We start from the raw sequence: 115343 nt of genomic DNA, 5'->3' as shown, positions 1-115343 counted from the left end.
TCCCCGCGCAGCCGCGTTCCCTTGCTGTATTCTGGAATCCCACACGGATGCAGCAGGCAGCGTGCCATGCGAAGGTGCCGAAAATCCCGGGCATCCTGCGCTGTCGGTTGTGGACGGTCGCGCCGCACCTGAGCAGAGACGCCACACTGGGGCGTGGTTGCAGCCCAGACGAACTTCTGGCTACGTCCGAGGCGGACGATGATGGGGGTGGTGGACCGGGGTGAGCCGAGCTGGATCGAGGTGAAACGAGCTCAGCGATGCAGCCAGATCCGGAGCAGCGCGAGCAGCTGCTCGGTGTCGACTGGCTTCGAGATGTAGTCGGTCGCGCCCGCCTCGAGGCACTTCTCCCGGTCGCCCTTCATCGCTCGCGCCGTGACCGCGATGATCGGCAGCGTCTGGAAGACGGGCCGCTGGCGGATGGCGCGGATGGTGTCGTATCCGTCCATCTCCGGCATCATGATGTCCATGAGAACGACATCGATGCCGGTGGTCCGCTCCAGGCGCTCGATGGCGGCCTTGCCCGTGTCGGCGGCGAGCGTCGTCATCCCGTGGCTCTCCAGGACGGTCTTCAGCGCGTAGATGTTGCGGAAATCGTCGTCGACGATCAGCGCGCACTTGCCGGAGAGCGCGGTGGCCGACTCGTGGAGATGCTCCACGATGAGCCGCTTCGGCTCCGGCAGGTCCGGGATCCGGCGGTGCAGCGCGAGCGTCACCTCGTCGAAGAGGCGCTCTCGCGACTGGACGTGCTTCACCGGGAGCCGCTGCGCCAGCCGGGCGATCTGCACCTCGTCGTCCCCGGCGATGTCCGCCGGCGTGTAGACGATCGCCGTCAGGTCGGCGAAGCGTCCGGCACGGTCGAGGTGGTCGATGAGCTCGAAGCCGGGCATGTCGGGCAGGCGCAGCCCGAGCACGATGGCGTCGAACGCCTCGCGCTCGACCGCGGCGAGCGCCTCCCGGCCCGTCGCCACGGTGGCGATCGTGATCCCCTCGTCCGAGAGCAGCTCGGCCACGGGGTCGCCAGCTGCCTTGTCCGGCTCGACGAGGAGCAGCCGGCGCTGCGGCGAGCTGACCAGCGCGTCGAGCCGCGCGAACGCCTCGTCGAGCGCCGTCCTGCTGCTCAGCGGCTTGTTGAGCAGCCCCACCGCGCCCATGCGGCGCGCGCGGCACCGCTCTTCTTCCGTCTCCGTCGTGATCACCTGGACCGGGATGTGCCGCGCCTGGAGATCGCGCTTCAGGCAGTCGAGCACGCGCCACCCGTCGATGTCGGGCAGGTTGATGTCCAGCGTGATCGCCAGCGGCCTGAGCTCGCGCACGAGCGAGAGCCCGGTCGCGCCGCGGACGGCGACGACAGCCTTGAAGCCGTGCTCTCGCGCGACGTCCACGAGGAACCGGGCAAAGACCGTATCGTTCTCGACGATCAGGATCGCGCGATCGCCCGGACGTACGCTCTCGCTGTCGTCGATGATCTGCGTGTCCGTGGTCGTGGTCATGCGATCCGACGGCCGGCTGCTGTGGACGGGATCCTCGAGGACCGGCGGGGCGTCGAGGACGTGCGCCGGTGGCCGCCGCGCCGCCCGCACGGGCCGGTAGGTGCGCGGCAGGTACAGGGTGAACGTGCTCCCGCGGCCCGGCGCGCTGACGAGCACGAGATCGCCGCCGAGCAGCCGCGCGATCTCCCGGCTGATCGCGAGCCCGAGCCCGGTGCCGCCGTACTTGCGGCTCGTGCTCCCGTCGGCCTGCTGGAACGCCTCGAAGATGATCTGCTGTTTGTCCGGCGCGATCCCGATGCCCGTGTCGTGGACGGAGAGGGCGATCACCGCGTCGGCCCGGCTGAGCACATCGTTCTCACGGTTCCACCCCTCGCGGGCCACTGTCACCTCCAGGATCACCCTGCCGCGCTCGGTGAACTTGAAGGCGTTGGAGAGCAGGTTCTTGAGCACCTGCTGCAGCCGCTTCGCGTCGGTGAGCACCGACGCCGGCAGACTGGACGAGAAGGCGAGCTCGAACTCGAGCTTCTTCGCCTCGGCGACGTGCCGGAACGTCCGCTGCACGTAGTCCGAGAGGTCCTTGAAGCTGATCTCGCCGACGTCGACGACGACGGTGCCCGACTCGATCTTCGAGAGATCGAGGATGTCGTTGATGAGCGCCAGGAGGTCGGTGCCTGACGCGTGGATCGTCTTCGCGAACTCGACCTGCCGCGGGGTGAGGTTCTGGTCGTTGTTCCTGGAGAGCTGGTCCGAGAGGATGAGGAGGCTGTTCAGCGGCGTCCTGAGCTCATGGGACATGTTGGCCATGAACTCCGACTTGTATTTCGAGGTGAGGGCGAGCTGCCGCGCCTTCTCCTCGAGGGCCTGCCGGGCCTGCTCGACCTCGTGGTTCTTCCGCTCGACCTCGACGTTCTGCTCGGCGAGCAGCCGCGCCTTCTCGCCGAGCGCGGCGTTCGTCTCCTGGAGCTCTTCCTGCTGGCTCTGGAGCTCGCGCGCCAGCGACTGGGACTGCTTGAGCAGGTCCTCGGTGCGCATGTTCGCCTCGATCGTGTTGACCACGATGCCGATCGACTCGGTGAGCTGATCGAGGAACGCCTGGTGCGTCGGGCTGAAGCGCTCGAGCGACGCGAGCTCGATGACGGCCTTCACCTGCCCCTCGAAGATCACGGGCATGACGATGATGTTGACCGGGGGCGCCTCGCCGAGGCCGCTCGTGATCGTGATGTAGTCGGGCGGCGCGCTGACGAGGAGGATCTTCTCCTTCTCGAGCGCACACTGGCCGACGAGCCCCTCGCCCAGCTTGAACTGGTTGTCCACGTGCTTGCGCTGCTTGAACGCGTAGCTCGCGAGCAGCTTGAGGAAGGGCTCCTCCCGGGACGAGTCCATGATGTAGAAGACGCCCTGCTGCGCCGTCACGACGGGGGCGAGCTCGGACAGGATGAGCCGGCCGACGGTGAGGAGATCCTTCTGCCCCTGGAGCATGCGCGAGAACTTGGCGAGGTTGCTCTTGAGCCAGTCCTGCTCGCTGTTCTTCAGCGTCGTGTCCTTGAGGTTCCGGATCATCTCATTGATGTTGTCCTTCAGCGCCGCGACCTCGCCCTGCGCCTCGACCTTGATCGACCGGGTGAGATCGCCCTTGGTCACGGCGGTGGCGACCTCGGCGATCGCGCGCACCTGCGTGGTGAGGTTCGCCGCGAGCCGGTTCACGTTGTCGGTGAGGTCCTTCCAGGTGCCGGCGGCCCCGGGGACGCTGGCCTGCCCGCCGAGCTTGCCCTCGACGCCGACCTCGCGCGCCACCGTCGTCACCTGATCGGCGAACGTCGCGAGCGTCTCGATCATGCCGTTGATCGTGTCCGCGAGCGCGGCGACCTCGCCCTTCGCGTCGACGACCAGCTTGCGCTTGAGATCGCCGTTGGCGACCGCGGTCACGACCTTGGCGATGCCGCGCACCTGGTTCGTCAGGTTGCCGGCCATCGAGTTCACGTTGTCGGTGAGGTCCTTCCAGGTGCCTGCGACGCCGCGGACGTCGGCCTGCCCGCCGAGCTTGCCCTCGGTGCCTACCTCGCGCGCGACGCGGGTGACCTCGGAGGCGAAGGAGTTGAGCTGGTCGACCATCGTGTTGATGGTGTTCTTGAGCTCGAGGATCTCGCCCTTGACGTCGACGGTGATCTTCTTGGAGAGGTCGCCGTTGGCGACGGCGGTGGTGACGGCGGCGATGTTGCGGACCTGCGAGGTGAGGTTGCCGGCCATCGAGTTGACGGAGTCGGTGAGGTCCTTCCAGGTCCCTGCGACGCCGCGCACCTCGGCCTGCCCGCCGAGCTTGCCCTCGGTGCCTACCTCGCGCGCGACGCGGGTGACCTCGGAGGCGAACGAGCGGAGCTGATCGACCATCGTGTTGATGGTGTCCTTGAGCTCGAGGATCTCGCCGCGGACATCGACGGTGATCTTCTTGGAGAGGTCGCCGTTGGCGACGGCGGTGGTGACGGCGGCGATGTTGCGGACCTGGGCGGTGAGGTTGCCGGCCATCGAGTTGACGGAGTCGGTCAGGTCCTTCCAGGTGCCGGCGACGCCGGTCACCTCGGCCTGCCCGCCGAGCTTGCCCTCGGTGCCTACCTCGCGCGCGACGCGCGTCACCTGCGCCGCGAAGGCGCTCAGCTGGTCGACCATCGTGTTGATGGTGTTCTTGAGCTCGAGGATCTCGCCCTTGACGTCGACGGTGATCTTCTTGGAGAGGTCGCCGTTGGCGACGGCGGTGGTGACGGCGGCGATGTTGCGCACCTGGGCGGTGAGGTTGCCGGCCATCGAGTTGACGGAGTCGGTGAGGTCCTTCCAGGTGCCGGCGACGCCGCGCACCTCGGCCTGCCCGCCGAGCTTGCCCTCGGTGCCTACCTCGCGCGCGACGCGGGTGACCTCGGAGGCGAAGGAGTTGAGCTGGTCGACCATCGTGTTGATGGTGTTCTTGAGCTCGAGGATCTCGCCCTTGACGTCGACGGTGATCTTCTTCGAGAGATCCCCGGTGGCGACGGCGGTGGTGACGGTGGCGATGTTGCGCACCTGGGCGGTGAGGTTGCCGGCCATCGAGTTGACGGAGTCGGTGAGGTCCTTCCAGGTGCCGGCGACGCCGCGGACGTCGGCCTGTCCGCCGAGCTTGCCCTCGGTGCCTACCTCGCGCGCGACGCGCGTGACCTCGGCGGCCAGCGAGCTCAGCTGATCGACCATCGTGTTGATGGTGTCCTTGAGCTCGAGGATCTCGCCCTTCACGTCCACGGTGATCTTCTTCGAGAGATCGCCCTTCGCGACGGCGGTGGTGACGGTGGCGATGTTGCGCACCTGGGCGGTGAGGTTCGACGCCATCGAGTTGACGGAGTCGGTGAGGTCCTTCCAGGTGCCTGCGACGCCGCGGACGTCGGCCTGCCCGCCGAGCTTGCCCTCGGTGCCTACCTCGCGCGCGACGCGGGTGACCTCGGAGGCGAAGGAGTTGAGCTGGTCGACCATCGTGTTGATGGTGTTCTTGAGCTCGAGGATCTCGCCCTTGACGTCGACGGTGATCTTCTTGGAGAGGTCGCCGTTGGCGACGGCGGTGGTGACGGCGGCGATGTTGCGGACCTGCGAGGTGAGGTTGCCGGCCATCGAGTTGACGGAGTCGGTGAGGTCCTTCCAGGTGCCGGCGACGCCCTTCACCTCGGCCTGCCCGCCGAGCTTGCCCTCGGTGCCTACCTCGCGCGCGACGCGGGTGACCTCGGAGGCGAACGAGCGGAGCTGATCGACCATCGTGTTGATGGTGTCCTTGAGCTCGAGGATCTCGCCCTTGACGTCCACGGTGATCTTCTTCGAGAGATCTCCCGTGGCGACGGCGGTGGTGACGGCGGCGATGTTGCGCACCTGGGCGGTGAGGTTGCCGGCCATCGAGTTGACGGAGTCGGTGAGGTCCTTCCAGGTGCCGGCGACGCCCTTCACCTCGGCCTGTCCGCCGAGCTTGCCCTCGGTGCCTACCTCGCGCACGACGCGGGTGACCTCCGAGGCGAAGGAGCCGAGCTGCTCGACCATCGTGTTGACGGTCCTGGCCGTCCGGAGGAACTCGCCGTCGAGCGGCCTGCCGTCGACCTCGAGGGCCATCATCTGCGAGAGATCGCCCTTGGCGACGGCCCCGATGACGCGCGCTGTCTCGGCGGTGGGGTGGACGAGATCGCCGATGAGCTCGTTCATGCACGCGATCTCGTCGGCCCACGCCCCGCTCACCTCGCCGATGAAGGCGCGCTGCGAGAGCTTGCCCTCCTTGCCCACCACGCGGCTCAGGCGGTGGAGCTCCCTCGCCATCTTCTCGTTGAGCTCGACGACGTCGTTGAACGTGTCGGCGAGCTTCCCGTCGACCCCGGACCAGTCGAAGGGCAGCCGCACCGAGAAATCACCCTTCTTGAGCGCCGTCAGCGCCAGCAGCAGCGTCCGCCGGTCGAGCGCGTCGCTCACGACCGGCGGCGCGGCGCGGGCCCCATCCCCCCCGAGGGCCTTCTTCGCGCGTGCGGCGCCGTGCAGCCCGTCCGCGGACGCGCCCTTCTTTCCCTTCCCATTGCCAGCTCTCGCCTTGCGGGCCGCCTTGTCGAGGTCGCTTCGCTGCTCCATGCCGCTGTTCTCCTGGTCACGCCTGCAGGCGGTGCCGATCGGTTGAGGGAAACTAGATCGCACCCCGGATACGGCGGTGCCCCGGAGCGCGGCGAGCGGCTCGACGGGGGCGAACCCGGGGGCGAGAGGCTGCGAGAGAAAAGGCCCGCTCGCCTGGAAGGCGGAGTCGTCGATTGGCTCGGGCGGCCAGGGCAATCGCGGGGCGCTCGCGCCGCTGAGGGGCGGGGCTCTCGCTGCCCGACCGCGAAGGTTCCGTCGGGTCCCATCGATGTCAGGCTTCGGCGCACGGTGGCCGTGCGCGCCCGCACCCGCCGCGCGACAGCATGAGTTCGTATACTACGCAGGCGCGCAGCCGGGCAAGCATCGCGCCCCGGGCGTCGCTCTTTGCCTGCCGCGTGTGGTGGCTCAGGTGCGCTGCGGCGGAGAGGCCGCGTTGTCGGGGGGCGGTGGGGCGCGTCGCGCGCGGGCCTGGCCGGGGTGCGCCGGGCGCGGGCCCTGCTCCGGGGGCTCTCTCAGGCCACGTCGGCCTTGGGTGTCCGGCGCCGCGGCGGCACGGCGCTCGCCTTCTTTCGCGGCGTCACGATGCAGTAACGCCCTGCCTCTCCGACCCTCTCGTGAACGCCCGACTCCATGGCGGTCCGCGTCGGCCTGAGCGGGGGCAGCCACCGCGACACGCTCGCGAGGCACGAGGGGCGCTCGGGGAAGGGCGAGTGACGGGGTTGCGGCCGCTCCGGGGCCGCCTCGGTCGCGCCGTCGTGAGGCCGCTCCGCGCCCGCGTCGTGCGTTCGCTCCGGCGCGGCGTCGTGAGGCCGCTCCGAGCCCGCGTCATGGGCCGGCCTGTCGGACAGCGCGCCATGGGGCGGCCGGTCGGACAGCGCGCCATGGGGCGGCCGATCGGACAGCGCGCCATGGGGCGGCCGGTCGGACGGCGGGCCGTGCGGCGGCCGCTCGGTGGGCGAGCCGTGCGTCGCCTCGAAGGCGGCGCCGCTCTGCGCAGGGAGCCTACCGGACGATGCGCGGCGCCTCGCCGTCGTAGCGGCGATCCGCAGCCGGAGATCCTCGACGTGCTTCGCGAGCCGCTCGGTCTCTTCCGTGAGCCGCGTGAAATCATCGACCTGGCTTCTACGCTCTGACATAAAGCGAGTCCTTTGCTGCGTTTATCAGGCGATCTCGACTCTTGGTCATCGTCCCTGCACGTCACGTGCCGAGCGGACGGAGCTCGGCTGAACGGAACGTGCAAGGTGGGGTGAAGCCCTTGTGTGGCGAATTGCCGCACCGTGGCAACGCTGCCTCCACCCTGTGATCTAGATCTTATGGCGTCGCGCGGGGCGCAGCGGGCGCGGGCCGGGAAGGCGGGGGGACGCCGTGGGCGGCACGGCCTGTGCCATGGCGAGGGCGCACAAAGGATGGATGAGCCCGGCGCGCCTGACTGCGTCACGGATCTCCTGCCGGTCCCCGGCAGTTCGAGCCATCGACGCGCGCGGCGCTGACTGGCTGGTTGAAGGAGCAGATTGATGCAGAGCTCGGTCTTCGAATCGCTTGGCGCCCGGCTGGGGATCCCGACGGAGGGCCTGTGGCAGTGGCTGATCGTGGCGGCGAGCGTTCCGGTCGGCCTCGGGCTCGCCCGGCTCGTGGTCCACGGCTTCCGGCGCGCCGGCTCGGTGGTCGTGCGGCGGACATCGACGCCTTGGGACGAAAAGACGCTCGACGCGGCAATCGGCCCCATGACTCTTTGTCTCGGCGTGGTCCTGACGGCTGGCTTCGCCAAGATGACGCCGGTCGGGCGGGAGATCGTGGCCGATCTGCGGTCGCTCCTCTCGGCGCTGTTCATCGCCGGGGTGGCGTGGCTCCTGATGCGCGTCGTGGGGATCCTGACCGAGGTGCTGGACGCGCGCGCCCTGCGGCACCTCCAGGAGGGGAGCGAGTCGTCCCGCGGGCTCCGCACGCAGGCGCGCGTGCTCGAGCGGGTCGCGCGGGTGCTCATCGTGATCGTGGCGGGCGCGCTCGTGCTCCTGAACTTCGAGACCGTGCGGAACGTCGGTGTCTCGCTGCTGGCCTCGGCCGGCATCGCGGGCGTCGTGCTCGGCCTGGCGGCGCAGAAGCCCGTCGGCGCGATCCTCTCCGGCCTCCACATCCTGTTCACCCGCCCCATCGACCTCGGCGACAAGGTGGTGGTGGACGGGCAGTTCGGGACGATCGAGGAGATCCGGCTGACGCACGTGGTGATGAAGATCTGGGACGAGCGGCGGCTCATCATCCCGACCGCGCGGCTCCTGGACGAGTCGTTCGAGAACTGGACGAAGCACGGCTCGGAGAAGCTCGGCACCGTCGAGATCCACGTGGACTATCGGACGCCGGTGGAGGCCGTGCGCCAGCATTTCGAGTCCATCCTCCCGAACAGCGAGCTCTGGGACAGGCGCGTGAAGGCCGTCCAGGTCACGAACGTGACAGAGCGCACGATCGAGGTGCGTTTTCTCATGTCGGCCACCGACTCGGGGAAGCTGTTCGATCTGCGGTGCTGGGTGCGCGAGGAGATGCTCCGCTGGGTGCGGGAGCTCGAGGAAGGCCGGTTCTTGCCCCAGGAGCGCTTCACGCGGGCCTCGCCCGTCGCCGAGGCAGTGGAGCGGCGTGGCCCTGCCTCGGGCCGCGCGCGGCGGGCTGGAGTGGACGGGGTGGCCGATGTGGCGACGTGACGGAGCGCGCCTGCTACGTGGCGGAACGCCACACCGCGACATCCAGGCGTGGCGCCGTGCAGGCGCGCTCATCCGTCGCTTCGTGGTCCCGTAAACTCCCCGTCTCACGCCCGTCAACTCGATGACGGACGGAAGCGCGCAACAGGCCTTCACGCCTGTCCGCGCGCCGCTGGCCCCGCCGCGAGCGGCGTGAAGGTGTGTGAGGCGCGTCACCGGGCGCAGGAAAGCGGCACATGCCTTGCAGCAAGATATGGAAAGATCCGAGAAAAATGCCCGTCAGCCGTGATCGTGCGACGAGGTTCTCGCCACCTCCCCGGGGGGGAGAGGGGGTCGGTAGCAGGTCGGAACTGTCCTTGCCGGCTATGCGCAGCTGCCTGCGCGGGAACCCAGGAGCAACACGCCATGAATTGGGTCATCAGGATCACGCGGATTGGCGGTATCGAGGTCGTTGCGCACGCGGCGTTCGGCCTGCTCGTCCCGCTCGGCGCGCTCCAGTGGGGGGCGCGGCACGGCGGGGGCGGCGCGCTCTTCGGCTGCGCCCTCGGCGCGGCGCTGCTCGTGTGCGTGGCGCTGCAGGCGCTCGTGCAAGGCGTCGTGGCGCGGCAGCTCGGCCTCCGGCTGAGCGAGGTCGTGCTCTCGCCGCTCGGCGTCGTCGCGCGCCGCGCGCGGCCGGTCGCCGGGTGGGCGCAGAGCGGGGCGCTCGGTCTTGCCGCGAACTTCGCTGTCGCGGCGCTGTTCTTCGTGGCCGTCGGCGCGCAGCACGGGGCGAGCGAGCTCCGGTGGGCTTCCGTGCTGCAGGGGGCGGAGGCGCCCTCGCGCGAGACGGCGGTCGTGTGGGTGGCCAGCGCGAACCTCGGGATCGCGATGCTCGGGCTCTTGCCCGCGCTGCCGCTCGAGGGGGGGCGCGTGCTGCGCGAGGCGCTGTCGCCGCTCACCGGCAGCTGGCTCGCCACGTCGATGGCGGCGACGCTCGGGCAGGTGATGGCGGCGGTGCTGTTCTTCATCGCGCTGTTCAGCGGGCAGCTCCTCGTCGCGGCGCTGTCGGCGATCCTCTTCCTGGGGGCGCGGCGGGAGTGGAGCGCGGCGCAGGTGGTGATGGCGCCGGTCGAGGTGCCCGAGGCGCGACAGCTCGAGGGCAGGGCGGTCCAGCTCTGGCCTGGCGAGCTCGTGGGCGACGCCGCGCGGCGCATCCTGGCGAGCCAGGAGCCCGATTTCCCGGTGGTCTACGAGGATCGCGTGATCGGGATCGTGACGCGCACGGACGTGATGCGCGCGCTGGCTGCGGGGGAGGAGGGGTCGTTCATCGCGTGGATCATGCGGTGTGACGTGCCTCGGGTGGCGGCGGACGTGTCGCTCGACGAGGTGGGGCGGAAGATGGTGGAGAAGAACACGCCGGTGGTCGCGGTGTTCGACGGGGAGAGCTACCTCGGGCTCGTCAAGCACTCGGACATCGCGGGCGCGCTCACGCGCGGGCGCGGGGGACGGCTGGGGAGGATTCACCTGGCGCCCCAGATCGGGTAGGCGGGGGGCGCGCGCTCTCTCTTCGTCTGGTGCAGCCCTCGACAAGGCTGAAGACGTCTGGAGTAAGGCTGCGCGCCTGGACAAGGCTGAAGGTGTCTAGAACACCAATCACGTTGAAATTCGGAGAATTTTCACGGGGAGGCGGGGAGGAAGAAAAAAAGAATCTCTCCCTCTCGCCGTCTCTCGCTCCCCGCCTCCCTGTGAAAATTCTGCTTTTTCTCGGTGTTTCAACCCGTTTATCGCTCTAGACCAAGGCTGCGCGCCTGGACAAGGCTGAAGGTGTCTCGACCAAGGCTTGCGCGCCTGGACAAGGCTGAAGGTGTCTCGACCAAGGCTGCGCGCCTCGGGTGAGGCGGCGGTTATCTCGGGCAAGGATGTGGACGGCTCGAAAGCGAAACGCCCCGCCCCTGGGGAGGGGGCGGGGCGTTCGTGGGGAGACCGTCCGTGGGAGGCGGAGCCTCAATCGCTGCGCACGAAATTGAGCTTGAAGGAGACCACGAGCACGAGCGCGTCCTGACTGATGCGCCGCTTGCCCCAGGCGACCCCGATGTGAAGCCCCTCGATCGGCTCGAGGTTGGAGGGGAGACCTACGGTGTGCGTGAGCGTCTTCGTGAAGTTCCACTCAGGCTTCTTGTTCGCGAGCGCCGAGTTGACCGCCTTCATGATCGTGTGGTCGATGAGCGCGGGGATGCCTCGGATGTCGGCCTCCTCGAGCTCGATGTTGAACGCGAGCACGTTCCCCTGGTGCCTCTCGATGATCTCAGGGGAAATCAGGACCTTGAGCTCATCGAGCTTGATGGTGGGGTTCACGCCCGCGATCGACCACTTCAGCTCCGCAGGACAGTCGACGCGCAGGCCCATGTCCTCGACCAAGGTGATCTCGGTCGCCTTGCCAAGGTAAAGCCAGCGGTCCGTTTTCTCATCATCATCCAGATGGATTTTCACAGGGAGGAACTCGCCCAAGATCTGGGCGAGATCCTCCCGCGTGATAATGGCTTCGAGCCACACGTGCGGCGCCTCAGCTCAGGTGATGGCCGCTCTCGCCGCCCTGGCGTCCGGAGCCCTCGGCGCCGTAGTGCGAGTTGCTGCTCTCGGACGAGGAGACCGCGCCCTTCACCGCGTCGACCGCGCCGCCGACCTTGCTCTGGATCTGGTGCTCCGCCTGCTCGACCCCCTGGGTCGCCTGGCGCTTCAGGCCGTCGAGGCGGGTGAGGATCTCGCGGCGCAGCGCCGGGCCGGACGTCGGCGAGAGCAGCACGGCCACGCCCGCGCCCACCGCGATGCCGGCGCCGAAGAGCGCGAGCGTCGTGAGGGGGCTCCGCCTGCGCGCCAGCCCGACCCAGCCGAGCACGTCGTCGAAGCCGATCGCCCCGATCGTCGCAGCGATACCTGCGACCGCCTTCGCGACGTCGAACGCCGTCGTCTTCGCGGTCGTGGCCGCAACCGTCGCGGCAGCGCCAGCGCCGACGGCCGCCGACTCGTACACACCCTTTGCAGCGCCCACCGCGTCATTCAGTCGGTTCGTCATGGCTCTTGTCTCCTTGTGACGGACATGACGTCCGCCGGTTCGTGACCGGACGCATTGCAGGCCCCGGACCAACCCCCCAGATCGCGCTGTACGGCCCGCTTGCCCTGGATGAGCCCCCCCCGCCGGCATGGCGGATGCGTGACGAAATGCCACATCTGTCGTGACGCGCCTCGGGGCAACGCGTGCACCGCGCCGCCGCGCGCCTTCGGCGCCGCCGCTCGGCGCGCCCGCGCCCCGCCGTCTGAAGCTCCGCCGTCCGCGCGCCGAGCGCTGCGCCGCGCGCGCATCGCCGCCGCACGCTGTGCTCGAGCGCGCACCGTCGCCGCACGCTGTGCTCGAGCGCTCATCGCTGCCGAAAGCTGTGTCGAGGGTGCGTCGCCGCCGGAAGCCATGTCGCCGCGGCAGGCTGTGTCCAAGGTGCGGCGTCGCGGCAGGCTGTGTCGAGGGTGCGGCGTCGCCGGAAGCCATATTGCCGCGGAAAGCTGTGTCGAGTGTGCGCTGTCGCGGGAGGCCGTTTGGAGGTTATGGCGTCACGGCAGGCTGTGTCGCCCGCGGTGCCGTCATCGACGGAACCGGCGTTCCCTTTGGAAGGAGGCGTTGCCGGCTGCAGTCCTCGCGAGGATCACGGCTGGCCGAGCGGGGCGCGCCCGCACAGGAGACGGGCCCAGATCGGCGTTTTCGGCGCGCAGGCGTACTCCTGTACGCCGAGCACCGAAAACGTCGAGGTGGGCCCGTATCCGCAGCGGGCGCGTCCCGCTCACTGGGGGGCGTGGACTACGCCGACTAGCACGACGTCGACGCGGCGATCGTAACCGTAGGAGTACATCGGCTGATTGCCGACCGCCTCGGAGGCGCCCGTCGCGCGCGTCGAGATGCGATCCGCAGAGATGCCCTCCTTCACGAGGAGCTCCTTCACCCGCGTGGCGCGGCGCAGGGAGAGATCCTGATTGTATGCCTGCTTGCCGCGCGGGTCGGCCCGGCCAACGAGCTCGATCCTCACGTCCTTGAGGTTGGACGAGAGCAGGCAGTCGACCACCGCACGGAGCTCCAGCTGCTCCTGCGGCAGCGGCTCGGCCGAGTCGAAGGCGAAATTCGTCTTGGGCAGCCGGCAGACATCGGCGATGTCCGCGCCCAGGGTGAGCCCGATGAACCGATCCTCGCCTTCCCGCAGATCAGGCCACTCCACCTTGTAGACACCATCGGGGCCCGGGTTCGGCATCCTGGGCTCCGCGTTCCGCGCCTGCTCCGGCGCCGGTGCTGTGGCGCACGCCGAGACGAGCGAGAGCGCGAGCGCGCCCAGGAAGAACCCGGGCAGTTTGAACATGGACATGATGAAACACCCTCCTTTCGAGGTCCGCGGCGCGACAAGAGCGACACGACGCCAGCGGACAAGGAGCAGTGACTTCCCGTCCCGCCGTCACCGGCGCTCGCTTCGCTTCAAGCCACCTGTCGTGTCAGGGGTGTCTCGATATCAATCAAAGTCCATGCCGGGCCGGCGGCGCGCTGGAGGCCGCCACGCCGTCGCCCGGCGCGGCTCAGGCCGCACGCGCGCCGCGGCAGGTCGCGGCACGTCAACCAGGCGCCGAGGGCTCCCTGGCCTCGAGCTTCGGCCAGGTGAACCGGAAGGCGGCGCCGGCGCCGAGGGAGGACTCGACCCACGCGCGCCCACCCTTACTCTGGACGATCTTCTGCACGACCGACAGCCCGATGCCGGTGCCCTCGACCTTGTCGCGCGCCTTCAGGGTCTGGAAGATGCCCCAGATGCGGTCGTGGTACTCGGGCGCGATGCCCGAGCCGTTGTCCGAGACCGAGAACTCCCAGAACGGGCCGGCGTCGCGCGCGCTGATCCGGACCTCCGGATCGGTGCGCCCCGCGTGCTTCAGCGCGTTGCTGATGAGGTTCAGGAACGTCTGCTGGAGCGGCGCCCGCTCGGTGACGAGGACGGGCATGTCCGGGGCGACCTCCACGCGCGTCTCCGCCGGGGGCGCGAGCAGCTCGACGATCTCCCGGAGGAGCTTGCCGACGTCGATCGACTCGGGCTTCTCGCGGACACGGCCCGCGCGCGAGTAGCTGAGGATACCGTCGATCAGGTTCTCGAGCCGGTGGACGCGACCGCGGAGCAGGTCGAGCTGCTTCCGGCTCTCCTCCGTCATCTTGTCGTTCAGGTCCTCCTCGATCCACTGCGAGAGGTTCGCGATGCCGCGCAGCGGGGCCTTGAGGTCGTGGCTCGTGACGTACGCGAACTGATCGAGCTCCTTGTTGCTGCGCTCGAGCGCCTGGACGAGCCGCTGCCGCTCCTCCTCGGCGCGCTTCTGATCGTCGATGTCCGTGTACGTGCCGAACCAGCGGACGATGCGCCCCGACCCGTCCCGCGCGGCGACCGCCCGGCCGATGAACCAGCGGTAGGCGCCGTCGGCGCGCCGGAGCCGACACTGGTTCTCGTACGGCTCGCCCGTGCGGAGCGCGTGCCGCCATGTCTCGAGCGCCCGCTCGTGCTCCTCGGGGTGGATGGGCCGGCTCCAGCCCTCGCCGCCCGTGTCCTCGGGGCTGAGCCCGGTGTAGTCGTACCAGCGCTGATTGAAGTACTCGTGGTGGCCGTCCTGACGGTTCGTCCACACGAGCTGTGGCATCGTCTCGGCGAGCAGACGGAACTGCGCCTCGCTGTGCTTCAGCTCCTCCGCGAGCGTCTCGACCTCCTTGCGCACGGTGACCTCGCGCTCGAAGAGGAGCGCGTTGTCGACGCTGAGGGCCGCGCGCCGCGCGAGCTCCTCGGCGAACTGCACGTCGGCCTTCGAGTAGCGCCGCCCCGACTCCGCGTGCACGAGCGTCATGGCGCCGAGGACGCGGCCGCGCGCCGCCAGCGGCACGACCACGGCCGACCGGAGGCCGAGCGCGCGGGCCAGCCGGAGGTGCTCCTCGTCCCGGGCGATCGCGACGAGCAGCTCGTCCGTGATCTCGGGGATCCACTCGGTCTCGCCGGTCCGGAGCACGTTCGGCACGCCGGTGGCCGACGCGGGATCGACCGGGTAGCGCTCCTCGATCTGCTGGACGAACGCGAGCTTCTCGCGGTCGGTGTGCTGGACGGCGACGCGCTGGATCGCGCCGTCCTGCCCCTGGATGTCCACCGCGCACCAGTCGGCGAGGAGCGGGACGACGAGCCGGGCGAGCTGCCCGAGCGTCTCGCGGAAATCGAGCGAGGACGAGAGGATCTCGCCCGCGCCCGCGAGGAGGCTGACGTTCGCCTCGGCGCGCTTGCGCTCGCTGATGTCGAGCACATAGGTGAGGTTGCGCCGCTGCGTCTCGATCCGGGCCGAGCCGACGAGGACCGACACGCGCTTGCCGTCCTTGCGGATGTACTCCTTCTCGAACTGCTTCGTGACGCCGTGGGCGCTCAGCTCGTTCACCGCGTCGCGGTGGACGTGCTCGTACTCCGGCGGGGAGAGCTGCTGCCAGCTGAGCGCCCCCGACTTGAGGTCCTCGCGGGTGTAGCCGACCATCATGAGGAAGCAGTCGTTCGCCTCGATCACGCGCCCTTCATAGTCGCTGAAGAGCAGGCCCATCATGCTCGTGTCCATGATGCGCCGGAACACCTCGTCGCTCGCCTGGCGCTCGAGCTGGCGGAGCGCCGCCTCCTGCCGCTTGATCTGCTCGGCCCTGCGGTGCAGCTCGACGAAGACGGCCACCTTGGCGCGGAGGATGTCGGGATTGAACGGCTTCACGACATAATCGACAGCGCCCTGCGCGTAGCCGCGATACAGCCGGTCTTCGTCCTCCGGCAGCCCCGAGATGAAGATAATCGGCGTGTGCCGCGCCTGATCGAGCCCCCTCACGCGGGCGGCCGTCTCGAAGCCGTCGATACCGCGCATCTTCACGTCCATGAGGATCAGCGCGAACTCCTCGCGGGTGAGGTGCTCCAGCGCCTCCTCGCCGGATTGCGCGGTGACGAGCCGCTGGCGGAGCGGATCGAGCACGGCCTCCAGGGCGAGGAGATTCGGGCGATGATCGTCGACGAGCAGAATGCTCGCGACGGGCTCGGATGAGGCGGCAGGGACAGGAGCGCCAGGCGGGAGCGGGGCCTTCGCGTGCAGCGGGCCCAGTCCTGGCTTTCGGTCGAGCATAACGATGACGGTTAACGGCGCCCGGACCGTCTGGCAAGCGAAAGCGGCGCTCGCGCGGCGGGGCCCATTCTCCAGCTTCCGGCGGGCGTCTCCATGGCCTGGCCGCGCGCGGCCGGGCTCCCCGCGCCACGCTGTGGCGATCCGTCTCGCATGGCGAACGGAGGCGGCTGTCGCGCGCGTCGAGCCGCGCCGCGGCCGCCGGTCGCTCCTCGCTGGCATGGGGCCTGCTGGATGTGTCGGCGAGGGTGCACGCATGCGATTCGGACTCAAGCTCGCCTTTCTCGTCGGAGCGCTCGCCGGCGCGCTGCCATCGCCGTCGGCCGAGGCGTCCGACGGCGCGGGGCTCTTCGCCCTGCCGTCGAGGCGGCTCGAGGCAGCAGAGCGCGCGGCGATGCCGGCTCCAGAGCCGCCCGGAACGTCCGGGAAGACGGTCATGGGGCTGATCGAGCGCGTGGTGATGGCCACCATGGCCCCGACGCCGGCGGACCTGCGCGTGGCGCCCCTTGTGAGCCGAGGTGGCGGCGGCGGGCTCCGTCTCGTCCTTCCTGTGTGCGAGGACGGCTGTTCGCGCTACGCGTCGCGCGGAGTCCTGCTCGTCACGCCGAAGACGCCCGACTCGCCGATGGCCTGGCTCGCCGCGGTGGGCAACCAAGGCGCGCGACCGACCGAGGGGCCGCCCGGCCTCTTTGCCCTCCGGGAAGAGGCCCGCAGCGCGCGCGCGAAGGTGCCCCAGCAGGAGGAGAGCGCGCTGCCCGAGTAGGCGCGCCGCCGCGCCGAGCGGGGGAGACCACCTTTGAGCGCGACGAGAGCCGAGCTGGCCTGGCGACGAGAGGGCGAGTCAGCGCAGGAGGGATATCGCGCGACCGCGGCCGGTGGAACACCACCTTTCGGGAGATCCGCGCTGGAGCGCTCCGCGGCTCACAGCGGGATAGCGACCGACGCGACCGCCTCGCGCAGGGCGCGAAACATGGCTGCGAGCTTCTCCGGCTGGTAGCTGGCGTTCAGTCCGCTCGGGTTAGGCAGCACCCAGATCCTCGTCGCGTCGATCGTCTCGGGTTGCGGGCCGGGCGCGGCCTGGGGCCGCCCGAACGCGCTCCGGTAAGCGCCGATCCCGAGCACGGCGAGGAAGCGAGGGCGGTACCGCCGCACCTTGGCGGCGAGCCGCACCCCGCCCGCGGCGAGCTCCTCGGGCGACAGCTCATCAGCGGATGCGGTCGCTCGCTCGACGACGTTGGTGATCCCGTATCCCAGCTTCAGCAGATCGCGCTCCTCCGAGGGGGAGAGCACGCGATCGGTGAAGCCGCCGGCGTGCAGCGCCGGCCAGAACCGGTTGCCGGGGCGGGCGAAGTTGTGCCCGACGGCGGCGGTGTAGAGGCCGGGGTTGATGCCGCAGAAGAGGACGCGGAGGTCGGGCGCGATGACGTCCGGCACCGTCTTGCCGGCGGCAGCGAGGAGCTCTTCTTTCGTGGGTCGGCGAGGGGTGGGCACAGGCCTCAGGGCGCGGGCGGTGCGCCGCGCGCCACAGCTTACGACGGCGTCGCGGGGGATGAGCGCGCCTGTCGTCCGGTGGAGGCAGATCGACCCTGGACTGGGGCTTTACAGCAGATACCGTCGGATTTCCCCGATGCTGGCGCGCGCGCTCGGTCTGCTCATCGCTCTCGCCGCGTCCGCCTGCGCGCTCGGGCCCGCGCCGAGCCGCTCGAGCGGCGCCGCGGCGTCGGCTCGGCTGCCACGCGCGCGCGCTCGTGTGTCAAGCGTGCCGGGCGCGGCGGGCGGGTGGGGCGCGTTGGGCGCGGCCGGCGCCGCCCCGGGGGGAGCTCGCTACGTCCAGGGGTTCGGGGAGGGCGCGTTCCGGGTGACGCACGACGAGGCGGGCTCGGCCGTCGTGGATCGCGTCGTCGTCGGCGGCGCGCGGCTCGAGCTCGGCGGCGGCGGGCGCATCGTCGCGGCGGCGTGGGAGCCCGAGCTGTGGGCGGCGGGCGATCCGATCCTTGGATCGCTCGCGATCGCGCCCCACCTCGGCGGGGGCTTCCTGCACTGGAGCCGCGGCAGGGCGTTCCGCTCGCGCGGCTTCACGGGGCCGCTCGCGGAGGTGGCGCTCGGCGGCGGCGCGCGCGCCGTGCGGGGCGCCCGGAACGGGCTCCAGGGCGTCGTGGTGCTCACCGAGCAGGGGCCGCGGGTGCTGTTGCCCGGGGAGGATCGCGGCCGGGCGCTCGAGACGCCGGGCGTCCATGACCTCGCCGCGCTGGACGCGGCGCGCGCTGTGCGCCTCGACGTCTTCGGCCGCGCCGCGACGACGGCGGACGGCGGCAGGACGTGGATCGACGTCGGCCCGCGGATCGGGCTCGCGTCGCGCGGCATCGGCGTCGCGCCGGGCGCGCTGTCGCTCGACACGGCGCTCGGGCGCGTGGCCGTGCTGCCGGATGGCTCGCTGGGCGGCTCTGACGGCGACCTCGGCGCGACGACGTCCGCGGGCGGGTCGTTCCAGCTGCGCTTCGCGGGCTCCCGCGCCGGCGAGCGCGAGGAGCAGGCGGCGCGCGAGATGGCGCTGCTCGCCGCGGCCGTGGCCGCGGACGCGCTTCTGCCCGACGGGACCGCGCTCGGGGTGATCGAGCGCGGCGTCGCGCGGATCGACGCGCGGACGGGCGAGACGCGCGAGCGGTTCGCCGGCTGGTTCCCGGACGGGCTGGGCTGCGCGCAGATGCGCGCGCAGGACGGGCTGCTCTTCCTCTGCGCGTGGGACGACTACGAGGGCTACGGCAGCTATGTCCTGCGCTCCGAGCGCGGCGAGCCGCCGCGGCTGGAGCGCGCCTTCAGCGACGAGGGGTTCTTCGTGGCCGACGACGGCGGCGCGCTCGGCTTCGTCGGCGGCTGCGCGCTGGCTCCGCGGCTCGTCACGGACGAGGATCGCGATCGCCGCTTCGGCGAGGTGGTGGTCCACCCGACGATCTGCGTGCGTCGCGGTCCGGGCGCGTGGGTCGAGCACGCGATCGAGGTCGGCGACGGGCAGGCGCTCGTCGGCTGGGCGCCGCGCCGGGACGGGAGCGCCGTCGCGCTGCTGCGGGGCGAGCGCGACGCGCTGCCGCTGCCCGTCGGCGCGCCGCGGGGCCGCGACGAGGGGGGCGCGCGGGTCGTGCGGCTCCCGGGGCAACTCCCCGGCTGGTACTGGACGCCGCCGCCGCGCGACGCGTCGCGGGTGCTCGTCGACCGGCGCTTCCGCGCGCGCGAAGACGGCGGGGTCGATGGATGGCTGTCGTCGATCGAGTGGCCCGATCCGGTCGGGCAGGCGAGCCGGGGGGTGACGATCGCGTGGGACGGGGAGGTCGCGCTCCACGCGCTGCCGCCGGAGCCGGCGGGGATGGTGGTGACCGGCGATCACGGCGTGCTCGTCACGCGGGGCGCGGAGCTCTACGAGACGCTCGATCACGGCCGGACGTGGCGCTCTGCCGGGCGCTCGCCCGTGCCGCCGTCGTCGTTCCAGGGCGCCTGCTCCGCGCTCGGCTGCGCGCTGGCCGGCGTGGTGCGCCTCGGCTGGGGCGCGGGCGCGCTGCCCCCGGAGATCGCCGCGGCGCCGGCCGCGGGGGCGGCTCCAGGGAGCGGGATCGGCCGTCCGCCGGCGCCTCCGGTCGAGCTGCCGGCGCTTTCGTGCGCGCCGGCCGGCCTGCCGGCGCCGCTCCCGGGCGCCGTGACCGAGGCCAGCGCGGAGCGATGGACGGTGCCGACGCCGTACGGGGATGCGATCGAGATCGTCGCGGAGGCGGCGGCGCCTGGGCGTGACAGGCGGCCTGCCGACGAGGCGGAGTCGCCGGACGGCGCGACGCCGGAGACGGGGGACGCCGCGACGCCGGAGACGGGGGACGCCGCGACGGGGAAGGGCGGCGCCGCGACGGGGAAGGGCGGCGCCGCGACGGGGAAGGGCGGCGCCGCGACGGGGAAGGGCGGCGCCGCGACGGGGAAGGGCGGCGCCGCGACGGGGAAGGGCGCCGCGCCGCTTCGGACGCACAGCGCGCTGCTCCGGCTCCCGTTCGATCTGCGCGGCGACGTGCTGCGGCTCGACGCGCCCGAGCTCGCGGTGAACAGCGGGCGCGGCGCGCAGCGCGCCGCCTCGGTGCCGCTGCTCGGCGCGAGCGGCGAGGCGGCGCTGCTCGTCCTCACCGAGGCGGGCGAGCTGCTGCTCGGGCCGGAGGGCGCGCGGGCGCTGCCGGTGTTCGAGCCGCGCCGGGGTTACGCGGACGGCGCGCTGGGCCGGGCGCCTGGTCTCCTGATCGAGCCGGGCCGCGCCCTCGTGCTCGGCGAGCTCTGGCGCCGCGTGGCCATCGAGGAGCACACGCCGGAGCCGCGGCGGCCTGCGCGCATCGTGGGGCTCGACCGCGAGGAGCTGCGCGGCAGGCCGATGGCGCTCGCCCGGCGCGACGACGGCGAGATCGGCGTGCTGGTGCTCGACGGCCGCGCGCCCGAGACCGCCGGCGTGGCGATGCTCGACCGCGCCGCGGGGACAGCGGGCGAGGTGGCTGCGCTCGCGCCCTGGTCGACGCTCACCGCCGCGACCGACGCGCGCTGCCGCGCCATGCGGGGCGCGTGGCGCGCGCTCGTGACGCTGGATCCGGAGAGCGCCCTGCGCCTGGATCCACGTGCGTTGCCGGCCGTCGCGCTCGGGGATCAGGGCCTCGCGCAGGTGCGCTGGGGGCGGGAGCGCGTCTGCCTCGAGGCGCTGCACGTCGCGGTCGCCGACGCGCGGCGGCGCGGCGAGGCAGCGGTCGACGCGGCGCTGATCGCGCGGTGGACGGCGCCGCGAGGGCAGGGGAGCGGCGGGGGTGCGGGAGGCGGAGAAGGTGTGTTGCGGACCGCCACGATGACGCAGCCGCTCAGGTGCCTCGCCGGCGCTCGGCCGGCGGGCGACTGAGGCGCCGTGAGCTTGCCGTCCTTGGCGCTCCTGGCGTCCTTTGCTGTCTGTATTCTGCTCGTGCCACATGGACCAGGAACGTCATTGGACAGGTAAAGACAGGACTCTCGCCTCCCGAGGCTCGCGATGACCACCCCGAATCCGCTCGCCAGGAAGCTTCAGATCAAGCCCGATAGCCGCCTCCTGCTCCTCGGCGCGCCCGGCGGCTTCGCCGCCGCGCTCGAGCCGCTGCCCGAGAGGGTCACCGTCGCCACGGCCGCGCGCGGGCAGTTCGATGTGGTCCACCTCTTCGTGCGCCAGGCGAAGGACCTGGAGAAGAACGCGCCGCGGGCCATCGGCGCCGTCCGCGACGGCGGCGTCCTCTGGATCTCCTATCCGAAGCGGTCCTCGGGGGTGGAGACCGACCTCACGCGCGACGTGGGCTGGCAGGCGGTCGTGGACGCGGGATGGGGCGGCGTCGCGCAGGTCGCGATCGACGAGACATGGTCCGCGCTGCGCTTCAAGCCCGAGGCAGCGGTGAAGCGCAAGCCCGACTCGGCCGCCGCCCCGAAGCCGAGGACGGCCGCCGCGGTCACCACGCCCGAGGACCTCGCCGAGGCGCTCCGGAGCCACGGGGCCGCGCGCGCCGCCTGGGATGCGCTGTCGCCGTCGCACCGCAAGGAGTACGCGCGCTGGATCGAGGAGGCGAAGACGGCCGCCACGCGCGCGCGCCGCGTCGAGAAGAGCATCGAGATGGTGGCCGCCGGCGTGAGGGACAGGAACGAGAAGTACCGGCGTTGAGCGTCCCCTCGCGATCGCGCCGCGGCCGGCGCGGGGCGGAACCCGCGCGCCAGCGGTCGGACCTCATGGCATCCCTTCTCGCCGTGCCCCGCTCCCCGACCCTCGCCGCGCGCGCCCCGAGCGCGCTCTCCCGCGCGCTCGGCCACCTGTCGCTCCTCGTCGCGCCGGCGCTCGCGGCCTGCGGGGCGGCCGCCGAGCCGGCGCCCGCGCTCCCCGGCGCGATCGAGCCGCCTCACGGCGGGCGCGCCCTCGCTCCGCTCGTCGCGCCCGCCGCGCTCGGACCGGCCCGGTACGTCGCGCAGCCGGCGCCGGGCCTCGTCGAGCGCGTGGTCCTCGACGGCCGCGAGGTCGACAGGGTGGTCCTCAACGGCCAGCGCGCGGAGCTGCACGGCCTGGAGCGGATCACGCCGCTCGGCGCCGAGAGCCCGGAGCTCGCCGGCGGCGCCGCGTTCCCCGCCTGGGCCCAGTCAAGCGCGCTGCGCTACCTGTTCTGGAGCGGCAAGGAGATCCATGCGGCGGCCAGCTTCTCCGGGGAGCTCCGCAGGCTCGCCGCCCTGCCTGGCGACGTGGTCAGCGTGTTCCCGTGGCTCGACGGCCTCGGCTTGCTCTCGTCGGCCGGGAGCTTCGCCGTCCACGGCGCGAGCGGCGCGCTGCGGCCGCTCGGCCTGCCGTCGATCGTCGCGGCCGCCGCCGCCAGCGAGCGCCGCGCGCTCGGCCTCACCGTCTTCGGGCGCGCGCTCCTCACGGTCGACGCCGGCGCCTCGTACCGCGACATCACCGCGGAGCTCGGCGACGCGGCGTCGCTCGCGGTCCGCGGCGACGAGATCGTCGTCTCGCTGGCCCACGGCCTCGAGCAGGCCATCGACCCGAGCGGCCGCGTCGGCGAGCCCCGCGCGCCGCGCGCGCAGCCGCCGGCGGACGTCGACCCGGGGTGGCTCCACCGCGCGCCCTTCGCTCAGCTCGCGGACGCCGTCGCCTCGGGCCTGCCGCTCTCCGACGGCGGGGCCGCGGTCGCCTCGGACGGCTTCGTCGGCCGCGTCGACCTCGCGAGCGGGCGCGCGTCGTCCGGCGCGCCCCTGCCGCCCGGCAGCGGCGCGTGCGCGCCGTTCCGCGCGAGCGACGCGCTGCTCGCCGTCTGCGCCGGCCCGGATCGCGCGAGCGTCGTGGACATCGCCAGCGACGCGCGCGCGCCGCGGATCGAGCGCGCTTTCGAGCTCCGGCCCGGGGTCGAGCGGGACACCGATCACTTCGTCGGCGTCGACGGCGAGGCGCTCGGCTACCTCGGGCCGTGCGAGGGGCTCCCGCGGCCGCGGCTCGACCTCCGGGAGATCTCGCGCGGGGCGCTCGCCGGCGGCTCGCCGCAGCAGAGCGCGGTGCTCTGCGTGCGCCGCGGGCCGGGCGCCTGGGTCGAGCACCGCCTCGATCCGGCGGACGCTACCGACGTGCTCGCCTGGATCCCCCGCCGCGGCGGGGGCGCGGTCGCCCTCGTGGCGCGCCCCGGCGTGTTCCTCCGCGACGCCGAGCGCGTCGAGGTGCGCGGCGCGCTGCGCGTCGTGCGGATCGCGCGGAGCGAGCCGCCGCTCCTCCTGCCCCAGCACGGCGACAGGCCGCCGGAGCTGCTCTCTCGCGCGCTCGCCGCGCTCGCTGACGACACCGTCGAGGGCTGGCTCTCCGCGCAGGGCCACGCGGCCCGCCTCGCGTCGGTCACGATCGACGCGGCCGGCCGGCCGCGCCTCCACGCGCTGCCGCCGCGCGCGAGCTCGATCGAGGCGTCGGGGCCCTTCGCGCTCGTCGAGACCGAGGACGGCAGGCTCTTCGAGACGATCGATCGAGGCAAGCGGTGGTCGCCCGTCGCGCCGCCGCCGGGCAGCGCGGCCGCGCGCCTCGAGGGCTGCTCCGCGGTGGGGTGCCGCGTCGGCCCGTTCCTCCGGATCGGGTGGGCGTCGGCCCCGCGCTCCGGCGCGCCCCCGCTCGACGCGGCCGCCGCGGAGCCGCCCGCCGGCCGCGCGCAGCGCGAGGCGCCCGTGCGGCCTTCGCCACCGCCGCCGGTCGTGCGCCTCGCCTGCAGCTTCGCGGGGCCGCCCGCCGCCGCGCGCGTCCCGGAGTCGCACGGGTTCGGCGCCGTCGCCGCGCCGCCCCTGCGCGGCGCGAGCCCGCTGCGGATCGGCACCCTCGGGCAGCTCACGCTGCCGTCCTCCAGCGCCGCGCTGCCGGCGCCGTTCGCCGACGCGGAGCTCGCCTGGATCCCTCCGCTCGACGTGGGCGCCGAGATCCGGCGCGCCGTCGTGCCGCTCGGGAGCGCCGGGCTGGCCCAGCTCGCGTACCGGCCGTACGAGGCGCAGGTCGGGCTCGTGATCGATCGCGACGGGCGCGTGGCCCCCGTGGCGGCCGGCGCGAGGGAGGCGTGCCTCGCCGGCGTGCTGGACGCCGCGCTCGTGACGCGGCCGATCGGCGGCTGCGCCCCGCCGCGCGCGGTCGGCGTCGACCTCGGCGACCGCGCGATCTTCCTGAGCCCCCGGCACGACGGGCTCGCGGTGAGCGCGGTCGAGCTCCGCACGGGCGCGCGGCGCGCGGTGTCGACGAGCGCGCACCTCGGGAGCGGCGGGCCCCCGCCGGCGCTCCGGGAGCTCCACGTGCAGCGCGCCGCGCGCGCGGCATCGGCGAGCGCGCAGCAGGCGCGCTTCGCGTACGGCGCGGGCGCGCGCGGGGGCGAGCCTGTCTTCGTGGCGGTCGCCGCGTCCGGCGGCGCGGTGCTCTCGCCGGTCGATCCTGAGCTCGGCACCCTGGGCCCGGAGGAAGCGCTCGCGCCGCTCGGCGAGCTCGGCGCGGGCAGCGCGCCGTCCTGCGCGCCGCGGCGCGGGGAGGCGCGCGTGGTGCTGCCGTTCGACTCCGAGATCGGCCTCGTGTCCGGCGCGCTGCCCGGGGTCCTCGCGGCCGGGACGGCCGGCGTCGCGGTGATCCGGTGGTCGCGCGACCGCGCCTGCCTCGACGCCGTGGAGCTCAACGTGCGGGACGAGCGCTACGAGACCGATCTCGGCTTCTACGAGCCTCCTGGCACCGTGAAGAAGCTCGTCGCCCGCTTCGCGGGGCCGGCGCCCGCGGCCTCATTCGGCGCGCCCGCGAGGGCCGCTCGCGGCGGGCCTGGCCTCGCCCCGCCGCCGCGGAGCGAGCCGGCGCAGGGGCCCGGTGGCGGCAAGCTCGTGCTCGTCCTGCACGGCCAGGAGGTGCGGCAGCCGGTGCGGTGCGAGGCGGTCGGCCGTTGAGGCGCGCGGCGACGGGTCGAACGGCCCCGCCCTGGCCCGGGCAGCGCCTGCGGCGATGGGAGGGGTCGACCAGGAGCCGCGCTGCGGTGCGCTCCCGGATCGCTTACCATGCGCCGCGTGAGCCCGTGCGGAGCGCGCTGGAGGCGCTGATCATGGAACGGCAAGGCGCCGCGCCGTTCGCCCTGCGCCGCGCGATCTTCGCCGCCGCGGCGCTGACCTCCCGCGCCGGCGTCCTCGTCGCGCTCGGCCTCACCGGCGGGTGCAGCGCCGCCCCCGAGCGCGCGCCGCGCCCCGCCGCGCTGCTGGCCGCTGCGCCTGCCGACCCGCCGCCGCTCGCTCCGGCGCGCTACGTCCTCACCGAGGGCGTCGGGGTCCTCTTCGACGCCGCCGGTCCCGGCGAGGGCTCGCCCGCGCCCCGGCCGGAGCCCGCGCTCTACGAGGGGCTCCGCGTGCGCCTCGAGGGCGGCGTCGTGCTCGCCGCCGCGCCCGCCTCCGAGCCGCTCCGCGGCTTCAGGTCCATCCCGGCGCGCCTCGGCGGCGGCTTCGTCCTGTGGTCCGAGGGCCGCGTCTACCGCGCCAGCGACTTCCTCGGCGCGCTCGCGCCGATCGCCGACGTCGGCGCCCCGGGCGGCGCGCGGCCGTACCTCGACGCGATCCTCCTGCGCACCGACCGCGGTCTCCTCGAGCTCGACCCGGCCACGCTCTCCCTCCGCCGCCACGGCGCCGCGGGTGTCGCTGACGCCGTGGCGCTCGACGCCCGCCGCGCGGCGCGCCTCGACCTGCTCGGCCGCGCCTCGGTCACGCTCGACGGGGGCGCCACCTGGACCGACGTGCTCGAGACGCGCGGGCTCGCCACGACGCTCCTCCAGGAGCGCGGCGACGCGATCGCGCTCCTCGGCCCGTCGGGCAGCCCCGCGCTGCGCCTGACCGCCTCCGGCCTCGTGCCCGCGGAGCCCGAGCCGCCGCGCGACGGGCCGAGCCCCTCGCTCCACCTCCCGCCGGCGCCTGACCCGCTGCGCGACGCCGCCTCGAGCCGCGCGCTCGCCCCGGACGCCGTCGCGCTGGCCGCGGCGACCGGCGCGCTCCTCCCTGGCGGCAGGCTGCTCGTCGCGCGCGACGGCGGCCTCGCCCTCCTCGCCGCGGCGACCGCCGGGCCCCTCGCCGAGGCGGAGATCGCGAGCCTCGACCCGCGCTATGCGCGCTGCCAGCCGTTCCGCGCGGGCGAGGACGTCCTGCTCGCCTGCGCGCACGAGGCCGCCCACGTGCTGCGCCTCGGGGCGGCGCTCTCCGCGCCGCGGCTGGAGGCGACGTTCCCCGCCCGCGGCCGCGATCCCGATCCGCTCGCGACCACGAGGGGGTCGTTCCTCGGCGACGATCGCGGCCGCCTCGCGTTCGCCGGCCGGTGCGGCAGCGCGCCGCCGGGGCTCCACGACTTCCCGGAGCTGCCGGACGACGCCGCGCGCGCCACGTCGGAGCGAGGCGAGCGCTCGCCGTGGCCGCCCGCGCTGCCGCTGCCGGGCGAGCCGCGCTCCGACACGACGCGCGCGGGGCGCGGCGAGCCGCTCGAGGATCGCGCCGCGCGCGCGTGCGTGCGCACCGGCGGCGGCCACTGGGTCGAGCGCGGGATCGAGGGCGATGACGCTCGCCGCCTGTACCGCTGGATCCCTGGCGAGCGCGGGGCCGTCACCGCGCTCGTGCTGGAGGCGCCGGGAGGTCCGCCGGCGCGGGCGCCGGATCCGGGGGGCGACGCGCCGCGCGGGCGGCCTCCCGCCTCCCGCGAGCGCGGCGCCGCCGCTCCCGAGGGCGTCCGCGTGATCCGCGTGCGCGAGCGCGACCCGGCGCTCGCCGGCGGCGCCTTCCCGGCGCTCGCCGACGACGCCGCGTCGCCGCGCCTCATCGACACCGACTTCTGGGAGGACGACGACGGCGCCGTGCGCGGCTGGCTCCACCTGCCCGAAGCGGCCTCGTCGGCCGACGGCGCCTCGCCGGCCGACGAGGCGCTGCTCGGGGCGGAGGCGCTCGCCCCACCCACGCCCGCCGCGCCGCAGCTCTCGCGCCGCCGCGGCGGCCGCGTCGCTGGCCTGCGCATCGACGCGCGCGGCGGCGTCACGGTCTTTCCGCTCCCCGCCGGCGTCACCCAGGTCGTCGCTGGCGGGCGGTTCGCGCTCGCGGCCACCGGCGACGCCCCGCCGGCCTTCTTCGAGTCGACCGACGGCGGCCGCTCGTGGCGCCCGGTGAAGGGCCCTCCCGCTCGCCAGATCGAGCCTCCGCTCGACGAGGGCACCCCCTTCTCCTGCTCTCCGATCGGCTGCGCGATGGGCGACCAAGGCCTCGTCCGCCTCGGCTGGGGCGGCCCTCCGCCGCCGCCGCGCAGCGCGCCGCCGCCCTACGCCCCCGCCGCCGCCCCTGCGGTCCGCGCCGCGCCCCCGCCCCTGGTCTCCTGCCGCCTCGACGATGACCTCTCGTCCTTCCCGCCGCCCCCGGCCGACCCCGCGCCGCGCCGCGCCCCGCGCGCCGGGCCCGCGGCGCCACGCGGCCTCGCGGCAGCGCGGCTCCCTGGCGCCGCGCCCCCGGCCGTCACGCTCTGGACCGCCCCGTCGTCCCCCCTGGGCACGCTCCGCGACGGCGTCTTCATCGCCAGCGTGCTCCCGCCCTTCGCGACCGCCGCGCCGCGCCGCCTGTCGCTCCGCGATGGATCATCGCTCGCCACCGCGTCCGGCGATGCCGTCCCGGTGCTGCTCGCCCCCGGCGCGAAGGCGCCCGCGGATCTGCTGCTGCTCTTCCGCGAGGGCCGGTCGCGCGGCGAGGGCGAGCCGCGCGGCCTCCGCGTGCGCGCGGGCGCCGCCCCGTCGGCGCTGCTGCCGTTCGACCATGCCGCCGCGATCGCCGCCGCGGCCGAGCTGCCGGGCGGCGACCTGCTCGCCTTCGACGCTGCCAGGCGGACCCTCCTCCTCGCCACGCCGCAGGCCACCCTCTCGATCGCCGGGCTCGCGCCGGTGCCCGACGTGGCGGGCGTCCGGCTCACCCTCGGCCGGCGGCTCGACGCGCCCGGCTTCGCCATCGTCGGCTACTCCGTCGTTTCAGGAGAGGTGATCGCCGGGCCGCTCGACGTCGCCCGCGGTCAGGTCGGCCCGCTCGAGCCGCTCGGCTCCCTCTCGTCGCTCGCCGAGATCGGCGCCGGCGGCTGCGGCGGCGCGCGGCCGTCGCACCGGTTCATCGCCGAGCTGCCCGCCACGCTGCGGGTGGCGTCGAGGAGCGGGACGCCGCTGTTCGACGAGGACGTCCCCGCGGCGGCGCTGCTCGCCGGCGGTGGCGGCGCGCTGTGCGTCGAGGCGATCGAGCTGCGCGCCCCGGCCGGGGGCTCGCCGGGTCTCACCGCGGTGTTCGGCCCCGGCGGGTCCGCCGCGCTCCGCGGCGGCGGCGCGCGCCTCCGCTGCGAGCTGCTGCCCGACCGGCCCTGACGAGGGCTCCCGCCGACCGGCCCCTGACGAGGGCTCCCGCCGACCGGCCGTGAAGAAAGAGCCTGTCCGACCGGCCCTGGCGAGCGGCGTGTCCCCGGAGATTCCGCTCCGGCGGGGCTCTCGTGCTAGGGTCGCCCCATGCCCGCCCTTCGATCCTTGGCCCTGCCGATCGCGGTGGCCGCGTCGATGCTCGGCCTGCTGACCGCGTGCTCCGAGCGGCCCACCAGCTTCCCCGACCGCGACGGCGTCATCGCCGCCCAGGCCGAGTGGTGCGCCGCGCTCGCCAAGCTCCAGCGTGCCGGCGCTTCCTGGGAGCACATGAACGCGTGCAAGGCCGCCTACCCGACCTCGTCGCCGACCTACCTCCGCGCGATGACGAGCTGCTTCTCGCGCCGGATGGAGGCGGCCACCGAGAGCTCGCCGGACCGGAGCCAGATCATCCTGGAGTGCAACGACGAGGTGGCCGTCAACATCAACCCGGACGACCCGGCGGCGGCGCCCGTCCTCGAGTCCCGCTGCGCGCGAATGCTCCGCTGCGAGCGCGTCCCCATCCCCACCTGCAAGGCCACGTACGGCAAGCTCGAGTCGGCCCAGCGCGCGATGTTCTCGACCATCTACAACGCCACTGGCCGCTACGAGATCATGGACTGCTTCGACAACGCGAGCTGCACGGACAACGAGGAGGCGGGCCGCCAGGCCTGTTACAAGCCCACCTCCGACGCGCTGCTCTGGTTCCCGGACTGACCCCGCCCCGCCGCCAGGCGCCCGCCACCGCGCCGCCGCCTGGCCCCCTCGTACGCACCTCGTTTCCACGAAATCCCTGGTAGCGTGCTGCGCATGCGAACCGCCCGACCTCGAACCGGTCACCTGTCCCAGCTCGGCGCGCGGCGTCAGCGCGCCGAGCGATCCCACGCCCGCCCCGCTCACGCCCATGCCGGCGCGGCGCGCCGCCTCGACGGCGGCCGCCGGCTCCTGCTCGCGCGCGTCGTCGCCGCCGCGCTCGCCCTGCTCGGGGCGTGGCTGCCCGCGAGCGCCGCGCACGCGGCCGGCACCGTCACCATCGCCGATCGCTCCCCCAAGGAGGACGACGGCCGCTGGAAGCTCAAGATGACGATCAACTACGGAGGGGCGCCGCACCTCGCGCACATCCCGATGTTGTTCGCGTTCACGCCGACGGTGCACTACGAGCGCGCGCTCACCGACCAGTCGCCCGAGAAGCCGATCCTGAACAAGATCCCGCTCCAGAACCAGCAGGGGATCAACGAGAGCATGGACGTCGGCTTCTCCGACGGCAGCGGCAAGATCTTCGCGATCACGAAGTTCGACTTCATCCTCCGCCGCGATCGCGGCTTCGAGGCCGGCGAGTACGACCTCGTCATCAAGCGCGCGAGCGACGGCGTGCAGATGGGTCAGAAGCAGAAGATCACCCTCCAGGGCGACAACGAGATCATCGACCGCCGCGCGATCGTGTTCACCGGCGAGAAGAAAAAGAAGAAGGACGACAAGGCGGACAAGGCGGACAAGGCCGACGACGAGAAGAGCGACGAGCCCGCCAACGACGCGGCGGACGAGCCTGCGTCCGACGCCGCGGACGCGGAGCCGTCCTCCGCGGAGCTCCCGCCCGACGAGGCGCCGCCTCCGGTGTCGCCGAAGCAGGGCGGCTGCGGCTGCCGTCTCGCGCCCGACGAGGCCGCCACGCCCTTCGCCCTGCCGCTCGTCGCCCTGGGCGCGGCGGTCGCGCTCGCCCGAAGGCGCCGCGGGCGCCGCGCGTAGCCGCGCCGCCCGGCGCAGGGGCAGCGGGGGCGGACCTGTCTCGGCGAGACGGCCCTCTGTGCTGGACGTTGCGCGCGGACTCGGTCGACGGCGGTCGCACCTCGCGATCGCCCTTGCGGGGACCACCCGAGCGCGCAGAGAATCCCCGCCGACGCCGCCTGCCCACGACTCCCTCGCGGGCCCGCCGTCCCAACCCAATCGATGAGCTCCCTAGTCCCCGCCCACCAGCACCCCCTGCTGTACGCGCTCTTCGCGCGTGTCTGGCTCCATGAGCTCTCGCGCGCCGCCAAGGCGAAGGTGACGCTCGCCAGCGTGCCCGACGCGGCGCTCGACCGGCTCGCCGCGCTCGGCGTCGACTACGTGTACCTGATGGGCGTCTGGACGCTCGGCCAGGAGGGCCCGCGCCAGTCGCTGGCGCACCCCGACCTGCGCGCCGAGTACGACCGCGTGCTGCCGGACTGGACCGAGGCCGACGTCGTCGGCTCCCCGTTCGCTGTCGCGCGGTACGAGGTCAACCCCGTGTTCGGCGGCGACGCCGCGCTCGCGGACCTGCGCCGGCGGCTCGCGTCGCGCGGCATCGGGCTCATCCTCGACTTCGTCCCCAACCACGTCGCGCGCGATCACCACTGGGTAAAGGAGAAGCCGGAGTGCTTCGTCGTCGGCGACGACGGCGCCCCGCTCAGCGGGCGCGATCCCTACATCCCGCCCTGGCCCGACACGGCCCAGCTCGACTACCGCCTCGCGGCCACGCGCGCCGCCTCGACCGAGGCGCTCCGCAGCATCGCCTCGCGCTGCGACGGCGTGCGCTGCGACATGGCGATGCTGGTGCTCGATGACGTCTTCCGGCGCACGTGGGCCAAGCGGCCGCCCACCGAGCGGAAGGCCGAGGCCACCGGCGAGTTCTGGGCCGAGGCGATCGACGCCGTCCGCCGCGACCACCCGAGCTTCGTCTTCATCGGCGAGGCCTTCTGGGATCTCGAGTGGCGCCTCCAGATGCTCGGGTTCGACTACACCTTCGACAAGAGCCTTTACGATCGGCTGAGCCACGCCTCCGCGTCGTCGGTCCGCGGCCACCTCGCGGCGACGTCCGATTACCAGCGGCGGAGCGTCCGGTTCATCGAGCACCACGACGAGCCGCGCATCGCGGCCGTGCTCCCGCCCGACCGGCGCCGGGCCGCGGAGTTCATCGCGGCGACGGTGCCCGGCATGCGGTTCATCCACCACGGCCAGCTCGAGGGGCGCACGGTGCGCGCCTCGATGCACCTCGCGCGCGCCCCCGAGGAGCCGGTCGACCAGGCCTGCCTCGCCTTCCACGAGCGGCTGCTCACGGCCGTGCGCCGCCCCATCCTGCGCACCGGGAGCTTCGCCACGCTCACCCCGCGCGGCCCGGGCGCCGACGCGTTCGTCGCCTACCGGTGGGAGCCGCTCCCCGCCTGCGGCGCGCCCCGCAGCGCGGCGCCGCTCGTGGCGGTGGTCAACTTCGCCCCGTCGCGCAGCGGGTGCCGCATCCCGCTCGACATCGCCGGCGTCGCTGGCCGCAAGGTCCTGCTCGTCGACCTCATGACCGGCAACGAGCATCCGCGCGACGGCGACGAGCTCGTCGATCTCTCGCGCGGCCTCGGCGTCGAGCTCCCCGCGTACGGCATCCACCTCTTCGAGATCCGGCGCTGAGGCGGGCGGCGCGCCCGGGTCGCCCCGCGCGCGGAGGTCGTCATGTCTGATCCCGGCGCGGGCGCGCCTTTCCGTCTCGTGACCATCCCCTTCAGCCACTTCTGCGAGAAGGCGCGGTGGGCGCTCGACCGCGCCGGCGTGCCGTACCGGGAGGAGTCCTATCTCCCGCTCGCCCACGCGCTCCCGTCGCGGCGCGCCGGCGGGCGCCGCGCCGTCCCGGTGCTCGTCTCGCGGGCGGGCGCGATCTGCGACTCGACCGACATCCTGCGGTACGCCGACGCGTGCGTCCCGGTGGAGCACGCGCTCTTCCCGGGCGAGCCCGACGCGCGCCGCGCCGGGGTCGAGGCGCTCGAGGAGCGCTTCGACCGCGAGCTCGGCCCCGCGGTCCGCCGCATCGTCTACTTCCACCTCCTGCCCGACGAGGAGGCCATGTTCTCCGTGATGCGCGGGTCGCTCCGCGCGCTGGAGGGCGCCGGCGTGGCGCCGCCCTGGTGGTTCGGGCGCGGCACTTTCCGCGCCTACTTCCCTGTCGTGCGCGCGATCATGAGGCGCATGATGCGCGTCGACGCCGCCGGCGCCGAGCGCTCGCTGGGCAAGCTCCGCGCGGTCCTCGACGCGGTGAACGAGCGCCTGCGCGACGGGCGCCCGTTCCTCGTCGGCGACCGGTTCTCGGCCGCCGATCTCACGTTCGCCGCGCTCGCCGCGCCCCTGCTCGCGCCCGAGCACCACCCGGTGCCGTTCCCGCCGGCGGGCGAGCTGCCCGCCGGCCTGCGCGAGCTCATCGAGGCGCTCCGCGGCGAGCCCGCGGGCGCGTTCGTCCGGCGCCTGTACCGCGACCACCGACACCAGAAGGCGGGGCTCCACGCGGACGGGTGACGCGCGGCGCCGCGGGCGCGCGCTGGCGCCCCCGCGCGCCGGCACGCGCGCGAGCAGGCCCCGCGCCGCCGGCCTTACGCGCTCAGCCGCGCGCGGGCAGGTCCCGCGCCGCCGGCCCTACGCGCTCAGCCGCGCGCCGGCACGCGCGCGAGCAGGTCCCGCACCGCCGGCCCTGCCTTCAGCGGATCGCGGCGCGCGCCGAAGTGCCGCGCGTGGTCCCGGACCGACGCGATCGCCGCCTCGGGGGCGAGGCCGTGGCGGGCGCGCAGCCACGCCGCCTGCACGATGCCCGCGCGGCCGTCGCCGGAGGCGCAGTGCACCACGATGGGCGCGCCGCCGGTCTCCGCGCGCCGGAGCGCGGCGAGCGCCTGCTCCAGGGCCTCGGCCGTGGGGAGCGCGCCCTCCTCGAGCGGCACGTGCGTCACGCGCAGGAACTCGCGCTGGTAGCGGCCGAGGAGCGGGGTCCGGTGCAGCGCCAGCTCTCCCTCGTCGAGCAGGCAGAGCACCTCGCGCATGCCCTGCCGCGCCATGAAGCCGAGCCACGCCTCGACGGGCGCGTCGCTCGGATCGGGGCTCGCCCCGGAGCTCGGCGGTACGACGACGGAAGAGCGGATCCCGGACGCCGACCACAGCGCCATGCCGAAGCCGGGGCGCTCCGCGCCGTGCACGACGCGATCGAGCGGCGACGCGGGCGCGAAGTTGAAGGGGGCCGGCGTCGCCTGCTCCTGCTCGCTCCGGTAGAAGATCTCGAACGCCTCGACCGACGCCTCGAGCTCGGGGTCGTCGATCGAGCCGGGCCGCGCGCGCCGCACCTCGGCGACGGCGTCGGCCGCCGAGCGGCCCAGCGACACGAGGCGGCACGCGAGGACGACGCCGGTGCGCCCGACGCCGCCCTCGCCGTGGACGGCGATCGGCCGCGGCGCCCGGCCGAGGAACGCCACGGCGCGCATCAGGTCCACGCTCGGGATGCGCGTGAAGTCGGCGAGCGGGCAGTGCAGGTGGATGAGCGACCCGAGCGCGTGCGGCGGCGGCGCCCGCCGCGAGAGCGACACGACGCTGCGGAAGCCGAGCTCCGCGAGCTCCTCGAGCGCCCGCTCCGCGTGGGGGTAGGCCATGCCCGCGAGCTCGCCGGGGATCACGAACGAGAAATTCTCGAGCTCACTCATGGCCGCCGCCCGGCGCGCACACGGTCGTGGCGCGCGCCTCGTGGTCGGGCATCAGCCCGCACCGGACCTGATCGTCGCAGCTCGCCGCCACGAGGAGCGCCGCCGCGTCGCGGGGCGACGCGGGCGGGCGCCGCGCCGGGCTCCCGGGCCGCGCTCGTCGCTGCGTCGGCTGGCAAGCGAGGCGGCGGCCGGGGCGGCGGAGGCGGCGAGGCCGAGGACTCCTGGAGGTCGTGGGCCTGGGCGCGAGAGCATTCCTCATGGTGGGGGCGCATTGTAACGGCAGTTCACGGCCGCTTGGCAGCCGTGAGCGCGGTCGGTTCGTCCTGGTCGCGGGTAGGGCGCCGCCGGAGGCGGGCGTGTCGGCTCGCGCGTCGATCGCACGTCGCTCCTGGTTCCCTCGGCACGGTCCGGCGTGTATGAAGGGCCCGTGGTCCGCTATGCCCTCGTCCGGACGGCCATCCAGCGCCCGATGCTGCTCGTCGCGCTCGGGCTCGGCTCGGCGTGCAGCGGCGCGGCGTCCCCCGCGGCGCCGCCGCCGCCTGCTGGCCAGGAGGCGCCCGCTGCCCCGCCTTCGCCCGCGGCGCCGCAGCCCCAGGCCGCCCTCCGGCCGGCGGCGCCCCCCGGCCCGGCCGAGGCGCAGGCCTTCCTGGCCGGCGTGGACCGGGACCTGCGCGCCCTGCGGCTCCAGTCGGCGCGCGCCGGGTGGGTCAACCAGACCTTCATCACGGACGACACCGACGCGCTCTCCGCCTCCGCCGAGGAGGCGAGCATGGAGTACCTCAACCGCACGATGAAGGCGGCGAGGCGCTTCGACGGGCTCGCGTTGCCTCCGGAGCTCGCGCGCCAGCTGACGCTCCTCAAGATCTCGACCTCCCTGCCGGCCCCGAGCGACCCGGCGGAGCGCGCCGAGCTCGCCGCGCTCTCGGTCGAGATGACGAGCCTGTACGGCAAGGGCAAGTACTGCCCGAAGGGCAAGCTCGGGCAGGCCGCGGCTGCAGGCCGCGCTGCGGCGGGCGGCGCGGCGGCGCCGAAGTGCCTGGCGCTGAACGACCTCTCCGGCATCCTGAAGAACAGCCGCAAATGGGACGAGCTGCTCGAGGCGTGGTCGGGCTGGCACACGATCGCGCCGCCGCTCCGGCCGAAGTTCGAGCGCTATGTGGCCCTCGGCAACAAGGGGGCCGCGGAGATCGGCTTCCCGGACGTCGGCGCGCTCTGGCGGGCCGGGTACGACATGCCCCCCGAGGCGTTCGAGGCCGAGACCGAGCGGCTCTGGGGCAAGCTGAAGCCGCTCTATGACGAGCTGCACTGCTATGTGCGCTCGAAGCTGCGCGGGATCTACGGCAAGGACAGGATCGGCGACAAGGCCCCGATCCCGGCCCACCTGCTCGGCAACATGTGGGCTCAGGAGTGGTCGAATATCTACGCGCTCATGGAGCCGTACAAGGGCCAGCCGTCGCTCGACGTGACGCGGAAGATCAAGGCGAAGAAGCTCGACGAGAAGCAGATGGTCTCGCTCGGCGAGCGGTTCTTCACCTCGCTCGGGTTCGACCCGCTGCCGGCGACGTTCTGGGAGCGGTCGCTGCTCAAGAAGCCTGTCGATCACGAGGCCGTCTGCCACGCGAGCGCCTGGGACGTGGGCGATCGGGACGATCTCCGCATCAAGATGTGCGTCGAGCCGACCGAGGAGGATCTCATCACGATCCACCACGAGCTCGGGCACGTGTACTACTATCACCAGTATTACAAGCTCCCGATCCTGTTCCAGTCGGGCGCCAACGACGGCTTCCACGAGGGGATCGGGGACACGCTGGCCCTCTCCGTGACGCCGAGCTACCTGAAGACGCTGGGGCTCATCGACAGGGTGCCTGAGGACGAGAAGGGGCTCATCAACTTCCTCTTCAAGAAGGCGCTCGACAAGATCGCGTTCCTGCCTTTCGGCAAGCTCATCGATCAGTGGCGCTGGGACGTGTTCTCGGGCAAGACGAGTCCGGCCGACTACAACAAGGCGTGGTGGGCGCTGCGGCTCAAGTATCAGGGGGTCGCGCCGCCCGTGGCCCGCAGCGAGGCCGACTTCGACCCGGGGGCGAAGTTCCATGTCCCGGCGAACGTGCCGTACACGCGCTACTTCTTCGCGCACATCTATCAGTTCCAGTTCCACCGCGCGCTGTGCAAGGCGGCCGGGCACACGGGGCCGCTCCACACGTGCTCGATCTACGGCAGCAAGGCCGCGGGCGAGAAGCTGCGCGCCATGCTGTCGCTCGGCGCGAGCCGCCCGTGGCAGGAGGCAATGCAGGCGATGACCGGCGAGAGCGAGACCGATCCGGGCGCGGTGCTGGAGTACTTCGAGCCGCTCCGGCGGTGGCTGAAGGAACAGAACAAGAGTGAAGTCTGTGGGTGGTAATCGGGCGTAGGTGAGCTGTGCGCGTCTTCGTCGCTGTCGATCCGGGAGCCGAGCTCCTCGCCAAGGCTGGAGAGCTCCTTCGGGAGCTCTCTCCCCGGGCTCCGTCCGCCAAGTGGGTGGAGCCTGCCGGGCTGCATATCACGCTCGCCTTCATGGGCGAGATCGGAGAGGAGCGCCTGCCGCTCGTCATCGCGGCGGCCGGGAGCGTCGCCGCCTTCCACAGGCCGCTCACGCTGCGCGTCGAGAAGGGCGGCGCGTTCGGCACGCGCCGCCGTCCGCGCGTGCTCTGGCTCGGCGTGGGCGGCGCGGTCGGCGCCCTCACCGCGATCCACCGCGACCTGGAGCAGACGCTCTCGATGTCGACGGGCTACGTGCCCGAGGACCGGCCGTTCGAGCCCCACCTCACCCTCGCCCGCTCGCGCGACCCGCGCGGCGACCCGGCGCTCGACGCGTGCGCCCAGGCGATCGGCAACGTGGACTTCGGCGAGACGCGGATCGAGGAGATCATCGTCTACCAGAGCGAGATGACCCCGAAGGGCGCGCGCTACACGGCGCTCGCGCGCGTCCCGCTGGAAGGGATCGGCAACCCGGAGCCGGGGCGCTGAGCGCCGACCCGTGGGCGGGCGGGAGCTCTCCCGCCCGCCTCAGCGCCGGCGCGGCTCGGGCGCAGGGATGAGCCCGAGCCGCACCGCCTCCTTGTAGGCGAACGAGCGGCTCACCCCGAGCAGCCGGCCGGCCATCGCGGCGTTGCCGCCGGCCGCCCGGAAGGCGCGCGCGAACGCCTCGCGCCGGGCCCGCTCCAGCGCCTCGACCAGCGGCTCCACCGGCGCCCCTGGCGGCACGCCCGCGGGCCACGGCCGCTCTCCGGGGAGCTCGCCCGCGGGCCACGGCCGCTCTCCGGGGAGCTCGATCCGCGGCGCGCCCGGGCGGGCCAGCGCGCCGTGCTCGTCGGCGTCGTCGACGTCCTCGCGGCGGAGGACGAGCGTCCTGCCGGCGGCGCCGGTGCCCTCGGCCATCATCCGGCGCAGCACGGCGCGCTCCACGGCGTTCTTGAGCTCGCGGACGTTGCCCGGCCAGCCGGCCTGGGTGAGCGCGCGCAGGGTCGGCTCGTCGAAGTCCACCTGCGCCGCGCCGAGCTCGTCCGCGATCTCCGCGGCGAAGCGCTCGCAGAGCGCCGGGATGTCCTCGCGCCGCTCGCGCAGGGGGGGCACGCAGATCGGGTAGACCCAGAGCCGGTGGAAGAGATCGGCGCGGAAGCGCCCCTCGGCGACCTCTCGCCGCAGATCGCGGTTCGTGGCCGCGACGACCCGCGCCTCGACGCGGCGCGCCCGGTCCTCGCCCACGGGCTGGATCTCGCCTTCCTGCAGCGCGCGCAGGAGCTGCGCCTGCGCCGCCAGCGGGAGCTCGCCGATCTCGTCGAGGAAGATCGTCCCGCCGTGGGCCGCCTCGAACCTGCCGGCGCGCGCCGCCGTGGCGCCGGTGAAGGCGCCCTTGCGGTGGCCGAAGAGCTCCGATTCGACGAGCTGCGCCGGTATCGCGGCGCAGTTGACGATCACGAGCGCCCGGCTCGCCCGGGGCGACCGCTCGTGCAGCGCGCGGGCGACGAGCTCCTTTCCCACGCCCGTCTCCCCCGTGACGAGCACCGGCACGGAAAGGGGGGCGAGCACCGCGATCTCGCGCTCGACGCGCCGCATCGCGGCCGAGCCGCCGGGCAGCGCGCCGCCGCCGGCCGCGCGCCGCGCCCCCGCGGCGAGGGCGGTGCCGGGGCCGATGTCGAGCCGCAGCGCGCCGGCGCAGAGCCCGGCGAACATGCGCGCGTCCTCGTCGCGCAGGCCGCGGAGGCCGTGGGGATCGCAGGCGTCCAGCGTGAGCAGCCCGGCGAGGCGGCCCTGCACGCGGAGCGGGACGGCCATGCAGGCGTGGATCGGGTGGATCTCGCCGGCGCTGCCGAGCAGCCAGCCGCTGTACGGGTCGGGCTCGCTCGGGTCGAGGAACCGGATCGGCCCGGCCGCCAGGGTCGCCCTGCGGAGCCTCGGGTGCTCCGCGGGGTTGAAGCTGAGCCCCAGGGCGGCCGGCGACAGCCCGATCTGCGCGGCGACGCCGACCGACCCGTCCTCCGCGGCCGTGAGCACCGACAGCGCGTCCGCCGCGGTCGCCTGCGCGAGCGCGCGCAGGATCCGCTGCAGCGCCTCGTCGCGGGCGGGCGCTTCGGACAGGCTGAGCACGGCGTCGAGCAGGGTCACGCGGGTTCCTCGGACAGGCGGGGGGCGACGGCGGTTTCCTGTCGGAAACCACGGCAGGAAACACCGTGGGGTCGGGCGGGGCAAGCGCGCAGGCGGGGCGGCGCGCGGTCGGGACGCCCGAGCGGCCGCGCTCGGCAGCGCGCCAGGTTTCCCCGAGGAGACCGTCGCGGGTCGCCCGGCGCGCCGATCCGGCGGGATCGGCGCGATCCACCGGCGAGGCGCGCCTGGCACGGCCCGTGCGAACTCCGAGAGTCGACGGGCGACTACGACGGCGCGAGCTGACGTGAACGACGTCAGCGCACGTGAGCTGACCGCGACGTGGCGGTCGAGGACGACGTGCGCGCGGCGCAGCGCCCGCTGGGAGGTAGATCATGGGACTGAACGTTGGCTTGCTGCGGGAGAGCTTCGAGCTCGTGCTCGAGAGGGAGCCCAACCTCACGCATCGTTTCTATGGGATCCTGTTCTCGCGATACCCGCAGGTGAGGCCGCTCTTCGGGCGCAACAGCCGGGAGCACCAGGAGAAGATGCTCGCGGAGGCGCTCGTCGCGGTCATCGACCGGCTGGAGGACGCGTCCTGGCTCGAGGAGAAGCTCATGGCGATGGGGGCCAAGCACGTCGACTACGGCGTCACGGACGAGATGTACCCCTGGGTCGCCGACGCGCTGATCTCCGCCATGTCCGAGGTCGCCGGCGCTGACTGGTCCCCGGCGCACCGGCAGGCCTGGTCGGACGCGCTCGGCGCGATCGCCTCGCTCATGCAGCGCGGGGCGAGGGAGCACGGCGCCGGTCGGCCCGACGCGGCGCGCGCCGCGGGCCACGCCGCCGGCGGCGTCACTCCCCCATCGCCTTGACGACCACGCGCTTGCGCCGCTTGCCGTCGAACTCCGCGTAAAAGATCTGCTGCCAGGGCCCGAGATCGAGCTTGCCCGCGGTGATCGGCACGATCACCTGGTGGTGCACGAGGATCGATTTGAGGTGGGCGTCGCCGTTGTCCTCGCCGGTCCGGTGGTGGTTGTAATCGGGCCCCTCGGGCGCGAGCTCCTGGAGCCACGTCCAGATGTCCTCCCAGAGGCCGGGCTCGTGGTCGTTCACGAACACGCCGGCCGTGATGTGCATGGCGCTCACGAGGACCATGCCCTCCTGGATGCCGCTCGCGGCGACGACGGCCGCGACGCGGTCGGTGACGTTGACGAGCTCGCGCTTGGCCTTCGTCTCGAAGTAGAAATATTCGGTCTTCGACTTCATGGCTCCTCCCGCGCGCGGCCACGGCGCGTGGCGCGGCGCGCACGTCGATCGCGCGCCGAGGCCGCCTGTCGCCGCGGGCGCGCGCCGGCTCCGGGGCTCCATAGCCCACCTGCCGGCCCGGCGCGAACCGCGTGCGGGCCAGGCGCCCAGGGTCTACGATGGATCGCCGTGAAGGCCGCGCGGCGACGGTTGATCCTCGACATCGTGGCCACCGACGCGACGTTCGAGCGCACCGAGATCCGCGGCCAGGCGGCGTGGGTGGGCAAGTGCATCCACTGCCTGTCGCACGTCGTCGTCGGCCTCGATGGCGAGCCGATCCAGCGCGCGACGATAGAGCACATCGTCCCGCGCGTGCACGGCGGCACGGACGCGCTCGACAACCTGGCGCTCGCGTGCGGCCGGTGCAACGCGCTGAAGGGCATGCGGCTCGACGTGCGGCGCCGCGACGACCCGAAGCTCGTCGCGGTGATCGAGCGGCTCAGGGAGCGCAAGGAGAGCCGCCGCCGCGGCGCCGCGACGTAGCCTGGCCGCGCCGCGGCGGCGGGATGCGCGCCGCTCACGGCGCCGTCCTCGTCGCGTCAGGGGTAGAGCCGCTCGACGCGCCAGCCGTCGCCGTCGCGGTGGTAGACCACGCGGTCGTGCAGCCGGCTCTCCTGGCCGCGCCAGAGCTCGATGCGCTCCGGCACCACCCGGTAGCCGCCCCAGAACTCCGGCCGCGGCACGGGACGGCCCTCGAAGCGGGCCTCGATCTCGCGCACGCGCTCGACGAGCCGCTCGCGCGAGGGCAGCGGCGCGCTCTGCCGCGACGCCCACGCGCCGATCTGGCTGCCCCGCGGGCGGGTCGCGAAGTAGGCGTCCGACTCCGCCTCGGTGACCCGCTCGACGCGGCCCTCCACGCGGATCTGCTCGGCCGCCTTCGCCCAGTGGATGCACAGCGCGGCGAACGGGTTCGCCTCGAGCTCCACCGCCTTGCGGCTGCCGTAGTTGGTGAAGAACACGAACCCGCGATCGTCGATGCCCTTCAGCAGCACCATCCGCGCCGAGGGGCGCCCGGACGCGTCCGCCGTGGCCAGCGTCATGGCGGTCGCGTCGGTCGGTTCAGTGGTTTGCCGCTGCTCGAGGAGCTCGCGCGCGAGGACGAAGGGATCGGTCGGCTCGGTGGTCATGGCGCAATCGCGGCATGCATATACAAGCAGGGCGCGCCGCAGGCGAACCCGAACGCCTCGTTTCGCCATGCGAACCCGGGTGTCGCGGCGGCGCGGCGCGCGCTTTCGCCGCCGCGCGCCGGTTGGCGGGGCGCGCTCGCCGGCTGACGCGGCTGCGAGCAGGCGCCGAGGGCAGCGCGGGAGCGACCATTTCCGGGAAGGCTCGCGTTGTGGCCCACTCCCTGGTTTGATACTAGCGAGGACCCAGAGCGAGGGCGTGCATGGTCGTACCGGTCAACGTGGGGGACGTCCTCGCGGAGAAATACGAGGTCGAGCGCGTCCTTGGAGAGGGCGGGATGGGCGTGGTCGTCGCCGCCCGCCATCTCTTGCTCGGCGAGCGGGTGGCCATCAAGTTCCTGCTGCCGCAGGCCCGCGAGCGCGCGGACCTCGTGGCGCGTTTTCTGCGCGAGGGGCAGGCCGCGGCGCGCATCCGGAGCGAGCACGTGACGCGCGTGTACGACGTCGGCACGCTCGCTCGGGGCGAGCCCTACCTCGTGATGGAGTACCTCGAGGGCACCGACCTGAAGGCTCTCCTGCGCAGTCGCGGCCCGCTGCCGGTCGAGCTCGCCTGCGATTACCTGCTCCAGGCGTGCGAGGCGCTCGCCGAGGCGCACGCGCTCGGCATCATCCACCGGGACCTGAAGCCGGGGAACCTGTTCCTGAGCCAGCGGGCCGATGGCAGCCCGCTCATCAAGGTCATCGATTTCGGCATCTCCAAGATGGCCCTCGCGGCGGAGCCGGCGGCGCCCAAGGAGCGCGACATGACCGAGAGCTCGGCGATGCTGGGCTCGCCGCTCTACATGGCGCCCGAGCAGATGGTCTCGTCGAAGAGCGTCGACGCGCGCGCCGACGTCTGGTCGATGGGCGCCATCCTTTACCAGCTGCTCACGGGCGCCACCCCCTTCCATGGCGACTCCGTGATGGAGATCTACGATCGCATCCTGGAGGGGCCGCCGCGGGCCAGCGCCCTGCGCGCCGACGTGCCGCAGCGGCTCGAGTGGGTGGTGCAGCGCTGCCTCCAGAAGACGCCCGCCGATCGCTTCGGCAACATCGCCGAGCTCGCCGCCGAGCTCGCGCCGTTCGCGCCGCCGCACGCGCAGCACCTGGCCGAGCGCGCCGCGCGCGTGCTGCGGGTGCGCCCGGGCTCGCTCGCCGAGGGAGGCGGCGAGCTCGCGTCGCCGCGGCGCCCGCTTTCCACGTCGCCCGGGCCTCCCAGCGCGACGCCGGCGTCCGGCGGCAACTCGAGCGCGCGCGGCGTGGCGGCAGCGGCCGTGTGGGGCGTGCCCACGGAGGTCCTGACGGACGGCGCGGCAACGGATCGCTCGTGGGGCGGCACGGGCGCCTCGTCGGGCCAGCGCCGCGCCGGGGCGCGCGCCCTCGGGATCGTGGCGGCCATCGCCGCGGCGCTCCTCGGCGCCGCGGGGCTCGCATGGTTCGTGCTCCGCCCCTCCGCGCCGGACGCGGCGTCCGGGGACTCGGCGGCGCCCTCGTCATCGCTCGAGACGGCGTCGCACGGCGAGCCGTCGGCGGAGGAGGATCACACGGCCGGCAAGCTCCCCGAGCTCCCCGCCGGCGACGCCGCGCCGCAGGTGAGCGCGAGCGCGACGGTGCAGCCAGCGGCGAGCGCGACGGTGCAGCCGGCGGCGAGCGCGACGGTGCAGCCGGCGGCGAGCGCGACGGTGCAGCCGGCGGCGAGCGCGACGGTGCAGCCGGCGGCGAGCGCGACGGTGCAGCCGGCGGCGAGCGGGTCCGCAGAGCCGCGGCCTGCCGCGTCCGTGAAGGGTACGCGGCCGCCGGGGCGGCCCTCGCCGCCTCGGCCCACGCCGACCGCGCCTCAGGACTTCTTTTCCGATCCTCGATGAGATCACCTGAGCCCAGGAGAGGTCCCGCCTTGCTTTGCCATCGTCGTCCATCGAGCATCAGTCCGGGGGCCGGCCGCGGCGCGGCGGCCGGGGGCGCGCGCCGCCGGGCGCTCGCGGTCCTGTCGACGCTCGCCGCGCTCGCCGCCCTCGCGCCGGCCGCGCGCGCCGCCGAGCCCACGAGGGAGGAGCGCGCCGCCGCGGTCGCGCTGTTCGACGAGGGGCGCGCGCTGATGGCCGCGGGCAAGCACGCCGAGGCCTGCCCGAAGCTCGCGGAGAGCCACGCGATCGACCCGGGCATCGGCACCCTCTTCAACCTCTCCGACTGCTACGAGCGCATCGGCAGGACCGCGACGGCCTGGATCGGCTTCCGCGACGTCGCGGCCGCCGCGCTGTCGGCGGGGCAGACGGAGCGCGAGCGGGTGGCGCGCGCCCGGGCCGCCGCGCTCGAGCCGCGGCTCTCGCGCCTGCAGATCGTGGTGCCGCCGGAGGCGGCGATCGCCGCGATGGAGCTCACGCGGGACGGCGTCCCCGTGGGGCGCGCGCTCTGGGGGACGGCGGTGCCGCTCGACCCCGGCGAGCATCGGGTCGCCGCCGTGGCGCCCGGACACAAGCCGTGGGAGGCGAAGGTCGCGATCGACAAGCCGGGCGTGGTGAGCGTCACCGTGCCCGTGCTCGAGAGCGCGCCGGCGTCGAGCTCCGGCGCGGGCGTCGCGCCGAAGGCGGCGGTCGCGCCGCCGCCGGTGGAGCCGCCCGCCACCGACGCGCCCCCGCCGCAGGGCGGGAGCATCCGCAAGCCGATCGGCATGATCGGGGTCGGGCTCGGCGTGGTCGGGATCGGCGTCAGCACGGCGCTCGGCTTCATGGCCAGGTCGACCTTCGACGAGGCCACGGAGGGCGGTCATTGCGACAAGGCGGGCAACTGCGTCGATCAGACGGGCCTCGATCTCCGCGATGACGCGGTGAGGACAGGCAACATCGGGACGGCGGTGTTCATCGCCGGGGCGGTCCTCGCCGCCGGCGGGGCGATCCTCTGGATCACGGCCCCCTCCGCGCCTCCGGCCGGGGCGGCGTCCGCGCGCGGGCGCGGGCTCGCCGGCGGCGCGCCCTGGAGCGCGCGCGTCGGGCTCGGTCCCGGGAGCGTGTGGGTCGAGGGCAAGCTCTGAGCGGGGCGCCATGGCCCCGCCGGCTCCAGGAGACGACTCGGATCCATCCTTCGAGCTCGACTGCGATCGCCGCCGTCCCGTCGAACCACGGACGGCGTACGACGTCGCTCAGGGGGAGATCCATTCTCCGGTGAGCCGGAGAGCCCCTGTCGTTGGCTCTCCTTGGCGCGAGGTCGTTCGATGCGTGAGACGCGGGGACGCTCGCCGCCCCCTTCCGAGCGCCCGGTGGATGTGCTTGGCTTGCCCCGCTCATTCAGGAGGAGCCTCATGAAGAATGTCTTGACGGTGCTCGTGGCGCTCGGCGCCGTGTGTCTTTTCGGCTGCGAGAACAAGCCCCAGCAGGTGACGCCCGAGCCGCCGAAGCCCGCGACGACGGCCGAGGTCGTGACGCCGGCGCCCAAGGCCGAGCCCGCGAAGGCCGCGCCGGCCGAGTCCGCCAAGCCGGCGAGCACCGGCGGCTGGTGATCCGCGCGGCGGCCTCGCCCGCCGCCCTGCCGCCTCGACGCATGGCCGCGATGCGCCTCGCGCTTGCGCTCTCGCTCGGCCTCGCCGCCTCGGCCTGCGACAGCCGCCCCCCATCGCCGGCCGTCGTCGTCGGCGGCGGCGCGCCGGATCCCCTCGAGCCGCTGCGGCAGTTCGAGGCGTCCCGCCGGGCCGCGGCCGATTTCTCCCGCCAGCCGAGCTCCGACCGCCAGCTCGGGCCCGACCCGATCGCGCTCCGCCCCGTGGATCCGCAGGGCCGCCCCGCCGCGCCGGGCGCGCCCGCGCTGCTCTCGCCGCTCCGCGGCCGCGACGCGCTCGTCCTGCTCGACGCGTCGCTGCGCGAGCTCTCCCGCGCCCCTGCGCCCGCCTCGCCGACGGGCGTCGCGGTGCTGCCCTCCGGCGAGGTCGTCGCGAGCGGCGAGGCGTCGCCCGCGCTCTTCCGCTACGCCGTCCGCGGCGCCTCGCTCGAGCCCGTGGGGCGCATCGAGCTCGCGGGCCTCCACGGCGTCCGCGACCTCGCGGCCGGCCCCGAGGGCGTCCTCTATGCGCTCGACGAGCGCGCCGGCACGCTCCTCACGCTCCGCCCCGGCCGCGCGGGCGCGGACGGGCGCCTCGAGGTCGAGCGCTGGGACGAGCCGGTCGGCGCTGGCCCGTTCCGGGTCGTGCGTCTCGCGCGCCACCTGATCGTCGACTGCCTCCTCGATCATACGCTCGTCGTGCTGCCTGTCGGCGCGGACGGCCGCCCGCTGTCGGACGGCGCCGCGCGGATCCGCCACGACGGCCCGATCTGGAGCTTCGACGCGCTCGAGGCCGCCGGCGCGGGAGGCGGCCTCCTGCTCGCCGCGGGCGGGGTCGAGGATCGCCCGCTCGACCGGACCGGCGGCTCGTTCGGCTACATCGACTCGTTCGTCTTCCTCTACCGCGTCGCTGCGGGCGCCCGGCCCGAGGTGACGCGCCTCTCGGCCGTGAACGTCTCGGAGCTCGGCGTCCTCACCCCGAAGGCGATCGCGCTCTCGATGCTCTCTGGCGCGGCCGGCGCGCGCGTGATCGCGACCGGCTACGGCGGCGATCGCCAGGCCGAGCTCCTCTTCCGCGCCACGGAGGCTGGCCTCTCGTCCGCGCCGGAGGTCTCCACCCGCCCGCTCTCCCCTGGCGTCGCCGCGATGGCCGTGCTCGACGGCGGCGCGGTCGCCTACGCGGACCCCCTGCTCGACGCGTGGCTGCTCGACGCGGGCGGCGCGGTCGTGAAGAGGCCGGTCCAGGACGACGGCGAGGACGCCCGATCGGAGGAGCTCCGCCTCGGGGAGGCGCTCTTCTTCACGTCGCTGATGGCGCCCTGGAACAGGACCGACGGCCCGCTCAGCCGGTTCACGTGCGAGACGTGCCACTTCGAGGGCTACGTCGACGGCCGCACGCACCACACGGGCCGCGGCGACGTGCGCGCCACGACCAAGCCGCTGCTCGGCCTGTTCAACAACCGCCCCCACTTCTCCCGCGCCCTCGACCCGGATCTCACCTCGGTCGCGGACAACGAGTTCCGCGTCGCCGGCGCGCTGAGCGGTCACGACCCGTGGTTCGCCCTCTCGAGCGAGGGCGCGCCCTGGCTCGCCGACCTCGGGCTCCTCGGCGCCGATCGCGCCGATCTGCCGCCCGAGGCGCTCCGCCGCGCGCTCATGAGCTTCCTGATGGCGTTCTCGCACCGCAGGAACCCCGCCGTCCTCGGCCGCGCGCGCTTCACCTCGCTGGAGCGCGACGGCGCCCGTGTGTTCCGGGACCGCTGCGCGCGCTGCCACGCGCCCGTGCTCCGCAGCGACGACCCCGGCTCCGCGGTGCCTTTCGAGCGCTGGGAGGAGCTCGTGCTCGCGCCCGGGGGCCCGATCGTGTGGGGCAGGGCCGGCTACGAGAAGACCGGCGTCGTGCCGTATGTGCACGAGGACGGCGCGCGGGTGCCATCGCTCCGGCGGCTCTACAAGAAGCGGCCTTATTTCACGAACGGCTCGGCCAGGACGCTGCGGGACGTGCTCGAGCGGGCGCGCTTCGCCGCGCCGGGCAGCGAGCGCGCGGCCGGCGTGTCAGGCGCTTTTTTTCATGACGGCGCGCCCGCGGGCGAGGGCCTCGCCGCGCTGGATCCCGGCGCGATCGAGGCGCTCCTCGCCTTTCTCGACCTGCTCTGACCCCGTTTTCCGCGAATCGCCAGCGCCGGGGCCGCTCGCGCGGATCCCGCAGCATCGCCGGGCGATCCGCGGTAAATAGGTGCCATGCGACTTCACCCCACGTTCCCCCGCCCTTCGGCGTCGGCCGTCGACAAGGCGCGCCGGCTCCTCGAGCGTGCGCTCGGCCCCTCGAAGGTCATCACGTCGGCCGAGGGCTGCGCCGCCTACGCGGGGGACGAGTCGGATCAGCCGCCGGTGAGCCCGGATGCGGTCGTGCTCGCTTCCTCGGCCGACGACATCGAGAAGGCCGCGCGGGCGGCGAGCGAGGCGGAGGTGCCGGTCGTGCCGCGCGCGGCCGGCAGCGGCAAATCGGGCGGCGCCGTGCCCGTGGGGGGCGGGATCGTCATCGTCACGATCGGCATGAACTCCATCAAGGAGATCAGCCGCGAGGAGCAGGTCGCTGTCGTCGAGCCGGGCGTCATCCTCGCCGACCTGCACGCGGCGGTCGAGGCCGAGGGCCTCTTCTACCCGCCCGATCCGAACTCGCTCAAGATGTGCGCGCTCGGCGGCAACATCGCCGAGAACGCCGCCGGGCCGCGCGCCTTCAAGTACGGCGCCACGCGCGACTACGTGCTCGGGCTCGACGCGATCCTCATCGACGGCACGCGCCTGCGCACCGGCCGGCGCACGGTGAAGGGCGTGACGGGCTACGACGTCACGGCGCTGCTCGTCGGCAGCGAGGGCACGCTGGCGATCACGACGGAGGCGACGCTCCGGCTCATCGCGAAGCCCCCGTCGGTCATGACCCTGCTCTGCCTCTTCCCGGACGTGCGCGCGAGCGGGCGCGCGGTGAGCGCCCTCGTCGCGGCGGGCGTCGTGCCGCGCTGCCTCGAGCTGCTCGACCGCTCGACGCTCGAGGCGGTCCGGGCGCGCGGCGTCGGGGTCGACGAGCGCGCGGGCGCGATGCTGATCATCGAGGTCGACGGCGAGCCCGCGGACTGCGAGGTCCAGACGGAGCGGGTGGGGCAGGTCTGCATGGACGCCGGGGCGCTCGACGTGCTCGTCGCGCAGGACAAGGCGCAGCGCGACCGGCTGTGGGAGGCGCGCCGCCAGCTCTCGCCGACGACGCGCGCGATGGCGCGCCACAAGATCTCGGAGGACGTCGTGGTCCCGCGCGACAAGATCCCGGCGCTGCTCGACGAGGTCGCGGAGATCTCGGCGGCGACCGGCGTCCGCATGCTGACGTACGGCCACGCCGGGGACGGCAACCTCCACGTGAACCTGCTCTGGAACGACCCGGACCTCGTCCCCCAGGTGGAGACGGCGCTTTCGCGCCTGTTCCGCGCGGTGATCGGCATGCGCGGCACGCTGAGCGGGGAGCACGGCATCGGCACGTCGAAGGCCGAGTTCCTCGGGCTCGAGCAGTCCCCGGAGCTCATCGCGATCCAGAAGCGGATCAAGGCGGTGTTCGACCCGAAGGGCCTGCTCAACCCGCACAAGATCTTCCCGCGGCGCGCGCTCGAGGCGGCCGAGCGCGGCGAGCGCGGCGGCGGGGCCGAGCGCGCGCCGGGCTTCCCGACCCACGTCTCGGCGCCGTCGCACGGGGCGTGCTGAGCCGATGCGGGTCCTCGGCATCGATCCCGGGTCGCGCCACCTCGGCTGGGGCCTGCTCGTGCGGCACGGCACGCGCGTCGAGCACATCGCGCACGGCGTCATCGACATCGACACGAGCGGGACGTTCGCCAGCCGGCTGGTGGAGATCGACGACGAGCTCGGCAAGGTGATCGCCTCGCACGCGCCCGACGCCGCGGCGGTGGAGAGCCTGTTCTTCGCGAAGGACGCGCAGAGCGCGGCGAAGCTCGGCCACGCGCGCGGGGTCGTGCTGCTCCGGCTGGCGCGGGCCGGCGTGCCGATCTCGGAGTATGCGCCGGCGCTGGTGAAGCGGACCATCGTCGGCCGGGGCGCGGCCGAGAAGGCGCAGGTGGCGCAGGTGATGACCGCGGTCCTGCGCCTCGCCGCCCCGCCGCGGCCGGACGCCGCGGACGCGCTCGCCATCGCGATGACGCACCTCAGCGCCGCGGGCTTCGCGGCCGCGCTGGCGGCGTCCGGCGCGCCCGCCCCATCCCGGGCGCGGCCGCGGCGCGCGCGCCTGGGCTGAACGTGGGTCAGGGGGGCGCGGTGCCTCCCGTCAACCCGGGCCCGCCGGGCGGTCCGGGCGTACACACCGTGTGCTATGGAGCCTGCATCGGACGCGCCCGCACCGCGTCCAAGATGAAAAACGGTGCGGCGCGTCCCGGCTTCAGCGAGGGCGGCGGCCGCCAGGGGAACCGGCGATGCATCACTGGCGCCCCTGTCTCACGAAGAGCGGAGGCGACACGCCTCTGGACATCAAAGGAGATCGGGAAGGATGACGCGAACCTCACTTTACCGCCTCGCCGCCGCGTGCCTCATCGGGCTGGCGGCGCCCCTCACGGTCGTGATGGCGACCGAGGGCGAGTCCCAGGCCGCGGGCCCCACCGCCGACGAGCTCGGCAGGCGCGTCCAGCAGTTCTACGACTCCACGAAGACCTTCAAGGCGACCTTCACGCAGACGTACACGATCAAGGTCCAGGACGTGAAGAAGGTCTCCACCGGCAAGGTGATCTTCGAGAAGCCCGGGAAAATGAGCTGGACCTACGACGCCCCGAACGGCAATCGCGTCGTCTCCGACGGGGTCACGATCAAGGTCTACGAGAAGGACAACGAGCAGATGTTCGAGACGCCGGTGAAGGGCTCTCAGTACCCGGCGGCGCTCGCGTTCCTGATGGGCAAGGGGCAGCTCACGAAGGACTTCTCGCTGCGCCTGCTCGACCCTGCGCAGATGAAGTTCGAGGGCGGCTATGTCCTCGAGGGGACGCCGAAGGAGGCGACCCCTGCCTACCAGAAGATGCTTCTCTACGTCGACGGGCAGACCAACCAGGTCCGCCGCGTGCTGATCCTCGATGCGCAGGGCAACCGGAACCGGTTTGACTTCTCGTCGCCGGTCGTCAACCAGCCTGTCGCGAAGGGCGAGTTCGATTTCACGCCGCCTCCCGGCACGCGCGTCGTCCGCCCCTGACGCCATCCGCCACGTTCCGTCCCCTCGCGCTGCATAGCGGCCGCCGCCGCCTTCATCTCGCCGTCAGCTCAAGGAAGCGAAGCGTCACCGGGCCCTGCGCTCGTCGCGCCCTCGCGCCATGCCGACGCCGCCGGGATATATGCCCGGCGCGTCTCCGGCGTGATAGAAATATCGAGTGATGCTTCGATCCGACGGGTGTGCACGACAGCTCCGAGGCTGCCGTCGCTCGCCGCGGATCGTCGCCGCATCTGGCGGCTTCGCGTGTGGGGTGGGCATTCGTCGCAGCTGGACGGTCCCCCGCTATCACGAGGGCATCGCGAGCGCGCTGGATCCATGAACAACCCTCACGGCCATCGTCCCGATTTCCCCGGCGTGCCGCAGCAACCCCGGCCGGCCGAGCGCCCGAGCGAGCACGCCCAGCCTGGCAGCGGACAGGTCCCCCCGGGGTATCCGGCGCACGGCGCGAGGCAGATGCCTCCGGGCCAGCCGCCGCACTGGCCACAGGGGCACGGGCCGCAGGGGCACGGACAGGGGCCGCAGGGGCACGGACAGGGGCCGCAGGGGCACGGACAGGGGCCGCAGCTGCACGGACAGGGGCCGCAGCTGCACGGACAGGGGCCGCAGCTGCACGGACAGGGGCCGCAGCTGCACGGACAGGGGCCGCAGCTGCACGGACAGGGGCCGCAGGGCTACTGGCCGCCGGGTCGTGCGCCGATGCCGGCGCAGAGCCATGTCCCGCAGCACGGCGCTCCCGCGCAGCACGCCCTCCCCGTGCGCCCGGCGGCTAGGCCCGCGCCGCACGGCGCCCTTCATCCGGCGCAGGCGCACCCGCACGCGGGCTACCCTGCGGTAGTCCGGGTTGCTCGAAGGCCCGACCCGGACCGGCGCAGGCGCATCGTCGGGCTGTGGCTCTGGGCCAACGGCATCATCGCTGGCGCGGTCCTCAACGTGATCTTCACGCTCTTCGGCGTGCTCGGGTCCGGGGGCAGCATGCTGAGCGCCATGGTCGTCGGGGCGCTCTTCGCGTTCCCGCCGCTCGTCATCTACCTCTTCGTCCCGATGATCATCGATCGGTACGATCCGGAGCCGTGGTGGTGCCTGCTCATGGCGTTCCTCTGGGGAGCGCTCGCGGCGACAGGCTTCTCGATCCTGATCAACACCGGCGTCCACGTCGGCGTCTCCAGCAACTTCGGCGAGCCGGTGGGCGAGCTCGTGAGCGCGTCGGTCAGCGCGCCGTTCGCGGAGGAGCTCTTCAAGGGGCTCGGCGTGTTCGGCTTCTTCTACTTCCTGCGCCGGGAGTTCGACGGCATCGTCGACGGCATCATCTACGCCACCTTCTGCGCGCTCGGCTTCGCCGCGGTGGAGAACGTGCTCTATTACGCGCGCGCCTCGATGCAGGGCAGCGACGTGCTCGCGGGCACCTTCGTCCTGCGGGGGGTGTTCACGCCCTGGCTCCACCCGCTGTTCACGTCGATGACCGGCATCGGCTTCGGGCTCGCCCGGGAGTCGTCGAAGACCTGGGTGCGCGTGGCAGCCCCGATCGGCGGCTACCTGCTCGGCGTCGCGCTGCACGCCGTGTGGAACTTCCTCCCGACCGCGCTCGGGCGCGCGATGGGCGACATCTTCATGCCGTGGCTCCTGCTCTGGCTGTGCTTCGTCGCGTCGTTCTTCGGCATCATCGTGGCGCTCGTCATCCGCAAAGGCTGGGTGATCCGGGATCATCTGCGCGACGAGGTCGCGCTCGGCATGCTCACCCAGGACGAGCTCGAGCTCGTCTGCTCGCCGGTCGGCCGGCTCCGGTGCACGCTGGGCTGGCGCGGGGCCACCGGGCGGAGCTTCATCCGCGCCGGCGCGCGGCTCGCGCTGAGCAAGTGGCACACGGCGCGCGCGCTGGAGGGCCGGAACCGGACGTTGAGCGCCGATTTCATCGGGCCGCTCCGCCACGAGATCGCGCAGCTCCGGCAAGAGCTCCTCGCCCGCGCGCCTCGTTGAGCGGAGCGGCGGGCACTCGCTGCGGATACGGGCCCATCTCGGCGTTTTCGGTGCTCAGCGCACTGGAGTGCGCCTCCGCGCCGAAAACGCCGATCTGGACCCGTCTCCTGTGCGGGTGACCGCCGCTCGGCGACGGGCGTGCCGGAGGGGCTCAGCGCGGCTGGGGGGCGCGTGCCGGAGGGGCTCAGCGCGGCTGGCGGCGGGGGGCGCGGGTCAGCTGCGCGAGCCGTTCGTCTCGTCCGCGCTGGGGCGCGCGGCGGCCGGGGCCGCTCGGTCCTCGCGCCGCTGCACGGGCTTCGCGGGGATGCCGACGACCGTGGTGTTCGGCGCGACATCGTGCACGACGACGGCGTTGGCGCCGATCCGGGCGCCGTCGCCGACCGTGACGCCGCCGACGATCTTCGCCCCCGCGCCGATGAAGAGGTCGCTCCCGAGCACCGGCGTCTGCCGCCGATCGGCGCCGATCGTCACCTGGTGCTCGATGAGCACGTTCGAGCCGCCACGGACGTTGCCGTTGATGACGACGCCGTTCGAGTGGATGAGCACGAAGCCCGGCCCGAAATCCGCGCCACGACCGATGACGCAGCCGCCAGCGAGGTTCGTCGCCTTGTTGAGGACCATCTCGACCACCGGCATCCGGTGGGCCCGCGCCGCCTGCGTGAACCGGTAGAGGACCATCGCCGCCGTGCCGTCGGTCGCCAGCGTCTTCAGGATCGTCGGCAATGGAGCGCTGCCGTAGCACCATGTGGCCTTCTGGCGCACGTCGGCGGCGATGAGTCGCAAGGTCCGCAACATCGCGACGAGGATAGCGCATCTCGCGCCGCCGGTGCGACCTTTCGCAGCCGCCCGCGCGTCCTCTGCCTGCCCGCGCGAGGCGGCGCCTGCCCCGTGGGCTCCGCGTTCGTCTCCCGGCCGGTCTCCCTTCACGAGAAACGGCGGCTGTTTGCCGTCAAACGATCCGCCGCACCGCCCTGTTGCCATCCGGTCATCGGGCCGTCACATCGCTCGGGTACACGCGCTGTTCAGCATGGCGCGGATTTTGGTCATCGAAGACGAGCCGGCGCTCCAGAAGGTGCTCGACTACAACCTCAGGCAGGCCGGGCATGAGGTGCTCCTCGCAGGGCAGGGCGGTGAGGGGGTCCGGCTGGCTCTGGACCAGCGACCCGACCTCGTCCTGCTCGATATCATGTTGCCAGACATCTCGGGGACCGAGGTGTGCCGCGCTCTCCAGCAGAGCGAGGGCACCCAGCAGATCCCCGTGATGATCGTGTCGGCGCGCGGAGACGAGGTCGACCGCATCGTCGGCTTCGAGCTCGGGGCCGTCGACTACGTGGTCAAGCCGTTCAGCGTGCGGGAGCTCATCCTGCGCGTGCAGGCCGTGCTCCGACGCGCCAAGTCCTCCGGGACGGGGGAGCGGAGCATCGAGTTCGGGTGCCTGCGGATCGACGAGGGCGCTCACCGCGTGTGGGTCGACCGCGAGGAGGTCGAGCTGACGCTCCTCGAGTTCAAGCTCCTCGTCGCGCTGTACGAGGCGCGCGAGCGCGTGCAGACGCGCACCGCGCTCCTCGACGGCGTCTGGGGCATCGACGTGAGCATCACGACGAGGACCGTGGACACCCACGTCAAGCGGCTGCGCGACAAGCTGCGCGGTGCGGGCGATTACATCCAGACCGTCCGCGGAATCGGCTATCGATTCGCCGCCTCGCCGGAAGTGCCCGAGAGCCGCAGCGCCTGAGCGCGGTGTCGGGAGATCCACGACAATCGTTGCCTCCACGTCATCCTGTCGCAACGCAGCCGAGTTACGGTGCGGGCGTTGGCTCACGCTGTGAGTCACGCCGATGAAGCCCGCCTGTCTCCCGGATGAGATCAGGCGGAGCTCCGGTGTTTTCGCCAGCTGGCGCCGGGAGCCTCGATGCATCTGGAGACGTGGAGTGCGGGGGAGGCCGATCCTGACCGAGCGAGGCGGCTCGCGATCGGGTACGCGGCCGGGCTCCTGCTGTTCGCGGGCATCGCGCTCTTCGCCGCCCGCCTGAGCGGCGCGATCAAGCCTCCTCCGCCCGAGGAGGAGGTCGTCGACGTCAAGCTCGCCACCCGGATCCCCGAGACCCTTCCCGCCGCAGCGGCCCCAGCGCCCCCGCCGCCGGCGGCGGAGGCCCCGGCGCCGCGCGCTGCGGCGCCGCGCCGCCCGGCGCTCGTCGCGCCCACCGCGGTGCCGAGGGAGGCGCCGGCCGAGGCGGACCCGGGCCAGGCCAAGGCGAGCGGCGACGAGGCCTACGGCGAGCCAGGCGGGGCGCCCGGCGGCGTGCCCGGCGGGGTCCCCGGCGGCACGGGGACGGCCGTCGCGGCGGCGCCCCCGCCGCCTCCTCCCCCTCCGCCGCCCCCGTCGCCGAACGGGCCGATTCACCTCCCCGAGAACGCGACGCCGCCCGTAGCGCTGTCCAACGCGCTTCCGCCCATCCCCGAGGCGGCGCGGAGCGCGGGGATCGAGGCCACCGTGGTCGTCAGGTTCGTGGTGACCGAGGCGGGCGAGGTCACGAACGTCACCATCGTTCGCGGCCATCCCCTCTTCAATGACGTGGTGCTCGCGACGGTGAAGGCGTGGCGCTACCGGCCCGCGATCCACGAGGGGAGACCCGTGTCGACCTTCAAGACGGTCAGGATCCCCTTCAAGGCGAAGAGATGACGTCGAGCGCGCGGCCGCGGAGGCGGCTTACCGCGAGAGGAACGAAGGAGTATTGCCATGATGCAGTTTGATCTCGGGCACATCTGGGCGACCATGGGGCTGCTGAGCAAGCTCGTCGCGTTCGCCCTCGTGCTCATGGCGCTGGCGAGCGTCGCTGTCGTGGTGGAGCGGCTCATCGCGCTCGCGCGTCTGGCGTCGGAGACCCGGCGCTTCGCGACGGAGGCGCGGCCGATGATGGAAGACTGGGACACCGCGCAGCTCGTGGCGATCGCCGACCGGTATCGCCGCTCGGCGCTCGCCCGCCTCGTCGCGGCGGCGGTGCGCCGCTTCCAGCGCGCCATCGATGCCGGCGAGGGCGGCGTGCCCCCGGTGGAGCTCGCTCGCCGCGAGGTGTCGCGGCGCCGCGAGGCGATCTCCGCCGATCTGCGCCGCGGCCTCTCGGTCCTCGCGACGGTCGGCTCGGTGGCCCCGTTCGTCGGGCTGCTCGGGACGGTCATCGGCATCATCACCGCTTTCCAGACCATCGCCTCGACGGGCTCGGGCGGCCTCGGCGCCGTGAGCGCCGGTATCGCCGAGGCGCTCATCGTCACCGCCCTCGGGCTCGGGGTCGCCATCCCGGCGGTGCTTTGCTTCAACTACCTCACCACCCGCATCGCCTCGGTGGAGCTCGCCCTCGAGCGCAGCGCGGGTGAGCTCATCGACGAGATGGAGAACGAGCATGGGCGTTCGAGCGGAGAGCAATCGCTCCGGTCGGCAGCAGCCGCCTGAGCCGGAGATCAACGTCACGCCGCTCGTCGACGTGGTGCTCGTCCTCCTCATCATCTTCATGGTCATCGCGCCCCAGATGGAGCATGGCGAGCGGGTCGAGCTCCCGGCGGTGTTTCAGCCGGATCCGAAGTCGAAATCGAAGCTCGACCCCATCTACGTGACGATCACCGGCGCGGGCACCGTGTTCCTCGAGAAGGAGGCCGTCGCCGACCTCCCGTCGCTCGGAGAGCGGCTGCGGGCCATCCGCGCCGCGGAGCCGGAGCGCCGGGTGGTCATCAAGGGCGACTCCTCCGTGAAGTACGGCCGCGTGCGGGAGGCCTTCGCGCTGTGTCAGGAGGTCGGCTTCGCCGGGATATCGCTGCAGGTGAGCCAGCGGGGCGGCGGCGCCTCCCCGGCGCCGGAGGAGGGATAGCGCCGTGGGGATGAGCGTTCCGCAGGGCGGAGGCAGGAAGGGCGGCGTCGCGCCGAGCATGAACGTCACGCCGCTCGTCGACGTGGTGCTCGTGCTCCTCATCATCTTCATGGTCGTGACACCGCTGCTCGCGAAGCAGCTCTGGCTGAACCTGCCGAAGAAGGACGACTCGGCGAGGCTCGAGCCGCCGCCGGACGACGCCAGCAAGCCCGTGGTGCTCACGGTGGATCAGCGCGGCGTCATCCGCATCAACCAGGCGGAGGTGCAGCGCGGCGAGCTGAAGGAGCGGCTCGCCCGCATCTTCGCGGCGCGCTCGGACAACGTGCTTTATTTCGACGCGGACGACGACGCCGTCTACGCGGTCGCCGTGGAGGCCATGGACGCCGCGCGCATGGGCGGGGCCAGGACGATCGCCGTGCTGACAGAGAAGACCAGGCGCTAGGCAGCGCGGCCATCAGGCCCGGCGAGGCGTCGCCGCGGCGCGCGCTGGCGCCCCGCTCCGGTCGCTCCGGCGCGCGATCGCGCGCGGCGCACAGGACAGGGCTGCGGGGAGCCGGCGCTCTCCTCATCACGGGTCACGGGCGCACGTGCGCCCGGCCATCGGATCGACAGCGCGCCCGAGCTCGGGACGCGCGAAGGGACAGGTGCATGATTCGCAGAAGGATCTCGGGGGTAGTCGCAGCGCTCGTGACACCGCTCTGCTGGGGGGCCACGGCCCTGGCGCAGGGCGACCCCGGAGCCGCCGCGCCGCCGGCGCCCCCGGGCGCTGGCGTCGAGGCCGGCGCCCCGGCGGCGGAGGACGTCGCGGGGCTCGACGAGCCGAGCCCGTCGCGCCCGCCTCCGGCGGGTAAAGGCGTCGTGTGGGGTGTCGTCACCGACTCCGCCACGCAGGAGCCCGTCCTCGACGCGCAGGTGTCGGTCGTCGGGACGAAGCTCAAGGCCATCGCGGATCTCGACGGGCGGTATCGCCTGGAGCTCCCGCCGGGGAACCATCAGCTCCGGGTCTGGTACGAGGCGCACAGGCCGCAGCGCGTGCGGGACGTGCGGGTGACCGCCGGGCAGGTGATCCAGGTCGACGTCCGCCTCGAGCCGGATCAGCAGGCCGAGGAGGTCATCGAGGTCGAGTTCGAGCCGGAGCGCGCGAGCGTCGCGGCGCAGCTGCTCCTCCGCAAGAACGCGGCCCACGTGGGCGACGCCATCGGCGCGAAGGAGATCGCGAAGACGCCCGATCGCAACGCCGCGGAGGCCGCGAAGCGCGTCGTCGGCGCGACCGTGGTCGACGGCAGGTACGTGTACGTGCGTGGCCTTGGCGATCGCTACACGAACGCGCTGCTGAACGGCGCGCCGCTCCCGAGCCCAGAGCCCGACCGGCAGGCCGTCCCGCTCGATCTCTTCCCGTCGCTCGTCCTCAGCGACATCACCATCGTCAAGACATTCACGCCGGACATCCCCGGCGATTTCGTGGGCGGTTCGGTCCAGATCAACACACGCGAGCTCCCGACCAGGTTCCTCCTCCAGGCGTCGCTGTCGCTCGCGGCGAACACCCACAGCACATTTCGAGATCGCCTGACCTACTCCGGATCGAGCACCGACTGGCTCGGGATCGACGATGGCGCGCGCGCGCTCCCCGCAGAGATCCCCGAGCACAAGGTGGCCCGCGGGATCCGACGGCCGGACGGCAAGCTGATCACGAGGGATGAAATCGCGGCCCACGGGAGGGCGATCAACTCGTCGATGGCGACGCGCCGGTCGTTCACCCCGCCGAACGGGAGCGGCAGCGTCGTCGTCGGCGACACCCTGAAGCTCCGCGGCGAGCAGCGCCTCGGCTACCTCGCCACGCTGAGCTATGGCCGCAAGTTCGCCCCGCGCGCCGACGAGATCAGCCGGACCTACGCGTTCGATCCCACGAGCGACGGCGGCCTGCGGCAGCTCAACGACTCTGCGGTGGACAGCATCCGCGATCAGGTGTCCTGGGGGAGCTTCGCGAGCGTCACCTACACGCCCGATCGGGATCACAAGGTGATGCTCACCGCGCTCCACAGCCGCTCATCGGACGACGTGGCGCTCCAGTCGAGGGAGGTCATCGAGGAGAGCGGCGGGGCGGTGTACCGCGACACGCTGCAGCGCTTCGTCTCCCGGGCGCTCACCCTGGGCCAGCTCTCGGGCGAGCACCGCATCGCGGCGCTCGGGAACGGCACGCTCGACTGGAAGGCGTCCGTCTCCCGGGCGACCTCGGACGAGCCCGACGCGCGGGAGAACGTCTACGCTCGGGACGACACGAGCGGCGCCTGGTCGTGGGACGACGGCACGCTGAGCGGCTCGCACGTCTTCATCGATCTTGCGGACACGAGCTACGGCGGGCAGATCTCTTACGCGCTGCCGCTCATCCGTGGAGACGCCCCGACCCGCCTGAAGGTGGGCGGTCTGCTGAACTTCCGGACGCGTGAGTTCGACGCGCGCCGGTTCCGGTTCAAGGCGCTCCGGCTCGCCGACACGACCGTGCTGCGACAGGAGCCGGGCCCGCTGTTCTCGGACGAGAACATCGGCACCCTCTTCGAGCTCGAGGAGACCACGCGCGACACGGACGACTACACGGCCAGCACCGATCTCTACGCGGGCTACGTGATGACCGACACCCACATCACGCGGTGGCTCCGGGCGATCCTCGGCGCCCGGGTCGAGGCCTCCATGCTGTCGATGGATGTCCCGGATGATCCCGAGAAGAACGTCGTCGACGACGACGTGGATCTCTTGCCCGCGGCCGGCCTCGTGTTCAAGACGACGCCGAGCTCGAACCTGAGGTTCAGCGTGACGAGGACGCTCGCTCGGCCCCAGCTCATCGAGCTCAGCCCGGCGCTGTCCCAGCCGGGGTACAGCGCGCGGGAGGTGGAAGGCAATCCAGACCTCGAGCGGACGAGCGTGGTGAACGGCGACCTCCGGTTCGAGCTCTTCCCGACGGCCGGCGAGGTGGTGGCGACCAGCATCTTCTACAAGCACTTCGAGGACCCGATCGAGGAGATCATCAAGCCCAGCAGCGGCAAGGGGCGGCTGAGCTGGACGAACGGAGACAGCGGCTATGTCGCGGGCCTCGAGCTCGAGATCAGAAAGAGCCTGGGCTTCATCGGCCCATTCCTGCGGGACGTCACTGTCCTTGGCAATGTCACGCTCGCGACCTCGGACGTCGAGATCAACCCCGAGCCGAAGGAGGGAGGGATCGCGATCCAGAGCACCGCGACGCACTCGCTCCAGGGGCAATCCCCCTTCGTCGTCAACCTGGGGCTCGACTACAGCGGCGAGTCGACCGGCACGAGCGTCCGGCTCCTCTACAACGTGTTCGGCGCCCGGCTCCGGACGGTGGGCAAGAACATGCCGGACGAGTACGAGCAGCCGCGGCACCAGATCGACCTCACGGTCGCTCAGCGCCTCGGCGAGCATGTCGAGCTGAAGCTGGCCGGCGAGAACCTCATCGATGCTCCCGTCCGCGTCACGCAAGGTAAAGAGAGCACGGACGACAATGTCGTGCTCGAATACCACGTTGGTACTACCGTGACATTGAGCGCAGCGCTGACCTATTGATCGCGCCACCGAATCGTCACGTGGCGATATTCACGATGTTGCCAGTGGGGACTAGCTTCATCCAGGAGGTAGAAGACCAATGAGGACATCGAGAATTGCCTTGGTTTGCGCGTCGGCGCTCGCCGTCGCGATGGCTGCCGCTTGCGGCGATGACGACGGCGGGGCGAGCACGTCCAGCTCGTCGACGACGAGCGGCACCGGCGGCGGTGGCGGCGGTGGCGGCGACGGCGGTGGCGGCAAGGGCGGTGGCGGCGACGGCCCGGACTGCGCCGCCCCGGTGGAGATCGACGAGTCGATCGAAGCAGACACGACGTGGAGCGCTGACAGCTGCTACCTCATGAAGGGCACCATCTTCGTCGAGGACGGCGCCACCCTCACCATCGAGCCTGGCACGACCATCATGGGCGACAAGGAGAGCCTCGCGACGCTCGTCGTGAAGCCCGGCGCGATGATCAACGCCAAGGGCACCGCCGACAAGCCCATCGTGTTCACGAGCCAGAGCCCGAAGGGCGAGCGCTCCGCGGGCGACTGGGGCGGCGTCATGCTGCTCGGCAATGCCCCCATCAACGTGCCTGGCGGCAAGGCGGAGGTCGAGGGCATCGTCGGCGTCGAATACGGCGGTGATGTGGAGGACGATAGCAGCGGTGTCCTCCAGTACGTCCGCATCGAGTTCAGCGGGATCCTTCTCTCGCAGGACAACGAGGTGAACGGCCTCACGCTGGCCGGCGTGGGCTCCAGGACGACGGTCGATCACGTGATGGTGCACCACACGCTCGACGACTGCTTCGAGTTCTTCGGCGGCACCGTCAACGCGAAGCACCTCCTCTGCGCGCAGAACGGCGACGACGGCTTCGACTGGGACCTCGGCTACGTCGGCAAGCTCCAGTTCCTCGCGCTCCAGCAGGATCCCACGGTCGCGGACGATACGAACGGCTTCGAGGGCGACAACGACGCGGAGGGGTCCGCTAACACGCCCGTCAGCGAGCCGACGATCTACAACGTCACCCTGTGCGGCAAGAAGAAGGACGTCGACAAGCAGCAGTACGGCATGCTGCTCCGCCGCGGGACCAAGGCCCATATCTTCAACACGATCGTGACCGGCTTCGAGGCGGGCCTGGATCTCAGGAACGACGGGACCGAGGTGGAGTTCGCGAGCTCCATCATCTCGGGCAACGTCAACGCCGAGGCGAACATCGCCTACGAGGAGACCGACGTGAACGAGTCCACCGAGTCGACGCTCGACGACGATGACGACGGCGGCGTGGACGAGATCGCGTGGTTCGAGGAGGCGAGCTCGCTGAACAGCGTCGTGGACCCGGAGCTCGCCGACTGCTTCGCGGCCACGCCGGACTTCCGCCCGGCAGCCACGCTCACCGAGAACGCGGCGACCCCGCCCGACGACGGCTTCTTCGACGCGGAGGCGACCTATATCGGCGCCTTCAAGGCGGATGGCGACTGGGCGACGGGCGCCTGGGTCTCGTTCGACGTCGAGTGAGGTGACATCGAGTGAGGCGACGTCGAGTGAGGCCGCGCCGTCCGCCCCGGCTCACGGTCGCTCGGGGCGGACCGGATCCGCATCCATGCAAATGACGAAGGCCGGCGCTTCCAGCCGGCCTTCATCGTCTCGAGCGTCGCTGCTCCGCCGCAGGCGCTCAGCGCACCCGCGGCGTGAACCCGGACACATGGCCCCGGTGCTCGCCGCATACGCCTCGCGCGTCCGGGCTGTCCTTGAATGACACCCTCCCGCACACTTCACAGATGCAGAGGTGTGCGCGATAGAACTCCCGATCGAGCAAGATGTCGGCAGCGAGCAAGCTGAGCACGATGTCACCGAGGAAGTCGATCTCGCGGGGGGAGGCGACCCAGACGGGACGGCCGCCGACCGCGGCCCGGCGGACCCTGCCCCCGTAGATCGCCGCGTTCAGGAACCGATCGTCGGCGACGGGCGCGATGAGCCCCCTCAGCGCCGTGATGACGCGGCCGCGGGCCTTGTAGATCAGCTCCTCGAGGTTGCTGCCGCCGTCGGCCCGCGGATCGAGCATGACGGGCGTCGCGCCGGGCTCGCGCACGATTTGCGGGCGCTTCATCAGGCCCGGGGTCACGAGGTGGTCGACGAACCAGTCCTGGAGGTCCTTGATGGTCCACTCGGACGCCGGCCACTCCAGGAACTCGAGCGCGCCGCGCAGGCCGGTGATGCTCTGGAGGCCGGGGTGGGTGGGGAAGCTCGGCAGGGTACGAGATGTGTGCAGACGCCGGGGAGAGCGGCGACCCGCCTCGTCGATGTTGCGGCCGGAACCCATGTTCACCTCGAGGGCAGACCCCCGGTCCCGATGGATGCGAGCTCTTGCAGAGGCCACCATACCGTGCGAATGAAGCACAACTCGTGCCGAACCTGGCGAACGGGGTGACCTGGATTTACCGGGACTTATGCCCAGGAAAACCCGCGCGACGACGCTGAGCTTGCCGCGGGAAACCCGCGCGGCGAACGCTGAGCTTGCCGCGGGAAACCCGCGGGGTGACGCTGAGCTGCCCGGGAAACCCCGGCGGCGGCGCGGAAGTGGCCGGCCACTGGCCGGCCAGGTCCTTGAACGAGTAAGATAGATCCCGATGGACCACTCCACTGTCCGCGTCTCGGTGCCCCCCGAACCCTCGGTCGCCGAGCCCGTTCCCGGCATCGTCCTGATTTTCTCGGGGAATCAGCCGCGATGCGCGCCGATCCCGCTGGATGGTGGCTCCGTGGTGCTGGGCCGCGGGGGCGTGGGCGGCGTGCCCCTCGTGGACGACTCGCTCATGTCGCGGCGACACGCGCGCATCGCGTACGACGGGGCCGCCTGGACCGTGGAGGATCTCGGCAGCACCAACGGGACCTCGGTCAACGGCGAGGCGATCCGCGGTGAGATCCGGCGCGAGGCGATCCAGGTCGTCGGCGCGGGGACGTCGGTGTTCCTCGCCCTCTCGGACATCCGGCCCTTCTCGCGCGGGGGCGTGCGCGTCGAGAAGGAGAGCGTCCTCGGCCCAAGGCTGCAGCAGACCTACGACACCATCACCCGCGCGGCCGCCGCGGGCGACAGCCTCCTCGTGACGGGCGAGAGCGGCACGGGCAAGGAGCTCGCGGCGCGCGCCTACCACGAGGCGGGGCCGCAGGCGCGCGGCCCCTTCGTGGCCGTCAATTGCGCGGCCATCCCGGAGGGGCTCGCGGAGCGGCTCCTCTTCGGCGCCCGGCGCGGCGCCTACTCCGGCGCGACGCACGACACCGAGGGCTACGTGCAGGCCGCCCACGGGGGCACGCTCTTCCTCGACGAGGTGGCGGAGCTCGACGCGGCCGTCCAGGCGAAGCTGCTGCGCACCATCGACACGCGACAGGTGCTCGAGCTCGGCGCGGTCGCGCCTCACCCGGTGCAGATCCGGATCTGCGCCGCGACGCACGACCTGCGCGCGCGCGTCGCCCAGGGCCGCTTCCGGGACGATCTCTACTATCGCATCGGCCGGCCCGAGGTCCGGCTCCCGCCGCTGCGCGAGCGGCTCGAGGAGATCCCCTGGCTGCTCGCGCAATGCGCGAAGGCCGTGGGCACGGTCGGCGGAGGCGCGCCGCCGACGATTCACCATTCCCTGATCATCGCGTGCGCGATGCGGCGCTGGCCAGGGAACCTGCGCGAGTTCGTCGGCGAGGCGCGGCGCGCGGTGACGCGCGCGCTCGACGAGCGGCGGAGCACCGTCGAGGCGAAGGACCTGGACCCGCTCGCGGGCGTCGGGCTGAGCGCGGACGCGCACGAGCCGCACGTCCGGCAGACGGGGAGCGATGTCCGCCCAGCGCGCGCGAGCCAGACGCCGCCTGAAGACGAGATCGCCGAGGCGCTTCGCCTCGAACGAGGCAATGTGTCTCGCGCGGCCAGCAGGCTCGGCGTGCACAGGAATCGAATTCGACGCTGGCTCGAGAAGAATGGCGTAGATCGCTCGCATTTCGCCGAAGGGAGCGATGTGTCCGATAACGAGTGAGCCGGGCCCCCACGGTATGCACAAGCACACGAGCACGTCAATGCCGGCGCCGCGCGGCCGACAACGCGCGCTTGCCGCGCGGCGCCGCGATGACGAAGTCTCCCCGGGCGTAGGCCGCTGAGCCCGATAGGGCGGTCGTTCCATACATCGTCTCCAGCAATCACGCTGTGCCTCCTGGAGCATCGGGGACGCCGGGGCGCCGGTCCTCGGGAGAGGCTCGGGCGAGGGCGAGGCCCCGCCGTCGCAGGGTTGCCCTCATCCGGCGACGCAGCGTGCGCTCGATCGACCGAGCACCCATGTATAGGGTATTTACAGACCTGATTATGCAGGATGTAATATGGTGTGTAAGCCCCGTCGCAAGCGAGGTGCTGTCACGACCACGGTCAAGTCAACGGATCCGGCGCGCGCCATGCTGGATCGCGCCATGTTGACGCGCGCCAGCTCGAAGGGCGCGATGCGCTGTGACGCGCAACGCGACATAAGAGATCAGCGGTGGTGTTCCCCATCTCCCGCGGCCGCGCGCTCGAGACCGCGCGCTGCGCGCGGCGGAGGCCGGGGACTGCCACCTGCCGCACGGCCACCGTGGTCATCCGGTTAGCCGCCTACGAGAGCCTACGTCTCCCGCCAGGGGGGCTCGGACGGCGCAACGGACACGAGGAAGGAGCGCCACGCAGTATGACAATCTTGGACTTGACCGAGCGGGCGGCTTCATCGATGTACAGAGAGTTGTCTGTCGAGCCCTCGTGCGAGCTCAATTTTCATCGCGTCGTGGGCGGGCAGCGCGCCTCGCGGCCTCGCCGCGGGCGCGCTGCTGCCGAGCGTCCGCTCCCCTCTCGCCGTCAGGCTCTCCCGCAACGCTGTCAGCAAACATTGAAACCCCCGGCTCCTGCGAGGCGGTCGACGTCATGCGTTCGCGCTTGACGTCGTCTGGTCTGGTCGCGGAGAGCCCAGCCAGGACGGCGGGCTACCTGGCTGAACAGCCCTGGACACCATGAACGGGATCCGTAGACACGCATCGGCCGAAGAGGCGCCTGTCAGCCTACGAGCACACGTAGAGGGGCCCACGAGCTCGGCATCATCCAGTCCCGGGCTGGGACAGCAACCGAGCTCGGGGACGCGACAGACGCATTCCCGGCGCCGTCCGTTCCTGAGCCGCCTCCTGGCCGCGGGCGAGGCGATCGACGCGGGCGATTGCGAGCGCGCGAGGGCGCTCGTGGACGGCATCCTGCGGGCCGAGCCCGATACCGGGGATGCCTCCGAGCGCATCTCCGGCGTGTTCGGCCGGGCGCTGCTCGCCCGCCTGGAAGGAGACCGCTCCGGCGACGGCAACCTCTATCTGCGCAGCGCCGGCCCGCGGGACATGCTCGCGGCCTTTCAGCTGCTCGTGCACGCGACGCCGCTCATCCGGTTCGGCTACCTCAGCGCGAACGCGGCCATCGTCGAGGCGTTCCAGGGTGAAGAGGAGGTCCACGTCATCGACATCGGCGTCGGTGGCGGTACGCAGTGGCCGTTCCTGCTACACCGGCTGGCGTCGCGGCCCGGCGGTCCGCCGCGGGTCCGTCTGACCGGGATCGACCTGCCGTGCCGCGGCCCCGATCCCGAGCAGCGGCTGCGCTGGGCCGGCGCCTTCATCGGAGGGTGGGCGGAGCGGCTGAAGGTCCCCTTCGAGTTCCACGGCGTCGCCTCCTCGGTCGAGCGCGTCGACTGGAACCGTATCGCGTCCCGCTCCACGGCCCCCATCGCCGTCAATGCGGCCTTCGCGTTGCACCATGTCCCGGACGCGTCGGTGCACCCGACCGCGAACCGCGACACGATCCTCACGAGGATCCGCGCGCTGTCGCCGCGGGTGCTGACGCTCGTCGAGCCGGACGTCGAGCACAACGCGCTCCAGTTCCTGCCGCGGCTGTCCGAGGCGATCGGCCATTACTATGCGGTATTCCAGGCGCTCGAGGCGCTGCTGCCGCCGCATATCGCCGCGCGCGAGACCATCGAGCAGGTCTTCTTCGGGCAGGAGGTGATGAACGTGGTCGTGGGGGAAGGGGCGGCGCGGGTCGAGCGGCACGAGCGCCGGGGCGCGTGGCAGCGCCGCCTCCGCATGAACGGCTTCGAGCCGCTGCGCGTCTCGCCGCACGAGGCGCTGGTCCGCGGAGGGCTCCGCCTGAACCAGGGGTTCGACGTCCGGTCGGACGAGCCGGCGATCCTGCTCATGCGCAACGGGGTGTCCCTCGTGGCCGCGTCGGCGTGGCGACCGCGGCAGGTCCCGCCGCCGTCGCGGTTCATCTCCGGCCTGTTCCGCCGGCTCGGCTGAGCGATCCGCTGTCTGGCCACGCCCGCGGCGCGAGCGGCGTCGGCCTCAACGGCTCAGATGAGCGAGCGCCGCCCAGAGCACCAGCGCGCCGGTCACGAGCGCCGCGACGGCCGCGAGGACGAGCCGCACCGCGCGGCGGCTGCGCGGGGCGCTCGGCCAGCGGCCCAGAGGAAGCCCCGGCGCGCGCCCAGCGCCCTCGGCGTCGAGCGGGGCGCCCTGAGGAGGCAGCGGGCTCAGGCCATGACGCCTGACCATGTCGAAGAGCACCGAGCCGCGCTCCTGGGCTCGCGCGAGCCGCTCCAGCATCTCACGGCGGCAATGGAGGCAGAACATCGACGCATCCCCGTCGATGTCGTCGAGGTCGAGCTCCCGTAGCTTCTGCTGCTCCCAGCTCTCCCTTGCTTGCCGGGCCTCGTGCGAGCCGTCCGCTCGGCGGCCGTGGTGGTGTGGGTTGTCCTTGGCGCTCATCGCTGCTCCTGATTCCTGCCGCAACCTGCGACTCCTACCAGGATCTATTCCAGCTGGCCGGGTGAAATTCTCCTGCGACGCGCCTGGACGCGTGTCGCGCACCCCGAATTCCTGCGATCAAAGCCGAACATGCACCTCTCATGAGAGTTCCTCCCTCGCATTACGGCTTGCAGGGGAATTTCGTCACGAAGACATAGAGACTCTCTGGATCTCGCTCGGGTGCTTCGTGGCGCATCGTCGCCACGAGCTGTATCGCCGGCCAGACAACGACCAACCCCTCAGGCGGGCGCCACCTCACCTCTGGACGTCCGCCGGCGAGCGGGAGCTCGATTTCTCGAGGATGTCCTGAGAATCTGTAGAAAATAGTGTTTTATATTACAATTTGGCCGGGCCACTCGATCCGGTGTGCCTGGCCTCGCGGAACGACGGGCTCGACGCGCCGGCCGGTGGCCCGCCGTGAGGCGCTGGGGCACCCGGAGAGCTCGAGCCCGGCTCAGCGTGTGACGAGCACCTTGAGGGCGCCTGGGGCCGCCGCGGCCCGCAGCGCCTCCTCAGCGCGCTCGAGCGGGAGCCGGGCCGACACGAGCGAGCGGACGTCGACGCTGCGGTCCTCGAGGGCGCGCAGCGCTGGCTCGAACAGCCCGCAGCGGGACCCGACCACGGTGATCTCGTGGACCACGAGCTCGGCGAGGTGGACGCTGGAGAGCCCGGCGACCGTGCTCTTCAGCACCAGCGTGCCGCGCGGCCGGGTCGCGCGGACCGCCCTCGCGAACCCCTCGGCGGTCCCCGTGGCCTCGACCACGAGCTCGGCCGGCTCCCCGGCCCAGGCGGCCGCAGCGGGCGCGCCGCCGGCATCAGCCTGGCCCGCCGCCTCGGTACGGATGAGCTCGGTCGCGATGCCCCGCGCGCGCAGCAAGGCGAGCTTGTCCTCGTGCTTGCCGACCGCGAGGACGCGGGCGCCGGCCTGCTGCAGCACCTGCGCGATGAGCAGGCCGAGCTTCCCGTCGCCGAGCACGAGCGCCGAGGTGCCCGGCGCCACGCGCACCTGCTCCAGGATCGCGAACGCCGCCGCGAGCGGCTCGGTGAACACCGCCTCCTCGTCGTCCACGCGGTCGTCGACCGCGTGGAGGTTCGCGACGGGCACGGCGACGCGCTCCGCCAGCGCGCCGTCGGCGCCGACGATGCCCATCACCGTGCGCGCCGGGCAGTGCCTGCCCAGCCCGCGCGCGCAGGTGCTGCAGCGGCCGCACGCGAAGTTGATCTCGCCCACGACGCGGCGGCCCCGCCAGGCGGCAGGCCCGTCCACGACCTCGCCGACGAACTCGTGCCCGAGGGTGCCACGGAAGCCCATGTACCCTCGGACGATCTCGAGATCCGTGTTGCAGATCCCCGCGCACCGCACCTCGACCACCGCCATGTCGGCCGTGGTCGAGGGGGGCGCGCGGTCGACGACGCGCGCGGCCGTGCCGTCCCAGACGAGCGCTCGCACGGGCCGCGCTCTAGCTCGCCGCGAGCGCCAGCCGGCGCTTCGCCGGCTGCATCAGGTACGCATCGACCGCCTCGGCGGCCTTGCGCCCCTCCGCGATGGCCCAGACGACGAGGCTCTGGCCGCGCGACATGTCGCCCGCGGCGAAGACGCCCTCCACGCTCGTGCGCCCGCCCGGGGCCTTCACGTTGCCGCGCTGGTCCATCGCCACGCCGAGCTGCTCGATCAGCCCCTCGCGCTCGGAGCCGACGAAGCCCATCGCGAGCAGGACGAGCTCGCACGGGATCTCGAACTCGCTCCCGGGGACGGGCACGAACCTCCCGCCTTCCAGGCTCACCCGCGTGGCCTGGAGGGCGCGGACGTTCCCGCGCTCGTCGCCGAGGAACGCGGTCGTCGACACCGACCAGTCCCGCTCGCCGCCCTCCTCGTGCGAGGACGACGAGCGGAGGACGAGCGGCCACGCGGGCCACGGGTTCGTCAGGGAGCGCTGCTCGGGCGGGCGGGGCAGGAGCTCCAGCTGCGTGACGTGCGCCGCGCGGTGGCGGTGGCTCGTGCCGAGGCAGTCGGAGCCCGTGTCGCCGCCGCCGATGACGACCACGCGCTTGTCCGTCGCGAAGACCGCCTCGCCGTCGGGGATCACGTCGCCGGCGACCCGCTTGTTCTGCTGGGTCAGGAAATCCATGGCGAAGTAGATGCCCTTGAGCTCCCGGCCCGGCACCGGCAGGTCGCGCGGCCGGCGCGCCCCGCCGCAGAGCACGATGGCGTCGTACTGCTCGCGCAGCGCGTCGCCGGTGATGTCGACGCCGCAGTTCACGCCGGTGCGGAAGGTCACCCCCTCGGCCTGCATCTGCTCCATGCGCCGGTCGATGAGGTGCTTCTCCATCTTGAAGTCGGGGATGCCGTACCGGAGCAGGCCGCCGATGCGGTCGTCGCGCTCGAAGAGCGTGACGTCGTGCCCCTTGCGCGCGAGCTGCTGCGCGGCCGCGAGGCCGGCGGGCCCCGAGCCGATCACCGCGACCCGCTTGCCCGTCCGCTGCTTCGCGATGACCGGCACGACGAGGTTCCGCTCGAACGCGCGATCGGCGACGCCGCGCTCGACGTTCTTGATCGTGACCGGCTTGCCCTCGATGTTCAGCACGCACGCCGCCTCGCAGGGCGCCGGGCACACCCGCCCGGTGAACTCGGGGAAGTTGTTCGTCGCGTCGAGCGCCGCGATCGCCTCGGGGAGGCGCTCGCGGAACATGTGATCGTTCCAGTCGGGGATCAGGTTCCCGAGCGGGCACCCGTCGTGACAGAACGGAATGCCGCAGTCCATGCACCGGGCTGCCTGGTCGCGCAGCTCGGTGTCGGGGATCGGGAGCTCGAACTCCTGCCAGTCGTTCAAACGCTCGGAGACGGGCCGCTTCTTGATGTCGACCCGCTGGATCTCGAGGAAGCCTCGTACCTTACCCATGGGCGGCCGACCTCTCTCCCGTGCTCGCGGGACCCGCGTTGGCGGGGATGTAACGTCCAGTGGAAACGTAGGGGGTGGAGGGTGAAAGGAGGGACACGATCCCGTCGGTCGCGTCCGCCCCGTTGGTCGCGGGCGCCGACGCGGCCTCGAGGGCGCGCCGGTACTCGCTCGGGACGACCTTCACGAACTTCGGCAGGACGGCCTGCCAGGAGTCGAGCAGCTCGGTCGCCTTCCGGCTGCCCGTGCGCTGCACGTGCTCCTCGAGCAGCGCCCGCACCGACTCGGCGTCGGCCGCGGTCATCGTCTCGAGCGCCACCATCTCCTTGTTGCAGCGCGCCTCGAAGAGGGCGTCCTCGTCGAAGACGTAGGCCAGACCGCCGCTCATGCCGGCCCCGAAGTTGCGGCCGGTGGTGCCGAGGATGATCACGGTGCCGCCCGTCATGTACTCGCAGCCGTGGTCGCCCACGCCCTCGACGACGGTGGTGGCCCCGCTGTTCCTGACCGCGAAGCGCTCGCCCGCGCGGCCGTTGAAGAACGCGCGGCCGCCCGTCGCGCCGTAGAGCACGACGTTGCCGACGATGACCTGGTCGTCCGGCTTGAACGGCGCCTCGCGCGGCGGGCGCACCGCCACGACGCCGCCCGAGAGGCCCTTGCCGACGTAGTCGTTCGCGTCGCCCTCGAGCTCGATCGTCATGCCCCGCGAGGCGAAGGCGCCGAAGCTCTGGCCGGCGCTGCCGGCGCACTTCACCACGATGCTGTCCTCGGGGAGCCCGACGCTGCCGTGGCGGCGCGCGATCTCGCCGCTCAGCATCGCGCCGAGCGTCCGGTCCGAGTTCCTCACGCGGGTCTCGATGACGACGGGCGGGCCGCCGTCGATCGTGGCGCGCGCCTGCTCGATCAGCTTGAGGTCGAGCACCCGGTCGAGCTTGTGGTCCTGCAGCTCGACGCAGTGGGTCGGGCTCGTGAGGGCCTCCTTCGGGCGGTAGAGCACCTCGGAGCAGTCGATCTTCCTCGCCTTCGCGTGGAGGCCGGTGCGCCGCTGCACGATGCAGTCGGAGCGCCCGACCATCTCGGTCAGCGTACGGAAGCCCAGGCTCGCCATGATCTGCCGGAGCTCCTCCGCCACGTAGAAGAAGAAGTTGATGACGTGCTCCGGCGTACCCGTGAACTTCTTGCGGAGCTCCGGGTCCTGGGTGGCGATGCCGACCGGGCAGGTGTTGAGGTGGCACTTGCGCATCATGATGCAGCCTGCCGCCACGAGCGGCGCCGTGGAGAAGCCGAACTCCTCGGCGCCGAGCAGGGCGGCGAACGCGACGTCGCGGCCCGTCATCAGCTTGCCGTCGGTCTGGACGATGGCGCGGCCGCGGAGCCCGTTCATCACGAGCACCTGGTGCGCCTCGGCGAGCCCGAGCTCCCACGGCACGCCCGCGTGGTGGATCGACGTGAGCGGGGAGGCGCCGGTGCCGCCCGAGTCCCCGCTGATCAGCACCACGTCGGCGTGCGCCTTCACGACGCCCGCGGCGATGGTGCCGACGCCCGCCTCGGCGACGAGCTTCACGCTGATGCGCGCCTTCGAGTTGATGTTCTTCAGGTCGAAGATGAGCTGCGCGAGGTCCTCGATCGAGTAGATGTCGTGGTGCGGCGGCGGCGAGATCAGGGTCACGCCCGGGGTCGAGTGGCGCACCTTCGCGATCACCGCGTCGACCTTGTGGCCCGGGAGCTGGCCGCCCTCGCCGGGCTTGGCCCCCTGCGCCATCTTGATCTGCAGCTCGTCGGCGTTGACGAGGTACTCGGCGGTGACGCCGAACCGGCCGGAGGCGACCTGCTTCACCGCGCTCCGCTTGGAGTCGCCGTTCGGCAGCCGGATGAAGCGCGCCGAGTCCTCGCCGCCCTCGCCGGTGTTCGACCGCGCGCCGATGCGGTTCATCGCGACGGCGAGGGTCTCGTGCGCCTCCTTCGAGATGCTCCCGAAGGACATGGCGCCGGTGGCGAAGCGCTTGACCAGCGAGGCGGCGGGCTCGACCTCCTCGAGCGGCACCGGCGGGCCCGCGGGCTTGAAGTCCCACAGCCCGCGGAGCGACATCGGGTGCTCCTGCTGCTCGTTGATGATCGCGGCGTACTCGGCGTAGCTCTTCGCGTCGTCGAGGCGGACCGCCCGCTGGAGCGTCGAGATCGACTGCGGCGTCCAGAGGTGCCGCTCGCCGAACACGCGGAAGTGGTGGTGGCCGCCGACGTCGAGGTGCGCCCGCGCCCGCTCGCCGTACGCCATCTGGTGGCGCGCGAGCGCCTCCTCCGCGATCTCGCGCAGCCCGACGCCGCGGATGCGCGACGCCGTGCCGGTGAAGTACGCGTCGACGACGATCTGATCGATGCCGATCGCCTCGAAGATCTGCGCGCCCTGGTAGCTGGAGAGCGCGCTGATCCCCATCTTCGACATGATCTTCAGGATGCCCTTCTTGAGCGCCTTCACGTACCGCGAGCTCGCCGCGGACGGCGAGAGGTCGCCGAGGGTCTTGTCGCGGCACATCGCCGCGATCGACTCGAACGCCATGTACGGGTTCACCGCGCCCGCGCCGTAGCCGATGAGCAGCGCCATGTGGCCGACCTCACGCGCCTCGCCGGTCTCGACGATGATGCCGGCGCGCGTGCGCGTCCCCTCGTTGATGAGGTGGTGGTGCACGGCGCCCATCGCGAGCAGGCTCGGGATCGGGGCGAGCGTCTCGTCGATGCCGCGGTCGCTGAGGATGAGGATGCTCGCGCCGTCGGCGATCGCGCGGCTCGCGTCCTTGCAGAGCTGCGCGAGCGCGGTGCGGAGATTGTCCTCCGGATCACCGTCGACCGGGAAGTACATCGGCAGCGTGGCCGCGCGGAAATCAGGGAAGACGTTCTTGCGCAGCTTGGACAGATCGTCCTGCGTGAGGATCGGGTGAGGCAGCTCGAGCATCCGGCACTGGCGGGGCGTCTCCTCGAGGAGGTTGCCCTCGCCGCCGACGCAGCTCACGAGCGACATCACGATCTCCTCGCGGAGCGGGTCGACCGGCGGGTTCGTGACCTGGGCGAACAGCTGCTTGAAGTAGCGGAAGAGCAGCTGGGGCTTCTCGGAGAGGACGGCGAGCGGGATGTCGATGCCCATCGAGCCCACCGGCTCCTCGCCGAGGGTCGCCATCGACGCGAGGATCATCCGCAGGTCCTCATCGGTGTAGCCGAAGGCCTGCTGCAGGGTCCGGAGATCCGCGTGCGGGACGGTGTAGAGGCTCGGCACGTCCTCGAGGGCGCGCAGGTCGATCTTGTTCTCGGCGACCCAGGCGGCGTAGGGCTTCTGCGTCGCGACGCGGCGCTTGATCTCGTCGTCGCTGACGACGCGGCCCTCGCTCGTGTCGACGAGGAACATCTTGCCCGGCTGGAGGCGCCCCTTCTGGATGACGCGCGCCGGCTCGATGTCGAGCACGCCGAACTCGCTGGCGAGCACGACGAGCCCGTCGCTCGTCACGACGTACTTCGCGGGGCGCAGGCCGTTGCGGTCGAGGGTCGCGCCGATGAGGCGGCCGTCGGTGAAGCACAGCGCCGCGGGGCCGTCCCAGGGCTCGATCAGGCAGCCGTGGTACTCGTAGAAGGCCTTCTTCTCGGCCGACATGTCCGGGTCGAGCGCCCAGGCCTCGGGCACGAGCATCATCATCACGTGCGGCAGCGACCGGCCGCTCGCGAGCAGGAAGTCGACGACGTTGTCGAGCGCGGCCGAGTCGGACCCGCCGGGGCGGATGATCGGGTTGAAGTCCTCGATCGCGGTCGCGAAGACATCGCTCTTGAGCAGCGCCTCGCGCGCGCTCATCCACGCGGTGTTGCCGCGGAGGGTGTTGATCTCGCCGTTGTGCGCGATGACCCGGTACGGGTGCGCGCGCTCCCACGTGGGGAAGGTGTTCGTGGAGAAGCGCGAGTGGACCATCGCGAGCCGCGACACGGCGCGCTTGTCGGACAGGTCGGGGTAGAACGCCGAGACCTGCTCCGCGAGCATCAGGCCCTTGTAGACGACCGTCCGCGACGAACAGGACGCGATGTAGAAGTCGTCTGCGTGGGCCGTGCGGCCGGCGCGCTTGCGGATCGCATAGAGGACCTGCTCGAAGGACTGGCGAGGCGCGACCCTGCCGATGAACAGCTGGCGGATCGCGGGGCGCGAGTCGCGCGCGACCGGACCGAGCGCCGCGTCGTCGATGGGGACGTCGCGCCAGCCGAGGACGCGCTGGCCGTGGTGCACGACCGCCGCCTCGAGGATCGCCTCGCACTGGCGGCGGCGCGCCGGGTTCTGCGAGAAGAACACCGTCGCAACCGCGTAGTCGCCGGGAGCAGGCAGCGCGATGCCCAGGGCCGTGAGGGACGCGGCGTACAGCTCGTGCGGGATCTGGAGGAGGACGCCCGCGCCGTCGCCGGTGCAGGGGTCGCAGCCAGCGGCGCCGCGATGGGTTAGATTTTCGAGGATCTCGAGCGCTTGGCGAACGACCTCGTGCGTCGCTTCACGGCGGAGCGTGGCGACGAATCCGAGACCGCAGGCGTCGTGTTCGAAAGCCGGATCGTAAAGACCTTGTCGTTGGGGCAGAGGCATGGTGCTGACTTCACACGCGCGTAGCACATGTGGCACAAGGATTGGAGCCCTAGTTAATGCGGCGCGCCAGGTCCGGCGGAATCGGGCCCAAATCGGGGGGGCCGGTCCCCCTCTCCGGGGGCCGAGCGGGGGAGGGGGGGCGGCGCTCGGCAGTGGACACCCGTCGCCGCCCGTGGTGTGGGTGGGGCTGGCCGGCCTGCCGGCTCGGCCGCAGGTCACGCGGCATTACGATGAAGCTCTTCGCACTCAGTGATCTCCACGTCGGCTATGCGGAGAACCGGTGGGCCATCGAGCGCATCACGCCGCGGCCGAACGACTGGCTCATCCTCGCTGGGGACCTCGGCGAGACGGAGCAGCACCTGCTCTACGTGCTCGATACGCTGGGCCCGCGGTTCAAGCAGCTCGTGTGGACGCCGGGCAACCACGAGCTCTACACGATGCCGAGTGAGCGCGGCGGGCCGCGCGGGCAGGGGCGGTACGATCGGCTGGTCGAGCTGTGCCGGGGCCGCGGCGTGATTACGCCGGAGGACCCCTACGTGCTTTGGGACGGCGAGGGCGGGCCGCACGTGCTGGCGCCGATGTTCCTGCTCTATGACTACAGCTTCCGGCCGGCGGACGTCGCCGAGCGCGACGCGGTGGCGTGGGCGGTCGAGAGCGGCGTCCTCTGCAGCGACGAGGAGCTGCTCGACCCGGCCCCGTACGCGAGCCGGCCGGCGTGGTGCCGGGCTCGCCTCGCGGCGACGGAGGCGAGACTCGCCGCGATCGAGGGGCACTCGACGGTGCTCATCAACCACTTCCCGCTGCGGGAGGAGCTCGTGCGCCTGCGGCACATCCCGCGCTTCTCGATCTGGTGCGGGACGCGGCGCACGCACGATTGGCACACGCGGTTCCGCGCGCAGGTGGTCGTGTCCGGGCACCTCCACATCCCCCGCACCGACTGGATCGATGGTGTTCGTTTCGAGGAGGTATCGTTCGGCTACCCGCGCCAGCGCCCCGCCGATCGCACCGCCGACAGCTGCCTGCGGGAGATCTTGCCGGGGCCCGCGGCCGCGGCTCCGCTGAGGACGTAGATGCTCGAGCTCGCTCCTGGTGTCGCGCACCTCTGGTACGTCTTCTCCGACTCGGTACGCGACGAGGCCCTGCTCGCGGCGTACCACCGGCTGATGGCGCCGGACGAGGCGACGCAGCAGGCGCGCTTCCTGTTCGCCAACAACCGGCACGAGTACCTGCTCACGCGGGCGCTCGTGCGCACGGTCCTCTCGAAGTACGCGCCGGTCGCGCCCGAGGCGTGGACGTTCGTCCGGAACGAATTTGGCCGCCCGTCGATCGCTGGGCCGGCGGGCGTGCCGCCGCTCCGGTTCAACCTGTCCAACACGCAGGGGCTGATCGCCTGCCTCGTCGCGCTGGACCGCGACGTGGGCGTCGACGTCGAGGACACCGAGCGCTCGAGCAGCGCCATGGACATCGCCGACCGGTTCTTCTCGCCCGCCGAGGTGCGCGCGCTGCGCGCGCAGCCGTCGGAGCGGCAGCGCGCGCGCTTCTTCGAGTACTGGACGCTCAAGGAGTCGTACATCAAGGCGCGCGGGATGGGGCTCGCGATCCCGCTCGACCACTTCTCGTTCGACCTGGACGGCGGACCGGAGATCGGGATCTCGTTCGACCCGCGGCTCGACGACGACCGCGCGGCGTGGCAGTTCGCGCTCTACCGGCCGTCGGAGCGGCACATGATGGCCGCCGCCGTCCGCAAGGGGGCCGACCCTCCGCTGTCGATCGAGCTCCGGGGGACGGTGCCGCTGCTCGACCGGGGGTGAGCGGCCGCGCGCGATGCCCGCGGTGGGCGCTCCCGCTCGCCTCGGCGCGGCGGCCGCGCGCGGGATCAGTCTGGCCGCTCGAGCGAGAGCTCGACGTTGCGCCACTCGGGCGCGCCGCTGCCGTCGTCGCCGAAGCCGGAGGTGAAGTCCACGACGGCCCGGCGTCGTCCCTCGGCGGCCACCGGGTCGTCGTCGACGGCGTAGTCGAGGGCGACGCCCCGGATGGTGACGAAGCCGTTGTCGTCGTCCCAGATCTCGATCACGCGCACCTGATGGGGGTAGTCGGCGAGCGCGGAGGTCTCGAGCTCCCAGTAGGCGTGCCCGCCGACCGGCGCCACCTGGTTCAGCCGGTGCACGTGCGTGTGCCCTGCGAGGTGGAGGAGCACGTTGTCGTAGCCGCCCACGAGCGCCTGCCACGCCTCGGGGCTGAGCGCGCCGGGCACCTTGGGCGCCCCCGTGCCGGCGAACGAGCCGTCGCCGAGCAGGCGCGACGCGTGGTGGGACGCGAGCACGACCCACCTGCGCTCGCGCTGCGCGCGGTCGAGCGCCGGACGGATGAACCGGTCGACGTCGTCCTGGGCGATCACGCCGTTCGCGCCGCCGGTCTCGGCGGCCGTGTCGAGCACGATGACGCGGACGGGGGTGTCCTTCACGTCGAACTCGTAGAACGCCTTCCCGTACGCGCGCGTATCCGGCCCGATCCCGTGCCCGTCGCCTGAAGCCGCGAGCTGCTCGAGCAGGGCGGGGCGGGTCAGGAGCGCTCTCCTCGGGTCCGGGACGACCTCGCCCGTGATCACTGGAGCGCCCGGGAGCGACCAGTCGCGCGTCCCGCCCTCCGAGATGTTCCCCACCGCGAGCTCGGCGCGGCTGTCGACCGGGAAGTTCCCCTGGTGCAGGACGTCGTGGTTGCCGGTCACCCAGCGCCACGGCACGAGCAGCCCCTCGGCGAAGAACGGGTCCTTGGGGTCGTTGTCCGGGCCCTGCACGGGGTCGTCGTCGTCGCCCGAGTCGCACTCGACGCGCTCGGCGCCGTCGAGGATCGCCGTGAACCACGAGATCTCGTTCGTCTGTGCGCTGTCGGCGTTGTCGCCGCCGAGCAGGACGAAGTCGAGGGGCGTGCTCCGGTGGAGCGCGTTGATCGTGCGCACGGCGGCGTTGAGGATCCGGCACTCGTGCCCCTCCTGCGGGCGGAACGCCGAGGCGAAGGGGCCGGGCGAGTCGAAGATGGCGAGCCGGGCGGGCGCCTCGTCGTCGGCGAGCTGGGTGTCGGCGAGGTGGACGAAGCGCGTGAGGAGCTTCGACCCCGGGCCGGGCGGCGGCGGCGGGGTGCCGTCGAGCGTCGCCGGCGCGAGCGGCAGGCCCGGCCCGAGGTCGACCTCTCCGTAGCCCTGGGCGAGCATCTTCTCCATCTCGTCCGGCACCGCCGGGTTCCGGTCCGGCGGATCGAGCACCGCGGAGCGCGGGATCAAGGTGAGATCGGTCGTCAGCGGCGGCGCGCCGCGGAGCGCCGGCAGCGGCTTCGGCGCGGGGAGGGGCGCGGGCGCGAGGGACTCCTCCGGCGCGCAGGCGGCGATCGCGAGCGCAGCGAGCGCGGCGGAGACGAACGCCGCGGGGCGATCTCGGGTCATGCGCGGGGCCAGCGACCTGCCTTGCTCTGCCGTTCCGGTGCCCGTTGCTCGTGTCTGGCTCATCGCTTCCTTACATGACCACGCTCCAGCGCCTGATCAAGAAATGTTCACTCCCGCGGTAGAGTCGTTGTCGCGCGCCGGCGTCGATCGATGAAACAAGACTGTATGGAACAACCGTGGTGCGGGCAACATGGCGTCCTGGCAGGGAACGCCGCGGGGCGTCACGCCGGGGCGCACGGGCGGCCTGAACCGTGGTAGGGCGGGGTCGCGGCCTCCGCGCCAGCTGCTGCTAGGATGCGGCGCGTCCGGGCTCCCTCTCGAGGTCATCCATGGTCCTTTTGCGATTCCTGGGCTGCGCGCTCGCGGCGGCGGCGCTGGCGGGCTGCAGCGAGCCAGATCCCATCATCGAAACCCGTTACGGCGCGTACGAGGGGGAGGCCTATCCGAGTCGGCTCCCCGAGATTGTGATCCCGGAAGGGGGAATGGGGGTGGTGAGCGATAGCCGCTCCGACACGGTCTCCCTCATCTCGCTCGCGACGGGGGAGCGGTTCGGCGTTCGCCCGGTGGGCCGCGATCCCGTGACGATCGACGGGCCTCATCATGTGGCGGTGGATCCCTCGCGGGGCGCGCTCTACGTCGCGCTGTCGTACCCTGTCCTCGCCGGCACGATCGGCCCCCACGCGAGCCACGGATCGAGCACCATGGCCGGCTATGTCCAGAAGCTCGCGCTCGACGACATGCGCGTCCTCGGGCAGGTCCGCGTCGAGCCCAACCCCGGCGATCTCGTGATCTCCGAGGATGGCAGCCGCCTCGTCGTCTCCCATTACGATCTGAAGCGCGTGATCGACAACCCTGGCGACATCGAGGCGGCGCGCTCGACGCTCGCGGTGATCGAGCCCGAGCAGGTCTTGCCCTCGGGCTCGGCCGAGCCGGTGTTCATCCCTGTCTGCATCGCCGCCCACGGGATCGCCCTCTCGCGCCCGGACGGCGCCCGCGCCTACGTCGCCTGCTATGGCGAGGACGTCCTCGCGGTCGTCGACCTGACGGACCCGGGAGCCGAGGTGAAGCGCGTCCCCGTGGGGCCGAGCCCGTCGCGGCCCAACCCGTCCTACGGGCCCTACGCCGCCGTCATGTCCCCGGATCAGAAGACCATCGCCGTGAGCAACATCCACAGCAGGGATGTGCGCTTCTACGATGTCGAATCGGAGACGTTCAAGGACCCCGACACGAACTTGCCGCTGTTCGGCGCGCCCTACTTCGTCGCGTGGACCCCCGACTCGAGCCGCATTTACGTGCCGACCCAGGTGCCCGACGCGATCTTCCTCATCGACGTGGCCAATGGCAACAACACGCTCGCTCATCGCGAGCTCTCCGGGGAATGCTTCAGGCCCCACATCGCGAGCTTCGAGGGGGGCGACGGGCTCTTCGTCGTCTGCGAGGGCGATCAGACCGAGACCCCCGGCAGGGTGCTCCGGCTCGATCCCGAGACGCTGGAGACGCTCAGCGACACCGAGGTGGGCCTCTATCCCGACGCTTTCGCGCGCGTCGCGGCGGAGGCGCCGTGAGGGCGCCCGGAGGCCTCGCGGCCGCGCTCGCCTGCGCGGCGCTCGCGGGCGGCGTCTGCGGATGCTCAGGCGATCCCGAGACGAAGATCGTCGACGCGACCGCCGTGGAGCACGGCGCGGCGCTCTTCCGCGACCCATCCATCGCGGAGACGAGCTTCAATCATTATTCTTGCGCTACCTGCCATGAGGCGGTCCCCGGCGAGGCGGGAGACTCCATGCTCCCCGGCGCCCCGCTCGCCGGCGCGGTGAATCGCCCACATTACTGGGGTGGGCAGGAGGTCGATCTCCTCGCCGCGATCAACCATTGCCTCTATTACTTCATGACGAAGGACCTGCCCTGGACCGCCGACGACGAGGCCGCCCGGGCCATGTACGCCTACCTGGAGTCGCTCCCCGGCGACGGCGCGGCGGCCGAGGCCGTCCCGTTCACGCCGGTCTTCGCGCTGGGCCAGCCGCCGCCCGGCGACGCGAAGAACGGCGAGCTCATCCATGAGCGCGCCTGTGCCTCGTGTCACGGCCGCGCTCACTCGGGCGAGGGGAGGCTCGTCGCGCGCGCTCCGGCGCTGCCCGACCAGACGCTCGACGAGCACCCGCTCGGCGAGTACACGGAGGCCGATCGGCTGCTGGTCTTCGTCGAGAAGGTCCGGCACGGCGGGTTCGTCGGGTACGGCGGGCAGATGCCGCCTTTCTCTCTCGAGGCCCTCTCCGACGAGGAGTTCGGCGATCTCCTCTCGTTCTACGAGCTGCCCTGATATTCCGTGAAGCGCGCCGAGAAAGCCGCGAGGATCGGCGAGGTCCTCGATCGATTGTACCCGCAGCCGGCCATTCCGCTGGCCCACGAGGATCCGTATTCGCTGCTCGTCGCGGTGATGCTCAGCGCCCAGACGACGGACAAGATGGTCAACGCGGTGACGCCGGCGCTCCTCGCGCGCGCCCGGACCTCCGCGGAGATGGCGGAGGTGCCCGTCGAGGAGATCGCCCGGCTCATCCGGACGGTCGGGCTCGCGCCCACCAAGGCGAAGAACCTGAAGGCGCTGAGCGAGCGGATCGCGCGCGAGCACGGCGGTGTCGTCCCGGCCTCGTTCGAGGCCCTGGAGGCGCTGCCGGGGGTCGGCCACAAGACGGCCTCGGTGGTGATGGCGCAGGCCTTCGGCCACCCCGCGTTCCCTGTCGACACCCACATTCACCGGCTCGCGTCCCGCTGGGGGCTCTCGTCCGGAAAGAACGTCGTCGAGACGGAGCGCGACCTCAAGCGCGCGTTCCCCCCCGAGCAGTGGAACAAGCTCCACCTGCAGCTCATCTACTTCGGCCGCGAGCACTGCCCGGCGCTGCGCCACGACATGGCGGGCTGTCTCATCTGCAGCTGGGCCGCGCGCCGGCGCTGATCGCGGCGCTCGGGCAGCGTGCGCGCCGCCGGCCTCGGTCGCGGCTTCCCCACCGCCGACGCGGAGGGCGCCAGGCTATCCGCGACGCCGGCGGACGTCAAGGAGGGCGCGCCGCTCCGGCGCCGCGGCGGCGAGGGGGCGCGCCCGTCCTCGCCGCCGCGGCGCCGTGGCCCATTTCGGGCGTCGGCCGGTGCGGTTCCGGGTCGCCGCGGGCGTGCGGTTCGAGTAAGGCACCCGGGTGGCAAAGATGGGATTTGAGATCATCGGGACGGGGCACTACGTGCCCGGCGAACCGGTCACCAACGACGACCTCGCGCGGGTAATCACGACCTCCGACGAGTGGATCTACCAGCGATCCGGGATCCGCCAGCGGCATTATGCGCCGGACGGCGTCGGGGTGAGCGACCTCGCCTGTGAGGCGGCGAAGCGCGCCATCGAGTCCGCGCGTATCTCCCCCTCGGAGATCGATTACATCCTCTTTGCCACGATGACGCCGGACTACATCTTCCCCGGCTCCGGGGCGCTGCTCGGCGCGAAGCTGGGCATTCCCGGCGTCCCCGCGCTCGACATCCGGCAGCAGTGCGCCGCCATGCTCTTCGGCCTCCAGACGATCGACGGGCTCATCCAGACCGGGGCCGCGAAGACCGTCCTGTTCGTGGGCGCCGAGGCGCACGCCGGCTTCATGCCCTGGGAGGACTGGGGAGCGCTCGACCCGAAGAACGGCAGATCGGCGACGCCGGAGGCACGCGCGCGCGCCGACCGGCACCGGAACCTCGCCGTCCTGTTCGGCGATGGGTCGGGCGCGCTCGTCATCCGCGCGACCGACAGGGACGCGGGCCTGCGCGGCAACAAGATCTGTTCTGACGGGCGCTTTGCTGAGCTTCTTTACGTCCCGGGCGGCGGCTTCCGCTCGCGCCCGTACTGGAAGCAGGGGTCGTTCGAGGACGAAGCGCACATCCCCCGCATGGATGGCCGCGAGCTCTTCAAGTTCGCCGTGACCAAGCTCCCGGCGACTGCGCGGGAGCTCTGTGCCTCTCAGGGGGTCACGATCGAGCAGATCGACGTGTTCCTGGCTCACCAGGCGAACGGCCGGATCAACGAGCACATCCGCAAGGATCTCGGCGTCCCCGTCGAGAAGCTCCCGAGCAACATCGACCGATTCGGCAACACGAGCGGCGCCACCGTGCCCATCCTCCTCGACGAGGAGCTGCGCGCCGGCAGGGTGAAGAAGGGGCAGCTCGCGATGGTGCTCGCGCTCGGGACCGGCGTCCACTGGGGCTGCGCGCTCTGGAAGCTCTGAGCCGCCGTAGCGGCTGAGCCGCTGTCTGTACACGAACCCCACTGCCAGCCCGGCCGCCTTGCTGGGCCTGGCACCGTTCTCGCTTCGCCTCCGGGCTGCCTCCGGGCTGGCCGAGGGGTGCGCCGATCTCGTTCGCGCCCGCCCAGGTGGTCCGGGCAGGGAAGGAGCACGGGGGTGCAGCACGCGAGTCAGCTGGTGCGGTCGGTCTACGACCGCATCGCCGAGCGGTACGACGATCGGTGGGGGCGCCACATGAGGCTGCCTCAGGATCGGCTCACGGCAGGGCTCGGGCTCGTCCAGGGCGCGCGGTGCGTCGACCTCGGGTGCGGCACGGGGAGCGAGACCGTGGAGATGCTGAGGCAGGTCGCGCCCGGCGAGGTCATCGGGGTCGACTGCTCCGAGGAGATGCTCCGGGCCGCCAGGGCCCGGGCCGCGGCCGCCGGGCTGAAGCTGTCGACGCGGTGCGCGGAGGCCGAGCCCTTCCTCGGCAGCGCCGAGGCCTCCAGCTTCGACATCGTCACCCTGCGCTTCTGCCTGGCCTACCTGGACTGGCGGTCAGCGCTGCCGCGCCTCGGGCGCATCCTCCGGCCCGGTGGTCGCGCCGGGGTCCTCACGAACCTCTCGAGCAGCACGCCGCAGGCGTATGCGATCTACTGCCAGATGGCGGACGAGCTCGATCTCGGCAGGGTGAAGCTGCCAGTCCCGGACAGCGCCGGGCAGGTCGGCGAGCTGCTCCAGCGCGGCGGGCTCTACAGTATGGAGACCTGGACCCACCGGTTCCGCCTCTGGTTCGGCTCCGGAGCGCAGGTGGCCGGGTGGCTTCAGGAGAGCGGGTTCGTGACCCACGCCGCGCTGCGGGAGTTCCCTCCGGAGGTGCTCCAGCCGCTCTGCGACGAGTTCGCCGCCCGGCTCGAGGTGTACCGGGAACCCGAGGGGATCCCGCTCGATTTCGAGCTCGCCGGCGTCATCGCGGCCCGGCCGTGAGCGCCGCCCGGCGCGCCGCAGCGCGCTGACGTAGACAGTGTCGGATTTTCTGCCGACCGGGCCGCGGCGGATTGCACGTTGCGTCGTCCTTGTTACCTTTCTGAAACCGCCCGCGCCGAACTCCGCGTCCGCAGCGCGATCGACCTGGCCGACCTGGCGCGCCGGCCTGCACGGCGACCAGCGCCCGAGCCGGCAAGCAGATCCAACAAAGAGCAATGCGGCAGCGGCTGCGCGGAGGAGCGCGGGAGGAGCGCGAGCCGACACCCGCGTGAGCGGCTGTGCTCGGATGTCGTCTCGCACCCTTCTTTCTCTCACGGTTCTCGCCCCTCGCGCACTGGGGCATGTTGCCCCGGCGACGACGCCACAAACTCTTCGTATTGAGTATTGACTTGGACCCGCAATTAATGAATTTTGCATACTGAGGTGGGTGTGACCGGAGAACACGGAGCTTCGATCCTGAGAGACACGCCGACCCAGCTTGGTCTCGGCCGCTATCGTCCCATTGCGAAGCTCGGCCGCGGCGGGATGGCCGACGTCTTCCTCGCGATGGCGCACGGGCCGGCCTCCGTGAACAAGCTGGTCGTGGTGAAGCGCCTTCGCAGCTTCGCGGACGAGGAGGACCGCCACGTCCTCATGTTCATGGACGAGGCGAAGCTCTCGGCGCGCATGAACCACCCCAACGTCGTCCAGACCTACGAGGTGGGCAGCGATCAGGAAGGCTACTTCATCGTGATGGAGTACCTGGAAGGCCAGCCGCTGAAGCGCGTCATGAAATCGGCCGCCGACCGGGAGCCGGGCACGGGCGGGCTCGTTCGCTCCACGTGGCTCCGGATCATCGCCGAGGTGCTGCGCGGCCTGCATTACGCGCACGAGCTCTGTGACTTCGATGGAAGGCCGCTCGGCATCGTTCACCGCGACGTCTCTCCGCACAACATCTTCGTCACGTACGACGGCGCGGTGAAGCTGGTCGATTTCGGCGTGGCCAAGGCCGCGGTCAATTCCTCCCGGACCGAGAGCGGCACCTTCAAGGGCAAGCTGACCTATATGGCGCCCGAGCAGGTCACGTCGGGCAAGACGGTGGATCGACGGGCGGACATCTTCGCGGTGGGCGTCGTGCTCTGGGAGCTCCTCGCCGGCCGGCGGCTGTTCGAGGGCGATCAGATCAGCGTGATGCACCAGCTCCTGCTGGGGAAGGTCCCGCGGCTCTCGACCATCGTCCCGGGGATCCCGATCGCGCTCGACCAGATCGCCGCGAAGGCCCTCGACCGCGAGCCGTCGAAGCGCTTCGCCACGGCGCAGGAGATGTGCGACGTCATCGAGAGCTACCTGCAGTGGTCGGGCGAGGACGTGCGCAGCGAGTTCCTCGGCGCCTGCATGCGCGGGATCTATTCGGAGAACCGGGCGACCATACGCCAGCAGATCAGGGCGCAGATCGAGCGGGTGGCCGGCGCCTCGATGCTCAGCGAGCCCTCCGGCCCGGTGACGATCAGCGGCATCAGCGCCGCGATGGGTCCAGCGAGCTCGCGCTCGGGCTCCGGCTCGGGGAGCAGGCTCCCCTACCTCGGCGAGCCCAGCCAGCCGGGCCTCGATCGGTCGGGCTCCTCGGGGGTCGCGCTGCCCTCGGGCCTCGCGCGGTCCTCGGTCCTCGAGCGACCCAGGACCCCCGTGAGCGACTCCGTGAGCCTGCGCGCGACGTCGATGCCGACGTCCCCGTCGAGGCGCGGCTACCTGGTCGGGGCGTCCGGCCTGGCCGCGCTCGTCGCGCTCGCCGGGGGCGCGCTCTACGCCGCGAGCAAGGGCGCGCCCGTCGGGGCGGCTCCCATGACCGCTGCCGCGCGCGGCGCGGAGACCAGCGAGGCCGTCGAGAAGAAGCCGGAGGAAGGCCCGAAGGTGAGCGTGGTGATCGCGAGCGACCCGCCCGACGCGATCGTGAGCTGGAAGGGCAAGACGCTCGGCAAGACGCCGCTCAAGACCGAGCTGCCCGTCGGGACCCAGGTCGTCATGGTGTCCAGGTCCGACTGCTTCGATGAGACGATCATGCTGACGCTGACGCCAGCCGAGTCCGTCGAGCGCTCGGTCAAGCTGCGGCCCACCAATTATACCAAGTAGCCGGGCCGGGCGGAGGCCGCCCCGCCTGGCCCCATGGGCGCGATGGCCAGGTGACGAGCCCAGCGGTCACGACTGGGGGCGGATATGGGAGATCACCTTGGTGACCCCCTCGGCCTTCATGGCCTCCTTCACCGCCTCGGTCGCCTCCTTGATGCTGACGACGCTGCCCTGCAGGGTGACGACCCCGTCGCGCACGGTGACGTTGAGCTTCTTCACCGCCTCGTGATCGCTGCCCGCGAGCTTGCCGCCCACGGCGTTGCGGAGCTCCTCGTCGGGCGGCCGCTTGTCCGAGTCCTTGGCCTCCTTGGTCGCGACGACGGCCCCGTCGCGGCCGAAGCTGACCTGGTAATCGTCGTCCTTCGCCGCCTGCGTCCAGGCGTCGCGCGTGGTCGCGACGGCGTTCCCTTGTTGCTGCGCCTTCTCCCCGGCGCCGCCGGCCTGGTCCTTCGGCGCGGCGGGCTGCGCGGCCCGATCGCGGCCACCCTGATCCTTCGGCGTGGCGGGCTGCGCGGCCTGATCGCGGCCGCCCTGGTCCTTCGGCGCGGTGGGCTGCGCGGCCTGATCGCGGCCGCCCTGGCCCTTGTCGTCCTTGAGGGCGCCGGTCTGCTCGCCGACCCTGTTCATCTGGCTGTTGACCTCGTTGCCCACCTCGCGCCCTCGCTCGGCGAGCTGCTCGGCCTTCTCACCCACCCTCTCGGCCTGCTCGCGCGCCTCCTTGCCGAGATTCTGGCCCTCCCGGGCGAGCTGCTCGGCCTTGTCGCCCAGCCGCTCGGCCTGGTCGCGCCCCTCCTGCCCGGGCGTCTGGCGCTGGCCTTCGGGCTGCGCGCTCCTGTCGCCCGTCCGGTCCCCTGGCTCGCGGACCGCTCCTTCGGCTCTGTCGCTCTCGCTCCTGCAGGCCGTGCCGAAGAGGGCGAGCGCGAGGACGGTTGGGCCGGAGAGCCAGCGTATTCTGCTCATCGTGCAGCGGTAGCTCATGGTGTATCTCCGGCCGTCCACCCAGGCAGACGTCGTGCCATGAACGCGGTCGTCCCCGGCTGCTCGGGAACAACCGCGCTGCGCGCTTGTCGGCACGCCCATGCCGAGAACTTCCCTTGCCGCCGCGCGGCGGCGGCACAGGACGCCGGACGAGCGCTCCGTCCTTCCGCATCGTAGGCTCGAGGCCGTGAGCGCGGCGTCGCCGGAACCCGTCCCGCCCGACGCCCTGCCCGGGCAGCGCGCCGCGCCCGACCTCCTGGCGCACCGGCCGGCGCTCCGGGTCGACGCGCGGGCGGTCAAGGAGTCGCTGACGTTCGCGTTCGCGGGCGGCGCGCCCGGGGGAGCGATCGATCGGCACGTCGAGTCGGCGTCGCTGCCCGCGTCGACATGGGACCCGACCCGCTTCGCGCAGCACGTCTTCCTCCAGGAGCTCATCGTGGGCTGCCTGCACTTCACGAGCGACGGGCGCACGTACATCCCGAGCCCGGCGCTGCTCGGCCGCGCCCTCTCCCGGCCGCCGAGCGACCGCGACACCGTCGAGCTCCGGCGCGACATCTTCCGGGAGCTCACCGGCTCGGAGGCGCTGCGCCGCGATCTCGCGGGCGCGTATGCGGCGCTCCGCCGCTGGGTGGGCCAGCTGGAGACGATCTCCATCTCGCGCCGGGAGGGCAGCCGGCGCCGGCTGGACATCCTCGTCGCCACGAAGGAGGCGATCGACGCGCTCGCCGACGGGTTCGCGGGCGCGCGCTCCGGCCTCGCCCGGCTCCCCGCGTTCGGCGCGGCGGTGCGCGAGACCGAGGCGTACCGCCGCCTCGCGGACCTGCTCGCGTACGACGAGGAGCTCGCGACGCTGGATGTCCGCATCCGCGTCGGCTCCGACGGCCATGTCCGCGACCTCCGCGCCCTGGCGATCCGCGAGAACGACGAGAACCGCTTCTACAAGTCGCCGCTCGGGCGCGTGGTCACCAAGCTCGTGATGCTGTGGAGGGGGTACCGCTTCAGCGAGGACGAGCTGCTCATCCGCTACGTCAACAGCGTGTTCGAGGGCCTCGAGGACGAGCTCGTCGCGCTCGTCCAGCTGCTCGGAGATCTCGAGTTCTACCTCGCCGGCCTCGCGCTGCGCGAGCGCGCCCGCGCGGCCGGCCTCGCCGTCTGCCTGCCCGAGCTCGCCTGGCCAGGCGGCCCCGAGCTCGTCTGGCCAGGCGGCCCGCGCGACGGGGCCCCTGGGCGCGAGCTCAAGGGGCTGTTCAACCCGCTCCTGCTCGCGAGCTCGGCGAGCATCGTCCCGTGCGACATCGCGACCGAGCACAACGACGCGACGGTCATCGTGACCGGGCCGAACTCGGGGGGGAAGACGCGGCTGCTCGAGGCGCTCTCGCTCGCGCAGATGCTCGGACAGGCGGGCTTCTTCGTGCCGGCGGCGGCGGCGCGCCTCTCCCCGTGCCACGGGCTCTTCGTGTCGCTGATCGAGCAAGCGCAGGCCGACCAGAGCGAGGGCCGCCTCGGGATGGAGCTCCTGCGCATCCGGTCGCTGTTCGAGGCGATGCAGGTCGGCGACATGGTGGTGCTCGACGAGCTCTGCTCCGGCACGAACCCCTCCGAAGGGGAGGAGATCTTCCAGCTCGTGATCTCGCTCCTCTCGGAGCTCCGCCCTCAGGCCTTCATCACGACCCATTTCCTGGAGCTCGCGGCGCGGCTCGAGCGGGAGCGGCCGGTGGAGCGGCTCGTGTTCCTGCAGGTCGAGCTCGATGCGCAGCAGTGGCCGACGTACCAGTTCGTGGGCGGGGTCGCCCGGACCTCGCTCGCGCAGCGGACCGCGGCGCGCCTCGGGGTCACGCGCGAGGAGCTCGTCGCGCTGGTCGAGCGCAGCAAGCGCGCGCACCGTCGGCGGGTCGAGCCCGGCTGAGCGCGAGCGGCACGGCGCGCTCGCCGCGGCTGGAAAAATCTGGTTGTATGCGCCGCCATGGAATATCGATCTCTTGGCAGAACGGGTCTGCGCGTCTCCTCGGTGAGCTTCGGGGCCTGGGCGATCGGGGGCACCTGGGGCGACGTGGACGACAAGGAGTCGCTCGCCGCGCTGCACCGGGCCGCCGACCGTGGCGTGAACTTCTTCGACACCGCGGACGTGTACGGCGACGGCCGGAGCGAGCAGCTGCTCGCGCGCCTGCGGCGGGAGCGGCGCGAGGAGATCGTCATCGCGACGAAGGCGGGCCGGCGGCTCAACGCCCACAACGTGGCCAGCTACAGCGAGCAGAACCTGACGGCCTTCGTCGAGCGCAGCCTGAAGAACCTCGAGACAGAGGCGCTCGACCTCCTCCAGCTGCACTGCCCCCCCACGGACGTCTATTATCGGCCCGAGGTGTTCGACGCCCTCGATCGGCTGGTGAAGGCGGGCAAGATCCGCTTTTACGGCGTCAGCGTCGAGCGGGTCGAAGAGGCGCTCAAGGCCATCGAGTACCCCGGTGTGCAATCGGTGCAGATCATCTACAACGTCCTCCGGCAGCGCCCGGCCGAGCTCTTCTTCCCGGAGGCGAAGCGCCGGCAGGTAGGGATCCTGGCGAGACTGCCCCTCTCGTCGGGGCTGCTCACCGGGAAGATGAGCGCCGCGACGACGTTCGCCGCCGACGATCACCGCAACTTCAACCGCGAGGGCGCGGCGTTCGACAAGGGCGAGACGTTCTCTGGCGTCGACTACAATCTGGGCCTCGAGGTCGTCGAGGAGCTCCGCCCGCTCGTGCCCGCCGGCGTGAGCATGGCCGCCTGGACGATGCGCTGGATCTTGATGGAGGACGCGGTGACGTGCGTCATCCCCGGCGCGAAGCGCCCTGACCAGGTGGACCAGAACACGAGCGCCGCGGACCTGCCCGCCCTGCCGCAGGAGACGATGGCGAAGATCCGCGAGATCTACGACCGGCGGCTCCGGCCTGCGGTTCACCAGCTCTGGTGAGGCCTCCCGCCGGCGGGCTCAGAGGATGCGCGGCAGGAGCCACCCAGCGAAGGAGATCAGGGCGGCCGTGCCGAAGAGCGGCCCGAGCCCCCGGATCTCGAAATCGTCGATGAGCTTGTCGGTCGCGTAGAGCAGCACGGAGTTCACGACGAGACCGAAGAAGAGATAGGCCAGGCCGAGCGTGAGGATGGCGGCGGGCAAGAGCGCCACCGCGACCAGGAACTTCACGAGCCAGCCGAGCAGGAGGTTGAGGAGCGTGAACACGGCGGCGACGATGAGCGCCGTCCCGGTCTTGCGGATCCGCACGCCGGGCATGATCTTCGTTCCGATGAGGACCGCGATGCCCGCGGCGAGTGCCTGGATGATGAGCGCCTTCATGACCACCTCCCTGGGCCGGCACCGCTCCGGGCGGGCCGACGTTCGCCCGTTCTTGGTGACCCAGGCGCGGGCGGAGCGCAACCTCGCCCGGTGAGGGAGGGGCTCGCCCCGGACGCTCCGCTGACGGTCACGATGCGTGGTTCAGGTGAGCAGCCGGGCAGCGGGTCGGCCGGGCTGCTGCGCGTCTCGCGCAGAGCGCGCCGGGGCAGCGCGCGGGGCGTCGATTCAGCCGTCGTTCCGGCTCACTCCTTCGGCTTGTCGCCGCCGAGCAGCTCGCCGATGGCGGGGGCGCCGCCCGGACCGAGGGCCTGGGTGCTCTCGATGAGGTGGATCAGGAACTGGCGGTTGTCCGTGACCGAGAGGTTCTGGAGCTCGAGCGCGCCAATGCGATCCTCGGGGGTGAAGTAGGCCTCCTCGACCTTCTCCATCGACAGCTTGTGCGGCGCATAGGCCATGTAGTCCGCGCGCGTGTTGACGAGGCTGTAGTCGTCGCCGCGGCGCAGCTCGAGCGTCACCTCGCCGGTCACGCCGGGCGCGATCCAGCGCGAGAGCGCGTCCTTCAGCATCATCGCCTCCGGGTCGTACCACTTGCCCTCGTAGAGCAGGCGGCCGAGGCGCCGGCCCTGGGTGAAGTACACATCGAGGGTGTTCTCGTTGTGAATGGCGGACAGGAGCCGCTCGTACACGGCGTGGATGAGCGCCATGCCCGGCGCCTCGTAGATGCCGCGGCTCTTCGCGTCGATGACCCGGTTCTCGATCTGGTCGCTCATGCCGAGCCCGTGCCGCCCGCCGATCCGGTTGCACTCGACGAACAGGTCGAACAGGGAGTTGAAGCGCTTGCCGTTGATGGTCGCCGGGACGCCGCGCTCGAAGCCGAGCGTCACCGTCTCGGCCTCGATGGCGACCTCCGGCCGGAACGAGGCGACGCCCATGATCGGCTGGACGATCTTGATCCCTGTGTCGAGGCGCTCGAGGTCCTTCGCCTCGTGCGTCGCGCCGAGCACGTTGGCGTCGGTGCTGTACGCCTTCTCCGTCCCCATGCGGTAGGGCAGCCCGTGGCGCTCGAGGTACTCGCTCATCTCCTTGCGCCCGCCGAGCTCACCCACGAACTTCGGGTCGAGCCAGGGCTTGTAGATCTGGAGCGAGGGGTCGACGAAGATGCCATAGCGATAGAACCGCTGGATGTCGTTGCCCTTGTGCGTGCTGCCGTCGCCGAAGACGTGGACGTCGTCCTCGCGCATCGCGCGCACGATCGCGGTCGTCGTCACCGCGCGGCCGAGCGGCGTGGTGTTGAAGTACTTCTTGCCGCCCGTCGAGAGGTGGAAGGCGCCGCACTGGATGGCGAGGATGCCCTCGCGCACCAGCGCCTCGCGACAGTCCACGAGCTTCGCGGAGACCGCGCCGTGCTGCAGGGCGATGGGCGGGATGTCGCCGGGGGAGTCCTCGTCCGGCTGCGCCAGATCGGCGGTGTACGCATGCACCTTGAGCCCGTTGCGCGACAGCCACGCCACCGCGCAGCGCGTGTCGAGGCCGCCCGAGAACGCGATGCCGAGGTGGGTGCCGGCCGGGGGGAGAGAACGGAAGATCCTGCTCATGGCGGCGCAGCATAGTCGCAACGCCCGCGGACACGCGAGCGTAGATCGTGGGGCAGGGGAGCCCCGGAGCGCGCCGGCAGCGGCGCTCGCCGCGCGGGGAGCGACCGCGCACGGGCGCGCGACCGCCGCTCGGTCAACGTGAGCGAGCGCGCTCGCTCGCCGCGGTCGGCGGCCTCGAGCGTGCTTGCCTGCACGAAGCGGCGCGGGGCGGGGCTCATCGGACTAGGATGGAGGACACCGTCTCACGCAACCCTCCTTGCCGATGAGGTGCAGCCCATGCCGAAGCTGTCGTACGTAGAGATCGCCCGGATCGAGGAGCGCCGGCTGGCGCTCGCCACCGCTTCCGTGGTCGCCTGCGCGGAGCCCATCGCGGGCGGGTGGATGGCCTTTGATGGAGACGGCTCCTGGGGCAACTTCGCTGTGGGGCTCGGGCTGGACGGCCCCGTCTCCAGCGAGGAGCTCGATCGTCTCGTGGCGTTCTACACGACGCGCGGCGCGGAGCCGCAGATACAGGTCTGCCCCTTCGCGCACGAGTCGCTGGTGCGCGGCCTCGCCGAGCGCGGGTTCGTCCTGCGCGAGTTCGAGAACGTGCTGGCGCGCGAGATCGCGCCGGACGAGGACCTCCGCGCGCTGGCGCCGCGCGGGGGCCCCGGGGGGCTCGAGATCGTGCGCGTCGACCCCGGCGATGACGCGCAGGTCCGGGTGTTCATCGAGATCGCGACGAGCGGCTTCCGGCCCGCCGACGAGCCGATCGTGCCCGCGCTCTTCGACATCACCCGCCGCGTCGTCGTGCACCCCCGCTGCGACTCGTATCTGGCGCTCGTCGAGGGCGAGCCCGCCGGCGGCGGCAGCGTGGAGATCGCTGGCGGTGGCGCCGCGCTCTTCGGCGCCTCGGTGCTCCCCCGCTTCCGCGAGCGCGGTATTCAGCAGGCGCTCATCGTCCGCCGGCTGGAGCGGGTGCGCGAGCGCGGATGCGACCTGGCGTGCATCAGCGCGAGCCCCGGCATCCCCACGGAGCGCAATGCCATGCGGCTCGGCTTCTTCATGGCGTACAGCAAGGGTGTTTTTGTGCGACAAGGCGAGAATCCTCAGGGCTCAACCTGAGCGCTCCCGAGCTTCCTGGATCGACGCCGCGCAGTTGCAGACGTGCAGCTCCGTCCTTGCAAAAACGAAATAATCGCCCTGGACATCCATTCGAATTGCCCGAGAACGGCGGAACCAACCCATGGCATGCTCGATGCTAATAAAGCATTCAGCGTCGCTGGCGTGGCCTTTCCCCCCCAAGGCCCCGGCGGCGCTTTTTCATTTTGTGGCCTGAACCGGTCGCGTTCAGCGCTCTGCTGAAGACAATCCTCCACTGGCCCGGATCGCCCGACTCCAGAGCTCCACGCAGCCCTGGAGAGGAGTCCGCCGCGCGGCGCGAGGGCTTGCCCCTGTCGAGCGGGTCACGAGCGGGACCACGGTAGGCCCCCGGATCCCCCTCCCGCCCTCGCCTGCTCTACCGCATCAGCGCCCGCTGCCCCTGCGCAGCTCGGTGACGGCGTTCCGCACGAGCCGGAGCCCCACGTCGTCGTCCTGCGACAGGATCGACTCGGGGTGGAACTGCACCGCCGCGACAGGCAGCTCCGCGTGCTCGATCGCCATCACGACGCCGTCCTCGGTCTCGGCCGTGACCGTCAGGGAGGAGGGCAGCGCGTCCCTCAGCGCATACAGCGAGTGATAGCGCCCCGCGCGGAACTCGCGCGGCAGCCCCTCGAAGAGGCGCCCCCCGAGCACGCGGACCTTCGAGGCCTTGCCGTGCATCGGGTAGTCGAGGATGCCGAGCTTGCCGCCGAAGTGCTCGACCATCCCCTGCAGGCCGAGGCACACGCCGAAGACGGGCAGCCGCCGCTCGAGCAGCGCCGAGAGCGTCCCCGAGAGGTCGAAGTCGCTCGGCGAGCCAGGCCCGGGCGACAGCACCACCAGGTCCGGCGCGTAGGCGTCGAGCTCGCTGTGCGGGAAGCCGGCGCGGAGCGTCATCACCTCGGCGCCCGTCTGCCGGAGGTAGTTGGCCAGCGTGTGCACGAACGAGTCCTGATGATCCACGAGCAGGACCTTGAGCCCGCTCCCCACCGCGCTGATCGCCGCGGGCGCCTGCGCGGGCACGCCCCGCGGCCTGCGGATCGCGTCGAGCAGCGCCGACGCCTTCACGTGGGTCTCGCGCTCCTCCTCGTCGGGATCGGAGTCGTAGAGCAGCGTCGCGCCCACCCGGACCTGGGCCACGCCGTCCTTGACCCGGATCGTGCGCAGCGTGAGCCCCGTGTTCATGCTGCCGTCGAAGCCGACGATCCCGACCGCGGCCCCGTACCAGGCGCGCGGCGAGCGCTCGTGGTCCTCGATGAACTGCATGGCCCAGGCCTTCGGCGCCCCCGTGACCGTCACCGCCCAGGTGTGCGCCAGGAACGCGTCCAGCGCGTCGAAGCCCTCGCGCAGCCGGCCCTCGATGTGATCGACCGTGTGGATCAGCCGCGAGTACATCTCGATCTGCCGGCGCCCGATCACCCGGACGCTCCCCGGCACGCAGATGCGGGACTTGTCGTTGCGATCGACGTCCGTGCACATCGTGAGCTCCGACTCGTCCTTCGCTGACGCGAGCAGGCGCGCGATCTGCGCCGCGTCGGCGATCGGGTCGCTGCCGCGCGGGATCGTGCCCGAGATGGGGCAGGTCTCGACGCGGTCGCCCTCGACGCGCACGTACATCTCCGGCGAGGCGCCGACGAGGTACTCGGCGTCGCCGAGGTTCATCAGGAAGCCGTAGGGCGCCGGGTTGCGCTCGCGCAGCCGGTAAAACAGCTCCGTCGGCGCGACAGGGCACGGCTCGTACAGCGTCTGGCCCGGGACGACCTCGAAGAGATCGCCCCGCTTGAAGGACTCGCGCGCGACCCGGACGAGATCGGCGTACTCGCCCGGCGCGTACTCGTTCTGCGGCGCTCGGTCGGCCCCGACGTAGGCGCGCGCCGCGCCCTCGCGCGGCAGCCCGTCGGTCGAGCGATCGCCGCACGTGAGCTCGTAGCGCGTGCGCGTCGCGCGCTCGCGGCGGTGGTCGACGGCGACGATCTCGTCGGGCAGGTAGAGGACGAGATCCCGCTGGTCGGCCGGGCGCTCGAGGCGGAGCCGGATCGGCTCGAACTGGAAGGCGAGATCGTACGCGAACGCGCCGTAGAGCCCGAAGAGCGGGTCGCCCGGGGTCTTGAAGACCTCGATGAGCCGCCGCAGCACCGAGAAGATCGACGGCTGGCGGCTGCGCAGCTCCTCGGGCACCCGCTCCCCCGGCGGCCTGACCGCGCCGACCACCTCGTCCCCGCGGCGCTCGACGCCCGCGACGGCGTCGAGGTCCCGGAGCGCCTCGTCGATGGCAGGCAGGATCACGCGCCCGCGCTCGTTCAGCGCCGTGAAGCGGAAGTCGCGGCCGCGGGAGACGAGCACGACCGGCGGGTCGATGAAGCCGATGTCCCAGCGCGTGTACCGGCCGGGAACCTCGTAGCTGGACGCCAGGACGACGCCGAGGTGGCTGTCGAGCGCCTCCACGATGGGCTGGATCGCGCCGTCGACGGCGAGGTCCTCGACGACCCGCCGCACCGCGACTCCCTTCCTCGTAACGTTGCTCTCTCGTTTCACGACAGCGTCTCCTCCTGCGCGGCGAGTATATGCGGTGCGGCATGCGCCCGGCACCGGCTTCTTCGCCGCGGGCAAGTGTTCGTCAGGCACGTCCTCCGCGCGACGCCCTCGTCGAATGCGGGCCGGGCGCGGACGCTCGGCCAGCGTCGACGGCGCGCTCCGCGAGGTACACGGCGCGGAGCAGCGGGAAGCTTTTGACGAGGACCTCCTCGTACTCGGCCTCGGGGCTCGACTCCGCGACCACCGCGCCGCCGCTGCCGAAGCTGACCCCCTCGCCGTCGGCGACGAGGGTCCGGATGGCGATGTTCATGTCCATGGGGCCCTCGAAGGCGAGGTAGCCGATCGCGCCGGTGTACACGCCGCGCGTGCGCCGCTCGAGCGCGTCGATGATCGAGATCGTCCGGTGCTTCGGCGCCCCCGTGATCGAGCCGCCGGGGAAGCAGGCCTCGAGCGCGTCGATCGCGTCGCGGCCCTCGCGCAGCGCGCCCGTGATCACCGCGGAGAGCTGGAGCAGGGTCGCGTGCTCGGTGATCCGCTGGAGCTGCTCGACCGCGATCGAGCCCATCGCGCAGACCCGGCTGAGGTCGTTGCGGACCAGGTCGATGATCATGAGCAGCTCGGAGCGATCCTTCTCGCTCGTCTCGAGATCGCGGCGCAGCGCCTGCGTCTCCGCCTCGGTGGCGCCCTTCGGCCGCGTCCCCTTGATCGGCTCGCTGCGCACCCGCCGCGCCCGATCGACCGAGAGGAACCGCTCCGGCGACGACGACAGCACCGCGCCCGCCGGCAGCCTGAGGTAGGCCGAGAACGGCGCGGGGTTCGTGCGGCGCAGGACGCGGTAGAGGGCGAACGGGTCCAGCGAGGTGCGCACGTGGAACTCGTTGGTGAGGCACACCTCGTACGTCTCGCCGTCGTGGATCTCGGCGAGGATGGCCTCGACGGCGTCGAGGTGCTCCTTGCGCGAGAGCCGCTGCGAGGGCGCGACGCGGTCGGCGAAGCCCTCCGGGACCGGCGGGAGGACCGGCTCGGCGAGGTCCGGGAGCTCCCGCAGCCGCGCCGCGATCTCGTCCAGCCATGAATCGGCCGCGGGCGACGAGGACAGCGAGGGCTCGCCCGCGCCGATCGCGCACGCGTACACGGCGCGCTCGACGTGGTCGAAGGCCAGGAGCCGCCGCGCGACCATCATCGCGCTGTCCGGGAGCGCGCGGCGCGGGTGGGCGGACGCGCCGAAGCCGAGGTGCTCCTTGAGCTCGTAGCCGAGGTAGCCCACGAGGCCGCCGGTGAAGTGGAACGGCAGGCCGCTCGGCTCGAGCGACACCGCCGCGAGCTCCCGCCGGAGCGCCGCGAAAGGGCTCCCCTCGGACACGGCCGGGGTGAGGAGCTCCTCCGAGCTCCCGCCGCTCCAGCGCGTCACCGTGGCGCCGTGGCTCTCGATGGCCTCGGTCGCGCTCCCCATGAACGAGAAGCGCCCGTCGCCGCCGGGCGCGCTCGAGTCGAGCCAGAACGCGCGGGGAGCCGCGGCGAAGAGCCCGGCGAACACCCGCTCGGGATCGACCCAGGGGAGCCGGAGGTGGCGCACGCGGCCGCGTCCCCGCGCGCGCGTCGTCGACCGCGCGCCCCCGGCCAGCGCCGGGGCCCGCCGGGCGCGCGCCGCGTGAGCGGTTATCTCGCGGAAATTGCTGAGGATTTTCCGGCCGTGCTCGGTGCCGATCGACTCGGGGTGGAACTGCACGCCGTGGAGAGGCCGGTCCTTGATCTGCAGGGCCATGATGAGCCCGTCGCCGCGCGTCCGCGCGGTCACCTGGATCTCGGCCGGGAGGTCGTCGTCGTCGACGATGAGCGAGTGGTAGCGCACCACCTTGAACGGGCTGGGCACGCCCAGGAACAGCCCGGTGCCGTCGTGCTCGACCTCGGCGACCTTGCCGTGCATCACCCGCGGGGCGTGCCGGACGCGCCCGCCGAACCGCGCCGCGAGCCCCTGGTGGCCCAGGCAGACGCCGAGGATCGGCGTGTCGGTCAGCGCCTCGATCACCTCCGCGCAGACGCCGAAATCGGCCCGGCGCTCGGGGCGGCCAGGGCCGGGCGAGATGACGATGCTGTCGATGTCCAGGTCCCTGATCTCGGCGAGCGAGAGGCTGTCGTTCCTGACGATGATCGGCTTCTCGCCGTTCACCTCCCAGAGGTACTGCCCGAGGATGTGGGTGTACGAGTCGTAGTTGTCGATCAGGAGTGTCTTCACGGCGAAGCTCCCCTGGGGGCCCGCGCGGACGCAGTCAACGTGGGCAACGTGGGCAACGTGGGCAACGTGGGCAACGTGGGCAACGTGGGCAATGCAGGCAACGTGGGCAATGCAGGCAACGCGGGCAACGCAGGCGATACGGGCGAGCCGGCGCGGCGCGGGTGAGTGGCCCGGGCGGCGGCCCTCGCATCAGGGGCGGATGATGGCCGCGAGCATGGCCTGGAGCTTGAGCTGCGTCTCCACCAGCTCGGCCTCGGGGCTGGAGCCCGCGACCACCCCGACGCCGGCGACCATCCGGGCGCGCGCGCCGTCGACCGTGGCGCTGCGGATGCCGATGAACCAGTCGCCGTCGCCGCGGGCGTCGACCCAGCCCACGAGCCCCGCGTAGAGCCCGCGCCGGATCCCCTCGTGCGCGCCCAGCCAGGCCTCCGCGGCGTCGCGCGGCGTGCCGCACACGGCGGGCGTCGGGTGCAGCCGCGCGGCCAGCGTGAGCGCGTCCGGCGCCGTCTCCTTGAGCTGGCCGTGGATCGACGTGCCGAGGTGCATCACGTTGCGGAGGCTCAGGATCGACGGCTCGCTCGGGACGTCGAGGGACGCGCACTCCGGCGCGAGCGCCGCGGCCACGGCCTCCACCACGAAGCGGTGCTCGCGCTGGTCCTTGGCCGACTTCCGCAGGACCTCGGAGAACCGGCGGTCGGCGTCGACGTCGGCGGAGACCGCGTAGGTGCCGGCGAGCGGGTGCGAGGAGACCGCGCGCGCGCGGCGCGAGAGCAGGAGCTCCGGGCTCGCGCCGAGGAAGCCGTCGAAGTGGAAGATCGCGCACGAGGGGTACAGCGCGGTCAGGCGGCGGAGGACCTCCTCGACGACGATGGGCCGGTTCGCCTCGACGTCGACCGCGCGCGCCACGACGACCTTGGAGAGATCGCCGCGCTGGATGTCCGCCACCGCGTGCGCGATGCGCGCGCACCACTCGTCGTGCGGGAGCGCCGACCTCAGCGTGAAGCTGTCGGGCGAGCGCCGGTGGCCCTCGGCCCGCTCGAGGCGCGGCGCGGGGGCGGCGCCGTCGCCGATGGTGGTGACCCACGCGGTCCCGTCGGGCGCCATGCCGACGAGCTGGGCAGGCACGATGAGCGCGGCAGGCTCCTTCCGATCGAAAGGGAGCGCGCCGAGCGCCACCGGGCCGCAGCCCGGGCGGCCCACGGCGTCGGCGGCGCCGATCGACGAGAGCACCTCCCGGATCCACCCCACGCCGCCCTCGACGCCGTGCGGCAGCTCCAGGCGGGCCGCCACCCCGTGCGCGATCAGCTGCGCGCTGGGGTGCATCCAGACGCGCGCGTCGTCCCCCGCGAGCGCCGAGACGCCGCCGGGCAGCCTCGCGAGCGTGTCGGCGTCGAGCCGGATGGTGCGGGCGACCAGCCGCGCTGCCTCGCGCGGGGCATCGACCGAAGAAGAGAACATCAGGGGAGTCATGCACCGCCGTGCGCAGGCCGGTTTGAGCTCGTCCTGCTCGGCAGGAACAGTCTGGAGCCAGCAGGCCAAGCGCCCGCGGCGCCATGCCGGATCGCGAGCGCCGGCCGCGCAGCGTCGGCTCTACCGCCTCCGGATAGGCTCCGCAAGCGCAAAGCAGCCTGCGCAACGCGCACGCTGGACGGATCTAGCCGTAGAAATCGCGCCGCAGAAATCGCGCGCTGCGCTCTGCCTTGACGCGAGCTTGTCGCGCACGTGCCCGGAGATCTGTCGCGGAGAGGCGGTGCGATCCCTTGCCTCGGAGCGCGCATCTGTTCGATGCTGCCGCGGGCCTCACCCGTCGCGGCGCTCGTGAGCGGCGCGTCTCGATGTACCGAGTGCCCCCGGGCACGCGGAAACCCTCGGAACAGAGCTCAGAAAGGATCCTGCGATGGACCTCACTCCGCAGCACGACCTCCGCGCCCTTCGCACCACAGCGCTGGTCCTCTTCGTCGTTGGCCTGTGCGCCTGCCGCGGCGGCGAGAAGAGCCCGCCCGCGGGCGAGGGCCGCCCTGGCGCCGCCCCGACGGCGAGCGCGGCCGTGGTCGCAGAGGCGCCGGGCGAGAAGGTGATCAAGCTGCAGCCCCCCACGGTGCCGAACGCCGCCGAGGCGAAGAAATACGCCGGCAGCAAGCTCAAGTATTACAGCGAGCCGCTGGGCGTGGGCGCCGAGCTCGACAAGGTGATGGTCAAGCAGTTCCAGCAGGACACCGGCATCGAGGTGACCATCATCCCCCGGCCGAAGGACGCGACCGAGACCTACTCTGTCTATCAACGCCTGTTCCAGGCGCAGTCCGGGGACGTGGACGTCATGATGCTGGACGTCATCTGGCCCGGCGCCTTCGCCCAGAACCTCGTCGATCTGAAGGAGAAGCTCGGCGAGGCGGCGAAGCAGCACATCGAGAGCATCGTCCAGAACAACACGATCGACGGCAAGCTCGTGGCGATGCCGTGGTTCACCGACTTCGGCCTGCTCTACTCCCGCACCGATCTGCTGGAGAAGTACGGCTTCCAGAAGCCGCCGGAGACGTGGGACGAGCTCGAGCAGATGGCGAAGAAGATCCAGGACGGCGAGCGGGCGAGCAACCCGAACTTCCTCGGGTTCGTCTGGCAGGGCAAGGCCTATGAAGGGCTGACCTGCAACGCGCTGGAGTGGGTCGCCTCGCACGGCGGGGGCGCGATCATCGAGGGCGGCAAGATCACCGTGAACAACCCGGGCGCCCAGAAGGCGCTCGCGCGCGCCAAGGGCTGGGTGGGCTCGATCTCCTCGGCCGGCGTGACGAGCTACGAGGAGGAGGACGCCCGCAACACGTTCCAGGGCGGGAACGCCGCCTTCATGCGCAACTGGCCGTATGCCTACGCGGCGGGCAACGCGAAGAAGTCGCCGATCAAGGGGAAGTTCACCGCGGGCCCGCTGCCGCACGAGCCCGGCCAGAAGAGCTCGGGCACCGTCGGCGGATGGCAGCTCGCCGTCTCGAAGTTCTCGCCGCAGAAGGACGCGGCCATCGAGCTCGTGCGCTACCTGACGAGCCCTGAAGCGCAGAAGTTCCGCGCGACCGCCGGCTCGTTCATCCCGACGATCCCGTCGGTGCAGCAGGACGCGGAGGTGGTGAAGTCGCTGCCCTTCCTGGCGAACGCGAAGGACATCGCGCTCGTGCCGCGCCCCTCGAACACCACCGGCGCCCGGTACAACGAGGCGTCGATCGCGTTCTTCCAGGGCGTGAGCCAGGTCCTTCAGGGCAAGGATCCGAAGGAGGTGCTCGGGCAGGTGGAGCAGCGCCTCACGCGCGCGCTCCGGTGATCCTCCTGTGAACGCTCGGCCGCGTCGGCCGCGTCGAGGCGCATCGACCCTCCCGCGGCCCGCGCGCCGCGCCCGAGCCCCGGCCACACCACTTCGCGAGGACGGATGATCTCATGAGCACGCCGGCGAACATCAAGTCCACGAGCGCCACGAGCGCGGCGGCCCGCGCCGACAGCACGTCGTTCGAGGCGCGGCGCCGGCGGCGCGCCTGGCTGTTCCTCCTGCCGACGCTCGTCGTCGTCGCCTTCATCGCGCTCTATCCGCTCGCGGAGACGTTCTACCTGAGCTTCACGAACGCGCGCCTCGGCACCGGGGAGCCCGCCAGGTTCGTCGGAGCGCAGAACTACGCGGACCTCGTGCAGGACAGCTATTTCCGCGACGCCGTCCTGCTCACGGTCCTCTTCACGGTCGTCACCGTGGTGAGCGAGCTCGCGCTCGGGCTCGCCATCGCGCTCGTCGTGAACTCCCAGTTCAAGGGGCGCTCGGCGGTGCGCGCGGCCATGCTCATCCCCTGGGCCATCCCGACCGTCATCTCCGCCCAGATGTGGAAGTGGATGTACAACGACGTCTACGGCGTCTTCAACGACCTCCTCGTCCACCGGCTCGGCGTCCTGGACCGCAACATCGCCTTCGTCGCCGATCCCGACGTGTCCTTCTGGGCGGTGGCGCTCATCGACATCTGGAAGACGACGCCGTTCATGGCGCTCCTCCTGCTCGCCGGGCTGCAGCTCATCCCGAGCGATCTCTACGAGGCCGCGCGGGTCGACGGCGCGACGCCGCTCCAGCAGTTCACCCGCATCACCCTGCCGCTCCTCAAGCCCTCGATGCTCGTCGCGCTCATCTTCCGCACGCTCGACGCGCTCCGGGTCTTCGACGTCTTCTTCGTCATGTTCGGCAACCGGCCGGACATGCAGACCATGGCGACGTACGCCCAGCAGACCCTCGTCAGCATCTCGAACATCGGCTACGGCTCGGCGGTCTCCGTCGCGCTCTTCTTGATCATCGCGGTGTTCATCATGATCTATATCGCGGTGTTCCGCACCGAGGAGGCCTGAGATGAGCGGCTCTCCGCGCGACACCGGGGCGCGTCGCTCGCCGGGACAGGGCGCCTTGCGGGCCCTGTTCTACGCGCTCGTCGCCTCGATCGTCGTGTTCACCATCTTCCCGTTCGTCTGGGCGTTCATCTCCTCGGTCAAGCCCGACGACGAGCTCTTCACGACCCCGGTCCGCTACTGGCCCGGCCGCGTGACGCTCGACAACTACCGGCTCGTGCTGGAGAACGGCGAGTTCCAGACGGCGCTCCTCAACAGCGTGATCGTCGCCGTCTCGGTCACGGCGGTGTCGCTCGCCGTCGGCTCCCTGGCCGCCTATGCGCTCGGGAGGTTCCAGTTCCGCGGGCGCAGCGTGGTGCTCTACACCGTCCTGGCGATGACCATCTTCCCGCAGATCGCCGTCCTCGGCGCCCTGTTCGAGATGATCAACTTCTTCAAGCTCTACAACCAGCTCCCCGCGCTGATCTTGACGTACCTCATCTTCACGCTCCCCTTCACCGTGTGGGTGCTGACCGGCTTCCTGAAGGCGATCCCGCGCGAGATCGAGGAGGCGGCGTACGTCGACGGCGCGACGCCCTGGCAGGTGTTCACGAAGATCATGCTTCCGCTCTCGGTCCCCGGGATGGCGACGACCGGCATCCTCGCCTTCATCGCCGCCTGGAACGAGTTCCTCTTCGCGCTCTCCTTCACCCAGACGCCGGACAAGCGCACGGTGACCTACGCGATCCAGGCGTTCTCGACGTCGACCAGCGGCGTCTACGAGATCCCCTGGGGGCAGACGATGGCGGCGTCCATCGTCGTGACCGTGCCGCTCGTGGTGCTGACGCTGGTCTTCCAGCGGCGCATCCTCGCGGGGCTCACGGCCGGCGCGGTGAAGGGCTGAGCCGCGCGGCGCGGGCGGCAGGTCACGCGCGCCCCCACGGGAAGCGGAGCCAGCGAGGGCCGTAGACGGCGCCGAGATCGCGCAGCCCCGAGAGCAGCACGCCCGCGGCCATCGCCGGCAGGATCACGCGGAGGAGCAGCGGCGCCTCCCAGCGGGAGAAGCCGGTGGGGGCGAGCGACCACCGCCAGAGCTCGGGGAGGAGATGGGCGAGGGCGCCGCCGTAGATGATGCCCATCACGGCGTGCATCACCCGCTCTCCCGCGTAGACGCCGCCGAGCGGCCTGCGGACCGCGTCCTCGACGACGAAATCGCGCAGCGTGATCGCGATCTCCGCGAGGAGGAGCGCCGCGAGCGCCCACGCCGCGAGCCCCTCCCAGCGCACGAACGGCAGCGTGGCGAAGAGCACCGCGTACAGGAGGTCGCGGACGCCGTGCAGGAGAAGCTCGGGCGCGGTGCCGGGCACGCCGCCGGGCAGGCGCGCGCGCCACTCGTGGTAGTAGAGCGTGTCGAAGGCGCCGAGCGCCCCCTGGACGGCGAGGAGGACGAGCGCGGTGATCAAGCGCCCTCGCCAGCGCGCGCGGAGGGCGTCGCGCCCTCGCCGGCGCGCGCGGAGGGCGTCGCGCCCTCGCCAGCGCGCGCGGTCGCGCCCTCGCCGGCGCCCGTCACGCGCCCCTCGTACGCGACGAGCAGCCCGGCGACGGGCGCGAAGATCCGCACGTCGACGTGCACCTCCTCGCTCGCGGCCTCCGCGCGCCCCTCGACCCGCGGGGCGAGCCACCGGGGCAGCGGCAGCCCGAAGCCGCGCAGCCCGAACGTCGACCTGACCTGCTCGAACACGAGCGCTCCGCCGTCGGCGCGGAGCCGGAACCAGCACTGGACGAGGCCGAGCGCCTCCACCAGCAGATCCCCCGAGCGCCACTGCGACGAGCGGAGCAGGCGAGCCCCGAACGAGCGGACCCACCGCTCGCCGTCGGCCGACGGCTCGACGGCGAGCGTCACGGCCACGTCCTCCGCGGCCTCGGGCATGCGCAGCAGGGCGGCGAGCAGGCGCGCCGCGAGGCCGCGGCCGCGGCGCACGCGGAAGCGGCCGCGAGCGCGCGCGCCGCCCGCGTGGAGGCGCTGGACGGGCGGCGCGAGAGCGGCCCACGCGGCGCCGAGGAGGGCAGGGTAGAGGGCAGGCATCGGAGCATCGCGCCTCGCTGGGGCAGACCATGGCCGCGCCTCGCTCGAGGGCTCTGCGCCCCGACGACGCGCGACGCGCGACGGCGTGGGTCAGCCGTCCTCCGGGAGCATCTCGCGCGGCAGCGCGGGGCTCCTCGGGGCGACGGCCGCGTCGGCCAGGTCGCGGACCTTGACGAGGATCGCCTGCTCCGCGTCGCTCTCCGCCTCCTCGCAGAGCGACCGGATCTGCCAGAGCAGCTTGCGCGTGCGCCGCAGCTCGAACACGAGCCATCGGGTCTCCGGCCGCGCCTCCAGCGGGTGACGCTCCAGCTCGACCTCGATCTCGCGGATGCGCTCCTCGATCTGCTCTCCCGTCGGAAAGATGCGACCGTTCCCGTGACAGTCCTTGCACAGGTAGGGTCCGGAGTCCGTGTTGATCTCGCCTTCGCCGTAGCAGCTCGCGCACGTAATCAGATCGTAGGAGTTCATGGCCGGCACTCTATCCGATCCTGCGGCTGCCGGAGGCAGCGCAGCTGCGCCCGACGCGCGCGGGCGCCAGGAACGCGCGAGCGCGCCCACGGAGCCCGCGCGCGGCCGGGGCGCCGCAGTGACGCCTCGGGCGCGGCGCTCATCCTCGTGGCGCTATCGATCGCGGCTGCGGTGCGCTATCGAGCGCGGGACGTTGAGGACGCTCCTTCACGAAGCTCGCCGCGCGCCGAGCGCAGCGGCATCCCGACATCGCGGGCCTGGCCGGCAGCGGACCTGGCCCGGCGCGCGATCGCGGCGCCCTGGCCCAAGCTCGCCGCGGTCCGCGCGTCCTAACTCCGCTTGCATCGTTCCTTGCGATAATGGGAGGCCTCCCGTGACCTGCCCTCGTCCCTCGCGCTGGGGCGCGCTCTGCGTCCTTGCCCTGTGCGCCGTGTCGCTCGGCTCGCCGCGCGTCGCCTCGGCCGCCCCGCCGTACCCGCGCCTCGCCGTCCACCGGGCGCCGTCGGCAGAGGGCTGTCCCGACGCGCTGTCGCTGGCCGCAGCGGTCGAACACCTGATGAAGCAGCCCGCCCTCGACCCGGTGAGCTCCCCGGCGAGCGCCGGCGGCGGCGGCCCGGCAGCCGCCGCCGGCGATCCAGCGAGCGCGGGCGGCGATATCCCGCCTTCGAGCGGCGCCGGTGCAGCCACCGGCGCGCCTCCGGATGCCGGCGCCCCGGCGAGCGCCGGCGGCGCCGCGCCCGAGTACGAGGTCCACTTCCTCCGCACCGGGGCCACCTACACCGCAGTCCTCCAGGCCGGAGGCCGCGCCCGGCAGCTCTCGTCCGAGCCAGGGGCGGCCTGCGACGAGCTCGTCGGGGCGCTGGCGCTGACGATCGCCATCCTGCTCGACAGCGAGGCAACGCCGGCGACCGCGCCCGCGCCTGTCGCGCCCGCGCCTGTCGCGCCAGCGCCCGCGCCGCCGCCCCCGCCGCGTCCAGCCCCGGGCTGGGACGTCTCGGCCGAGCTCGGCGCCGCAGGGACCGTGGGCGTGCTCGACCCCCTCCGGCCAGCCGTCATGGGCGAGCTCTCGCTCCGGCGCCGCGCATGGTCGGCCGGCCTCGGCGCTGTGTGGCTGCCGGGCCAGGAGATCGACGTCACGCCGGGCGCCGCCTCGATCGGGCTCGTCGCCGCGGCGGCGCGCGGCTGCGCGACGCTCACCGGCGAGCTCGACGGCTTCCGGCTCTCGGCCTGCGCGGCCTCGCTGCTCGGCGCCGTCCACGGCGCAGGCAAGGGGTTCGCCCCGGATCGCGAGGCCTCCGCGCCCTGGTTCGCCGTCGGCGGCTCGGCCATCGCCGAGGGACCTCTGTTCGGCACGCGCGCGCTGGGCTGGTCCGCGCGCGCGACGCTCCTCGTGCCGATCTCGCGGGCGCGCTTCACGGTCGAGCGCCGCTCGGGCAGCGAGGCCGGCGCGCCCGTGACGACGGAAGCCGTGCTCGATCCCTCGCCGGTCGGGTTGCTCGTCGGCCTGGGCGCCCGCCTTTCGATGTTCTGAACCCGCGTGTCGATTTTCTGATGGCCGGGGAGGGGACCCTCCACAGACGGGGTGAGCATGACGAGAAGCGGCAGGACAGAATGACCTTCGGGGAGGTCTATGCGCAGCATTTCCGGTTCGTGTGGCGATCGCTGCGCCGGCTCGGCGTGCCCGAGAGCGACGCCGCCGACGCGGTCCAGGACGTGTTCCTGGTCGTCCACCGGCGGTTGCCCGAATTCGAGGGCAGGTCGAAGATCACGACCTGGCTTTACAGCATCTGCTTTCACGTCGCCCGCGACCGGCGCAAGCTCGCGCACATGAGGCGTCGTAGCCACGGCGACGAGCCGCTGCTCGACTGCCCCGACGACCGGGCCGACGTCGGCGCCCAGGCCGAGCGGCGGCAGGCGATCGCGCTGCTCGAGGCCATCCTCGACGAGCTGCCCCTCGAGCAGCGCGCCGTGTTCACGCTCTTCGAGCTCGACGGCATGGGCGGCGAGGAGGTCGCGGAGCTGCTCGACCTCCCGCTCGGGACCGTCTACTCGCGCCTCCGCCTCGCGCGCGACGCGTTCCGCCGCGCCGTCGCGCGCCTGAACGCGCGCGACCAGTTCCGCGTGGGCGGGCCCCAGGTCACGAAGTCGCAGCCCGTGCTGAAGGCCGCGGCCGTCGACGCCGGGATCTCGGCCGTGGAGCGCGCGCCAGCCGCGCTGGGGCCCTCGTTGAATGTCCTCCCCCTGCCCGGGGTCGAGCGGCAACCCGTCTGGAAGCGCGCGGGAGGAGAGCGATGAGCGATCCCGTGCGCTGGCTCGACGCCGAGGTGAGCACGCTCGAAGCGGAGCGCGAGCTCCTTCGCGCAGCTCCGCCGGTGGACCCACCCGACGGAGAGCAGGAGCGGATATGGGCCGCGATGGCCGCGCAGATCGGCATCGCCGCCGGGGCGGCCTCTCTCGGCGGGGCTCAGGGCGCCGGGGAAGGGGCGCTCTCGGCCAGCGCGGGCAACGCGGGCAGCGCGGCCAGCGCGGGCAGCGCGGGCAGCGCGGCGGGCGCGTCCGCGGCCGGCGCTGGCAAGGTCGCCGCCGCCGCGGCTGCGGGCAAGGTGGCGTCGGTCGTCACGGGAGGCGGGAGCCTCGCCAGCGCTGCCGGGGTGGCGGGCGCCGCCGGCGCGGCGGGGATCGTGAAATCGATGCTCTTCGGCGCGGCCTGCGGGGTGCTGTTCCTCGCCGGCTACGCGGTCGTGGTCCCGTCGGCCGAGGCGCCGCCGGCGCAGGTCGTCGAGGCCGCGCCGGCCGACGCCCCGCCGGTCGTCGCACCCGCGCCGCAGCCGGCGAGCCGGAAGCCGGCCGCGGATGTGGAAGCGGCGGCGCCCGTCGAGGCGCCTCGACAGGTCGAGGCGCCGCCGCCGGCGGCGGCGCCGCTGCCGGACCGGGCCGTCGCGCCGCCCTCGCCCCGCGCCACCGCGGCGCCCACGCCCCCCGGGCCGGGCGCGCCGCGGCCAGAGCGCGCCGAGATCGCGTCTCCTGCGGCTGCGCCAGAGGCGGACGGCACCGACGCCGCGCCCGCGCTGCAGGCGGACGGCACCGACGCCGCGCCCGCGCTGCAGGCGGACGGCACCGGCGCCGCGCCCGTGGCGGAGGCGACAGGCGCCGCGCCCGGCGCGGACGGCGCGTCCACCCCGGCCGCGCTGCGGGAGAGCCGGATGCGCGAGGAGCTGACGCTCCTGGGCGACGCGCGCGCGGCGCTCCGGAGCGGCGACGCCGCCGGCGCGCTGAGGATCGTCGAGCAGGCCCGGCTCCGCTTCCCGGGCGGCGCGCTGGCGCAGGAGCGGGAGGCGCTCACGATCGAGGCGCTCTGGCACAGCGGCCAGCGCGCGGCAGCGGCGCAGCGCGCGTCGGCGTTCCTCCTCGCCTATCCCTCGAGTCCCCACGTCTCTCGCCTCCACTCCTTCACCCGCTAGAGAGGGGGGCGCCCGCTTCGGATACGGGCCCATCTCGACGTTTTCGGTGCTCGGCGTACAGGAGTACGCCTGCGCGCCGAAAACGCCGATCTGGGCCCGTCTCCTGTGCGGGCGACCCCCTCTCTGGGACGCTCGGAGCAGTAAGGAGAGAGAGAGAGAGGGGGGAGAACTCGGCGGGTGTTGTGGACGCTGTGTCCGCTGCGTTCGGTGTTGTCTTGGGAGCTTTGGTTGGGTCGCGCCGAGATGCTCGGGGGGGGCGGATACGTGCGTTCTCGGGGCGACGCGACGGGGGCGGGGAGGCTCTCGGGGGCTTGTTGGGGGGAAATGCTTTTTTGAAATGGGAAGAGGGGCGAGCGCCCATTCACGCTCTGTCACAGCGGGTCTTCGGCGGCGCTCGTCGGCTCCGCTCAAGGAGGGATCATGTTACCTAAACTCTCACGAACCTTGTCGCCGTGCCTCGTCCTGGGCGCCATCGCGCTCGCAGCATGTCAGGTGGATGTGTCGCTCGGCGGGGCAGGCGCCAGCTCGAGCTCGGGAATCGGCGGCGCCGGGGGCGACGGCGGCGGGGGCACGGGCGGCCTCGACACCACCAGCGGCAGCAGCAGCATCGGCGGCACCAGCAGCATCAGCGGCAGCAGCAGCAGCGTCGCCACGGGCACAGGAGGCTGGGAGCCGCCGGAGTTCACGCCGGACAAGGTCGACCTCCTGTTCGTGGTCGACAACTCCGGCTCGATGGCTGACAAGCAAGAAGTCCTGCGCCTGGCGCTCGCCGACTTCGTCTCCGGCATCACCAACCCGACCTGCGTGGACCCGACCGGTTCCCCGGTGAACGAGCAGCCCTTGAGCGGGCTGAGCGCATGCCCGGAAGGCTCGCTGCGCGTGCGCACCCCGGTGAACGACATGCACATCGGCGTCATCAGCAGCAGCCTCGGCGGCCACGGGTCAGGCGCCTGCCCGCCGACGACGTCCAATTCGAACGATGACAAAGCCCACCTCCTCGCCCGCTCCAATCCGAACGGGGTGAACGATCTGCCGACCTACCAGGACAGAGGCTTTCTCGTGTGGGACGCGACCGGGAGCCACGACCCCGCAGGGGACTCCAATCCGGTCGCGCTCGCCACCAAGCTCAGCAACATCGTGCAAGGGGTCGGGCAGGCAGGGTGCGGCTTCGAGGCGCCCCTCGAGAGCCTCTATCGCTTCCTCGTCGATCCCGAGCCGTACCAGACGATTGCCATCCAGGGTGACCTGGCGGTGCCGGCAGGGATCGACCAGACGGTCCTGCAGCAGCGGAAGGACTTCCTCCGGCCGGACTCGCTCCTGCTCATCGTGATGCTCTCCGACGAGAACGACTGCTCGATCAGGGAGGGAGGCAGGAACTACCTCGTCGCCGAGACGAGGAACGGCTTCCGGATGTGGCGGCCGCGGAGCGAGTGCGCCACCAACCCGAACGATCCTTGCTGCAGATCGTGCACTCAGGACCAGACCGGCTGCCCCGAGGACCCGACCTGCGCCGGCGCTGATGGCTTCGCCGCCAGGCTCTCCGCGGCGGAGGACCCGGTGAACCTGCGGTGCTGGGACCAGAAGCGCCGCTTCGGGTTCGACTTCCTCTACCCGATCGAGCGGTACACCCAGGCGCTCTCGTCACCCACCGTGCTGGACCGGAACGGAGATCTCGTGCAGAACCCGATCTTCTCCGATCTGGATCCCGAGGACGACAACTCGCGGACCCGCGGGCCCCAGCACATCGTGTTCACCGGCGTCGTCGGGGTGCCGTGGCAGGACCTCGCGCGCCTGGACGCGAACGGCCAGCCCGATCTCCTGGGCGGGCTCAATCAGGACGGCCTGCCGGTCGGCGGCAACAAGAGCGCCGCGGAGCTCGGCGATCCGTTGCTCGGTACCTTCAGCAGCACCTGGGAGGTCATCCTCGGCGATCCGGCGAACAACGTCGCGCCCGCGGATCCGTTCATGAACGAGTCGATGGCGCCCCGGTCGGGCGCGAACCCGATCACCGGCGCTCCGACCATCCCGCCGTCCGCCACGGGATGGAACGCGATCAACGGCCGCGAGTACACGATCTCGCAGGGCACTGGAGATCTCCAGTACGCTTGCATCTTCAACCTCCTCGAGGAGCGTGAGTGCGACTCGATGTCCCAGAGCTGCGACTGCAGAGCAATACCGGGCGTGGTCAACGACAGCCCGCTCTGCAGGCCCGAAGCCGGGAACGATCCGGGAGACCCCCAGCCCCGGACCACGACGCAGGTCAAGGCCAAGGCGTACCCCGGCATCCGCGAGCTGCAGCTGCTCAAGAGCCTCGGCGATCGCGGCGTCGCCGGCTCGATCTGCCCGGCGCAGATCGAGGACCCCTCCTCGCCCGACTACGGCTATCGGCCGATCATGAACTCGGTGCTCGATCGGCTCTCCACCGCGCTCTGAGCGCGACGGCGAGCGATCGACGCGACCCGTGCACGGGGCGGCGCGCGGAATGCAAGCGCCGCCCCGGCGCACATGGGGCGAGGACCTCCGCGCTGGAGGTCCGCCAATCCTCCAGCCAGACCGTTGGCACAACCGAGCCACAGCGAGACATCGCGATCGCGGTGCCCGCGCCGGAGACCGTGAGCTCCGCGCGAAATCCTGCGATTTTCAGTGGCACCGAAGCTGCTTGAAGGCGGACGGGAGCGCGGGACGCCGCTCCTGGACGCTCTGCGGGCGAGCGCAGACCGCCCAGCTCTGCTGGTGGCCTCGACGATCGTGCCGGGGGCGCTTCCCTCGGCGGCGACCGCGCGCCAGGTTTGCCGCGCGGCCGCCCGTCCGGGGGCCGCAGCGGGGTTCGAACATGTACACTACGGAGGTTCTGATGCGCCACAAAGGACTGGCACTCTTGCTCATCGTGATCGGGCTCGTGGGCTGCGCGAAGGAGGACGGCGGCGACACGGGGGAGACGCAGGATCCGCACGAAGCAGAGTCGTGCGGAGGGTTCCTCGGGACGGGCTGTCCAGAGGGGCTCGAGTGCGTCGACGATCGCTCGGACGACTGCGACCCGGCGCACGGCGGGGCGGACTGCCCAGGCGTGTGCGTCGAGGCGCGGCCGACGTTCTGCGGCGGGTTCGCGGGGATCGAGTGCCCGGCGGGGCTCGAGTGCGTGGACGACCCGAGCGACGACTGCGACCCGGCGCACGGCGGGGCGGACTGCGGCGGGATCTGCGTGGAGCCGAAGCCCACCGCGACGTTCTGCGGCGGGTTCGCGGGGATCGAGTGCCCGGAGGGGCTCGAGTGCGTGGACGACCCGAGCGACGACTGCGACCCGGCGCACGGCGGGGCGGACTGCGGCGGGATCTGCGTGGAGCCGAAGCCCACCGGGACGTTCTGCGGCGGCTTCGCGGGGCTCGACTGCCCGGACGGGCTCGTGTGCGTGGACGACCCGAACGACGGCTGCGACCCGGAGCACGGCGGGGCGGACTGCGGCGGGATCTGCGTGGTGGCGGAGCCCGCGCCGCCGTTCTGCGGTGGCATCGCGGGGATCGAGTGCCCGGAGGGGCTCGCGTGCATCGATGACCCGAGCGACGACTGCGCCCCGCCGATCGGCGCGGACTGCGGCGGGATCTGCGTGAAGCGCTGAGCCGGCGCGCGCAGGAGGCGCGACGTCCCGAGGGACGAGCGCGCTCCCTGCGCCGGAGCGCTCCGCGAGGGAGCGCCCCGCGCCGGTGGGCGCTCAGTACCGGTGCTTCCAGAGCAGGTCGAGGGTCGTCGCCGCGTTGCGCTCGCCCGTCGCCATCCCGGCCCGCACGGACCAGTCCCGGCGGAAGCGCCACTCGAGGCTCACCTCGGTACGGTGGCGGGCCTCGGAGCCGCTCTCGGACCCCGCCCCCTGGCCCTGGCCGGTGGGCCCCGCCTCGTAGCTCGCGCTCGCGGTCACCCGCTGCCCGAGCTGGTAGCCCACGGTGGTCTTCAGCGCGCCTTCGTCCGTCGTGTCCAGCTGCGTCTCGAAGTTCCGGAGCGGGCCGATGCTCTGGAGGATCATGTTGATCTGCGCGGACGCGAGCCCGGTGCCCACGCCGGCCGCGACCCCTCCCGCGGCGCTGCTGCCGCCGCCGGAGCCAGGCTCCTCGGTGGAGGTGCCGCCCGCCAGCGTCCCCTCGGCGTACTGCTTGCCGAGCAGGAGCTCGGCGATCACCTCGTTCTCGGGGCGCGGGGGCTCGGAACGGAAGGTGATCTTCTCCTCGGTGATCGGGTTGAGCTCGCCCACATAGTCGATGTAGATGCGCGTCCCCTCCGGCGTGTCGTGGAACGCCTTCACGTTCAGGTACGGGTTCGACGGATCGCCCTGCAGCGCGACGACGCCCGGCTCGATCTCGAACTCCTTGCCGATCACCTCGAGCTTGCCCGAGAGGACCTTCACGTTGCCCTGGATGGTGGTCTCCCCCGCGACCTTGATGCGGAGCGGGTGCGCCGGATCGCCGGACAGCGAGGCCTCCACCATGTCGCCCTCGATGCCGATCCTGCCGAGGTGGACATCCATGACGAGCGGCGTGCCGCCCTTGCTCTGCTTCGCCTCGCCCGTCGGCTCCGCCGGCGCCCGCCGCGCCTCGTACTCTTCCTGGCTGAGGGGCACCGAGGTGGCGATGTCCTCGTTCTCGTCGAGCGGCTGCACGCTCCGCCCGATCGTCGGCGGCAGCGTCAGGTTGAGCGTGGGCACGTCGATGCGGACGGCGATCTGGTCGTCCCGGCCCTGCGCCGCGAGCACCACCTTGCCGCGCACGTCGCCCATCGGCACGCCCTCCAGCGCGATCGGGAGATCCCGGTCCTCCGGGATCTCGAACTCGGCGCGGGCGCTCCGGAAGGCGAAGCCCTCCATCTGGAGCGTCGCCTTGCCGCGGATCTGGCCGCTGCCAGCCTCCGCGCGGATGTCCTCGATGCGGAGCTCGCCGGAGGGGCTCGCGGTGACGCGGAGCGAGGCGTTCTCGAACGGCTGGCCGATCGTGGCGATGTGGACGAGACCCTTCGTGAGGCGCATCTGGCCGGAGAAGCCGGCCTTCGCGCCGAGCCCGAGCCGCACGTCGCCGTCGAGCACGCCGTCGAGCCGGTTCACCGAGCCCTGGACGAACGGCTCCAGCGCCACCAGCCGGAAGCGGTCGACCGAGAGCGACACCTTGGCGTTCTGGTCGTCCGTGAGCGTCGGGATCGCGTTCGCCTCCCACACGATGGGCGCCTCCGCCTTGGCCTCGAGCCGCCCGCCGCCGCGCCCGACGAGCCGCACGCCGGCCACGGCCGCTGTGCGCCCGCCGGCGCCCGGCGGCGCGACGTCGAACGACACCTCGGCGGTGTCGTACTGCGCGTCGGGGCCGAGCTTCAGGCCCGGGAACTCGAGGCGCGCGGCCACCTCGGGGGCCGCCTCGAAGAGGCCCCGCACCGTGACCTCGCCGCGGGCCTGGCCGCTGACCTGCATGTCGGCCAGGATGGGGATCTCGGCGAGCGGGAGGTCCGCGATCTTCGCCTCGAGGCTGCCGTTGCTGAAGAGCGGAGCGCCCGCTGCGTCGCCGAGGAGGGCGGCGGCGTTCGCGCCCAGCTTCGCCGTCGCGGTCAGGTACGTGCGCGGGCCGCGGAAAGCGTACGCGTCGAGCTGGGCCTTTCGCCCGTCGTAGACGAGCAGCGTGTCGAGCCGGAGCTTGCCGAGCGGCGAGGAGCCCCCGGTGCCGCCCACGTTCGTCGCCGTCGCGCGGGCCACGAGCCTGGGCTCGGCCATCGTCCCCGCGAAGTACACGTCGACCCCCGCGCCTCCGGAAAGCACCGGGGTCCGCTTCCCGAAGGCGGCGAGCTCGGCGAGGTCGTTGAGCCGGCGGCGCGGCACCTGGAGGTGCGCCGTGACCGGCATGCGCGGGAGCGCCGCCGCCGGGTTCGCCATGAGCGCCGGCAGATCCGCGTCGAACGCGGCCGAGAGCTCCGCCACGAGCTGGCGATCGAACACCGAGACCGTGACGTTCGCGTCGCCCGTCTTCGCGTCGAGGTCGCCGGCGACCCGCGCGTCGAGCTTCCTCGACACCCACGCGGGCGCGCCTGTCTTCTCGTCGATGGGCCCCGCCGCGCGCAGGCCCTCGGTGCGGACCAGGAGGTTCCGCACCGACGGGAGCCGCTGTCCGGCCTCGCGCACCAGCGCGAGGCGCGCGGTGAGCCGGCCCGCGAGCTCGCTCAGGGCGAGCTTCACCGGCGAGGCCTGCGCCAGGCACCCGAGCTGCCACGCGTCGGCGTCCATGCGCGCCGAGCCCGTGACGGTCTGCCAGGTGCGCCCCGAGAGGAGCGAGCCGCGCAGGTTCGCCGCGCTCCCGTCGACGAGGACCCGCGCGATCGCGCCGTGGCACACGGGCGGCGGCGGCGCCTTCGGGCGCCTCGCCAGGTCGCCGACCGTGGCCGACGGCTTGCCGGGCGTCGCGCCCTGGCGCTGAGCTTCCCGCGACTGCGCCGGCGGCGGCTCGGGCGGCGCGATCAGGCGGACGAGGCCGTCGGCCTTGAGCGCCTCGCCGTCGACGCGCGCGGTCATGTTCATCGAGAGCCGCGGCGCCACGCCCGGAATGGAGCCGTCCTCGAGCTCGACCAGCACGTGCCCGGCGCGGCGCTTCCCCCGGCCGTGCATCGACACGTCGAGGTTGGCGAGGCCGCCGACCCCGAGCGGCACGCCGGCGACCTCCGCGATGCGCCCGAGGTGGAGCGCCGTGCCGCGGAGGTCGCCCTCGAGCTCGTCGCCGACGAGCGACAGGCTCCCCTGGAGCTCCCCCACGCCGTCGCCGCGCAGCGCGAGCTCGCGGACGGCGATGCCGCGATCCCACGCGACGCGGGCCGCCTGCGCGACCATCTCGTCCTCGCCGCGCGCCACCTCGACGCGGATCCGCCGCGCCTCGCTCCGCGCGATGTCGAGATCGGCCGAGGCGGAGATCCGGCGCTCCGCGCTGGCCAGCGACGCGCGGACGCGCGGCGCGGTGACCGGCCCCGCGGCGCTCGCCGCGACGCTGTCGAACGCGTACTGCTGCGCGCGGAGGTCCGCCCCGCGGAACGCGCCCTCGATCGTGAGCTTGTCGAGGGGCCCCGTGGCCCTGGCCCTGACCTCGCCGCGCCCGAGCTGTAGATCGGAGCCGACGCGGAGCCCGGCGACGCGCACGGTCGCCCTGGCGTCGAGCTGGTCGTCCTTGAGCGCGCCCTCGACGTGGAGCGCGGCGCTGCCGTGGATGCCGCTCGGGACGTGCCGCACCGCGCTGAGCGACGGGATCTCGCTCCGCGCCTCGAACTGGATCGCCCCCTCCTTCGAGAGGGCGAAGGTGGCCTCGATCGGCGCGCCGGGCTCGTGGATCGTCGCGGCGGCCCGCAGCGCCCCGCGCTCGAAGGTCGCGCGCGCCTCGGTCGCGGGCACGTGCTGCCCGACGACGAGGAACGGCTCGGTCTTGGCCTCGGCGACGATGCGCGGCCCGCCCTCCTCGTCGAGGGTGATGTCGCCGCGGGCCTCCGCGCTCACCCGCGCGGCCGGGGCCGCCGCGCCGACAAAGGCGCGCGGGTCGAGCTCGGTGATCCGCACCTCGGCCGTGATGCGCTTCGGATCGAGCGCGTCGAGCCGCGCGCGGGCGGTGATCTCGCCGGTCACGGCGTCGTCGCTGACGAGCGGATCGAGCACCGCGACGCGCGCGGTGACGGAGAGGTCCGAGAGCGGCCCGTCCGCCGTGACAAGGACCGAGAGCGGCCGCGCGAGCGGCACGCTGGGGTCGATCGCGAGCGCCGCCTCGGGCGTCACGCGCGCCGACGAGACCCGCGCCGAGAGGCGCTCGTCCTTCAGGGTCCCCTCGGCCGTGATCGGGATGGCGCCGACGCTCCCCTCGAGCTTCGCGGTGAGCGACATGGGCGCGTCGGCGGGGACGTCCACGCTGCCGGCGACGCTGGTCGCCTCGACCGGGACCGGCAGCAGGCGCCGCTCGGTGATGCGCACGCGCTCGAGCGCGTACTGGCTCTGATCGGCGACGACGATGGCGCCGGCGAAGTCCTCGATGGTCGCGTCGATGGGGCTCTCCGGGGCGACCGTGCCGTGGACCGCGGCGCGGTCGAGGACGATGCGCGAGAGCTCGAGGCGGAGCGGCCGCCCGTCCTCTGCGGGCGGCTCCTCCGACGGCTTCGGCGTGAACGCCTGCGCGAGGGTGAGGGCGCCTTGCTGGTCCTGCTCGAGCAGGACGTCCGCGTCACCGACGCGGACGAGCGGGATCGTGATCGCGAGATCCCCGTCGCCGAGGAGGAGCTCCTTCAGGATCGAGAGCGCGTTGAAGTCGGCGTGCACGCCGCTGACGCGCAGGAGCTCCGTGCCGCTGGGGTGGCGCACCGTGACCGTGGAGATATCGGTGGTGAAGAGGCCGAGACGATCGATGTGCGCGATCTCGATCTGTCCCTCCAGGCTGGACCGCAGGATGTCGTTGACGAGCTGCCTTGTCAGGTTGCGCGTCGAGGCGGCGTTCAGGTGAACGACAGCGCCGACCCCCACGGCGGCGACGAACACGCCCCCGAGGCCGACCACGGTGGCCGACACGGCGGCCGCGCGGGCGAGGGCCCGGCGAAAGCGGCCCTGCCGGTGCGGGGCGGCGGCGTGGGACACAGGAGGGAGAGGGGGCTCGTCGGGCATGGTGATCAGCTAGGGATGGCGGTGAGGACCGCAGCGCCGCGAGGCCAACGTAACGCTAAATCCGGAGAGACCCGATGGCCTCATGCAGGGCTCCCCGAGGGCGCGACAGACGGCGCGGCGGCGAGGGGAAGCGGGGCCCCGGCGGCGAAGCCCCGCGCTGCCGAAAGCCCGAGCGCGCCCGCCATCGTGCGACGGCGGGCGCTCGCGCTCCTCGCGCGCCACGGGGCGGAGCTCCGGCCCGCCTACGGTCCGCCCTGCGCGCGCGGGAAATCGTGGCGCGGGACCTCGTAGGGCGACGGGTCGGGGATCTCGTGCGTGTGCGTGG

81 protein-coding genes (1 of these 81 only partly in view) are annotated in these 115343 nt (G+C 72.5%); 52 read left to right on the top strand and 29 right to left on the bottom strand.

Features of this window, described 5'->3' with window-relative positions:
- Positions 1-251 precede the first annotated feature (251 nt).
- Both WME89_RS32915 and WME89_RS32910 read right to left on the bottom strand, forming a co-directional pair.
- Positions 252-6107 carry a HAMP domain-containing protein gene (locus WME89_RS32915; protein ID WP_438003620.1) on the bottom strand — a complete coding sequence of 1952 codons (5856 nt, stop codon included), beginning with the start codon at positions 6105-6107 and terminating at the stop codon, positions 252-254.
- Between the two features lie 512 nt (positions 6108-6619).
- On the bottom strand, positions 6620-7243 hold the full coding sequence (locus WME89_RS32910) for a hypothetical protein (RefSeq protein ID WP_438003619.1): 624 nt from the start codon (positions 7241-7243) through the stop codon (positions 6620-6622).
- Positions 7244-7621: 378 nt separating this feature from the next.
- Here WME89_RS32910 and WME89_RS32905 point away from each other — a divergent pair, with 378 nt between their 5' ends.
- Together WME89_RS32905 and WME89_RS32900 are read left to right on the top strand one after the other, a co-directional pair.
- Positions 7622-8800, top strand: coding sequence for a mechanosensitive ion channel family protein (locus WME89_RS32905; protein ID WP_438003618.1), 1179 nt, complete (start codon positions 7622-7624; stop codon positions 8798-8800).
- Between the two features lie 402 nt (positions 8801-9202).
- Positions 9203-10321: a CBS domain-containing protein gene (locus WME89_RS32900; protein ID WP_438003617.1), complete on the top strand. Its 1119-nt coding sequence runs from the start codon at positions 9203-9205 to the stop codon at positions 10319-10321.
- Between the two features lie 459 nt (positions 10322-10780).
- Here WME89_RS32900 and WME89_RS32895 read toward each other — a convergent pair whose 3' ends face one another.
- The 4 genes from WME89_RS32895 to WME89_RS32880 form a co-directional block, all read right to left on the bottom strand.
- Entirely contained in the window at positions 10781-11329 is a 549-nt protein-coding gene (locus tag WME89_RS32895) for a hypothetical protein (protein WP_438003616.1), read from the bottom strand.
- A 10-nt stretch (positions 11330-11339) separates the two neighbouring features.
- A complete protein-coding gene (locus WME89_RS32890; protein ID WP_438003615.1) occupies positions 11340-11849 on the bottom strand; it encodes a YtxH domain-containing protein in 510 nt (169 codons plus the stop codon).
- Positions 11850-12606: 757 nt separating this feature from the next.
- Positions 12607-13179 (bottom strand): OmpA family protein, encoded by a 573-nt coding sequence (locus tag WME89_RS32885; protein WP_438003614.1) that lies wholly within the window; start codon positions 13177-13179, stop codon positions 12607-12609.
- A gap of 241 nt (positions 13180-13420) precedes the next feature.
- A complete protein-coding gene (locus WME89_RS32880; RefSeq protein WP_438003613.1) occupies positions 13421-15967 on the bottom strand; it encodes a PAS domain S-box protein in 2547 nt (848 codons plus the stop codon).
- Positions 15968-16220: 253 nt separating this feature from the next.
- Between WME89_RS32880 and WME89_RS32875 the strand changes: the two genes are divergently transcribed.
- Positions 16221-16727 carry a hypothetical protein gene (locus tag WME89_RS32875; RefSeq protein WP_438003612.1) on the top strand — a complete coding sequence of 169 codons (507 nt, stop codon included), beginning with the start codon at positions 16221-16223 and terminating at the stop codon, positions 16725-16727.
- A gap of 158 nt (positions 16728-16885) precedes the next feature.
- On the opposite strand, the gene mug is transcribed toward WME89_RS32875, so the two are convergent.
- Complete coding sequence (mug, locus tag WME89_RS32870) at positions 16886-17455, bottom strand: G/U mismatch-specific DNA glycosylase (protein WP_438003611.1); 570 nt, start codon at positions 17453-17455, stop codon at positions 16886-16888.
- A 259-nt stretch (positions 17456-17714) separates the two neighbouring features.
- Between mug and WME89_RS32865 the strand changes: the two genes are divergently transcribed.
- From WME89_RS32865 to WME89_RS32830, 8 genes are all read left to right on the top strand, one after another.
- Positions 17715-20870 (top strand): hypothetical protein, encoded by a 3156-nt coding sequence (locus tag WME89_RS32865; RefSeq protein ID WP_438003610.1) that lies wholly within the window; start codon positions 17715-17717, stop codon positions 20868-20870.
- Between the two features lie 126 nt (positions 20871-20996).
- A complete protein-coding gene (locus WME89_RS32860) occupies positions 20997-21650 on the top strand; it encodes a YdeI/OmpD-associated family protein (protein WP_438003609.1) in 654 nt (217 codons plus the stop codon).
- A 65-nt stretch (positions 21651-21715) separates the two neighbouring features.
- Positions 21716-24913 carry a hypothetical protein gene (locus WME89_RS32855; RefSeq protein WP_438003608.1) on the top strand — a complete coding sequence of 1066 codons (3198 nt, stop codon included), beginning with the start codon at positions 21716-21718 and terminating at the stop codon, positions 24911-24913.
- A 152-nt stretch (positions 24914-25065) separates the two neighbouring features.
- Positions 25066-28374: a hypothetical protein gene (locus WME89_RS32850; protein ID WP_438003607.1), complete on the top strand. Its 3309-nt coding sequence runs from the start codon at positions 25066-25068 to the stop codon at positions 28372-28374.
- Between the two features lie 138 nt (positions 28375-28512).
- Positions 28513-29118 (top strand): hypothetical protein, encoded by a 606-nt coding sequence (locus tag WME89_RS32845; protein WP_437618514.1) that lies wholly within the window; start codon positions 28513-28515, stop codon positions 29116-29118.
- A gap of 93 nt (positions 29119-29211) precedes the next feature.
- A complete protein-coding gene (locus WME89_RS32840; RefSeq protein WP_438003606.1) occupies positions 29212-30147 on the top strand; it encodes an MYXO-CTERM sorting domain-containing protein in 936 nt (311 codons plus the stop codon).
- Positions 30148-30348: 201 nt separating this feature from the next.
- Positions 30349-31818 carry an alpha-amylase family glycosyl hydrolase gene (locus WME89_RS32835; protein ID WP_438003605.1) on the top strand — a complete coding sequence of 490 codons (1470 nt, stop codon included), beginning with the start codon at positions 30349-30351 and terminating at the stop codon, positions 31816-31818.
- Positions 31819-31860: 42 nt separating this feature from the next.
- Entirely contained in the window at positions 31861-32694 is an 834-nt protein-coding gene (locus tag WME89_RS32830) for a glutathione S-transferase family protein (protein ID WP_438003604.1), read from the top strand.
- Between the two features lie 125 nt (positions 32695-32819).
- Here WME89_RS32830 and WME89_RS32825 read toward each other — a convergent pair whose 3' ends face one another.
- Positions 32820-33860, bottom strand: a complete 1041-nt coding sequence (locus WME89_RS32825) for a phosphatase domain-containing protein (RefSeq protein WP_438003603.1) — start codon at positions 33858-33860, stop codon at positions 32820-32822.
- A 469-nt stretch (positions 33861-34329) separates the two neighbouring features.
- Between WME89_RS32825 and WME89_RS32820 the strand changes: the two genes are divergently transcribed.
- On the top strand, positions 34330-36261 hold the full coding sequence (locus WME89_RS32820) for a M2 family metallopeptidase (protein ID WP_438012002.1): 1932 nt from the start codon (positions 34330-34332) through the stop codon (positions 36259-36261).
- Between the two features lie 17 nt (positions 36262-36278).
- Positions 36279-36866, top strand: a complete 588-nt coding sequence (thpR, locus tag WME89_RS32815) for an RNA 2',3'-cyclic phosphodiesterase (RefSeq protein WP_438003602.1) — start codon at positions 36279-36281, stop codon at positions 36864-36866.
- Between the two features lie 39 nt (positions 36867-36905).
- On the opposite strand, the gene WME89_RS32810 is transcribed toward thpR, so the two are convergent.
- Complete coding sequence (locus tag WME89_RS32810) at positions 36906-38504, bottom strand: sigma 54-interacting transcriptional regulator (RefSeq protein WP_438003601.1); 1599 nt, start codon at positions 38502-38504, stop codon at positions 36906-36908.
- Between the two features lie 371 nt (positions 38505-38875).
- On the opposite strand from WME89_RS32810, the gene WME89_RS32805 reads away from it, so the two are divergent.
- Complete coding sequence (locus tag WME89_RS32805) at positions 38876-39355, top strand: globin domain-containing protein (RefSeq protein WP_438003600.1); 480 nt, start codon at positions 38876-38878, stop codon at positions 39353-39355.
- On the opposite strand, the gene WME89_RS32800 is transcribed toward WME89_RS32805, so the two are convergent.
- A complete protein-coding gene (locus WME89_RS32800; protein ID WP_438003599.1) occupies positions 39336-39749 on the bottom strand; it encodes a secondary thiamine-phosphate synthase enzyme YjbQ in 414 nt (137 codons plus the stop codon). The two genes, WME89_RS32805 and WME89_RS32800, sit on opposite strands and share 20 nt — an antisense overlap.
- Before the next feature lie 168 nt (positions 39750-39917).
- Between WME89_RS32800 and WME89_RS32795 the strand changes: the two genes are divergently transcribed.
- Positions 39918-40271: an HNH endonuclease gene (locus tag WME89_RS32795; protein ID WP_438003598.1), complete on the top strand. Its 354-nt coding sequence runs from the start codon at positions 39918-39920 to the stop codon at positions 40269-40271.
- A gap of 56 nt (positions 40272-40327) precedes the next feature.
- Here WME89_RS32795 and pdxH read toward each other — a convergent pair whose 3' ends face one another.
- A complete protein-coding gene (gene pdxH / locus WME89_RS32790; protein ID WP_437618504.1) occupies positions 40328-40915 on the bottom strand; it encodes a pyridoxamine 5'-phosphate oxidase in 588 nt (195 codons plus the stop codon).
- A gap of 260 nt (positions 40916-41175) precedes the next feature.
- Here pdxH and WME89_RS32785 point away from each other — a divergent pair, with 260 nt between their 5' ends.
- From WME89_RS32785 to WME89_RS32750, 8 genes are all read left to right on the top strand, one after another.
- Positions 41176-42816, top strand: a complete 1641-nt coding sequence (locus WME89_RS32785) for a protein kinase domain-containing protein (RefSeq protein WP_438003597.1) — start codon at positions 41176-41178, stop codon at positions 42814-42816.
- A gap of 29 nt (positions 42817-42845) precedes the next feature.
- Complete coding sequence (locus WME89_RS32780; protein WP_438003596.1) at positions 42846-43979, top strand: hypothetical protein; 1134 nt, start codon at positions 42846-42848, stop codon at positions 43977-43979.
- Between the two features lie 267 nt (positions 43980-44246).
- Positions 44247-44444 carry a hypothetical protein gene (locus tag WME89_RS32775; RefSeq protein WP_438003595.1) on the top strand — a complete coding sequence of 66 codons (198 nt, stop codon included), beginning with the start codon at positions 44247-44249 and terminating at the stop codon, positions 44442-44444.
- Between the two features lie 50 nt (positions 44445-44494).
- Positions 44495-46636: a hypothetical protein gene (locus WME89_RS32770; RefSeq protein ID WP_438003594.1), complete on the top strand. Its 2142-nt coding sequence runs from the start codon at positions 44495-44497 to the stop codon at positions 46634-46636.
- 84 nt (positions 46637-46720) lie between these two features.
- Entirely contained in the window at positions 46721-48229 is a 1509-nt protein-coding gene (locus WME89_RS32765; RefSeq protein WP_438003593.1) for an FAD-binding oxidoreductase, read from the top strand.
- Between the two features lie 4 nt (positions 48230-48233).
- Positions 48234-48773: a crossover junction endodeoxyribonuclease RuvC gene (gene ruvC, locus WME89_RS32760; protein ID WP_436622782.1), complete on the top strand. Its 540-nt coding sequence runs from the start codon at positions 48234-48236 to the stop codon at positions 48771-48773.
- A 249-nt stretch (positions 48774-49022) separates the two neighbouring features.
- Positions 49023-49712, top strand: a complete 690-nt coding sequence (locus tag WME89_RS32755) for a LolA family protein (RefSeq protein WP_438003592.1) — start codon at positions 49023-49025, stop codon at positions 49710-49712.
- Positions 49713-50045: 333 nt separating this feature from the next.
- Positions 50046-51704 (top strand): PrsW family glutamic-type intramembrane protease, encoded by a 1659-nt coding sequence (locus WME89_RS32750; protein WP_438003591.1) that lies wholly within the window; start codon positions 50046-50048, stop codon positions 51702-51704.
- A gap of 213 nt (positions 51705-51917) precedes the next feature.
- Here the strand turns inward: WME89_RS32750 and WME89_RS32745 are convergent, their stop codons facing one another.
- Positions 51918-52487 (bottom strand): serine O-acetyltransferase, encoded by a 570-nt coding sequence (locus WME89_RS32745; protein ID WP_437618496.1) that lies wholly within the window; start codon positions 52485-52487, stop codon positions 51918-51920.
- 244 nt (positions 52488-52731) lie between these two features.
- On the opposite strand from WME89_RS32745, the gene WME89_RS32740 reads away from it, so the two are divergent.
- The 7 genes from WME89_RS32740 to WME89_RS32710 all read left to right on the top strand — a co-directional run bounded on the left by WME89_RS32740 (position 52732) and on the right by WME89_RS32710 (position 60638).
- The gene (locus tag WME89_RS32740) at positions 52732-53439 is read left to right on the top strand and encodes a response regulator (protein WP_437618495.1); all 708 of its coding nucleotides are present in this window, start codon (positions 52732-52734) and stop codon (positions 53437-53439) included.
- Between the two features lie 177 nt (positions 53440-53616).
- Positions 53617-54387: an energy transducer TonB gene (locus WME89_RS32735; RefSeq protein ID WP_438003590.1), complete on the top strand. Its 771-nt coding sequence runs from the start codon at positions 53617-53619 to the stop codon at positions 54385-54387.
- A 57-nt stretch (positions 54388-54444) separates the two neighbouring features.
- The gene (locus WME89_RS32730; protein ID WP_437661498.1) at positions 54445-55155 is read left to right on the top strand and encodes a MotA/TolQ/ExbB proton channel family protein; all 711 of its coding nucleotides are present in this window, start codon (positions 54445-54447) and stop codon (positions 55153-55155) included.
- Positions 55106-55567, top strand: a complete 462-nt coding sequence (locus WME89_RS32725; RefSeq protein ID WP_438003589.1) for an ExbD/TolR family protein — start codon at positions 55106-55108, stop codon at positions 55565-55567. Before WME89_RS32730 ends, WME89_RS32725 begins: the two co-directional genes overlap by 50 nt.
- Before the next feature lie 10 nt (positions 55568-55577).
- Positions 55578-56009, top strand: coding sequence for an ExbD/TolR family protein (locus tag WME89_RS32720; RefSeq protein WP_438003588.1), 432 nt, complete (start codon positions 55578-55580; stop codon positions 56007-56009).
- A gap of 206 nt (positions 56010-56215) precedes the next feature.
- Positions 56216-59143 carry a TonB-dependent receptor domain-containing protein gene (locus WME89_RS32715; RefSeq protein ID WP_438003587.1) on the top strand — a complete coding sequence of 976 codons (2928 nt, stop codon included), beginning with the start codon at positions 56216-56218 and terminating at the stop codon, positions 59141-59143.
- Between the two features lie 100 nt (positions 59144-59243).
- Positions 59244-60638: a T9SS C-terminal target domain-containing protein gene (locus WME89_RS32710; protein WP_438003586.1), complete on the top strand. Its 1395-nt coding sequence runs from the start codon at positions 59244-59246 to the stop codon at positions 60636-60638.
- A gap of 157 nt (positions 60639-60795) precedes the next feature.
- Here WME89_RS32710 and WME89_RS32705 read toward each other — a convergent pair whose 3' ends face one another.
- Entirely contained in the window at positions 60796-61443 is a 648-nt protein-coding gene (locus WME89_RS32705) for a hypothetical protein (protein ID WP_438003585.1), read from the bottom strand.
- 307 nt (positions 61444-61750) lie between these two features.
- Between WME89_RS32705 and WME89_RS32700 the strand changes: the two genes are divergently transcribed.
- Complete coding sequence (locus tag WME89_RS32700; protein WP_438003584.1) at positions 61751-63139, top strand: sigma 54-interacting transcriptional regulator; 1389 nt, start codon at positions 61751-61753, stop codon at positions 63137-63139.
- 991 nt (positions 63140-64130) lie between these two features.
- Positions 64131-65447, top strand: a complete 1317-nt coding sequence (locus WME89_RS32695) for a GRAS family protein (protein WP_438003583.1) — start codon at positions 64131-64133, stop codon at positions 65445-65447.
- Positions 65448-65492: 45 nt separating this feature from the next.
- On the opposite strand, the gene WME89_RS32690 is transcribed toward WME89_RS32695, so the two are convergent.
- The 4 genes from WME89_RS32690 to gltB form a co-directional block, all read right to left on the bottom strand.
- Entirely contained in the window at positions 65493-65915 is a 423-nt protein-coding gene (locus tag WME89_RS32690; protein ID WP_438003582.1) for a hypothetical protein, read from the bottom strand.
- Between the two features lie 493 nt (positions 65916-66408).
- Positions 66409-67404, bottom strand: coding sequence for an MDR/zinc-dependent alcohol dehydrogenase-like family protein (locus WME89_RS32685; protein ID WP_438003581.1), 996 nt, complete (start codon positions 67402-67404; stop codon positions 66409-66411).
- A gap of 10 nt (positions 67405-67414) precedes the next feature.
- A complete protein-coding gene (locus WME89_RS32680) occupies positions 67415-68854 on the bottom strand; it encodes a glutamate synthase subunit beta (RefSeq protein ID WP_438003580.1) in 1440 nt (479 codons plus the stop codon).
- Positions 68847-73451: a glutamate synthase large subunit gene (gene gltB, locus WME89_RS32675; protein WP_438003579.1), complete on the bottom strand. Its 4605-nt coding sequence runs from the start codon at positions 73449-73451 to the stop codon at positions 68847-68849. Before gltB ends, WME89_RS32680 begins: the two co-directional genes overlap by 8 nt.
- A gap of 230 nt (positions 73452-73681) precedes the next feature.
- On the opposite strand from gltB, the gene WME89_RS32670 reads away from it, so the two are divergent.
- Positions 73682-74521 (top strand): metallophosphoesterase family protein, encoded by an 840-nt coding sequence (locus WME89_RS32670; protein ID WP_438003578.1) that lies wholly within the window; start codon positions 73682-73684, stop codon positions 74519-74521.
- On the top strand, positions 74522-75262 hold the full coding sequence (locus WME89_RS32665; RefSeq protein ID WP_438003577.1) for a 4'-phosphopantetheinyl transferase family protein: 741 nt from the start codon (positions 74522-74524) through the stop codon (positions 75260-75262).
- A 65-nt stretch (positions 75263-75327) separates the two neighbouring features.
- On the opposite strand, the gene WME89_RS32660 is transcribed toward WME89_RS32665, so the two are convergent.
- Positions 75328-76953 (bottom strand): metallophosphoesterase, encoded by a 1626-nt coding sequence (locus WME89_RS32660; protein ID WP_438003576.1) that lies wholly within the window; start codon positions 76951-76953, stop codon positions 75328-75330.
- 266 nt (positions 76954-77219) lie between these two features.
- Between WME89_RS32660 and WME89_RS32655 the strand changes: the two genes are divergently transcribed.
- From WME89_RS32655 to WME89_RS32630, 6 genes are all read left to right on the top strand, one after another.
- On the top strand, positions 77220-78455 hold the full coding sequence (locus WME89_RS32655; RefSeq protein ID WP_438003575.1) for a YncE family protein: 1236 nt from the start codon (positions 77220-77222) through the stop codon (positions 78453-78455).
- Positions 78452-79207: a c-type cytochrome gene (locus WME89_RS32650; protein ID WP_438003574.1), complete on the top strand. Its 756-nt coding sequence runs from the start codon at positions 78452-78454 to the stop codon at positions 79205-79207. Before WME89_RS32655 ends, WME89_RS32650 begins: the two co-directional genes overlap by 4 nt.
- Positions 79208-79213: 6 nt before the next feature.
- Positions 79214-79840 (top strand): endonuclease III, encoded by a 627-nt coding sequence (nth, locus tag WME89_RS32645; protein WP_438003573.1) that lies wholly within the window; start codon positions 79214-79216, stop codon positions 79838-79840.
- 247 nt (positions 79841-80087) lie between these two features.
- Positions 80088-81140, top strand: a complete 1053-nt coding sequence (locus WME89_RS32640; RefSeq protein ID WP_437618481.1) for a 3-oxoacyl-ACP synthase III family protein — start codon at positions 80088-80090, stop codon at positions 81138-81140.
- Positions 81141-81314: 174 nt separating this feature from the next.
- Positions 81315-82124 carry a class I SAM-dependent methyltransferase gene (locus WME89_RS32635; RefSeq protein ID WP_438003572.1) on the top strand — a complete coding sequence of 270 codons (810 nt, stop codon included), beginning with the start codon at positions 81315-81317 and terminating at the stop codon, positions 82122-82124.
- 423 nt (positions 82125-82547) lie between these two features.
- Positions 82548-84233 (top strand): protein kinase domain-containing protein, encoded by a 1686-nt coding sequence (locus WME89_RS32630; RefSeq protein ID WP_438003571.1) that lies wholly within the window; start codon positions 82548-82550, stop codon positions 84231-84233.
- Between the two features lie 66 nt (positions 84234-84299).
- Here WME89_RS32630 and WME89_RS32625 read toward each other — a convergent pair whose 3' ends face one another.
- Positions 84300-85208 (bottom strand): BON domain-containing protein, encoded by a 909-nt coding sequence (locus WME89_RS32625; protein WP_438003570.1) that lies wholly within the window; start codon positions 85206-85208, stop codon positions 84300-84302.
- A gap of 187 nt (positions 85209-85395) precedes the next feature.
- On the opposite strand from WME89_RS32625, the gene WME89_RS32620 reads away from it, so the two are divergent.
- Both WME89_RS32620 and WME89_RS32615 read left to right on the top strand, forming a co-directional pair.
- A complete protein-coding gene (locus WME89_RS32620; RefSeq protein ID WP_438003569.1) occupies positions 85396-87114 on the top strand; it encodes a MutS-related protein in 1719 nt (572 codons plus the stop codon).
- 57 nt (positions 87115-87171) lie between these two features.
- Positions 87172-88155, top strand: a complete 984-nt coding sequence (locus tag WME89_RS32615; protein ID WP_438003568.1) for an aldo/keto reductase — start codon at positions 87172-87174, stop codon at positions 88153-88155.
- 18 nt (positions 88156-88173) lie between these two features.
- Here WME89_RS32615 and WME89_RS32610 read toward each other — a convergent pair whose 3' ends face one another.
- A complete protein-coding gene (locus tag WME89_RS32610; RefSeq protein ID WP_438003567.1) occupies positions 88174-88533 on the bottom strand; it encodes a phage holin family protein in 360 nt (119 codons plus the stop codon).
- A 242-nt stretch (positions 88534-88775) separates the two neighbouring features.
- Entirely contained in the window at positions 88776-90128 is a 1353-nt protein-coding gene (argG, locus tag WME89_RS32605) for an argininosuccinate synthase (RefSeq protein WP_437661539.1), read from the bottom strand.
- 276 nt (positions 90129-90404) lie between these two features.
- Between argG and WME89_RS32600 the strand changes: the two genes are divergently transcribed.
- The gene (locus WME89_RS32600; RefSeq protein WP_438003566.1) at positions 90405-91232 is read left to right on the top strand and encodes a GNAT family N-acetyltransferase; all 828 of its coding nucleotides are present in this window, start codon (positions 90405-90407) and stop codon (positions 91230-91232) included.
- Between the two features lie 402 nt (positions 91233-91634).
- Here WME89_RS32600 and WME89_RS32595 read toward each other — a convergent pair whose 3' ends face one another.
- Positions 91635-93785, bottom strand: coding sequence for an anthranilate synthase component I (locus tag WME89_RS32595; RefSeq protein WP_438003565.1), 2151 nt, complete (start codon positions 93783-93785; stop codon positions 91635-91637).
- Between the two features lie 82 nt (positions 93786-93867).
- On the bottom strand, positions 93868-96021 hold the full coding sequence (pabB, locus tag WME89_RS32590; RefSeq protein WP_438003564.1) for an aminodeoxychorismate synthase component I: 2154 nt from the start codon (positions 96019-96021) through the stop codon (positions 93868-93870).
- Positions 96022-96060: 39 nt separating this feature from the next.
- On the opposite strand from pabB, the gene WME89_RS32585 reads away from it, so the two are divergent.
- Positions 96061-96186 carry a hypothetical protein gene (locus tag WME89_RS32585; protein WP_438003563.1) on the top strand — a complete coding sequence of 42 codons (126 nt, stop codon included), beginning with the start codon at positions 96061-96063 and terminating at the stop codon, positions 96184-96186.
- Positions 96187-96210: 24 nt separating this feature from the next.
- On the opposite strand, the gene WME89_RS32580 is transcribed toward WME89_RS32585, so the two are convergent.
- Positions 96211-97479 carry an isochorismate synthase gene (locus tag WME89_RS32580; protein ID WP_438003562.1) on the bottom strand — a complete coding sequence of 423 codons (1269 nt, stop codon included), beginning with the start codon at positions 97477-97479 and terminating at the stop codon, positions 96211-96213.
- Between the two features lie 439 nt (positions 97480-97918).
- On the opposite strand from WME89_RS32580, the gene WME89_RS32575 reads away from it, so the two are divergent.
- From WME89_RS32575 to WME89_RS32565, 3 genes are all read left to right on the top strand, one after another.
- Entirely contained in the window at positions 97919-99328 is a 1410-nt protein-coding gene (locus tag WME89_RS32575; RefSeq protein WP_438003561.1) for an ABC transporter substrate-binding protein, read from the top strand.
- A 113-nt stretch (positions 99329-99441) separates the two neighbouring features.
- Positions 99442-100383, top strand: a complete 942-nt coding sequence (locus tag WME89_RS32570; protein ID WP_438003560.1) for a carbohydrate ABC transporter permease — start codon at positions 99442-99444, stop codon at positions 100381-100383.
- Between the two features lies 1 nt (position 100384).
- Positions 100385-101263, top strand: a complete 879-nt coding sequence (locus tag WME89_RS32565) for a carbohydrate ABC transporter permease (RefSeq protein WP_438003559.1) — start codon at positions 100385-100387, stop codon at positions 101261-101263.
- A gap of 22 nt (positions 101264-101285) precedes the next feature.
- On the opposite strand, the gene WME89_RS32560 is transcribed toward WME89_RS32565, so the two are convergent.
- From WME89_RS32560 to WME89_RS32550, 3 genes are all read right to left on the bottom strand, one after another.
- Complete coding sequence (locus WME89_RS32560; protein WP_438003558.1) at positions 101286-101822, bottom strand: hypothetical protein; 537 nt, start codon at positions 101820-101822, stop codon at positions 101286-101288.
- Positions 101819-102445: a DUF4166 domain-containing protein gene (locus tag WME89_RS32555; RefSeq protein WP_438003557.1), complete on the bottom strand. Its 627-nt coding sequence runs from the start codon at positions 102443-102445 to the stop codon at positions 101819-101821. Before WME89_RS32555 ends, WME89_RS32560 begins: the two co-directional genes overlap by 4 nt.
- A 90-nt stretch (positions 102446-102535) precedes the next feature.
- Positions 102536-102913 (bottom strand): hypothetical protein, encoded by a 378-nt coding sequence (locus WME89_RS32550; protein WP_436622822.1) that lies wholly within the window; start codon positions 102911-102913, stop codon positions 102536-102538.
- Positions 102914-103286: 373 nt separating this feature from the next.
- Between WME89_RS32550 and WME89_RS32545 the strand changes: the two genes are divergently transcribed.
- The 5 genes from WME89_RS32545 to WME89_RS32525 all read left to right on the top strand — a co-directional run bounded on the left by WME89_RS32545 (position 103287) and on the right by WME89_RS32525 (position 109990).
- A complete protein-coding gene (locus WME89_RS32545; protein ID WP_438003556.1) occupies positions 103287-104444 on the top strand; it encodes a hypothetical protein in 1158 nt (385 codons plus the stop codon).
- 80 nt (positions 104445-104524) lie between these two features.
- The gene (locus WME89_RS32540; RefSeq protein ID WP_438003555.1) at positions 104525-105208 is read left to right on the top strand and encodes an RNA polymerase sigma factor; all 684 of its coding nucleotides are present in this window, start codon (positions 104525-104527) and stop codon (positions 105206-105208) included.
- The gene (locus tag WME89_RS32535; RefSeq protein ID WP_438003554.1) at positions 105205-106374 is read left to right on the top strand and encodes a hypothetical protein; all 1170 of its coding nucleotides are present in this window, start codon (positions 105205-105207) and stop codon (positions 106372-106374) included. The genes WME89_RS32540 and WME89_RS32535 overlap by 4 nt, the downstream gene beginning before the upstream one ends.
- A gap of 420 nt (positions 106375-106794) precedes the next feature.
- The gene (locus WME89_RS32530) at positions 106795-108807 is read left to right on the top strand and encodes a hypothetical protein (protein WP_438003553.1); all 2013 of its coding nucleotides are present in this window, start codon (positions 106795-106797) and stop codon (positions 108805-108807) included.
- A gap of 421 nt (positions 108808-109228) precedes the next feature.
- Positions 109229-109990 carry a hypothetical protein gene (locus WME89_RS32525; RefSeq protein ID WP_438003552.1) on the top strand — a complete coding sequence of 254 codons (762 nt, stop codon included), beginning with the start codon at positions 109229-109231 and terminating at the stop codon, positions 109988-109990.
- 93 nt (positions 109991-110083) lie between these two features.
- Here the strand turns inward: WME89_RS32525 and WME89_RS32520 are convergent, their stop codons facing one another.
- Together WME89_RS32520 and WME89_RS32515 are read right to left on the bottom strand one after the other, a co-directional pair.
- Positions 110084-115018: a translocation/assembly module TamB domain-containing protein gene (locus WME89_RS32520; protein ID WP_438003551.1), complete on the bottom strand. Its 4935-nt coding sequence runs from the start codon at positions 115016-115018 to the stop codon at positions 110084-110086.
- 242 nt (positions 115019-115260) lie between these two features.
- Positions 115261-115343, bottom strand: partial view of a hypothetical protein gene (locus WME89_RS32515; protein ID WP_438003550.1) — the 3' end only. Its footprint extends 202 nt past the window's final position; only the last 83 of its 285 coding nucleotides appear in the window; the start codon falls outside the window, past its right edge; its stop codon occupies positions 115261-115263.

The sequence above is a fragment of the Sorangium sp. So ce321 genome (genome assembly GCF_051530195.1).
GTDB lineage: Bacteria > Myxococcota_A > Polyangia > Polyangiales > Polyangiaceae > Sorangium.
This window is presented reverse-complemented; position numbering and strand designations above follow the sequence as displayed.

Bases quoted from the DNA above. Each gene is read 5' to 3' on its own strand.
- WME89_RS32915 (WP_438003620.1), bottom strand. From the start codon at position 6,107: ATGGAGCAGCGAAGCGACCTCGACAAGGCGGCCCGCAAGGCGAGAGCT.
- WME89_RS32910 (WP_438003619.1), bottom strand. From the start codon at position 7,243: ATGTCAGAGCGTAGAAGCCAGGTCGATGATTTCACGCGGCTCACGGAA.
- WME89_RS32905 (WP_438003618.1), top strand. From the start codon at position 7,622: ATGCAGAGCTCGGTCTTCGAATCGCTTGGCGCCCGGCTGGGGATCCCG.
- WME89_RS32900 (WP_438003617.1), top strand. From the start codon at position 9,203: ATGAATTGGGTCATCAGGATCACGCGGATTGGCGGTATCGAGGTCGTT.
- WME89_RS32890 (WP_438003615.1), bottom strand. From the start codon at position 11,849: ATGACGAACCGACTGAATGACGCGGTGGGCGCTGCAAAGGGTGTGTAC.
- WME89_RS32885 (WP_438003614.1), bottom strand. From the start codon at position 13,179: ATGTCCATGTTCAAACTGCCCGGGTTCTTCCTGGGCGCGCTCGCGCTC.
- WME89_RS32880 (WP_438003613.1), bottom strand. From the start codon at position 15,967: ATGCTCGACCGAAAGCCAGGACTGGGCCCGCTGCACGCGAAGGCCCCG.
- WME89_RS32875 (WP_438003612.1), top strand. From the start codon at position 16,221: ATGCGATTCGGACTCAAGCTCGCCTTTCTCGTCGGAGCGCTCGCCGGC.
- WME89_RS32860 (WP_438003609.1), top strand. From the start codon at position 20,997: ATGACCACCCCGAATCCGCTCGCCAGGAAGCTTCAGATCAAGCCCGAT.
- WME89_RS32855 (WP_438003608.1), top strand. From the start codon at position 21,716: ATGGCATCCCTTCTCGCCGTGCCCCGCTCCCCGACCCTCGCCGCGCGC.
- WME89_RS32850 (WP_438003607.1), top strand. From the start codon at position 25,066: ATGGAACGGCAAGGCGCCGCGCCGTTCGCCCTGCGCCGCGCGATCTTC.
- WME89_RS32845 (WP_437618514.1), top strand. From the start codon at position 28,513: ATGCCCGCCCTTCGATCCTTGGCCCTGCCGATCGCGGTGGCCGCGTCG.
- WME89_RS32840 (WP_438003606.1), top strand. From the start codon at position 29,212: ATGCGAACCGCCCGACCTCGAACCGGTCACCTGTCCCAGCTCGGCGCG.
- WME89_RS32835 (WP_438003605.1), top strand. From the start codon at position 30,349: ATGAGCTCCCTAGTCCCCGCCCACCAGCACCCCCTGCTGTACGCGCTC.
- WME89_RS32830 (WP_438003604.1), top strand. From the start codon at position 31,861: ATGTCTGATCCCGGCGCGGGCGCGCCTTTCCGTCTCGTGACCATCCCC.
- WME89_RS32825 (WP_438003603.1), bottom strand. From the start codon at position 33,860: ATGAGTGAGCTCGAGAATTTCTCGTTCGTGATCCCCGGCGAGCTCGCG.
- WME89_RS32820 (WP_438012002.1), top strand. From the start codon at position 34,330: ATGCTGCTCGTCGCGCTCGGGCTCGGCTCGGCGTGCAGCGGCGCGGCG.
- WME89_RS32805 (WP_438003600.1), top strand. From the start codon at position 38,876: ATGGGACTGAACGTTGGCTTGCTGCGGGAGAGCTTCGAGCTCGTGCTC.
- WME89_RS32800 (WP_438003599.1), bottom strand. From the start codon at position 39,749: ATGAAGTCGAAGACCGAATATTTCTACTTCGAGACGAAGGCCAAGCGC.
- pdxH (WP_437618504.1), bottom strand. From the start codon at position 40,915: ATGACCACCGAGCCGACCGATCCCTTCGTCCTCGCGCGCGAGCTCCTC.
- WME89_RS32785 (WP_438003597.1), top strand. From the start codon at position 41,176: ATGGTCGTACCGGTCAACGTGGGGGACGTCCTCGCGGAGAAATACGAG.
- WME89_RS32775 (WP_438003595.1), top strand. From the start codon at position 44,247: ATGAAGAATGTCTTGACGGTGCTCGTGGCGCTCGGCGCCGTGTGTCTT.
- WME89_RS32770 (WP_438003594.1), top strand. From the start codon at position 44,495: ATGCGCCTCGCGCTTGCGCTCTCGCTCGGCCTCGCCGCCTCGGCCTGC.
- WME89_RS32765 (WP_438003593.1), top strand. From the start codon at position 46,721: ATGCGACTTCACCCCACGTTCCCCCGCCCTTCGGCGTCGGCCGTCGAC.
- ruvC (WP_436622782.1), top strand. From the start codon at position 48,234: ATGCGGGTCCTCGGCATCGATCCCGGGTCGCGCCACCTCGGCTGGGGC.
- WME89_RS32755 (WP_438003592.1), top strand. From the start codon at position 49,023: ATGACGCGAACCTCACTTTACCGCCTCGCCGCCGCGTGCCTCATCGGG.
- WME89_RS32750 (WP_438003591.1), top strand. From the start codon at position 50,046: ATGAACAACCCTCACGGCCATCGTCCCGATTTCCCCGGCGTGCCGCAG.
- WME89_RS32740 (WP_437618495.1), top strand. From the start codon at position 52,732: ATGGCGCGGATTTTGGTCATCGAAGACGAGCCGGCGCTCCAGAAGGTG.
- WME89_RS32735 (WP_438003590.1), top strand. From the start codon at position 53,617: ATGCATCTGGAGACGTGGAGTGCGGGGGAGGCCGATCCTGACCGAGCG.
- WME89_RS32730 (WP_437661498.1), top strand. From the start codon at position 54,445: ATGATGCAGTTTGATCTCGGGCACATCTGGGCGACCATGGGGCTGCTG.
- WME89_RS32725 (WP_438003589.1), top strand. From the start codon at position 55,106: ATGGGCGTTCGAGCGGAGAGCAATCGCTCCGGTCGGCAGCAGCCGCCT.
- WME89_RS32720 (WP_438003588.1), top strand. From the start codon at position 55,578: ATGAGCGTTCCGCAGGGCGGAGGCAGGAAGGGCGGCGTCGCGCCGAGC.
- WME89_RS32715 (WP_438003587.1), top strand. From the start codon at position 56,216: ATGATTCGCAGAAGGATCTCGGGGGTAGTCGCAGCGCTCGTGACACCG.
- WME89_RS32705 (WP_438003585.1), bottom strand. From the start codon at position 61,443: ATGGGTTCCGGCCGCAACATCGACGAGGCGGGTCGCCGCTCTCCCCGG.
- WME89_RS32700 (WP_438003584.1), top strand. From the start codon at position 61,751: ATGGACCACTCCACTGTCCGCGTCTCGGTGCCCCCCGAACCCTCGGTC.
- WME89_RS32695 (WP_438003583.1), top strand. From the start codon at position 64,131: ATGAACGGGATCCGTAGACACGCATCGGCCGAAGAGGCGCCTGTCAGC.
- WME89_RS32690 (WP_438003582.1), bottom strand. From the start codon at position 65,915: ATGAGCGCCAAGGACAACCCACACCACCACGGCCGCCGAGCGGACGGC.
- WME89_RS32680 (WP_438003580.1), bottom strand. From the start codon at position 68,854: ATGGGTAAGGTACGAGGCTTCCTCGAGATCCAGCGGGTCGACATCAAG.
- gltB (WP_438003579.1), bottom strand. From the start codon at position 73,451: ATGCCTCTGCCCCAACGACAAGGTCTTTACGATCCGGCTTTCGAACAC.
- WME89_RS32670 (WP_438003578.1), top strand. From the start codon at position 73,682: ATGAAGCTCTTCGCACTCAGTGATCTCCACGTCGGCTATGCGGAGAAC.
- WME89_RS32665 (WP_438003577.1), top strand. From the start codon at position 74,522: ATGCTCGAGCTCGCTCCTGGTGTCGCGCACCTCTGGTACGTCTTCTCC.
- WME89_RS32660 (WP_438003576.1), bottom strand. From the start codon at position 76,953: ATGAGCCAGACACGAGCAACGGGCACCGGAACGGCAGAGCAAGGCAGG.
- WME89_RS32655 (WP_438003575.1), top strand. From the start codon at position 77,220: ATGGTCCTTTTGCGATTCCTGGGCTGCGCGCTCGCGGCGGCGGCGCTG.
- WME89_RS32640 (WP_437618481.1), top strand. From the start codon at position 80,088: ATGGGATTTGAGATCATCGGGACGGGGCACTACGTGCCCGGCGAACCG.
- WME89_RS32625 (WP_438003570.1), bottom strand. From the start codon at position 85,208: ATGAGCTACCGCTGCACGATGAGCAGAATACGCTGGCTCTCCGGCCCA.
- WME89_RS32615 (WP_438003568.1), top strand. From the start codon at position 87,172: ATGGAATATCGATCTCTTGGCAGAACGGGTCTGCGCGTCTCCTCGGTG.
- WME89_RS32610 (WP_438003567.1), bottom strand. From the start codon at position 88,533: ATGAAGGCGCTCATCATCCAGGCACTCGCCGCGGGCATCGCGGTCCTC.
- argG (WP_437661539.1), bottom strand. From the start codon at position 90,128: ATGAGCAGGATCTTCCGTTCTCTCCCCCCGGCCGGCACCCACCTCGGC.
- WME89_RS32600 (WP_438003566.1), top strand. From the start codon at position 90,405: ATGCCGAAGCTGTCGTACGTAGAGATCGCCCGGATCGAGGAGCGCCGG.
- WME89_RS32580 (WP_438003562.1), bottom strand. From the start codon at position 97,479: ATGTTCTCTTCTTCGGTCGATGCCCCGCGCGAGGCAGCGCGGCTGGTC.
- WME89_RS32575 (WP_438003561.1), top strand. From the start codon at position 97,919: ATGGACCTCACTCCGCAGCACGACCTCCGCGCCCTTCGCACCACAGCG.
- WME89_RS32570 (WP_438003560.1), top strand. From the start codon at position 99,442: ATGAGCACGCCGGCGAACATCAAGTCCACGAGCGCCACGAGCGCGGCG.
- WME89_RS32565 (WP_438003559.1), top strand. From the start codon at position 100,385: ATGAGCGGCTCTCCGCGCGACACCGGGGCGCGTCGCTCGCCGGGACAG.
- WME89_RS32555 (WP_438003557.1), bottom strand. From the start codon at position 102,445: ATGCCTGCCCTCTACCCTGCCCTCCTCGGCGCCGCGTGGGCCGCTCTC.
- WME89_RS32550 (WP_436622822.1), bottom strand. From the start codon at position 102,913: ATGAACTCCTACGATCTGATTACGTGCGCGAGCTGCTACGGCGAAGGC.
- WME89_RS32540 (WP_438003555.1), top strand. From the start codon at position 104,525: ATGACCTTCGGGGAGGTCTATGCGCAGCATTTCCGGTTCGTGTGGCGA.
- WME89_RS32535 (WP_438003554.1), top strand. From the start codon at position 105,205: ATGAGCGATCCCGTGCGCTGGCTCGACGCCGAGGTGAGCACGCTCGAA.
- WME89_RS32530 (WP_438003553.1), top strand. From the start codon at position 106,795: ATGTTACCTAAACTCTCACGAACCTTGTCGCCGTGCCTCGTCCTGGGC.
- WME89_RS32525 (WP_438003552.1), top strand. From the start codon at position 109,229: ATGCGCCACAAAGGACTGGCACTCTTGCTCATCGTGATCGGGCTCGTG.
- WME89_RS32520 (WP_438003551.1), bottom strand. From the start codon at position 115,018: ATGCCCGACGAGCCCCCTCTCCCTCCTGTGTCCCACGCCGCCGCCCCG.